The sequence below is a fragment of the Rhizobium sp. ZX09 genome, assembly GCF_017357485.1.
Taxonomy (GTDB): Bacteria; Pseudomonadota; Alphaproteobacteria; order Rhizobiales; family Rhizobiaceae; genus Agrobacterium; species Agrobacterium pusense.
This window is the reverse complement of record NZ_CP031363.1, coordinates 2,477,844-2,593,186: the sequence shown is the minus strand read 5'-3', so window position 1 is coordinate 2,593,186 and position 115,343 is coordinate 2,477,844. Positions and strand designations below refer to the sequence as shown.

Below are 115,343 nucleotides of genomic sequence, written 5' to 3'. Positions count from 1 at the left end.
CTGCGCGGGCGGGAGGAAACGCTGCTGCTGGGCGCGGGCACGATGCGCCCGATCCTCGAAAAGCTGCTGCCGGGAATTACCGTGGTGGAGCGACCGCGTCTGTCGCAGCTTTTTTATGCCGGCCAGAAGAAGATAACCCGCCTGCCGCAGCGTACGGCGATTGTCGCTTTTTCCGCCGATGAGGTCTATGCCATTGCCGAACTGGTGCGCCGCCAGCGGGGCGGCGCGGCCGTTGTGCTGGGCGCGCTTTCGCCCCGCACGCGCAATGCGCAGGTGGGTCTCTATCAGTCCGGCGATGTCGAATATCTGGTCGCGACGGACGCTATCGGCATGGGCCTTAACCTTGATGTCGATCACGTCGCTTTCGCGCAGGACCGAAAATTCGACGGTTATCAATTCCGCAATCTCAATCCGGGCGAAATCGGCCAGATCGCCGGCCGCGCCGGCCGCCATCTTCGTGACGGCACCTTCGGGGTGACAGGCCGTGTCGACCCGTTCGATGACGAACTGGTGGAGCGGATCGAGACGCATCAGTTCGATGCGGTGAAGGTGTTGCAGTGGCGGACGAAAAACTTCGATTTTTCCTCTATCGCCAATCTGCGTGCGAGCCTTGACGCTGCGCCGGCGATCCAGGGGCTTTCGCGCGCCCTGCCGGCCATCGACCAGCAGGCGCTGGAGTATCTGTCCCGTTATCCCGAAATCATCGACGTGACGACGACCGATGCACGGGTGGAAAAGCTCTGGGAGGCCTGCGCGCTTCCGGACTATCGCCGTATCGCGCCGGCGCAGCATGCGGATCTGATCTCCACGCTCTATTTCGACCTCGTCAAGCGCGGTACGGTGAACGAGGATTTCATGGCCGAACAGGTGCGTCGCGCCGACCGCACGGATGGAGAGATCGATACCTTGTCTGCGAGGATTGCGCAGATCAGAACATGGACTTATGTATCGAACCGCCCAGGATGGCTTGCCGATCCGACACACTGGCAAGAAAAGACTCGGGAAATCGAGGATCGATTGTCCGATGCGCTACATGAAAGGTTGACGAAACGCTTTGTTGATCGCAGGACATCTGTGCTCATGAGGCGCCTGAGAGAGAATGCGATGCTTGAAGCTGAAATCAGTGTAAATGGTGATGTCTTCGTAGAAGGTCATCACGTCGGCCAATTGGCCGGGTTCCGGTTCACGCCGGTGCCGGGAATGGAAGGGCCGGATCAGAAGGCCGTGCAGGCTGCGGCGCAGAAGGCGCTCGCGCTCGAATACGAGGCGCGTGCCGCGCGTCTGCACGCCAGTGGAAATGGCGATCTCGCTTTGAGCTCCGATGGTCTGGTTCGCTGGCTGGGCGAGCCGGTTGCCCGTCTTTCGGCCGGCGACAATATCATGAAGCCGCGGGTGATCCTGCTGGCCGACGAGCAGTTGAGCGGTAATGCCCGTGATCACGCGCTCGCGCGGATCGAGCGTTTCGTCAACCACCAGATCGCAACCGTGCTGAAGCCGCTGGATGATATCTCCCGCGCGGAAGACCTTCAGGGTCTCGCAAAGGGTCTTGCTTTCCAGCTGGTTGAAAATCTCGGCGTGCTGTTCCGTCGTGACGTCGCGGAAGACGTGAAGTCGCTGGATCAGGACGCGCGTGCTTCCATGCGGCGTTACGGCGTGCGTTTCGGCGCCTATCATGTCTTTTTGCCTGCGCTCCTGAAGCCTGCTCCGGCAGAACTTGTGACGCTGCTCTGGGCCTTGAAGAATGATGGTCTTGGCAAACCGGGTTATGGCGACCTTATTCCCGTCCTGGCTGCAGGCCGCACCTCGGTCGTTACGGATGCCAGCTACGAGCGCATGTTCTACAAGCTTGCCGGTTTCCGTTTCCTCGGAAAGCGCGCGGTGCGTATCGACATTCTCGAGCGTCTGGCTGATCTCATCCGTCCGCTGCTGCAGTGGAAGCCCGGCCAGCAGCCGCGTCCCGAAGGTGCTTATGATGGCCGTCGTTTCACGACGACGACCGCGATGCTTTCCATTCTCGGCGCAACGCTCGATGACATGGAAGAAATCCTCAAGGGCCTCGGTTACCGTGCCGATCAGGTGACGGCGGAAGAGGCGCAGGCCTTCCTCGCCAGCCAGGCAGGCGCCACTGTGCCGGCTGCCCCAGAAACGACGGCGGGCGAAGAGGATAGCGCTGAGACCGAGCAGGACGAGCCGGCTTCCGAAGAGCAGGCCTCCGAAACGATTGCTGTTGTGGAAGGCGACGTTACCGAGGCGCCGGTCGCGGAAGCCGCCGGTGAAGAGGCTGCTGCAAATGAAGCGGCTCCGGCGGAAAGCGGTGAGGCCGCCGAGCCGAAGCCCGTGCTTCTGTGGCGTCCGGGTGGCCGCAATGAAAACCAGCGTGGTGAAAACCGTCGTCCCGGCAATCGTGGCCAGGGTCGTGAGCAGACAGCGCGCGAGCAAGGCGAGCGACGCGGCGAAGGCCGTCGTGACAATCGCGACGGGGCAAATCGCGATGCAGCCAATCGTGGCGGCGAGGGCGAGCGCAAGCGTGACGGCGGCCGTCCCGATCGCGGCAACAACCGCAATAATGATCGTCATGATCGTGGCGAGCGCAAGGACAGGCCGGAGCGCAGCGACCGTGGCGGAAAGCCGCAGGGCCAGCAGCGTTTCGAGGCCAAGCCACCGCGCAAGGAAAAGCCGCTGGACCCGGATTCGCCTTTTGCAAAGCTCGCTGCCCTCAAGGAGCAGCTGAAGAAGTAAGCCTATGGGAAACAGCGAACAGCCACTGGAAAGCACGCGCCAGCGTCTGGACAAGTGGCTGTTCTTTGCCCGCATGGCTAAATCCCGTTCGCTCGCCCAGAGCTACGTTCAGTCGGGACAGGTGAAGATCAATGGCGTCGTCGTCCGCCAGCCCAGTCATGCGGTGAAGCCCGGCGACAGGCTGGAAATAAGCTTCGAGCGGATGGACAGGGTCGTGGTGGTGAAGTCGGGCGGGACGCGGCGCGGCCCCTATGAAGAAGCCAGACTTCTCTATGACGATCAGACGCCGCCGAAGGAGCCTTCCGACAGGCTGACACTCCTTGAGCAGGCAATGCGCCAGCCGGGCAGCGGACGCCCGACGAAAAAGGAGCGCAGAGCGCTCGACAGGTTTCTGTCCGACAGCGACGGCAGTACAGATTAGAATAAACCTCCAAGTCAGCCCCGTTTTTCAGAATTGTTTATCCTTGCTATCTGCAAGCAAAGGCATTACGTCACTTGCGAAATTGCCCTGTCTGAATTCCGGGCGACGGCTTGTGTTCCGAAGCCCAAAGACCCGGCCTGCATATTCTGGAGTTCATCATGACATATGTCGTGACCGACAATTGCATCCGCTGCAAATATACCGATTGCGTTGAGGTCTGCCCTGTCGACTGCTTTTACGAGGGCGAAAATTTCCTCGCCATCAATCCCGACGAATGCATCGACTGTGGTGTGTGCGAACCGGAATGTCCTGCCGAGGCCATCAAACCCGATACGGAGCCGGGTCTCGACAAGTGGCTGAAGCTCAATGCGGAATATGCCGCGATCTGGCCGAACATCACCATCAAGCGCGACCCGATGCCGGAAGCCAAGGAAATGGATGGTGTCGAAGGCAAGCTGGAGCTTTATTTCTCTGCTGAGCCCGGCAAGGGCGACTGACCGCAGATTTGCGACGGTCTCGCACTAACATTTGAAAAGCCCTCGTCTGCACGAGGGCTTTTGTTTATCCGCCGCGGCCGGATTGCAGCGTGGTGGATAATAGTGTCAGTAGGGCCACGCTTTCCTCCAGACTTTGACGCTGGCGGCTTTGCAGGATGGCCGCCTGCAGTCGGTTCATCTCGCGCGCGATCGCCGCTGGCTGCCATGTGCGTAGCGCTCTTTCGATGACCGGTTTCCGGCGAAAATGGATATGGCGTCCAAGCGTCTGCATGACCTGACCGGCCTGCTGCTTTTTCTCGTCCATCTCGGCGCGCATCTGATCGAGCAGCTGGAATTGCTTGAGGCACCCCTGAAGCACGAGGAAGATCGGCGTCTTGGAAGAAATGATCTTCTGAGTGGCATGAAAAAACGCGTTTCTGTCACCCTTCAGGATGGCGTCAACGGCGTCATCGGTTGAAACCGTACTGGCATCACCGATGATGGCCAGGACATCGTCTTCCTCGATTACCTCTGCGCCGCGGCAATAAAGTGCCAGCTTGCGAATTTCGTTTCGTGAAGCGATACGGTCGCCCCCCAACGATTCGATAAGCCGTTGCCGCGCGGCAGGCGCGATACGCAAATTGTCGCCCGAAAGTTCCTGGTCTATCAACGCGTTCAGTGCGCGCGCATCGTCCGCGTAACAGGGAATGGCTGCGATGGATCGAGCCGGTTCCGCGATCTTGCGCAGCCCCGTGCCCTTCTTGATGTCGCCTGCTTCGATGATGAGAAAGCTCGCTTCCGGCGGCGTTTCCGCCAGAATCTGGAGGGCATCCACCAGCGCCTTTTCAGCTGACGCGCCCTTGATCCAGACAAGTTTCTCGCCGCCGAAAAGACCAATGGCGTTCACCTCATCCAGCAAACGCCCCGGGTCGCCCTGGAGATCGGACGCAGTCAATTTCAGCGACGCAAAAGCGTCGTCGGGATCTATCCCCGTCTTTTTGGCGATGAGGGTTGCGCGTTCTGATACGAGACCGCGATCCGGCCCGTAGAGTACGAAAACGCGAAAGCGCTCCGCCGGATTCTCGGCGAAGCGCTCGAATTCATGGGACTTTATCTCCGCCACGGCCGCCGCTCTCAGCGGCCGAGGGTGGCGGCGATGTCGGTGCGGATGATTTCGGCAAGTTCGCGCGCCGCACGGTTTTCGGCGTCGCGGGTCGCCCGGATCTTGGCGAATTCCTGCTGTGGCAGATCCACCTGCGCCGTCACGCTGCGGCGTGCGGAGCGCAGGATCTGACCGTCGGAAATGCGCGTCAGCACGTATTGGCCGCTCATGATGACACGGCCTGGATACGGCCCGTCGTAGTTGTTGTTCGTCCGTGTGGTTAGGTCGTAATTCTGCACCTCTGTCGAGGAAGCGCTCGAGCTGACCGAAACCTTGACGTTATATTGCGCCGTCGTCGGCTGCCCAGCGCCGCCAGCCAGAAGGAAGATTAGCTGGTTGCGAACTTCCTGTCCAACTCTGCCGCCGATATCGGAGACGCTGACGGCCGCCAGCCTTTCCTTGGTGCCGGAAGCCTCGCCATAGAGCGGGCGCACCTGGCAGCCCGCCAGAAGACCAGCCATCATCACGACGGAAATTGCTGCCGCGACGCGGCTCCATCTCGAAAAAACGTCAGACAACAATGTTCACAATCCTCTGCGGAACCACGATGACTTTCTTGGGCTCGCCGCCGGCAAGAAGAGATTTGACGGCATCCAGAGCAAGGGCAGCCGCGCGGACCGCATCTTGATCCGCATCGCGCGCGATTGTCAATTCACCGCGCTTCTTGCCATTGACCTGCACGGGCATGACCACATCGTTTTCTTCCACCAGCGAAGGCACGAAGGTCGGCCATGACGCTTCAGCCACCAAGCCTTCATTGCCCAGCGCCGCCCAGCATTCTTCCGCCAGGTGTGGCGTCATGGGGGCGATGATGCGGATCAGGATTTCGACGGCGTCACGCGCTGCTGCCTTGACGTCGTCGGATTTGCCGCCCGCAGCGACATCCGCAAGCGGACCGGCGAGCGCGTTGACCAGTTCATAGATGCGGGCAATGGCCTTGTTGAAGGCGAGCTTGTCCAGATCTTCCTGAACAGCCTTCAGCGTCTTGTGGGCCGCCTTGGAGGCCGCCAGCCCTTCACCCTCGGTTGCAGGCTTCGGCCTGACGGATTTCAGCTCCTCGGCAGCTTCACCGATGATGCGCCAGACGCGTTGTACGAAGCGGTTCGCGCCCTCGACGCCCGATTCGGACCAAATCACATCACGATCCGGCGGCGAGTCCGAAAGCACGAAGAAGCGTGCGGTATCGGCGCCGTACGATGCGATGATATCATCGGGATCGACCACGTTCTTTTTCGACTTCGACATCTTCTCGATCGAGCCGATCTTCACCTCTTCGCCTGATGACAGCAGGAAGGCGCGGCGTGTGCCGTCGGTTTCCTCAATCCGCAGATCTGCAGGTGGCACCCATTCGCGTGCAGTGCCTTCACCACGGCTGTAGGTCTCATGAACCACCATGCCCTGGGTGAACAGGCCCTTGAAGGGTTCCTTGACATCGACATGACCTGTTTCGCGCATCGCACGGGTGAAGAAGCGCGAATAGAGCAGGTGCAGGATCGCGTGCTCGATGCCGCCGATATACTGATCCACAGGCAGCCAGTGATTGGCGACCTTCGGATCGGTCGGTGCATCTTCCCACGGCGCGGTGAAGCGCGTGTAATACCAGCTGGAATCGACAAAGGTGTCCATCGTGTCGGTTTCACGACGCGCGTCATGGCCGCATTGCGGGCAGGAGACATGACGCCACGTGGGGTGGCGATCCAGCGGGTTGCCGGGCACGTCGAAGGTCACATCGTCGGGCAGCTTGACGGGCAGGTCCTTTTTCGGAACCGGCACGACGCCGCAGACTTCGCAATGGATGACCGGGATCGGGCATCCCCAGTAACGCTGGCGGGAAATGCCCCAGTCGCGCAGACGGAAATTGACCTTGCGCTCGGCCTGAGGCGCGTTGCCCAGCGTCTGCGCCGACAGCTTCTGCACGACTGCCTCGAAGGCATCCGTCGTTTTCATGCCATTCAGGAAGCCGGAATTGATCATCACGCCGTCGTCGGTGTAGGCGGTGTCATCGACCGTGAAGCTTTCCGCATCCGGGCCTTCGGGGGCGACGACCGCCACGACCGGCAGGCCGTATTTGCGGGCGAAGTCCAGGTCGCGCTGGTCGCCGGAGGGGCAACCGAAGATCGCGCCCGTACCGTAATCCATCAACACGAAGTTGGCGACATAGACTGGCAGTTCCCAGGTCGGATCCAGCGGATGGACGACCTTGACGCCGGTATCGATGCCTTTCTTTTCAGCCGTTTCCAGCGCGGCCAGAGAGGTTCCATGGCGGCGGCATTCATCGCAGAATTCGGCGATCGCAGGATTTTTTTCCGACAGTTCTTTCGCCAGCGGATGGTCGGCGGCAATGGCCAGGAAGGAGGCGCCGAACAGCGTATCGGGGCGTGTGGTATAGACGGTGATGTCAGAGAAGCCTTCCGGCGCAGTGCCAGCAACGGTCTGCCAGCGCAGTGACAGGCCTTCGGAACGGCCGATCCAGTTCTTCTGCATCAGGCGCACTTTTTCCGGCCACTGATCCAGTGTGTCCAGCTCGTCCAGCAGGTCCTGGCTGAAATCGGTGATGCGGAAGAACCATTGCGTCAGCTCGCGCTGTTCGACCAGCGCCCCGGAGCGCCAGCCACGGCCGTCGATCACCTGCTCGTTGGCCAGAACCGTATGGTCGACCGGGTCCCAGTTGACCTTGGACTGCTTGCGATAGACCAGACCCTTTTCCATGAAATCGACGAACAGCGCCTGCTGGCGGTGGTAATATTCCACGTCGCAGGTCGCGAATTCGCGTGTCCAGTCCAGCGACAGACCCATGGATTTCAGCTGGCCGCGCATGGTGGCGATGTTCTGGTAGGTCCAGTCCTTGGGGTGAACCTTGTTCTGCATGGCGGCGTTTTCGGCAGGCATACCGAAGGCGTCCCAGCCCATCGGGTGCAGGACATTGAAACCGCGGGCGCGCTTGTAGCGGGCGACGACGTCACCCATGGCATAGTTGCGGACATGGCCCATGTGGATGCGACCCGACGGATAGGGAAACATCTCTAGAACGTAATATTTCTCACGCGGATCGCTGTTGTCTGTCACGAAGACCTTGTCTTCGTTCCATTTTTGCTGCCAGCGCGGCTCGGCGTCGCGAGGATTGTAACGTTCGATGGCCATTGTCTAAAATTCCGGGTATCGAGGGGAAAAATGTGCGCTGACCTTCACCATGAAACGACCGGGGCGTCAAGTTTGGCGGGGGGGTTCGGACGTTCAATCTTGGCCAGCGTGCCTCAAATGGTGCTAAAGCCGCTTGGCATCAAGGCAATCGGCGTCTAGTTAGCGGTTCGAACGGTTAAAAAAGGTCTTGTGATGGAAATCGAAGCACGACTTCAGGATGTCAGGCAGCGCATTGCGGATGTGGCGGAAAAATCCGGCCGCAAGGCGGCAGATGTTGCCCTCGTCGCGGTATCGAAGACCTTCGAAGCGGAGGCGATCCAGCCCGTCATCGATGCCGGCCAGCGCGTGTTCGGGGAGAACCGCGTGCAGGAAGCGCAGGGCAAGTGGCCGGCGCTGAAAGAGAAGACTGATGGCATAGAACTGCATCTGATCGGCCCGTTGCAGTCCAACAAGGCTGCGGACGCCGTGGCATTGTTTGATGTCGTCGAGAGCGTCGACCGCGAAAAGATCGCCCGCGCGCTTGCCGAGGAATGCAGCAAACAAGGCCGCAGCCTTCGTTTTTATGTGCAGGTCAATACCGGGCTCGAGCCGCAAAAGGCGGGCATCGATCCGCGTGAGACCATCGCTTTCGTGGCCCTTTGCCGGGATGAGTTGAAATTGGCTGTCGAGGGGCTGATGTGCATTCCGCCGGCAGATGAAAATCCCGGTCCGCATTTTGCGCTGCTGGCGAAGCTTGCCAAGCAATGTGGCCTAGAAAAACTCTCCATGGGCATGTCCGGTGATTTCGAAACGGCCGTCGAATTCGGCGCGACCAGTGTTCGTGTGGGCTCGGCGATCTTCGGCACACGATAAGGCCATAAACAAAAAACCCGGCACTCAGGCCGGGTTTCGAGCATTCGAAAACGTCGATCAGTACTGATCGTCCTCGTCTTCATCCTTCTGCGTGGATTTCAGCGAGGAGAGCTTCTTGAAGACTGCATCGGCGTCAATCTGTTCGTCTTCTTCGCGCTGGAAGTTGTAATCCAGACCTTCCGTTGCCGTCGCCGGCTGCAGTGTATTGTCCAGCTCTTCGGCGGACGGCAGCGGACGGCCACGCGAGGCGCGTTCAACTTCGAGGTCAAGATCGATCTGGCTGCAGAGGCCGAGTGTGACCGGGTCCATCGGCGTCAGGTTTGCCGAGTTCCAGTGGGTACGGTCGCGGATTTGCTCAATGGTCGACTTCGTGGTGCCGACGAGACGCGAAATCTGCGCATCCTTCAGTTCCGGGTGGTTGCGAACGAGCCAGAGAATGGCGTTTGGACGGTCCTGACGCTTGGAAACCGGCGTGTAGCGCGGACCGCGACGCTTGGATTCGGGCACGCGCACCTTTGGCTCGGAAAGCTTCAGCTTATGGTTCGGATTGGCTTCAGCGCGGGCAATCTCGTCGCGGGAAAGCTGTCCGGTGGCGATCGGGTCGAGGCCCTTGATGCCCTGCGCGGCTTCACCGTCGGCAATTGCCTTGACTTCAAGCGGGTGCAGTTTGCAGAACGTGGCGATCTGATCGAACGACAGCGCGGTGTTGTCAACCAGCCATACAGCCGTTGCCTTTGGCATGAGCAATTGTTGAGCCATAGATACAGTCCTTCTGTCCGTCCGCGCCGGTGTCGCGGGCGTGGTATCAACCACTGATTTCCGGGATATTGCCGCTCTATAACCGGATTGCATCATAATTGCAATTCTTTGCGAAACAAATGACCTTTGTCTAATTGCCGTGCGCAATTGACCTGCTATGAATTCAACACATGCCTGAGGTGGGAGTCTCGGGCCGCGTCAGAAGCCATACCCGGTTCCAGGAGGAGTTCATGTCTGCCAAAATCTACCCGGTGCTCAAGTCGGCGAAAGCCCGCACGCTCATCGACAATGAGCGTTACCAGAAATGGTACCAGGAGAGCGTCGAGGATCCAGAAAAATTCTGGGACAAGCATGGCCGTCGGATCGACTGGTTCAAGCCTTACACCAAGGTCAAGAATACGTCCTTCAAGGGCAGGGTGCCAATCAAGTGGTTCGAGGACGGCCTCACCAACGTCTCCTACAACTGTATCGACCGGCATCTGAAGACGCATGGCGAGCGCACCGCGATCATCTGGGAAGGCGATAACCCCTATATCGACAAGAAGATCACCTATAACCAGCTTTATGATTACGTCTGCCGTCTGGCGAATGTGCTGAAGAAGCACGGCGTCAAGAAGGGCGACCGCGTCACCATCTATATGCCGATGATACCGGAGGCAGCCTATGCGATGCTTGCCTGCGCGCGCATCGGGGCGATCCATTCGGTCGTCTTCGGCGGCTTCTCGCCGGAAGCGCTGGCGGGCCGCATCGTTGACTGCCAGTCGACCTTCGTCATTACCTGCGATGAAGGTGTGCGCGGCGGCAAGCCGATACCGCTGAAAGAAAATACCGACAAGGCGATCGATATCGCCGCCAAGCAATATGTCATTGTCAACAAGGTTCTGGTCGTTCGCCGAACCGGCGGCAAGACCGGCTGGGCGCCGGGCCGCGACATCTGGTACCACCAGGAAATCGCCACGGTGAAACCGGATTGCCCGCCCGTGAAGATGCGCGCGGAAGATCCGCTGTTCATCCTCTATACGTCGGGCTCTACCGGCAAGCCAAAGGGCGTGCTGCACACCACGGGCGGCTACCTCGTCTATACGTCGATGACGCATGAATATGTCTTCGATTACAAGGATGGCGAGGTCTACTGGTGTACGGCCGATGTCGGCTGGGTCACGGGACACTCTTATATAGTCTATGGACCGCTGGCCAATTGCGCGACGACGCTGATGTTCGAAGGTGTTCCCAATTTTCCGGATCAGGGCCGTTTCTGGGAAGTCATCGACAAGCACAAGGTCAATATTTTCTATACGGCGCCGACAGCGCTCAGATCGCTGATGGGTGCGGGTGACCAGTTCGTCCAGCGCTCGTCGCGCTCCAGCATCCGTCTTCTCGGCACCGTGGGCGAGCCGATCAACCCGGAAGCATGGGAGTGGTATTACCATGTGGTCGGTGAGGACAAGAGTCCGATCGTCGATACATGGTGGCAGACGGAAACCGGCGGCATTCTCATCTCGCCGCTGCCGGGTGCGACCGATCTGAAACCCGGCTCGGCGACAAGGCCGTTCTTCGGTGTGCAGCCGCAGCTTGTCGATGCCGAAGGCAATGTGCTGGAAGGGCCGGCGGACGGCAATCTCTGCATCATCGACAGCTGGCCGGGCCAGTCGCGCTCCGTCTATGGCGATCATCAGCGCTTCATCGACACCTACTTCTCCACCTACAAGGGCAAGTATTTCACCGGTGATGGCTGCCGGCGCGATGAGGATGGTTATTACTGGATCACCGGCCGCGTCGATGACGTGCTGAACGTTTCCGGTCATCGTCTCGGCACGGCCGAGGTGGAATCGGCGCTGGTGTCGCATCATCAGGTTTCGGAAGCGGCCGTGGTGGGTTATCCGCATCCGATCAAGGGGCAGGGCATCTATTGTTATGTCACGCTGATGGCGGGGCAGAACGGCGACTATGCGCTGCGCGAAGAGCTGGTAAAACACGTGCGCAACGAGATCGGACCGGTTGCGACACCCGATAAGATCCAGTTCGCGCCCGGCCTGCCGAAGACCCGTTCCGGCAAGATCATGCGGCGCATCCTGCGCAAGATCGCCGAGGATGATTTTGGTGCGCTGGGAGATACGTCGACGCTCGCTGATCCTGCTGTCGTCGAGGACCTCATCGCCAACCGGCAAAACCGCACGGCGTGAACTGAGAGGCTGCTTCGGCAGCCTTTTTCTATTGACTGTCCTCACAAACAAAAACACCCGGAGGCGAACCTCCGGGTGTTTTTCATCGTAGGCTGTAAGGCTTACTGGCCGCGGATCTTCTTGAGGTCCGCCAGAACGGCGTCAACGACGTCGGCGCCGATTTCAGCCTTGTGCTTTTCGTAAACGACCATCGACTTTTCGCGGATACGCGCCTGCTCTTCGGCAGACAGCGAGTTCACCTCGAGGCCGGCAGCCTTGATCTTTTCCAGCGACTTCTGGTTCAGTTCGCGGATGACCTTGCGCTCTTCGTCACGACCCACGACTGCGCATTCGCGCAGGGCTGCCTGTTCTTCCGGCGTGTAGCTGTCGAAGATCGGCTTGGAGAAGAGGAAGAGGAACGGCGTGTAGGCGTGGTTCGTCTCCGTGATGTACTTCTGCACTTCGTAGAACTTGGAGGTGTCGATCGTCACATAGGGGTTTTCCTGCGCGTCGATCGCGTTGGTCTCGAGCGCCGAGAACACTTCGCCGAAAGCCATCGGCGTAGCGTTTGCACCGAGGTTCTGGAAGGTGTCGAGGAAGATGTTGTTCTGCATTACGCGAACCTTGAGGCCCGAGAAATCTTCCCACTTGTTGACGGCATGCTTGGAGTTCGACAGGTTGCGGAAGCCGTTTTCCCAGTAGGCCAGATTTACGAGGCCCTGTTCTTCCAGCTTCTTGTTCATCATGTCGCCGAAGGCGCCGTCCATAACGGCATCGGCTTCCTTGGCATTGGCGAAGAGGAACGGCAGGTCGAAGACGCCCAGCGACGGGATGAGACCGACGAGCGGCGAGGACGACGTGACGACGGCTTCCTGAACGCCGGAGCGCAGGGCCTGTGTCGCCTGAAGGTCACCGCCGAGAGCGCCACCCCAGAATGCCGTCAGTTTCAGCTTGCCGCCCGACTTGTCGTCAAGGCAGGCCTGCATGGCCTTGATGCCGTTGCCAACAGGGTGATCCTGGTTGATGCCGTTCGAAACGCGGATGTTGCGGCTGTTGAATTCTGCCATTGCCGGCGCGGCGGCGCCAACGGCGAAAGCGATTGCCGTGGTGGTCAGAAGAAGCTTTCTCATAATATCCTCCCTTGGATTGTGGTCGAGAAAAAGTTTCGATTAACGAAGGTACTGCAAAGGCACGAGGACGATGTCCGGGAAAATCACCAGCAGCGCCAGCACGATGGTTTCGGCGACGAGGAACGGCCATACACCGATCGTGACCTTGCCGAGCGGGATGCGGCCGACGCCGCTGACGACGTTCAGCACCACGCCAACCGGCGGGGTAATCAGGCCGATGGCGTTGTTGATGATGAAGAGAACACCGAAATAGACCGGGTCGATGCCTGCCTGCTTGATGATAGGCATCAGAACTGGCGTCAGGATCAGGATGGTTGGCGTCAGGTCAAGCGCGGTGCCGACGACGAAGACCAGCACCATGATGACGGCCATCAGCAGCATCGGCCGGTCGATCAGGGGCTCGATGTAACCGGCAACTTCGTTCGGAATGTTCGCAGCTGTGATAAGCCATGCGGAGACGAGCGCCGCGCAGACAAGGAACATGATGATCGAGGTGCTTTTTGCGGCGCGCAGGAGCACGTGGAACAGGTCCGCCGGCTTCAGTTCGCGGTAGATCACCATGCCGACGAAAAGGGCATAGGCGGCAGCCACGACGGCGGCTTCCGTCGGCGTCATGATGCCGGCCTTGATGCCGCCGAGGATGATGACGGGCATGCCGAGCGCCCAGCCGGCGCGAGCCGTGGCTGTAACGCGTTCCTTGGCAGTGGTTTTTGGCAGCGGCTTGACGTCGTCCTTACGCACGACAATCAGCCATGCGATGATGAGCGATGCGCCCATCAGGATGCCAGGTACGATACCGGCAAGGAAGAGCTGGGTGATCGAGACGTTGGCGGCGACACCGAAGACAATGAATGCCATGGACGGCGGGATGACCGGGGCGATGATGCCGCCGGCTGCGATGAGGCCGCCGGAACGCGGAATGTTGTAACCGGCCTTCGCCATCATCGGGATGAGGATTGCAGCGAGCGCTGCGGTGTCGGCTGCGGCCGAACCGGAGATGCTGGCCATGATGATGGCCGCGACGATGGCCACGATGCCGAGGCCGCCTCTGATGTGGCCGACCAGCGCGATCGCAAAGTCGATGATGCGGCGGGACAGGCCGCCGGAATTCATCAGTTCGCCGGCGAGGATGAAGAAGGGGATGGCAAGCAGGGTGAAGGTGTCTGCGCCCGAGATCATGTTCTGCGCAATGATCGCGGTGTTGAACATGCCCATATACCACATGAGCACGACGCCACAGAACATCAGCGAGAAAGCGACGGGAACGCCAATGGCCATGGCTCCCAGAAGAGAGCCGACAAAAACGAAAAGTGTCATGGTATCAGCGCTCCGAAAGCTGTTCGATCGTCAGGTTCTCGCCCGCAAACTGGGCGATTTCGTCTTCCGTCACGCGGCCCGTCAGAAGGCGGTACAGGCGTTCCAGCGCGATGACGAACATCAGGCCGCCGGTGAACATGCCGATGCCATAGACCCAGATCATGGAGAGCTTGGTGACCGGCGCGTGCATGCTGGCGTTGATGCCGGACTGTTTCCAGGTGCCCCAGAAGAAGATGGCGGAACAGGCCAGGATGATGATGTTCGAGATGATCATGCAGACGATGCGGGCGCGGCGCGACAGAAACATCACGAGCGTTTCAATGCCCATATGGCTGTTCTCGCGGAAGGTCAGCACCGCGCCGAGGAAGGTCAGCCACACGAAGAAATAGCGTGACAGCTCTTCCGACACATTGATGCCGGAATTCATCGTGTAACGCATGACGACGTTGACGAAGACCATGATCGACATGCCGGCAAGCAGCGCGACGAGAATGATTTCGAGAATCCGGTAAAAGAGATTGATGGTCTTTTGCATTTTCCCCTCCCGAAGAAATATCTAGAGCAGCCCTCGTTTCGCCAGGTTGCGCATCAGTGCCGCGGTGCCGAACGTCCATTCCGGGCATTCGTCAGTCGTCGTGACCCAGTTGATCAGCTTACCGAGCTTGGGCGTGGAGATTTCGACACGGTCACCCTTTGAATGGGTGAAGCCGAGACCTGGGCCATGGCGGTCCTTTACCGGCGCGAACATCGTGCCAAGGAAAAAGACTGCGCCGTCAGGATATTGGTGGTTACGGTTCAAGAGCTGCGAGGCAAGGTTTTCCGGCGTGCGGCTGATCGCCTCCATGGGGCTGACGCCCGTCATGGTGAAGCCGTCTTCGCCCTCGACAAGCAGCGAAATCTGCGCCTTCTTCACATCTTCGATGCTGAAGTTGCCATCGAACAGGCGGATGAACGGGCCGATTGCGCAGGAGGCATTGTTGTCCTTCGCCTTGCTGAGCAGCAGGGCGGAGCGACCTTCGAAATCGCGCAGGTTGACGTCGTTGCCGAGCGTCGCGCCGACAATGCGACCGTCAGAGGTGATGGCCAACACCACTTCCGGCTCAGGGTTGTTCCACTGCGATTTGGGATGGACGCCGATCAGGGCGCCGCAGCCGACGGAGGCCATGGCCTGCGCCTTGGAGAAGATTTCCGCATCCGGGCCGATGCCCACTTCCAGATATTGCGACCAGAGGCCCATTTCCTGGAGCAGTTTTTTCACCTCGGCGGCTTTTTCTGAGCCGGCCTCAAGTCCCTTGAGATTGTCGCCGAGAACCGGCGCAAGCCGTCCGCGAATTTCCTGCGCACGTAGCGGATCGCCTTTGGCCTGCTCTTCGATTACGCGTTCCAGCATGCTGTCGGCGAAGGTGACACCTGCGGCCTTGACGGCCTGAATATCATTGGGAGCGAGGAGTTCGCCGGCTGAGCCGTCCAGAAACGCGTCCAGCGCGCCTAAGGCGACGAAAGTACCGGTGTCCTTGAGCTGCTCCACCAGGTCGGTCTTCTCCAGAAGCTCTGACATGGTCGGAGAAACAGATGTGAGGTCATAAAGCACGCCATCCTTGAGGAGGACGGGGCAGGGGCCGCCTTCGCTTTTCGACCAGACGCGGCCGACGAGCAAAGCGTTTTCATAATCCTCAGGCAAAATTGCGGTAGCGTCAATCGACCTTACGCTGGCCATGTATATCCTCCCCTTTCAGACTTCCGACAGGCCGCCTCCTGCGGTCTTATTGTCTGGATGTCTGACAACCTAATCTTATTCTTCTTAGTATGACTTTTCGAGCGAGTCTAGCGGTCTCGCGGACAAATTTATCATGTATCGCTCATGAACCGCGGAAACCTGTCCTATAGCTTGACTGCCAATGCCTTTTTTCCAGTCAAAATATATCCAGCTCCAGATTGACGCGGCTTGCCGCACCAATCAGATGCTTGCGCATCGCGTTCTTGGCCGCGGGCGCATCAGCTTTTTCCACGGCCTCGTAAATTGCCACATGTTCGGCAATCGTTACCTCTAGAATTTCCCCAAAGACCGCCCGGGAGAAAGCGATGTTGATGGCGGAACTGATCCGCTCCGCAATGAAGCCGAGGAACATCAGGAAATATTCGTTTTGTGTGGCCTCAGCCAGAATACGGTGGAAGTCCAGATCGGCGGCAACGCCTTCCGTCGACCAATCATCGGCGGTTTTCATCTTTTCCAGGGCCGCGGCCAGCCGCGCCAACTGCTGCGGGCTACGATGCAATGCCGCCAGCCCTGCTGCTTCTATTTCCAGCGGCATGCGAAGCTGGAAAAGATCGCGGAAGTTCTCCGGATCGTTCAGCCGGGAGCGCTCGATACGGATGGATAGTCTCTGCCGGGGATCGGTGACGAATGCGCCCACGCCCTGCCGGGTTTCGACGAAACCTTCATTGCGCAATTGTGCTATCGCCTCGCGGATGACCGAGCGGCTCACCCCGAAGGTTTTTGCCAGCACATGTTCAGTCGGCAGCCTGTCGCCCGGGCCGAGTTTCGAATCGTTGATCTCGCGTGCGATCTCTGCGGCGATGCGGCCGGGGAGATGATCGTTGCGATGTATCTGATTGAACTCCAGCGTCATGGTTGCTCCCGTTCCACAGAAACGATTGGTTCGTTTTTCCCGCTGCAGACGACTTCCTCCTTCGCCGTCAGCGGGGTTTTTTAAGGCGGCGTTTTTCAGCCGCCTCTGCCGTACCTTGATTAGCTATCCGGTTGCAGGGTTATCTGGCAACCGGGATTCATCCGCAAATCAGGGTCGAAGGTGTTTTTCAGGCCAGTGATCATCCGCCGCTGCACATCAGATAGCCGGCTTTCGAAATCCGAGCGTTTCAACCGGCCGATGCCGTGCTCGGCGCTGATGCTGCCGACGTAACGGTCGAGGACGTCATTGACGAGCGTTTTGGACTTGTAGATGAATGCTTCGCGCTCTTCCGGCGTCGAGCCGTTAGGCGGCAGTACGTTGAGGTGGACGTTTCCGTCTCCCACATGGCCGTAGGAAACAGCGAGGCACTCCGGCAGTTTTTCCGCCAGTTCCGCTTCAGCTTCGGCCACGAAAGCCGCGAGTTTTGACAGCGGTACGGAAATATCGGTGCGCATATGGCTGCCGCGCAGCGCCTGGCCTTCGTTCATGCCTTCGCGGAATAGCCAAAGCGATTGCGCCTGCGCCCGTGACGATGCGATGACGCCATCCAGCACCAGCCCGTCTTCCATGACGCCTTCGAGGAAGCGGCCCATCAGGTCTGCGGTGTCGACCAGGCCGGAGCCTGAAATTTCCATCAGCACATAGGCCGGGTAGTCACCGGCGATCGGCATTTTAAGGTCGGGGATTGCCTCGATCGCCAGCGTGAAGGCGACCGGCGGCATAAATTCGAAGGCAGACATCAGGTCGCAGCATTCGCGACGGGCGCGACGGTAAAGCTTGATGGCATCGTCAAGCGAATTGAGGCCGAGCAGCGCCGTTTCGACGTGTTCCGGATTGGGGTAAAGCTTGACGGCAACGGCGGTGATAATGCCGAGCGTTCCTTCCGCACCGATGAAAAGCTGCTTCAGGTCGATGCCGCGATTATCCTTGCGCAGCGTCGACAGCCCATTCCAGATAGTGCCATCCGGTAGCACCACTTCGAGACCCAGGACCAGTTCGCGCGTCATCCCGTACCGCAGCACATTGATGCCGCCGGCATTTGTGGAGACATTACCGCCTATACGGCAGCTACCCTGGGCCCCAAGTGATAGCGGGAAGAACATACCCTTGTCCTGCACCGCGTCCTTGAATTCCGAGAGAATGCAGCCCGCTTCCACGACGGCGGAAAAATCGTCGCTGTCTATGGTGCGGATGGCGTTCATGCGCTCGAGGCTCAGAACGACCTGGCGTTTGGGCGCGTCAGGAATGCCGCCGAGTACAAGACCGGTATTGCCGCCCTGGGGGATGATGGCGAGTCCGAGTTCGGCGCAGGCGCGCACCGTATCAGATACTTCCTCCGTCGACCGGGGACGGATCACGGCTACAGCCGAACTGGTGACGTCGCCATGCCAGTCCCGGCAATAACGCAGCATGTCCTCCGGCGACGTGAGCACCAAAGCCTCGCCCAACCTGTTCTTCAGCGAGAATCGCAATTCCCCGATATCGTATTCGCTGACGATCGTCATTCCACCCTCTCCGCTCAATCCGCCCTGAAATGTCCGGGCAAGGCTTCTTCGCCCTTGCTTTTGCCGGTTTGTGAAAAAATACTATTTTCAACTCGATCATATAAGGTTATCAGACAACCTTACAAGCTAATTTATCGGTCGGTTGGCTGATGATGTTTTTTCGGTCTCGGGAGAACGACCGGGACAAAGAGGAGGAAGACATGCATATCGCAATTATTGGCGCCGCTGGCATGGTGGGCCGCAAGCTGACGCAGCGTCTCGTCAAGGACGGGTCACTGGGTGGCAAGGCGGTGGAGAAATTCACGCTTATCGACGTGTTCCAGCCCGAAGCGCCCGCCGGTTTTTCCGGTGCCGTCGATGCGCGCGCGGCCGATCTTTCCGCACCTGGCGAAGCCGAAAAGCTGGTCGAAGCCCGTCCGGATGTCATCTTCCACCTTGCCGCTATCGTCTCCGGCGAAGCCGAACTCGATTTCGACAAGGGCTACCGCATCAATCTCGACGGCACGCGTTATCTCTTCGATGCCATCCGCCTTGCCAACGGCAAGGATGGCTACAAGCCGCGCGTGGTCTTCACCTCCTCGATTGCCGTCTTCGGTGCGCCGCTTCCCTATCCGATCCCGGACGAATTCCACACCACGCCGCTGACCAGCTACGGTACGCAGAAGGCTATCTGCGAATTGCTCCTGTCCGACTACAGCCGCCGCGGTTTCTTTGACGGCATCGGCATTCGCCTTCCCACTATCTGCATTCGTCCCGGCAAGCCGAATGCGGCTGCCTCCGGCTTCTTCTCCAATATCCTGCGCGAGCCGCTGGTTGGCCAGGAGGCGGTTCTGCCGGTGCCGGAAAGCATTCGCCATTGGCACGCCTCGCCGCGTTCCGCGGTCGGTTTCCTTATTCATGGTGCCACGATCGACGTCGAAAAGGTCGGCCCGCGCCGCAACCTGTCGATGCCGGGCCTCAGCGCCACCGTCGGCGAACAGATTGAGGCACTGCGCAAGGTGGCGGGGGAAAAGGCCGTCGCCCTCATCCGTCGCGAGCCGAACGAGATGATCATGCGCATGTGCGAAGGCTGGGCGCCCGGTTTCGAAGCCAAGCGTGCCCGCGAACTCGGCTTTACGGCCGAAAGCTCCTTCGAAGAGATTATTCAGGTTCATATTGAGGACGAACTGGGAGGTTCACTGAAATGAGTGGCGGCGGGGAGGAGAAGAAGCGCTCGGTCGCCTTTATCGGCACCGGCCTGATGGGAGGGCCGATGGCCCGGCGCCTGCTGGGTGCGGGCTTTTCGGTCACGGTCTGGAACCGCAGTGTCGATAAGGCCGAGGCTCTTGTTGCCGATGGCGCGGTCGTCGCGGCATCGCCGGCAGATGCAGCCAAGGGCGCCGATATTGTCATCACCATGCTGAGTGACGGCAAGGCCGTGGGCGAGGTGCTGTTCGAGGCCGGTGTGGCCGAAGCGCTGAAAAAGGGGGCTGTCGTCATCGACAGCAGCTCGATTGCGCCGCCGATCGCGCGTGAACACTCCTCCCGGCTTCAGGCGCTTGGCATCCATCACGTCGATGCACCGGTTTCGGGCGGTGTGCCGGGCGCGACGGCCGGTACGCTCGCCATCATGGCCGGTGGAGACGAGGCGCTGATCGCGGATCTTGCTGATGTCTTTGCACCGATGGGCCGGCTCACCTATGTGGGTCCCTCGGGTGCCGGCCAGCTCTGCAAGCTCGCCAACCAGCAGATCGTCGCCATTACGATCGGCGCGGTTGCCGAAGCGATGATGCTGGTGGAAGCGGGAGGAGCCTCTCGCGAAGGTTTCCGCAATGCCATACGTGGCGGCTTTGCCGAAAGCCGGATACTGGAATTGCATGGCGAACGCATGGTGAAGCGCAATTTCGTGCCGGGTGGTCCATCCAAATTCCAGCTCAAGGATCTGAATGGCGTGTTGGCAACGGCGAAGGACCTGTCGCTTACCCTGCCGCTTACGCAGCAGGTGACGCGGGAATTCGACGACTTCGTTGGTGACGGCGGTGCCGATATCGATCACAGCGGCATCCTGCTTTACCTCGAAAAACTCAACAACCGCGAACAGGGCTGAGGCAGGCTTATGAGCGACGAGAAGACACCCATGCGCCGGCTGCGATCGCAGGACTGGTTCGATAACCCTGATCATCTCGACATGACGGCGCTCTATCTGGAGCGCTTCATGAATTATGGCGTAACGCCGGAAGAACTGCGTTCCGGCAAGCCGGTGATCGGCATCGCCCAGAGCGGCAGCGATCTTACGCCCTGCAACCGCGTCCATGTGGAATTGGTGAAGCGTGTGCGCGACGGCATCCGTGACGCGGGCGGTATTCCTATCGAATTCCCGACCCATCCGATGTTCGAAAACTGCAAGCGCCCGACGGCAGCGCTCGACCGCAATCTTGCCTATCTCAGCCTCGTGGAAGTGCTTTACGGTTATCCGCTCGACGGTGTCGTGTTAACGACGGGTTGCGATAAGACCACGCCCTCGGCACTGATGGCGGCGAGCACGGTCGATATTCCGGCCATCGTGCTCTCCGGCGGGCCGATGCTCGACGGTTATCATGAGGGCGATCTGGTCGGTTCCGGCACTGTGATCTGGCGCATGCGCCGCAAATATGGCGCTGGCGAAATCACCCGGGAGGAGTTTCTGCAGGCGGCGCTGGAATCCGCGCCATCGGTCGGGCATTGCAACACCATGGGCACGGCGTCGACCATGAACGCCATCGCGGAAGCGCTCGGCATGTCGCTCACCGGCTGCGGTGCAATCCCCGCCGCTTACCGTGAACGCGGCCAGATGGCCTATCGCACCGGCCGCCGCGCCGTCGAACTGGTTGTTGAGAATATCAAGCCCTCGGACATCATGACGCGCGAAGCCTTCCTGAACGCGATCCGCGTCAACTCGGCGATCGGTGGCTCTACCAATGCCCAGCCGCATCTCGCGGCCATGGCAAAACATGCGGGCGTTGAACTCCGTGAAGAGGACTGGCAGGTCCACGGCTACGATATTCCGCTGTTGGCCAACATACAGCCGGCCGGCAAATGGCTCGGCGAGAAATATCACCGCGCCGGCGGCACGCCCGCCATCATGTGGGAGCTTCTGCAGGCGGGCAAGCTCGATGGAAGCTGTCGGACCGTGACCGGTAGAACTGTGGCGGAAAATCTGGAAGGTCGGGAATCGACCGACCGAGATGTAATCCTTCCTTATGACAAGCCGCTGAAGGAACGGGCAGGTTTCCTGGTTCTCAAGGGCAATCTGTTCGATTTCGCCATCATGAAGACGAGCGTGATCTCGGCGGAGTTCCGGCAGCGTTATCTCAACGAGCCGGGGCACGAGGGAATTTTCGAGGGCAGATGCGTGGTTTTTGACGGTTCGGAAGACTATCACGCCCGCATCAATGATCCGTCCCTCAATATTGATGAGCGTACCATTCTCGTCATTCGTGGTGCCGGGCCGCTTGGCTGGCCGGGTTCGGCCGAGGTGGTCAACATGCAGCCGCCGGATGCGCTTTTGAAAAAAGGAATCACCAGCCTGCCGACGATCGGCGACGGCCGGCAATCGGGAACGGCGGACAGTCCGTCCATTCTCAACGCCTCGCCCGAAAGTGCTGCCGGCGGTGGCCTGGCGTGGATTCGCACGGGCGATGTGATCCGCATCGACTTCAACAAGGGCGAGTGTAACGTGCTGGTGCCGGATGAGGAGCTTGCAGCCCGCAAGGCAGACGGCATTCCCGCTGTTCCCGCGGATGCGACGCCCTGGCAGCGCATTTATCGTCAGTCGGTAACGCAGCTTTCGGACGGCGCGGTTCTGGAAGGCGCTGCGGATTTCCGCCGCATTGCCGAGAAGATGCCCCGGCACAATCATTGATCACACGACCAGAATCCCCGGCCACGTCCGGGGATTTTTCTTTTCGGGCAGTTTCGTAAATGCGTGTGACCTCATAAGGTGCCTGCACATCCGCATTATAGGGGCAGGACATGACTGATATTTCGATGATAGAAGCCGCGAGGGAGCGCATCGGCACTCAAGCGGTTCGGACGCCGCTTCTCTCATCACCTTTTCTGGACGAGATTGCCGGGCGAAAGCTCTTCGTAAAAGCTGAATGCCTGCAAAGAACGGGTTCCTTCAAGTTTCGTGGCGGCTGGTCGGCCGTCTCAGGCCTGCCTGCGGAGGTCCGCGCCAAAGGTGTCATCGCCTTTTCCTCCGGTAACCATGCGCAGGGCGTGGCGCTTGCCGCCAGCCTCCACGGCGTTCCCGCCGTCATCATCATGCCGACGGATGCGCCGAAGATCAAAATCGACAATACCCGTGCTTATGGCGCGGAGGTGGTGCTTTATGACCGCGCGAATGAGGATCGCGATGCCATTGGGGACCGCATTTCGCGCGAGCGCGGGTTGACGCTGATCAGGCCCTATGACGAACCGCTGGTCATTGCCGGGCAGGGGACTGTGGGGCTGGAGATTGCTGAACAGGGCGCGGAACTGGGTATCGATTCAGCCGAGATCCTGGTGCCGTGCGGCGGCGGTGGCCTTACATCCGGCATATCCCTTGCGCTTGCAGCGAACGCACCGAACTATAAGGTCAGGACTTCGGAACCGGAGCGGTTCGATGATGTGGCACGCTCTCTTGCCTCGGGCAAGATCGAGCGGAACGCCACGACCTCGGGTTCGATCTGCGATGCGATCGTTACGCCGCAGCCCGGTAACATTACCTTCCCGATCATGGTTAGGCTTTGCGGGAAAGGCATCGCCGTGACTGAAGAGGAAGCGCTGCGGGCAATGGTTCTCGCCTTCAACCGGCTGAAGATCGTCGTTGAGCCCGGTGGGGCGGTGGCCCTGGCGGCGGCCCTCTTCCATGGCGATGAACTGGAGAGTGAAACGGTGATCGCAGTCGCTTCCGGCGGCAATGTCGATCCGGAGGTCATGACGGGTGCGCTGTCCCGTTTCGGCTGAGCGGGTTGGGATCAAGCCCCAAGCCGCGCCGCGACCTCGTTGGCGATGGCCAGCGAGGCAGTAAGGCCGGGGCTTTCGATGCCGAAGAGATTGACGAGACCGTTGACGCCATGCGTTTCCGGCCCGTCAATGCGGAAATCCATAGCGGGTTCGTCCGGACCTGAAATCTTCGGCCGGATTCCAGAATAGGCCGGGATCAGCGCATGGTCGGGAAGGCGCGGCCAATAACGCCGTATCGCATCATCAAAACCTTCCATGCGTTGGGGATCGACGGCGTAATCGATGACGTCCACCCACTCCACATCCGGGCCGAAACGAGCCTGGCCAGCAAGATCGAGGGTGAGATGTACGCCAAGGCCATGAGTATGAGGTGCCGGATAGATGAGCCTTGAAAAGGGTGACTTGCCGGCCAGCGAAAAATAGCTGCCCTTGGCGAAACGCGCCTGCGGGATACCATCCTCCGGCAATCCCTCTATCTTTCTTGCCACCATCGGCGCAACAAGTCCGGCGGAATTGATGAGCAGCCGGCACGTCAGGCTGGTGGGCTCCGCGCCGCCGACGTGGATCCGAAAACCATCGCCCGCCACTTCCGCCCTTTCGAAGGGGGCGTTGACGGCCATGGCTGCGCCGTGATCCTGTGCGTCTCCGAACAGCGCCAGCATGTATCCGTGACTGTCGATGATACCGGTCGAAGGTGACGTAAGGGCTGCAACACAGGTGAGCGCGGGTTCGAGTAAAACCGCCTGTCGTTCATCAATCAGCTCAAGATTGTTACATCCGTTGGCCTTGCCCTTCTCCTGGAGAGTGGCGAGCATGGCCGTCTCTTCATGGCTCGTGGCGACGATGAGTTTGCCGCAGCGGCGATGAGCAACGCCGTGGCTCTGGCAGAAAGCATAAAGACGCTCCTTGCCCTCCACGCAAAGTCGGGCCTTGAGGCTTCCAGGCGGGTAATAAAGGCCTGCGTGGATAACTTCGCTGTTGCGGGAGGAAGTGACCGAGCCAAATTCCTTTTCGCTTTCCAGGATGACGACGAAGAGGCCGCGCATAGCGAGTTCTCGCGCTGTCGCAAGGCCGATCACACCGGCTCCAATGATGATGGCGTCGATATCTGTCATGGTATTTTCCGTGTCCGCATTGCCTTCAGACGGAAAGCGCCCCGTCGCGCTGATGCCGCGCAATGGGTAGATTGATGCTTGCCGCCCGGCAAGTTGCAATCCGTATTTTTCCCGATGCACGTATCTTATGGAATATTATCTCTACTGAAACAGTGGGGAATAAAGCTATTCTACCAGTGAAATAAGCAATGTCCGCTTTGAAGGGCCGAGCAGGAAGGGAGTGTACAATGTCTTATTCCAAGGCAGGAAAAGTAAAAGACTTTGTTTCGCAGCCCCAGTCGCCGCGCAACTGGAAAGATTCGGTTCATGCGGCTCTCGTCGGCGTCTGCATGGCCTTTGTCGCTGCCGTCATATTCGGTCTCGTTCCCTGATCCTCCCGATCTTCTCATCAGGTAATTTGAGAACAAAAGGCCGGTCGCTCCTCCGACCGGCCTTTTTCATTCCCATTCACGACTTCAGGTAATCTTCCGCAAGATCGACCCAGAAAGCGGTTCCGATTGGCAGGATTTCGTCGTTGAAATCAAATTTTGGATGGTGCAACGGCGGGTCGTTGTCGGTTCGTGCGGTGCCGAGGAAGAAATAACAGCCCGGCCGTTTCTCAAGCATGTAGGCAAAGTCTTCCGCGCCCATCGACGGGCGCTGCATTTCTGCGACCTTTTCAGGCCCGGCAAAACGGCGGGCGAGATCGGCGACATAATCCGTTTCCGCCCTGTGGTTGACGGTTGCATTATAACCGCGCTCGTAATCGATGGTGACGCTCATGCCGTAGCTGGCCGCCTGGCCTTCGGCTATCGCCCGAATGCGCTTTTCCAGCTCATCGCGCACGCCCGGATCGAAGGAACGGATGGTCAGTAGCATTTCCGCCGTTTCGGGAATGACGTTGCTGGCAGCACCGGCATGGAAGGCGCCAACGGTGACGACCGCCGACAGCTGCGGATGGATGTTGCGTGAAACCACCGTCTGCAGCGCCATGATGATGCTTGCCCCGGCAACGATAGGATCAGCGGCATCCTGCGGTTCGGCACCGTGGCCGCCATAACCGTTGACGGTGATCTTGCACTCGTCGACCGCGGCAAGGATCGGCCCGTCGCGCAGCACGAAGTGCCCGAAGGGCAGGCCAGGGTCGTTGTGGAGTGCAAAAACCGCATCGCAGGGAAAGCGGTCGAACAGGCCGTCCTCGATCATGATGCGGGCGCCGCCGAAATTTTCCTCCGCCGGCTGGAAGATCAGATGCAGCGTTCCGTTAAAATTCCTGCGTTCGGCTATGATCTTCGCTGCGCCGAGAAGCATGGCAGTATGGCCATCATGGCCGCAAGCATGCATCACGCCCTGATTGGCGCTCGCATATTCCGCCCCCGTTTCTTCGTGGATCGGCAGGGCGTCGATATCGGCTCGAATGCCAAGCGTGCGCGTGCTGTCACCATTGCGCAGCGTGGCGACAACGCCAGTGCCGGCGAGCCCGCGCGTTACCTCGTACCCCATCGCCAGCAATTGTTCGGCAATGAAATCCGAGGTCTTGAACTCGGAGAGGCCTATTTCAGGGTGACGGTGCAGGTGGCGGCGGATTGCCACCACATCCGGCATATGATTGGCAAAAGACGTCATGGTGGCGGTCTGACTGGTCATTTTCGAAGTCCCGGGTTTTGCCGTTTTTTACGGTGCTTTTTCAAAATGACATAGCAGCATATGCATGGGCATGTAAGGGGCGCCGCAGGCACTCAGACGGCCTGAAATTCAGCGCTTGCATCGGGTCGCGACAGGTGGCATGGAACTATTGATGTCCTGGGGCATTAGCGTCTTTCGGATGTAGCGCGAACCGTTCCGGTTTCGTGTTGCCCTTCAGGTTATCAACGGGGGACCATCGGGCGTTGCGCGCACAAATTTCGCCGTCGGGGAGGGTGCGAAATCCGGTCGGAACGGCGTTGCCGGGCCGCAGGATGAGATCTTTCTGTCACCGGAAGCTTCGTGCACGCGCTGATCTCAAGCCTCGCAAACAGATTGCAAACATTGTGCAGCAGTATGCGGCGCCTTCCTGCCGGACGGTCCTCTCATCCGGGTGTCCGGTCCGGTTCACCGAAGGTTCAGGATAAGTCATAAATATAGCGTGGCCGATTTTCGTGTGTGTTCCCGCCACGGACGAAATGCCGGTCAAGTCGAACAAGTCTCCATAAAGTTCAGAATACGAGCCCGATGTCATTTCATATCACCCCGACCGCCGCCGCCCGTGATTCCGAGACGAAGCAGATCGATCATAATGATTCGATCCGCGCGTCCTATATGACGGTCGAGGAACTGCATGATGCGGGCGCCGCGCTTTCCCGCGATGGCGCCGACAGCCTTCCCGGCTTCATGGAGTTCGATTTCTTCGAGCGTCATCGCGAGAATGAAAAGGAAATCCTCAGGGTCTATCGCACAACGGCGGTCGACGCGGAAAATGGCGCGACGATAACGCCGGCGGCGGAATGGCTTCTCGACAACCACTACGTCATCGAAGAGGCGATCCAGGAAGTCCGCCGTGATTTTCCGCGCAAGTTCTATCGCCAGCTGCCGACAATGACGGTGGGCGGCGTGACGATCCCGCGGGTCATGGCGCTCGGCTGGCTTTATGTCGCCCACACCCACAGCACGGTATCGCGCGAAAACATGACGGCGCTGGTGGATGGCTACCAGACCTCGAAGACGCTGCAGATCGGCGAATTGTGGGCGCTGCCATCGATCATCCGTTTTGTCCTCATCGAAAATCTTCGGCGCATCTCCATCCGTGTGGAGCGTTCGCGCCGCATGCGCCAGAAGGCGAATGAGGTGGTCGACGAGATTATCCGCTTGAACGATGCGGAAGCGTCGGCAGCACTTCTCAAGCAGGTCGATTCGCTGGTAGATGACCCGACTTTCGCGACGCAGTTCCTTTATCGCCTCCGAAACGGCTCGCAGACATCGGGTTTTGCCGTCGCATGGCTCGAAGAGCGTCTTCACGCTGCCGGCACCGACGCTGAAAACGTGATGATGTCGGAGCATAATCGCCTTGCCTCCGGCAACGTGACGATGGGCAACATCGTCAAGAGCCTGCGCGAGATCGATGATACCGAATGGTCGGTGTGGTTCGAGGAAGTCAGCCATATCGACAAGGTTCTGCGCGAAGAAACCGATTACGAAACGCTCGATTTCGGCTCGCGGAACACCTACCGCAATACCATCGAACTTCTGGCGCGTCGTTCTCCCAAGACCGAAGTTGAGGTCGCCCGTGCCGCTGTCGAAATGGCGCGTACCGATATGCCCGCAGAGGCGGACGAGACGCATCCCGTCAATGTCGGCTCCGTGCTGGTGGGTCAGCGTCGTTTCGAGCTCGAAAAGGCGCTGGGATACCGGCCCCTGGTATCGCAGCGTATCGTCCGGGCGATGCGGAAGTTCAACTGGCTGGCAATTGCAGCGCCGGTGCTTCTCATCACCGCGGTCGCCATGCTGGCGGTCGGGTGGTTCCTCGCCGAAGCGGGCATGCCCTGGTATGTTGTCACCGCTTTCCTGCTGATGTTCGCTTTGCCCGCCTCGGAGGGCGCGACCGGCCTCTTCAATACCCTTGTCACCTTCTTCGTGAAACCGTTCCGGCTGGTCGGATACGAGTTCAAGAATGGAATTCCCGAGGACGCGCGCACATTGGTCGCCGTGCCCTGCATGCTGACCAGTCGCGACAGTGTTGACGAGATGATGCGCAATATCGAGGTGCATTATCTGGCCAATCCGCATGGTGAGATCTATTTCTCGCTGGTGAGCGACTGGCGCGACGCGCAATACGAGCAGTCCGAGGATGATCTTGAGATACTCGAATATGCCAAGCGCGAGCTGGCAACACTGAACAGCCGCTACGCCTTTGACGGCAAGACACGATTTTACCTTCTGCATCGTCGTCGCATCTACAATCCGGCCGAAGGCTGCTGGATGGGCTGGGAGCGCAAGCGCGGCAAGCTGCATGAGCTGAACATGCTGCTGCGCGGCGACAAGGACACGACGTTCCTCGGCGGCGCGAATATCATTCCGGAAGGTGTGAAATATGTCATGACGCTGGACGCCGACACGCGGCTGATGCGCGATGCGGTGACGAAGCTGGTCGGCAAGATGCACCATCCGATCAACCGCCCTAGGATCGATCCTGAATCCGGTCGGGTGGTCGAAGGTTACGGTCTGCTGCAGCCGCGCGTCACACCTTCCCTGACCACGGGCAAGGATGCTTCGGTTTTCCAGCGCGTCTTTTCCATCAACCGCGGTATCGATCCCTACGTCTTCACGGTTTCCGACGTTTACCAGGACCTGACCTCCGAAGGCACCTTCACCGGTAAGGGTCTTTACGACGTGGATGCTTTCGAGGCGGCGCTGAAGGGCCGTATCGAAGAAAACTCCGTCCTCAGCCATGATCTGCTTGAAGGTTCGTTTGCGCGTTGCGCGCTGGTGACCGATGTGGAACTCGTCGAGGACTTCCCGACGCGCTATGAGGTGGAAGTTTCGCGTCAGCATCGCTGGGCGCGTGGCGACTGGCAGCTGCTTCCCTATATTCTCGACCGCGCCCGCGGCGTCACCGCTATCGGACGGTGGAAGATGGTCGACAATCTGCGTCGCTCACTGACGCCGATCGCCTGGTTCTTCGCCTCGATCCTCGGTTGGTATTTCATGGATCCGCTCGGGGCGCTGATCTGGCAGATCCTGCTGATCTTCTCGCTCTTCGTTGCACCGACGCTTTCGCTGCTTTCCGGCCTTGTGCCGCGTTCGACAGACATCGTGCCGCAGGCGCATTTCCACACCATCTGGTCTGAAATCCGCGCCACCAATGCGCAAGTCGCACTGAGAATCGTCTTCATCGCCGATGCCGCCTGCATGATGACAGATGCGATTGCGCGTTCGCTCTACCGCCTGCTCGTCAGCCACAAGCTGATGCTGGAATGGCGCACCGCCGCCAGCATCCAGTCCAGTGCGCAGGGCAGCATCATCGATTATTATCGTCAGATGTGGCACGCCCCCGTTGTGGCGATGCTCGGCCTTCTGTTTGCGGCGCTGCCGGGCGACAATGCCTTCCTGATCGGCATTCCCTTTACGCTGCTGTGGGTGCTATCGCCCGCCGTTGCCTGGTATGTCAGCCAGTCAGCCGAGACCGAAGACCGGCTGTTCGTTTCTGAGCACGTCTCGTTCGAACTACGCAAGATCGCACGCCGTACCTGGCGTTATTACGAGACCTTCGTGACACCGCAGGAAAACCACCTGCCGCCGGACAATTTCCAGGAGACGCCGGAGCCGATCGTTGCCTCGCGCACGTCTCCCACCAATATCGGCGTCTATCTGCTCTCCGTCATCTCCGCGCGTCAGTTTGGCTGGATCAGCTTTGCCGACACGCTGGAGCGCATCGAGAACACGATCCAGACCGTCGAGAAGATGGAAAAATATCGTGGTCATCTCTACAACTGGTATCACACCGATACCTTGCAGACGCTTGGACCGCGTTATGTTTCGGCCGTTGACAGCGGCAACCTCGCCGGCCATCTGATTGCGGTTTCTTCCGCTTGCCGTGACTGGGCGGAAGCGCCGTCGGCCCATCTTCAGGGCAACCTCGATGGTATCGGCGATGTCGCCGGCATTCTGCGGGAAACGCTGAAGGCCTTGCCCGACGACCGCAAGAACCTGCGGCCGCTGCATCGCCGTCTCGAGGAGCGTATCATCGGCTTCTCGAACGCGCTGGCATCCGTCAAGCGCGAGCACGAATTCGCCTCCATTCGCGTCATCAACCTGGCGGTGCTTGCGCGTGACATTCAGAAGCTCGCCACCAATGTCGACCACGAGGTGAAGTCCACTCAGAGCACCGAAGTGACGCGTTGGGCGCAGCTGTTGGTCGAGTGCTGCGAAGCCCATATTTCCGACAGCGCCATCGACCTGACCAATGTCGAGCCCTTGCGCCAGCGTCTCGCTTCGCTGCGCGACCGCAGCCGCAATCTCGCTTTCTCGATGGATTTCACGTTCCTTTACCGCAAGGATCGCCGCCTTTTGTCCATTGGCTATCGCGTCGAAAGCAAGGAGCTGGATGAGGCCTGCTATGACCTTCTGGCGTCGGAATGCCGTCTGACCAGCCTCTTCGCCATCGCGAAGGGCGATCTGCCGACTGAGCACTGGTACCGCCTTGGCCGTCAGGTCGTGCCGATCGGTGCGCAGGGCGCGCTGGTGTCCTGGTCGGGCTCCATGTTCGAATATCTGATGCCGCCGCTTGTGATGCAGGAGCGTCAGGGGGGTATCCTCAACCAGACCAACAACCTGATCGTCAAGGAACAGATGAATCACGGCCGCCGTCTCGGCACGCCATGGGGCATTTCCGAAGCGGCGTTTAATGCCCGCGATCACAACATGAACTATCAGTACACCAACTTCGGTGTGCCGACGCTGGGCCTCAAGCGTGGCCTTGGCCAGAATGCGGTGATTGCGCCCTATGCATCGATCCTCGCCAGCCAATACGATCCGGATGGTGCACTTGAAAACCTCGACACGCTGCGCAAGCTTGGCGCACTTGGCCAATACGGTTTCCACGATGCGGTGGATTTCACGCCAACGCGTGTGCCCGATGGCAAGGTCTGCGCGGTGGTCTACAACTATTATGCCCACCACCATGGCATGTCGATTGCGGCCGTCGCCAACGTTGCCTTTGACGGCGTGCTGCGCGAGCTCTTCCATTCCGATCCGGTGATCGAGGCAGCTGAATTGCTGCTGCAGGAAAAGGCGCCGCGCGAAGTGCCTGTCATGAGCGCCAAATACGAGCCGGAGACCCCCGGCAAGGAACAGGCCGACCTGCTGCGGGCGGAAGTGCGCTCCATTGCCGATCCGGCGGCGCGCGACCGTGAGGTGGTGTTCCTGTCGAATGGTCACTACTCGACCATGCTTACCTCGACGGGTGCAGGTTATTCGAAATGGAACGGGCAGGCGATTTCCCGCTGGAAGGCCGATCCGACCGAAGACCGCTGGGGCACCTTCATCTTCCTGCGCGACACCACCAACGGGCAATGGTGGAGTGCGACTGCGGAGCCGCGTGTCTTCGAGGGTGAAAAGACCAAGACGGTCTTCACCGACGACAAGGCCGAGTTCCACAAGACCACCGGCGACCTGCAGAGCGTTGTCGAATGCATCGTCGCCACCGAGCACGATGCAGAAGGCCGACGCGTCACCCTGCTCAATGTCGGTTCCGAGGATCGCTATATCGAAGTGACTTCCTATATGGAGCCGGTCATTGCGTCTGAGGATGACGACAACGCCCATCCGCTCTTCTCGCGCATGTTCGTGAAGACGGAGATCGGCCGGCGTGGCGACGTCATCCGCGCCTGGCGCAACCGTCGCAGCCCGAACGAGCCGGGCACCGTCATTGCGCATCTGGCCGCCGATAATGCCGGCCCGTCGCGCCCGACGGAATTCGAGACGGATCGCGCCAAATTCATCGGTCGTGGCCGTTCGCTGCGCGAAGCGGCGGCATTCGATGCCGGTGCGACGCTTTCCAGCACTGACGGCTTCACGCTCGACCCCATCCTGTCGCTGCGACGCACCGTGCGCGTGCCGGCAGGCAAGAAGGTGAGCGTGATCTTCTGGACGATTGCCGCGCCGAGCCGCGAGGAAGTTGACAAGGCGATCGACCGTTATCGTCATCCGGACGCCTTCGCGCATGAACTCGTTCATGCCTGGACGCGCACACAGGTGCAGATGCGCCATGTGGGCGTCACCTCACAGCAGGCGGCCGCCTTCCAGCATCTCGGCCGATATCTGACCTATCCCGACATGCATCTGCGTGCGGATTCGGAAACGCTGAAAACAGGACTCGCTTCGCAGCGCGCCTTGTGGCCGCTTGCGATTTCCGGCGATTTCCCGATTTTCAGCCTGCGCATCAACGACGATATGGACATGGACATCGCCCGTGAGGCGCTGAGTGCCCATGAATATCTGCGTTCGCGCGGCGTGATCTTCGATCTCGTTATCGTTAACGAACGGGCCGCATCCTACGCGCAGGACATGCAGCATGCGCTGGATCATATTTCCGAAGCACAACGCCGCATCAATCCCGCCGATGGCGGTCGCCCGCACGTCTTCTCCGTGCGCCGTGACCTGATGGATGAAGAGACGTGGAGCGCGCTTCTGGCCGCTTCCCGCGTTGTACTCCATGTGCGCAACGGCAAGATCGTGGACCAGATCAACCGCGCGGTATCGCTGTTTGCGGCCCATCGTGGTCCCGATGGCACAAGCGACGCCGCACAGGCCCGTCTGCCGGTCCCGGCTTTCCCGGTTGCGGAGCCGGTCGAAGACGCGGGCGATCTCGATTTCTGGAACGGTTTCGGCGGCTTCGCCAGGAACGGACAGGAATATGTGGTGCGTCTCCATGGTGGGCAGTCCACCCCGCATCCGTGGATCAATGTCATCTCGAACGAGAATTTCGGCTTCCATATTTCGGCCGAAGGCGCAGGTTTCAGCTGGAGCCGCAATTCGCGCGATTATCAATTGACACCGTGGAGCAATGACCCTGTCATCAACCGGCCGGGCGAGGCTTTCTATGTCGCCGATGTGGAGACAGGAAAGCTCTATACGCCGTGTGTCGCGTTGTCGCGTGATCCAGAAGCCATGTTCGAAACCCGTCACGGCCTGGGTTACTCCATCCTGACCGGCGTTGCCGACACGCTCGAAGTCGAGGTGACACAGACCGTCGATCGTGAAAAGCCGGTCAAGTTCTCGCAGGTCATCGTTCGCAACAAAGGCTCTAAAAGCCGCCGGCTGAAGGTTTATGCCTATGTCGAATGGGTGCTGGGCAATAACGGACAGAAATCAGCGCCGTTCATTCTGAGCAGACATGATGCGGGCAACAACGCAATCTTCGCGTCGAACCCCTACAGCATCGACTACAGCGCACGCACGGCGTTCCTGACGCTTGATACGGAGGCGAGCGGTTTCACTACCAGTCGTCGGGAATTCATTGGCCGCTTTGGTTCGGCACAGGCCCCGCAGGCGATCGTGTCGGGTAACGCACTCAGCGGCAGCACCGAGGTTGACGGCGATCCCTGTGCGGCGCTGATGCAGGAAATCCACCTTAAGCCCGGCGAAGAACGACACATGACCTTCATTCTGGGCGATGCCGATAATGCGGAAGAGGCCGAGGCGCTGGTGAAGGATGTCCGCCGTGTGGATTTCCAGTCCGTGCTGGAGGAAAGCAAGGCGTTCTGGACCAATTTTACCGGCCAGCTACAGGTGTCCACGCCGGATGCCGGCTTCAACCACATGGTCAACAATTGGCTGCCCTACCAGGCGCTGGCGTGCCGCATTCTGGCGCGCACGGCCTTCTATCAGTCGAGCGGCGCCTTCGGCTTCCGTGACCAGCTTCAGGATACTCTGGCGTTCCTGCTCTACCAGCCGGATCTCGCTCGCAAGCAGATCCTGCGCGCAGCCGGCCGGCAATTCCCGGAAGGCGACGTTCAGCACTGGTGGTTGCCGCTGACAGGCGCCGGTGTCCGCACCACTATCTCGGACGACGTGGTATGGCTTGCTTATGCGATCAACCAGTATGTTTCGGCGACCGGCGATATCGCCATTCTGGATGAGAGCATTCCCTTCCTGAAGGGGCCGGCGCTGATGCCCGGCCAGCACGACGCTTTCTTCCAGCCGGAAACCAGCGACAAATCCGCGACGCTCTACGAACACGCGGCGCTGGCGCTCGATCTTGCCATTCATCGCACCGGGGAGAACGGCCTGCCGCTGATCCTCGGCGGTGACTGGAACGACGGCATGAACCGCGTCGGCGTTGGCGGCAAGGGTACCAGTGTCTGGCTCGGCTGGTTCCTTTCCGGCGCCTTGCGCGATTTCATTGAAATTGCGGAAAAGCGCGGTGACACGGATCGGGTCGGCAGATGGGCCTCGCACCGCGAAAAACTGCGCAATGTGCTCGAAACCGCGGGGTGGGATGGCAGCTATTATCGTCGCGGCTATTTCGACGACGGCACGCCTCTGGGTTCCGCCGGAAGCGAGGAATGCCGGATCGATTCGCTCGGCCAAAGCTGGAGCGTTCTCTCCGGCGAAGGCGAAGAGGCCCGGTCGCGGCAGGCAATGGATGCGGTCATGGAGCATCTGGTGGATGAAAAGACCGGCATCATCCGGCTATTCACGCCGCCATTCTCGCGCGCGCCGCACGATCCGGGCTACATCAAGGGATATCCGCCAGGTGTGCGCGAAAATGGCGGACAATATACCCACGCGGCGACCTGGGTGGTTCTCGCTCTTGCCAAGCAGGGCAGGGCGCAGGAGGCCTGGAACTGCTTCAAGCTGCTCAACCCGGTCAATCACGCGCTCGACGCGGCAGCGTCGGAAACCTATCGGGTCGAACCCTATGTGGTGACCGCGGATGTATACGGTGAAGGCGCTTATGCGGGCCGTGGCGGCTGGAGCTGGTACACCGGCTCGGCCGGCTGGCTCTACCGTGCCGCTGTCGAGGGTATTCTCGGCATCACCCGCACTGACGGCAGGCTGCATATTTCACCGTCGCTGCCGGAGGACTGGAGCGGTTTCTCGGTGAAGATCACGCTCGACGGCAAGGCTAGAGACATTGCCGTCAGCCGCAAGCCTGGCACGGCGGAGATTTCGGTATCTGTCGATGGCAGGGACTTGGCGGCCGGCGAGAGGGTGATCCCCTTCGACTGAGACGGGCCGGCCTTCGGTTCGCTTTTTAAGTCGGGCTCCTGCGGTGACGCAGGGGCCCGAATTTTGTTGTGGGGTTCCCCCGCCCTCGATGTTTGTTTGGCGTCTGGGGTATGGCGCCTGTACGGCGATACAGAGCCGGCAAGAACGCTCAACGGGCGGTCAATGCGAAGCTAGGGCACGATGGCAGCAAATCGAGACCGATAGACCACTTCGCATATTTTCCGACGCATGAAGGGCAGATGCTGTACAGAGATTTCTTGGTCCCCCGTGGCTACAGCATCACCCGTGAGGCGATGGATGCATCGCAGACAGCGCGGCGGGGTATAGAGTTTTCCAAGCCGCAAGCTCCGAATGAGATCGACCGAGAAATTGAGCTTCTCAGCACAACGGCTGCAAAAATTCGGTGGTGAATATGACGGTTGGGGGACTGAGGTAGAAGCTTCGTGATGTCCCGATATTTTCGAAGCAGACAACGAAAAAGGGCGGACACGACAGTGCCCGCCCTTTTGGCATTCCATTCCTGAGCCTCAGGAGGCTATCGCTTTTGGCCGGGGCTGCTGGCCTTCGTCTTCCGTCAGCAGGCCGCTGGTGCGCAGCAGCGAGGTAAAGCGACCGCCGCGTTGGCTTAGCTCATCGAAAGTGCCCTTTTCGATGATCCGGCCCTGATCGAGGAACAGAACGAGATCGGCATCGCGGACAGTGGAAAGGCGATGGGCGATGATGAAGGTCGTGCGGTTCTTTCTCAGCGCATCCACTGCGGCCTTCACACGGGCTTCGGTTTCCACGTCGAGTGCACTGGTTGCCTCGTCGAGAACCAGAATGGGGGCGTTCTTCAGGATCGCACGGGCGATGGCGATACGCTGGCGCTCGCCGCCGGACAGGCGGTTGCCGCGTTCACCAACCTGGGTCAGATAGCCGTTGATGCGGCTGTCGATGAAATCCGTCGCCGCAGCGGCCGCCGCCGCCTCCACCACTTCCGCATCGGTGGCCGATTCACGGCCAAGGCGGATATTTTCGCGGATCGAGCGGTTCAGCAGGCCGGCATCCTGAAACACCGTGGCGATGGAGTTGCGGAGCGAATTTTTCGTCACCGTCGAAATATCGGTTCCATCGATCAGGATCTGGCCGGAATCGGGATCATAGACCCGCTGCAGCAGGTTGATGAGCGTCGTCTTGCCGGCACCTGTCGGTCCGACGATCGCGATCGTCTCGCCGGCCCTGGCCGTAAACGAGACATCGTGAACGCCCTGTTTGGTGTTGGCAAAACCGAAATTGACATTGCGGAATTCCACGGTGCCGGAGACATTCGACAATTCGCGGGCATCGCCCGGTTCTTCCCGTTCCTTGACGGAATCCTCAAGGACGAAGAAGTCCTCAAGCTTGGCGCGGGCTTCGAAAATCTGCGTCACGAACTGGCGCATCTGGTCCAGACGGCCTATCAGGAGATTGGCGAAACCGATGAAGGCGATGACATCGCCGACGCGCAGCTCGCCGTTCTTCACCAACACGGTGCCGATCACGAGAATGATCATCATCGAAACGGTGGAGGCCGTGCGGTTCAGAGCGCTCGCAAAGGCCCACCAGTCGAGCACGGGATATTGCGCACTTAGAAGCTTTTCGGTGAAGGATTTCAGCGCTTTGGTTTCAGCCTCGATGCGGTTGTAGCTGTGCAGCACGGAAACGTTGCTGATGGAATCGCTGACATGGGCAAAAACGCTGTGATAATGCTCTTCGACCGAAGCCTGGCCATCCTTGGTGCGGCCCATCACCCATTTGCCGATGAACCAGTAGACGATGCCGAGGCCAATCAGCACGAAGCTGAGGCGCAGGTCCATGGACATGGCGGTGGGTACGAGCAGCACCAGCGCGACGAAGGTCGCGAGATGGGTGCGCATGAATTCCAGCCATAGGCCGAAGAGCGTTTCGCTGGCGCGCAGGAGGGTGTGCAGGGCATTGGACGTACCGCGCTGATGGTGCCAGGAAAGCGGCATCGAGATGATGCGCCCGAAGGCCTCCGTCAGGAGCGAAGCGCGCCTGCCATGCGCCAGCCGGTCGGCTTCGCGGGCGACGGCTACGTAAGCCACGGTGTTGAAGACGCCGAACCCCGCCCACAATATGAGAATGGACGTGACATTGGAGCCAGAAGAAATGGCGTCGATGATCCGGCCGAACAGCACGGGTTCGGCAATGGTGATCGCTGCAAGAATGACGTTGGCGATGACGACGACAGCCACACGCCATTTATGAACGGTCAGATAGCGCAGAGCGCGTGTGTAAACCTGAAACAAGGTCAAATTTTCAATCCAGTCCGGGCGTCTTTTCGAGCGGTTGATTGTTCGGCCTCAATACGATGCTACTTTAGCAAGGTTGCATGAGACGGCGAATTTTGTGTAATTATCGCTCTTTCTGTCTGAATGGCGGCTTAACAGATTGGCCGTCCATGCGAACCGAAAAAACCTCCCGGTGTTTCTCGGGGCCTGCCGTCACAAGATTTCGCATCTTCGTTTCAGGGATTGCTAACGACGATATGTTCAATCTCACCCGACCGGCGCCCGAGTAACATGACGTCATCGCGGGACCATGTCCTTCGTGTCATCCCCTTCAAGCCAAGTCCGGACCATGTGTCTTTATGCATGATATTCTTCACTTCATCTCTGCGTGTTACCAGGCGGGAAACGCCGAACGTGTGCGTTCAGAATTTGCAACGCTCATTCGGGAATATGGTTTCGAATATTTCCTTGTCAGCAGACGCATGACCGGCGAGCTGGCCTCCACCGGCCAAATCCTTGCGCAACATTTGCCGGAAGGCTGGATAGAGGTCTACAGGGCCAAGAAATACAACCTCGTCGATCCCGTCCGCAAAGTGATCGGCATGGTGCACAAACCCTTTCATTGGAAAGAGGCGCTGGAGGGGCTTCCCCGCGCCATGCATCGGAAAAGGGCGAGCGTGTTTTTCCACGATGCCGGCCGTTACGGCTTGCAGGGGGGGTATGCTTTTCCCGTGCATGGACGGGCGGGATTCATAGGTGCCGTGTTCATAGGTGGACAGGACCGGCAATTGCCCTCCTTGCAGGTGGAACTCCTCGATGCGGCGACCCGGGCGGTCTTCTGGCGCCTGCTCGATCTTTCAGGTCAGGCCCATGATCTCAGCAATATTCCAGACGGTTCCGCTCTTGAGCTGACACGGCGTGAGACGGAAGTGCTGGCGCTGATGGCGGATGGCATGACATCGGCGGAGATTGGCCGCAAGCTATCCATCTCCAACCATACGGTCGACTGGTATATAAACGGGATTCAGCGTCGTTTCAGCGCCAAGAACCGGCAGCACACCGTCGCACTCGCGTTCCGCCATGGCTTGCTGAGCTAGCGCAAACAGAACAGTTCTCGCCGGAATTGCCCTTTCCAAGACGGGGTTTTGCTGCTTAATTCCGCAGTGCAGCAGAATTTTGTTTTGGCGTGTGGGGAGACCGTCTTGAAAATATCGAAAATACTTGTTGCCAACCGATCCGAAATTGCGATCCGCGTTTTCCGGGCAGCCAACGAGCTCGGGATTAAAACCGTTGCAATTTGGGCGGAAGAGGACAAGCTGTCTTTGCACCGCTTCAAGGCGGACGAGTCCTATCAGGTCGGCAGGGGGCCGCATCTCGCCAAGGATATGGGACCTATCGAGAGCTATCTTTCGATCGAGGAGGTTATCCGCGTTGCGAAGCTCTCCGGAGCGGACGCGATTCATCCCGGTTACGGTCTTCTGTCTGAAAGCCCCGAATTCGTGGAGGCCTGCAACAAGGCGGGCATCACCTTCATCGGACCGACGGCGGATACGATGCGCCAGCTCGGCAACAAGGTCGCCGCCCGCAATCTGGCGATTTCGGTTGGCGTTCCCGTCGTTCCCGCCACCGACCCGCTGCCGGACGACATGGCGGAAGTGGAGCGTATGGCCGAGGAGATCGGTTATCCCGTCATGCTCAAGGCCTCCTGGGGCGGTGGTGGCCGTGGCATGCGCGCCATCCGTAAAAAGGAAGACCTCGCTCGCGAGGTGACGGAAGCCAAGCGCGAGGCCAAGGCCGCCTTCGGCAAGGACGAAGTCTATCTCGAAAAGCTGGTCGAGCGTGCGCGTCACGTCGAAAGCCAGATTCTCGGCGACACGCACGGCAATGTCGTGCATCTGTTCGAGCGTGATTGTTCGATCCAGCGGCGTAATCAAAAGGTCGTCGAGCGTGCGCCCGCGCCCTATCTGAGCGAAGCACAGCGTCAGGAGCTCGCTTCCTACTCCCTGAAGATTGCGGGTGCCACGAATTATATCGGTGCAGGCACGGTCGAATATCTGATGGATGCCGACACCGGAAAATTCTACTTCATCGAGGTCAATCCGCGCATTCAGGTGGAACATACCGTTACGGAAGTCGTCACCGGTATCGATATCGTCAAGGCGCAGATTCACATTCTGGAAGGCGCCGCCATCGGCACGCCGGAATCCGGGGTGCCGAGGCAGGAGGATATCCGCCTGAATGGCCACGCCCTCCAGTGCCGCATTACGACGGAAGACCCGGAACACAATTTCATTCCGGATTATGGCCGTATCACCGCTTATCGCTCCGCTTCAGGCTTCGGTATCCGTCTGGACGGCGGCACGTCCTATACAGGGGCTGTCATCACCCGCTACTACGATCCGTTGCTTGTGAAGGTGACGGCCTGGGCGCCGCGGCCTGACGAGGCGATCAACCGTATGGATCGCGCTTTGCGCGAATTCCGTATCCGCGGCGTGGCGACCAACCTCACATTCCTAGAGGCCATCATCGGCCATGACAGTTTCCGCAACAATACCTATACAACGCGCTTCATCGATTCGACCCCCGAGCTTTTTGCCCAGGTCAAACGGCAGGACCGCGCTACCAAGCTTTTGACCTATCTCGCTGATGTGACCGTGAACGGCCACCCGGAAACCAAGGGACGCGCAAGGCCCTCGGACAAGGCGGCAAAGCCCATCGTGCCCTATATCGATGCGCCGACGCCCGACGGCACCAAGCAGTTGCTGGACAAGCTCGGCCCGAAGGGTTTCGCAGACTGGATGCGCAACGAAAAGCGGGTACTCGTCACGGATACGACGATGCGCGACGGACATCAGTCGCTGCTTGCGACCCGTGTCCGTACCCATGATATCGCCCGCGTCGCCAGCGCCTATGCCAAAGCGTTGCCACAGCTTCTGTCGCTGGAGTGCTGGGGCGGTGCGACATTCGATGTTTCCATGCGCTTCCTGACCGAAGACCCGTGGGAGCGTCTGGCGCTGATCCGCGAAGGTGCTCCCAACCTGCTGCTGCAGATGCTTCTGCGAGGGGCAAACGGCGTCGGGTACAAGAACTACCCGGACAACGTCGTGAAGTATTTTGTCCGTCAGGCCGCAAAGGGCGGCATTGATCTTTTCCGTGTCTTCGATTGCCTGAACTGGGTGGAGAATATGCGGGTCTCGATGGATGCCATCTCGGAGGAAAACAAGCTCTGTGAAGCGGCCATCTGCTACACCGGAGACATCCTCAATTCAGCGCGTCCGAAATACGACCTGAAATATTACACCAATCTCGCCCAGGAACTGGAACGCGCAGGCGCGCATATTATTGCCGTCAAGGATATGGCCGGCCTGCTGAAACCGGCTGCCGCCAAGGTTCTGTTCAAGGCGCTGCGGGAAGAAACGGGTCTGCCGATCCATTTCCACACCCATGATACGTCCGGAATTGCGGCAGCGACGGTTCTTGCCGCCGTGGATGCGGGTGTCGACGCGGTCGATGCCGCGATGGACGCCTTCTCTGGCAATACGTCGCAGCCGTGCCTTGGTTCGATCGTGGAAGCGCTTGCCGGGTCGGAACGCGATACGGGCCTCGATACCGAATGGATTCGCCGCATTTCCTTCTATTGGGAGGCCGTGCGCAACCAATATGCGGCTTTCGAAAGCGATCTCAAGGGGCCGGCGTCGGAAGTCTATCTGCACGAAATGCCGGGTGGTCAGTTCACTAACCTCAAGGAGCAGGCGCGTTCGCTGGGTCTCGAAAGCCGTTGGCACGAAGTGGCGCAGGCTTACGCCGATGCCAACAGGATGTTCGGCGATATCGTCAAGGTGACGCCGTCTTCGAAAGTCGTCGGTGACATGGCGCTGATGATGGTCAGTCAGGATCTGACAGTGGCCGACGTACAGAATCCCGAGCGCGAGGTCTCTTTCCCGGAGTCCGTGGTTTCCATGCTGAAGGGCGATCTCGGACAATCGCCCGGCGGTTGGCCGGAAGCCCTGCAGAAAAAAGCGTTGAAGGGCGAAGCGCCCTATACCGTTCGTCCGGGTTCACTATTGGCGGATGCCGATCTCGATGCCGAACGGAAGACCATCGAGACCAAGCTGGAGCGCAAGGTCGATGATTTCGAATTCGCGTCCTATCTGATGTATCCGAAGGTATTCACGGATTTCGCGCTCACCGCCGAAACTTATGGTCCGGTCTCGGTGCTTCCCACCCATGCCTATTTCTACGGAATGGAGGATGGCGAGGAACTGTTTGCCGATATCGAGCGCGGCAAGACGCTGGTCATCGTCAATCAGGCTTCGTCCGGCGTTGACGACAAGGGCATGGTGACGGTGTTTTTCGAAATCAATGGTCAGCCGCGCCGTATCAAGGTGCCGGATCGGACGCATGGTGCTTCCGGCTCTGCCGTGCGCCGCAAGGCCGAACCTGGCAACGTGTCGCATGTCGGGGCACCGATGCCGGGTGTCATCAGCCGCGTCTTCGTCAATCAAGGCCAGGAGGTCAAGGCTGGCGATGTTTTGCTCTCCATCGAGGCGATGAAGATGGAAACGGCGCTTCACGCCGAGCGAGATGGCAAGATCGCGGAAGTTCTGGTGCGCCCAGGCGACCAGATCGATGCGAAGGATCTACTGATCGCTTACGCGGAATAAATACAGTCGTCGATTGAACAGTCAGACGCCCGCCTTCCCGGCGGGCGTTTTTTATTGCGCTTCCCCGGAAACTCGAATATGCATGTTCATGCACGTTTATTCCTGTTTATGCATGAGTCTGCATGAGTGATCATTTCGTCAGCGAGCGGCAGGCGCTCATCCTCGAACAGTTGCGGCAGAGCGGCCGTGTGCTGGCGCAGGACCTCGCCCAAAACTTTGGCGTTTCTGAAGACACGGTTCGCCGCGACCTGCGTGAGATGGCGGCCCGTGGGGAATGCATGCGCGTTTATGGCGGCGCCCTGCTCTCCGATAGCAAGACGGTGCCGCTGAAGACGCGGATCGCCGAGGATGCGGACCGCAAGGCTCTGCTGGCCCGCGCCGTTGTCCCGCTTCTCAAGCCGGGCATGGTCGTTTTCATCGATGCCGGTTCGACGAACCTCGCCATTGCCAGGGCGATCCCGGCTGGTCTCAATGTAACGGTGGTGACGAACACGCCCGCCATTGCCGCCGAACTGACCGGGCGGGCGGATATCGATCTTGTGCTGATCGGTGGCAAGGTTGATCCCGCCGTTGGTGCGGCAATCGATGCAATGGCGCTGCGGCAGCTCGAATTGATGCGACCCGATCTCTGTGTTCTCGGGGTCTGTGGTGTCGCGGTCGAGACCGGCCTGTCGGCCGATGTCTTCGAGGATGCCGTTTTCAAGCGGCTCGCCTGCAGCGCCAGCCAGCGGATTGTCGCTGCAATCACCACCGAGAAGCTGGGGCATAAGGCAGCGTTCCACGTGCATGATTTTTCCCCGCCGCTTTCCCTTGTGCTGGAACGGGATGCCGACCGCGTATTGGTCGAGGGCGTGTCCAGCCGAGGCGTAGACGTTTATTGCGGCGACGATGCCGTCGCCTGATTTTCACATGGTCAAGTCTGAAGGATATAGCCGATGAATGGCCCCACCACATTTTCGCAGACGGGTGCACGCTCGTCCTATCTGACGCGTCATCGTATCGGCGTTTCCCTGCTGTTCTTGATGAACGGGTTCATGATGGGATCATGGGCGCCCAAGATTCCCGAATTTGCGGCGCGTCTTTCGCTTAGTGAAAGCGCGCTTGGTCTCATCATCCTGGTCTTCGGTATCGGCTCGCTGGTTTTCATGCCGATCGCCGGCTCGCAGATCGCCCGTTTTGGCTCCCGGACGGTCAGTCTCGTGACCGCGGCGATCTTTCTGCCCACACTGCTTTTCATCTCCTGGGCGGGAACCGTCTGGGCCGGGGTAATCGCGGTTTTCCTGTTTGGCGGCCTGACGGGAGCGATGGATGTCGCCATGAATGCCAATGCGGTAGCGGTTGAGCGCGATATGCGCCGCGCCATCATGTCATCCTGCCACGCTTTCTGGAGCCTCGGCGGCCTCATCGGGGCCGGTCTCGGCGGTTATCTCATCACGGCCATCGGCGTACAGGGGCATGCCATTGCGCTGACGGTCATCGCATTCGTGCTGCTGATCGTGGCATGGCCGCGTGTGCTTGCAGATCGTCCGCACCCGGAGGAAGAGCGCCCGAAAGGCGGCCTGCCGCTGACGCCGCTGCCGTGGATCATCGGCCTGATGGCCCTTTTCTCGATGATCCCGGAAGGCGCAATCCTCGACTGGGGCGCTCTTTATCTGCGCAACGAGCTCGGAGCTTCGGTGTCACAATCCGGCTTCGCCTTTGCGGCTTTCTCGATGACCATGGCTGCCATGCGTTTTGCCGGCGATCTGGTGCGCGACCGCTTCGGGGCTGTGACGACCCTGCGCTTTTGTTCGGCCATGTCGATTATCGGTCTTCTTATCGCCGGTATTGCGGGAAATTCCACCATCGCGATCGTTGGCTTCGCGATTGCGGGCATCGGCATCTCCAACATGGTGCCCATTGCCTTCTCGGCGGCGGGCAATATGCCGGGCCTGGCACAGGGAATCGGCCTTTCGGTCGTCACCACCATGGGTTATTCCGGCATTCTGGTGGCGCCATCGGCGATTGGCTTCATTGCGGAACATACCGGTCTCGCCAGCGTCTTCCTGTTTCTCCCGTTACTGCATGTGGTGGTTCTGCTACTTTCGCGGCTCGCCCGTCATGCCGACGGTGCGGGCAAGGAATAGGCGTATCGAATTTTGCCATGATTGCGGTAAAGTAGAAGCTCCAGCGCGTTGGGTGTTGACAAGAAGTCCCCCTTGTTTCACCTCAATTGCAAGACCTTGCCGCAAGCTCCAGAGACCGCCATGACGTCACGTGCCGATTACGACCCGAAGCCCCGCCGCGCCTCCGTCGCCGTAGACGTCGGCGGCGTCATCGTCGGTGGCGGCGCACCCGTCGTCGTGCAGTCGATGACCAATACCGATACGGCTGATATCGACGCCACCGTCAGCCAAGTGGCGGCGCTGTTCCGGGCAGGTTCGGAAATCGTCCGTATCACCGTTGACCGTGATGAGAGTGCGGCCGCCGTGCCGAAAATTCGTGAACGGCTGCTGCGTCTTGGGATGGATGTGCCGCTGGTCGGTGATTTTCATTATATCGGCCACAAGCTTCTGGCCGACCATCCGGCCTGCGCCGAAGCGCTGGCGAAGTACCGCATCAATCCGGGCAATGTCGGTTTCAAGGACAAGAAGGACAAGCAGTTCGGCGAGATCGTCGAAACGGCGATCCGTTACGACAAGCCCGTTCGCATCGGTGTCAACTGGGGATCTCTGGATCAGGAATTGCTGACTACGCTGATGGACAGGAACAAGGAAGAGGGCTTTCCGCTTTCCGCCCGTCAGGTCACGCGGGAGGCCATTGTTCAGTCGGCGCTGATTTCCGCCGAGCTTGCCGAAGAGATCGGCCTGCCGCGCAACCGTATCATCCTCTCGGCCAAGGTCAGCCAGGTGCAGGACCTGATTGCCGTCTATTCGATGTTGTCTGAACGCTCCGACCACGCCCTCCATCTCGGTCTCACGGAAGCCGGCATGGGTTCAAAAGGTATCGTCGCCTCGTCCGCCGCCATGGGTTATGTGTTGCAGCATGGTATTGGCGATACGATCCGCGTTTCGCTGACGCCTGAGCCGAATGGCGACCGCACCCGCGAGGTGCAGGTGGCGCAGGAATTGCTGCAGGTCATGGGTTTCCGTCAGTTCATTCCGGTGGTTGCGGCATGTCCCGGCTGCGGGCGTACCACGTCGACGGTATTTCAGGAACTGGCCCAGAACATCCAGAACGATATCCGCAAGAATATGCCGGTCTGGCGTGAAAAATATCCCGGCGTCGAGGCATTAAATGTCGCCGTCATGGGTTGCATCGTAAATGGTCCCGGTGAAAGCAAGCACGCGGATATCGGCATTTCGCTGCCCGGAACGGGCGAAAGCCCGGCGGCGCCGGTCTTCATCGACGGAGAGAAAGCCCTCACCCTGCGTGGCCCCAACATAGCCGCTGATTTCGAAGCGCTTGTGACCGATTACATCGAAAAGCGTTTTGGCCGGAAAGACGCGGCGGAGTAACGAGTAGCGTGAAAAGGCCGCAATTCCACTGTCATACCTCCTGACCCTTTCGGAGCATCAAAACACATGATCAAAAAAATCGCGATCGTCGCCCTTTGCGGCACCTATCTTTCCGCCTGCACCACCACCGATCCCTATACGGGCGAGCAGAAGATGTCGAACACGGCCGGCGGCGCGGGTATCGGCGCTGTTGTCGGTGCGCTCGGCGGTCTGGCTGTGGGCGGTTCGCCGGTCGGACGCCGTAACGCCGCCCTGATCGGTGCCGGCATCGGCGCGCTCGCTGGCGGCGCCATCGGCAATTACATGGATGGCCAGGAAGCGGAACTCCGCGCGCAGCTTCAGGGGACCGGCGTTTCGGTGACCCGCCGTGGCGACAGCATTGTTCTCAACATGCCGTCGAATATCACCTTTGCCACGGATCAGGATCAGGTCATTCCGCCCTTCTATCAGACGCTCGATTCCGTTGCGATCGTGCTGAACAAGTTCAACCGCACGCTGATCGACATCAACGGCCATACCGACTCGACCGGTAGCCTCGCCCACAATCAGGGGCTTTCGGAACGCCGCGCCGCGTCGGTCGCCAACTATCTCGGCGCACGCGGTGTCGATCAACGACGCATTTCAACACTTGGCTTTGGGCCTTCGCAGCCCATCGCCTCGAACGCAACGTCTGATGGTCGCGCCCAAAACCGCCGTGTGGAAGTGTTGATCTCGCCGCTCAAGGGCTGATCGACTGGAGAGGCTGAGGGGGAAAACCCACTCAGCTTTTTCGTTCTGCGATAAATCTGGCGGCCGCGATGAGAATCGCGGCCTTTTCGCCATAGGGAGCCACGAGTTCGCTGGCCTCTGCCACCTGTTCCTGAAGTTTGCGACGCGCCCAGTCTTGGCCGCGCAGCGCCACCAGCGTTCCCTTGCCGCGTGCGGCATCCTTACCGGTCGCCTTGCCCATGGTGGCGGCGTCGGCCGTCAAATCCAGGAGATCGTCTGCAAGCTGGAAGGCGAGGCCGATTTTTTCTCCAAAGAGGCGTAGCCTCTGCCTTTCGCAATCATCGCTACCGGCTATGATTGCGCCCGCCTCGCAGGCGAAGCGCAGCAGTGCGCCGGTTTTCATAGCCTGCAATGTAATAATGCCGGTTTCGTCCGGTGCGTTCTTTTCCGCGGCGAGATCAAGCGCCTGCCCGCCGGCCATGCCGCCGATGCCCGCTGCGCGGGCAAGCGAAAGCACGAGCGCGGCCTTGCGCCCGGCCGCGAGCGGATTTTCTTCCGATGCAATGATATCAAAGGCCAGCGTCAGCAGGCTGTCGCCAGCGAGGATGGCGGTCGCCTCGTCGAATTTGCGATGCACCGTTGGCTGGCCACGACGCAGGTCGTCGTCATCCATAGCCGGCAGATCGTCGTGAACCAGCGAATAGCAATGGAGGCATTCCAGCGCGGCACCGGCAAAAAGCGCAGCTTCTCCATCTCCGCCGAGGAGCGCGGCGCTTTCGATGACGAGGAAGGGGCGCAGGCGTTTACCGCCGTTCAGCACGCCGTGGCGCATGGCCTCAAGCAGGTTCTGCGGGCGCGCGATCTCGTCCGCGCGTGTCTCGCCGGAAAGCAGGCGGCCAAGCAGGGCTTCGGTCCTGGCGGCGTTCTCACGCAGCCGTGTTTCGAAATTCGTCATCTGAGCGTCCATGCCGCGCTCTTTGGCACGCCGAGCGAATGCAGGCAAACCTTTTCGTGATTCCCCAACTCAACTGTCGCGCCGGACTCGCCTTGAAGACGGCAATGGACTATGAAAGGCTTCAATTGGCGTGGGGTGCGGGGACGGATAGTGAGCAGTACGCCTGAAAGCGACGCAGATTACGCCATGCTGGCGGAAGACCGGAGCAGTCCGAAGGTGGATTTTCGCACGTTGGCCAAGCGCATCATCATGACCTTGCTGGCATTGCTCATCCTGCCTTATCTGCTGATTCCGGTCTATGCGTTGCCCTTCATCCGGCCCGTGTCGACGCTGATGCTTGCCGATCTGGTGACGCTGCAAGGCTATGACAGGCGCTGGGTGCCACTAGAGGATATTTCGCCGCGCCTCGTGCAATCGGTGATGATGTCCGAGGATGGGCAATTCTGTTTTCACGGCGGGGTTGACTGGAACCAGATGCAGTCCGTGGTCAGCAATGCGCTCGACGGGGCCGCGACGCGCGGCGCCAGCACCATCCCGATGCAGACGGCCAAAAACCTGTTTTTATGGAACGGTCGTTCGTTTCTGCGCAAGGGATTGGAATTGCCGCTGGCGATTGCCGCCGATTTCGTATGGTCAAAAAAGCGGATGATGGAGATTTATCTCAACGTCGCCGAATGGGGACCGGGTATTTACGGCATCGAGGCTGCCGCCCAGCACCACTTCAAGGTGCCGGCCGCCAAGCTCAGTTCCCGACAGGCCGCACTTCTGGCCGTTTCGCTTCCCAATCCCATTGATCGTGTGGCCAGCAAGCCGGGGCGCGGGTTGCAGAGGCTCGCCGGCCTTATCGAGCGCCGCGCCCGCGCCTCGGGTAGCTATGTCGGCTGCGTGCTGGATTGATACCAGCGCGCCGCTTCAGCCCTTCTTGAAAATATAGTCGGTTTCCTGGCGCAGCGTCTCGCCCGGCCGTAGTATGGCATGCGGAAAATCCGGGTGATTGATGGCATCCGGCCAGATCTGTGTTTCCAGGCAGAAACCGGCAAAGGGACCGTAGTGACGGCCATCGAGGCCCGGAACGGGAACGTCCAGTTTGAAAGCCGAATAAAACTGCACACCGGGTTCGGTGGTGTGAACCTCTAGAGCTATATCAGAGGCTGGAGAATAAGCGCGGGCGACCTTGCGCTTGGCGCGGCGCTCGGGCGAAAGGCAGAAATTATGGTCGTAGAGAACCTGCTCACCATTTTCGCTGCGCCGCATCGGCGTCGGGTGGCGAAGGTCGAAGACGGTGCCTTCGACGGAGCGGATTTCGCCGGTCGGTATCTGCTTGTCGTTGGTGGGCAGGTAAAAGTCAGCCGCGATGCTGATCTCATGCCCAAGTGCGGTGTCGGCGCCATCGAGATTGAAATAGGAATGCTGGCACACATTGGCGATGGTCGGCTTGTCGGTCACCGTTTCATAGACCACCGACAGCACGCCGCCGTCACGGATCGTGTAGGTGGCTGTGACCGTGCAGTTGCCGGGATAACCTGCACGGCCATCGGGGTCGATGATCTGCAGAACCGCGTGGCTTTCGCCGTGTTCCATCAGCATCCAGTTGCGTTTGCCCATGCCGTCGCTGCCGCCGTGCAGGTGGGTTACGCCCTTTTCATTCAGCTCCAGCTGGTATTCGTGACCGTCGATCGAAAATCTGCCATTGCCGATGCGGTTGGCGTTACGGCCGGGTGTGGCGCCGAAATAGGAGGAATATTTATAATCCTCGAATTTGTCGAAGCCGAGAACGAGCGGCGGCTGGTGACCCTCAAGGCGCAAATCCTGGATGACGGCACCCCAGGTAATGACCTTCGCTGTAAGCCCACCTTTCGAAATGGTGACACGCTCGACCTTTTCGCCCGTTGCCGTGAAACCAAAATTCTCCCGTGCTGCCCCGTCGCTCATAACATCATTCTCCCGGTTGCCATGAATTGCCGGGCGGACGTTGCGTCATTTCCCGGCAATTCGCAATCCCGCAAATTCAGGCCGCCAGCTGGCCGATGGCCTCGAGTTCATATGGTGTCGTCTGGTATATCTCGTTGATCCAGTTTCCGAAAAACAGATGGGCATGACTGCGCCAGCGGTTAAGGGGCGCGAGTTCGGGGTCGTTATGCGGAAAATAATCATGCGGCAGCTTGATCGGCACGCCGGCGTGAACATCGCGGAAATACTCTTCCGAAAGCGATGTAGAATCATATTCGACATGATTGAACATATAGAGACGGTTGCCTGCCTTCTCATGTACCAGACATACACCCATTTCCTCCGACTCCATGAGGATTTCGAGTTCCGGATGTTTTTCGATGTCGGCGCGGCGCACTTCCGTCCAGCGTGACACGGGAACCTGGAAATCGTCCGAAAAACCATTGAGGTAGATCGACGAGGGGCAAAGATTGCGGTGGCGGTAAACACCGAAAGCCTTTTCCTTCAGCTCGTATTTAGGCACGCCGTGGAAGTGATAGATGGCGGCCATCGCGCCCCAGCAGACGTTGAGGGTCGAATGGACATTGGTCCGCGTCCACTCGAAAATCTTTTGCATTTCATTCCAGTAGGTGACGTCCTCATAGTCCAGCAGCTCAATGGGAGCACCGGTAATGATGAAACCGTCGAACTTGCGGTGACGCACCTCTTCCCACGTCTCGTAGAAGGAGAGGAGATGTTCTTCCGGTGTGTTCTTGGCGCGATGACCGCCGATGCGCACGAGCGACAACTCAACCTGAAGCGGCGAGGCGCCAACGAGGCGCGCCATCTGGATTTCCGTCTTGATCTTGTTCGGCATGAGGTTGAGAAGCCCGATCTGGAGCGGGCGGATATCCTGCCGGATGGCCGCCGTTTCGGTCATGACCCGCACGCCCTCGTGAACGAGGGTCTCAAAGGCGGGAAGCGTATCGGGAATCTTGATCGGCATGTCGAACTCTCTTTTCCGGATCACGTAAAGAACGTTGCGAAAACAAAAAAACCGGCAGCGGAAATCGCGACCGGTCCCAGGAAATTGCCTTTTTCCTCGACCCTTTAGCGACTTCTTTAAAGTGGCTGCAAGCCGGTCGGCAAATCACCACTAAGGCGTTTCATAATCCCGAAGCCGACGAAAATCAATATGGACGGTTTTCGGAGGCTTTCGGCTTTCCATTTTCGGCCGAGGTGCGATAAGGCAGGGCATGGATAAAGCGCACTTCACCATTCTGCTCGGCGGCGACGTTACGGTTACTGATCGTCTCAGGGACGCGGTCGCGGGTAGCTGCGTGATCGCGGCTGATGGCGGCATGCGCCACGCCCGGGCGCTTGGCCTCACACCGGAGTTGTGGGTCGGGGATTTCGATTCCGCCACCAAAGAGTTGCTGGATGCCTGGCCCGGTGTGACACGGCAGCCTTACCCGGCAGCAAAGGCGGTGACCGATGGTGAGATCGCGGTCTCGGAGGCGCTCGCCCGCGGCGCCGGTACGCTGGTGCTTGTCGGCGCGCTCGGGGGTGCACGAAGCGACCATGCCCTCCAGCACCTCCTTTACGCCGTCGCGCTTGCCGAACGTGGTCTCGATGTTTCGCTCACCTCCGGCGAGGAAGAGGCCCGGCCGCTGCTCCCGGGCTCGCTTGATGTCTCTCTACCCGCAGGCTCGCTTTTCTCGGTGGCCGGCTTCACAGCCCTGGAGGGGCTGAATATCGGCAATGTGCGTTATCCGCTGGAGGATTTCGCGCTTGCTTTCGGTTCCTCCCGCACTATTTCCAATGTCGCGAATGGCGGCCCTGTGCATTTTTCGCTTAAAAGCGGAAAAGCCATCGTGCTCGCCCGCCCTTATGATCTGACCGGAGCCTGACGCCTTGGCACCCCCTATTTTGAAACTCGATGACATCAAGCTGACCTTCGGCGTTACCCCGCTGCTGGACGGCGCCAATCTCCAGGTGGAGCCGGGCGACCGCATCTGCCTTGTTGGACGCAACGGTTCCGGCAAGTCCACGCTGATGAAGATCGCAGCGGGCCTTGTCGAGGCCCAGTCGGGCGAGGTTTTCCGTCATCCCGCTGCAACCATCCGTTATCTGGAACAGGCTCCGGATTTTGCCGGTTACGATACCGTTCAGGCCTATGCCGAGGCGGGGCTCGGGCCTGGCGACGATGCCTATCGGGTTACTTATCTTCTCGAGCATCTCGGGCTTACGGGTCAGGAAAATCCGGCAAACCTTTCCGGTGGTGAAGCGCGCCGCGCCGCGCTTGCCCGTGTCATGGCGCCGGAGCCTGATATTCTGATGCTGGACGAACCCACCAACCATCTGGATCTGCCGACAATCGAATGGCTTGAAAGCGAACTCCAGCAGACGCGCAGCGCGCTGGTGCTGATTTCGCACGACCGTCGTTTTCTCGAACGGGTTTCGACCTCGACCGTCTGGCTCGATCGCGGCCAGTCCCGCCGTCTCAATCGTGGTTTTGCCCATTTCGAGGAATGGCGTGACAAGGTGCTTGAAGAGGAAGAGCTTGAACAACACAAGCTCGGCAAGGCCATCGAGCGCGAAGAACACTGGATGCGGTATGGCGTGACTGCAAGGCGCAAGCGCAACATGCGCCGTGTCGGTGAGCTTCAGGCCATGCGGGCGGAATATCGTGGGCACAAGGGGCCGCAGGGGACGGTGCAGGCGACCGTCACGGAAGGCCGGGAGTCCGGCAAGCTGGTCATCGAGGCGGAGGCTATCACCAAGGCTTACGGTGAGCGCATGATTGTTGCGCCGTTCTCATTGCGGGTGCATCGCGGCGATTGCATCGGTCTCGTCGGACCGAATGGCGCGGGCAAGACAACGTTGCTGAAGATGCTCACCGGCCAGCTTGAACCAGACAGCGGCTGGGTGAAGCTCGGCACCAATCTCGAGATCGCAACGCTTGACCAGAAGCGCGAGGAGCTCAATCCCAACGATACGCTCGCACATTATTTGACCGACGGCCGGGGCGACAATCTTCTGGTCAATGGCGAGGTGAAGCATGTCACGGGCTATATGAAGGACTTTCTGTTCCAGCCGGAACAGGCCCGCACACCCATCCGCAACCTTTCCGGCGGCGAGCGTGCAAGGCTCATTCTGGCGCGCATTCTCGCCCGGCCGACCAATCTTCTGATTCTCGACGAACCGACCAACGATCTTGATATCGAAACGCTGGATCTGTTGCAGGAGATCGTTGCCGGGTTTTCCGGCACGGTCATCCTTGTCAGCCACGACCGTGATTTTCTTGACCGTACGGTCACCTCCACCATCGCGCCTGCCAATCCCGATCAACCGGACGGACGCTGGATCGAATATGCCGGTGGCTATTCGGATATGATGGCGCAGCGCAAGGGAGCTGCGGAAGAGAAGCGAAAAGCTGAGAGACAGGAAAAGGCGAAAGCCGCACCTTCAGCCCCGTCTTCGCAGGAGGCGGGAAAGGCCAAGGCCAAGCTTTCGTTCAAGCAGAAATTCGCCCTCGAAAATCTACCCAAGGAGATGGAGAAGGCGCAGGAAGAGATTGCAAAACGCGAGCAGCGCATGGCCGACCCGGAACTCTTCGCCAAGGATCAGGCGGCCTTCAACAAGCTGGCGCAGGAAATGGAAAAGCTGCGCGAAAAGCTTGAGGCCATGGAAGAGGAGTGGCTGGAGCTGGAGATGCTGCGCGAGGAACTGGAAGGCTGAGCCGATCTTTCCGGCCACACCGCCATCCGCCTTTGACAGGACGGCGGAAATGCCGTTTGCTGTCCCGGTTCGGAGGAGTTCAACACCATGCGCATGATCTTCGTCAACCTGCCCGTCAAGAATATCGAGACATCGAGAGCCTTCTTCACGACACTGGGTTTCACCTTCAATCCGGAATATTCCGATGACCGCACGCTCTGCATGATTGTCGAGGAGAACATCTTCGTCATGCTGCTTCAGGAAGAGCGTTTTCGTGATTTCATCAACGGCGACATCGCCGACGCCAAGCGGAGTACCGAGGTACTGACCTGTCTTTCCGCCGGAAGCCGGGAGGAAATCGACCGTATGATCGAGGCCGCGCTCGCGTCAGGCGGCAGCCGCTGGAAACCCGTTCAGGATCACGGATTCATGTATGCAGGTAGTTTTCAGGATCCGGACGGCCACGTCTGGGAACTGGTGCACATGGCGGCGCAGGGTTGATGGCAGCCATCTTGCCAAGATGGGTCGGCGGGACTACACCATTATCTTGATCTAACGGGGTGTCTTTCGCGCTTGGGCGCAAAAGGCTGAGAGGCTTGCCAACCCGAAGAACCTGATCCGGTTCATACCGGCGGAGGGATTAGACGGCTTTCATGCAGGCGGCTATTTCCCTCCTCGTTTTGAGGAGATATTCGTGCGCCGTCGTATTTTTGTAAATTCCATCATCGCCGTTTCCATGCTTCTGCCCGGCCTCGCCGTTGCGCAGGAAAAACCGGAACTGACGGTCTATACCTATGAGAGCTTCGTTTCTGAATGGGGGCCCGGTCCCAAAATAAAGGAAGCTTTCGAGAAGGTGTGCGCTTGCACCGTCAATTTTGTCGGCGTGGCGGACGGCGTGGCGCTTCTCAACCGGCTGAAATTGGAAGGTGCGGGCTCCAAGGCGGATGTCGTCGTGGGACTTGATACAAATCTGGTCGCGGAGGCGAAACAGACCGGCCTTTTCGATGTCAGCGGCGTCGATGCATCAGCGGCCAAGGTACCCGGCGGCTATGAGGACGATGTGTTCGTTCCTTATGATTACGGCCATTTCGCTATCGTCTATGACACCCAGACGCTGAAAAGCCCACCAACGAGCCTCAAAGAACTCGTGGACGGCGACCCCGCCCAGAAGATAGCCATTCAGGACCCGCGCACCTCGACGCCGGGACTGGGGCTGCTTCTGTGGGTGAAATCGGTTTATGGCGACCAGGCGCCGGAAGCCTGGGCAAAGCTCAGGAAGCGGATCCTTACCGTTACGCCGGGCTGGTCGGAGTCCTACGGGCTCTTCACCAAGGGGGAGGTGCCGATGGTGCTGTCCTACACGACTTCGCCCGCCTATCATATGGTCGCCGAAAAGTCCGATCGTTATCAGGCCGCAGCTTTCTCCGAAGGACATTACATCCAGATCGAAGTTTCAGGCCTTCTCAAAAACGCGCCGCACAAGGATCTTGCAAAGCAGTTTCTCGCATTCACCCTCACCTCCGGTTTTCAGGATACCATTCCCGAAAACAACTGGATGATGCCGGTTGCGGCAACCTCCGCCCCCCTGCCGGAGGCCTTTTCCAGGCTCGTCGTGCCGCAGAAGACTTTCCTGATGCAGCCGGAAGAGGTCGTGAAAAACCGCAAGGCATGGATAGACGAATGGCTGACGGCCATGAGCATGAATTGAAGAAGAGGCGCGTCCACGCATGATGCTGCGTCGCGATTACCGGCGGTCAATCATTTTCGGGACGGCGGCTTTTGCCGCCGTTTTCCTGTTCATGGCGCTCGCCGTGTTTGCGCTTCTGTCCTTTGATGCGGGTGCATCCGCTTCCGGCATTTTGGACCCTTATACATTGCGTATTCTGCGCTTCACGGTTTATCAGGCGACGCTCTCCACCCTTCTTTCCATCATTCTTGGTCTTCCCGTGGCCTTGGCACTCTCCCGGCAGCGGGAGTTTCAGGGAAGGATCTGGATCATCCGGTTGATGGCAGTGCCGATGGGGCTGCCGGTTATCGTCGGCGCCTTCGGTATCATTACCATCTGGGGGAGGCAGGGTGTCTTAAATACGCTCCTTGTTTTCGCCGGCGCGGAAGAACCTTTCAGCATTTACGGTCTTTCCGGCATCCTCATTGCTCATGTGTTTTTCAATCTGCCGCTTTCCGTCCGGTTGTTGCTGGCCGGGCTGGAGCGTATTCCGGGCGAATATTGGCGCATGGCGGCGAGCCTCGGCATGGGGCCGATCTCGGTTTTCCGTTTTGTCGAATGGCCGGCCGTGTCCCGGCTTGTTCCGGGTATCGCCGGCCTCATCTTCATGCTTTGCGCCACCAGTTTCACGCTCGTGCTCCTTTTGGGCGGTGGGCCGGCGGCGACCACCCTGGAGGTCGCTATATACCAGGCGCTGCGGTTCGATTTCGATCCGCAGCGGGCGATCGCGCTCTCGGTTCTGCAGATCGTCCTCACCGCGGCCCTGCTCGGCCTTCTGGCCTGCCTGCCGTCGCCGGAAGCGGAAATCGCCTCACTTGGCCGGCCCGTGCGCCGTTTCGATGCGGGCCGGGCGGCGGCCCGCCTGTGGGACGGTCTAATCATCGTTTCCGCGGTGCTTTTGATCGGACTGCCGCTGGTCGCCATTGTGTTCTCGGGCGTCCAAGCAGACCTGCCGCGCCTCATCACAGCACCGGTCTTCCTGCGCGCGGCGGCGACAAGTCTTGGGATTGCCGCGTTCTCGGCAATTTTCGTGATCATCGTCAGCATGGCGATCATCCGCGCACGTCAGGCGGTCAGCGCGAAACGGCGGGCCGCGCGGCCTCTTCACCTCTTGTCCAGCGTTCTCGGCGCGGGATCGTCTCTGGTTCTGCTGGTTCCGCCCGTGGTGCTCGGAAGCGGATGGTTCCTTCTCTTGCGGCCTTTCGGTGACGTCGCTGTTTATGCCACGGTTCTCGTGGCGCTCATCAACATGCTGATGGCCCTGCCGCTTGCCATGCGGGTGCTGGAGCCGGCCGTCACCAGTCATTTTCTCCGCACCGGCCGACTTTCCGCCAGCCTCGGGCTTCAGGGTCTGCCGCGGCTGCGGTTCGCCGATCTGCCCGTCCTGTGGCGGCCGCTGGCCATGGCATTTTCCTTCGCGATGGCCCTGTCGCTTGGCGATCTCGGCGCGGTTGCCCTGTTCGGTTCAGAGAATTTTGTCACCTTGCCGTGGCTCGTCTATAGCAATATGGGCAGCTACCGGACCAACGATGCCGCCGGTTACGCCTTTCTTCTCGGTGTGGTCTGCCTGTTGCTTGCTGCAACCGGCATATCGCGACATTCACAACCGGAGCAGGCAAAAGCGGCAGAGGCGATGACATGAAGGGCGACGATTTCGCAGTGCAGCTTGACAGGGTCAGGCTGCGGCTTGGAACGCAGGATTTCGACCTCGACTGTGCGTTTCCGCAGGGGCAGGTCACCGCTGTCGTCGGTGCATCCGGTTCGGGAAAATCGACACTGCTTAACCTCGTTGCCGGTTTCGAGTTGCCGGATTCCGGCCGCGTGATGATCGGCGGACGGGACGTGACGACGCTCGACCCTTCCGAAAGGCCTGTCTCTTCGATCTTTCAGGACAATAATCTTTTTGCCCATCTCGACGTTTTTACCAATGTCGCGCTTGGTATAAGCCCCACGCTCAGATTACACGCGGAAGACCGGCAAAGGATAAATGTTGCGCTTGCGCGCGTTGGTCTTTCGGGTTTCGACAAGCGTTTGCCGGGCACGCTCTCCGGAGGAGAAAGGCAGAGGGCGGCGCTTGCGCGCGCATTGGTCAGGAAGAAGCCCGTCATGCTGCTCGATGAACCTTTCGCCGCACTTGATCCAGGGCTACGGGCGGGCATGAGTTCTCTGTTGCTTGACTTGCATCAAGAAACAAATAATGCGGTGATTATTGTGAGCCATCACCCGGAAGACATAAAAAGATTAGCGCGGCGGGTGGTTTTTCTTGATCGTGGCCGTGTCGTTTTTGCCGGAGCGACAGCGGATTTCTTTGCCACACAAAATGTGAAGGCCGTGGACAGTTTCCTGAACGGGTGACCGCCTTATTTTCGACGCGCGCCGCTGGCAATCGCTTTAGATGACTTCAATGGCGCTAATTTGCACTTGCCAGTTTCAAGTTGTTGCCCGAGAAAAGATGAGAATTATTGCGTTCTTCAGGAATATTCCGGATTTGATGGATCGATTTTACCGTCTCGGCATTCATCGCCCGTTGGGGCGAATCTGTTATTCTGGTCTGCAATTAACGGATGATCAGGAACGTTAAGGGGCAGGCATAGAGAATGAAAAATAGCATGACTGCACAGCGGAGGCTCTTCTCCGGTTCAGGCCTTCGCCGTTCCGGCCGGCTCGCTGCGGCGTGGTCCGCGCTGACCGCTTCTGCCGTGTTGCTGTCATCGTGCCAATCTCTTTTCAGCCCGGCCTACCAGTCCACATTGCGTCCCTCGGACAATCCGCAGACGGTGGAAGAGGTTCAGAAGAACGATCCGCGCGCGCAGATGGGCGCACGCGAACATCCACGCATCGTGGCAAGCTATGGCGGCGAATATCGTGATGCCAAGACGGAGCGGCTTGTCGCCCGGATTGCCGGAGCGCTGACGGCCGTCTCCGAAAATCCGCAGCAATCCTACCGCATCACCATTCTCAATTCGCCCGCCATCAACGCTTTCGCTTTGCCCGGCGGGTATCTTTACGTGACGCGCGGGCTTCTGGCGCTCGCCAATGACGCCTCGGAAGTGGCGGCCGTGCTGTCGCACGAAATGGGTCACGTCACCGCCAACCACGGGATCGAACGTCAGCGCCGCGAAGAAGCGGAAGTGATTGCGAGCCGCGTGGTTGCAGAGGTCCTGTCCAGCGATCTCGCCGGCAAGCAGGCGCTGGCCCGTGGCAAGCTGCGGCTTGCAGCTTTTTCGCGCCAGCAGGAGTTGCAGGCGGATGTGATCGGGGTACGCATGCTTGGCGAGGCGGGTTACGATCCTTACGCATCGCCGCGCTTTCTTGATTCCATGGCGGCCTATGCGCGGTTCTCTTCGGCCGATCCGGAAAACGACCAGAGCCTCGACTTCCTTTCGAGTCACCCCAATACACCACAGCGCATCGAGCTTGCGCGCCGGCATGCCCGTGCCTTCGGCCAGGAAGGCCAGGTCGGAGATCGTGGCCGAGACTGGTTTCTGGACGGTATAGACGGGCTGCTTTACGGCGATAGCCCGCAGGAAGGTTATGTCCGCGGCCAGACATTCCTGCATGGAACGCTCGGCATTCGTTTCGACGTGCCGGAAGGTTTCGTGATCGACAACAAGGTTGAGGCTGTGCTGGCGACAGGGCCGGGCGAGGTCGCAATCCGTTTCGACGGCGTCGCCGATCCGAAACAGACGAGTCTTGCCAATTACCTGACGAGCGGCTGGGTCGCCGGCCTGCTGCCTGAAACGGTAAAGGAAACGCAGATCAACGGACTGGAGGCCGCGACAGCCCGGGCAAGCGCGGATAAATGGGATTTCGACGTCACGGTCATCCGCGTCGGCCAGCAGATATTCCGGTTCCTGACCGCGGTGCCGAAGGGCAATACGCAACTCGATTCCATCGCCAATACCTTGCGCACCAGTTTCCGCAAGATGACGCCGCAGGAGATCGCCTCCCTGAAGCCGCTTAGAGTGCGGGTGGTGACGGTGAAGCCGGGTGAAACCGTGGCCACGATGGCGGCGCGGATGATGGGAACGGAGCGGAAGCTTGACATGTTCCGCATGATAAACGCGATGGGCGCCACGGCCACGATTCAGCCCGGGCAAAGGGTAAAGATCATCTCTGAATAAACAAAAACCCCGGATCACCCCGGGGTTTTATGTTCAGGCCTTCACCCGGCAATCACTGCCACTCACGAACGTCAACAAAATGACCCGCAATCGCCGCCGCCGCCGCCATGGCGGGGGAGACGAGGTGGGTGCGGCTCTTATAGCCTTGGCGGCCCTCGAAATTGCGGTTCGAGGTGGAGGCGCAGCGCTCGCCGGGCTTCAGGCGATCGTCGTTCATGGCGAGGCACATGGAACATCCGGGCTCGCGCCATTCGAAACCGGCGTCGAGGAAAATCCTGTCCAGTCCTTCCTTTTCCGCCTGTTCCTTCACAAGGCCGGATCCGGGCACGATCATGGCCGAAACGCTGGGAGCCACCTTGCGGCCATCGACGATCTTGGCCGCGGCGCGCAAATCCTCGATGCGGCCATTGGTGCAGGAGCCGATGAAGACGCGGTCAATGGCGATATCGGTAATGCGCGTGCCGGGCTTGAGGCCCATGTAGTCAAGCGCGCGCCACTTGGAGGCCCGCTTGTTTTCTTCCTCGATGTCGTCGGGATTGGGAACAATGCCTTGAACAGAGGTTACATCTTCCGGAGAAGAGCCCCAGGAGACGATAGGCGGAAGATTGGCCGCATCGAGGATGACGACCTTGTCGTAATGGGCGCCCTCGTCGGATTTCAGAGTCTTCCAGTAGGCGATCGCCTGTTCCAGCGTTTCGCCCTTCGGCGCACGCGGCTTGTCCTTGATGTATTCGAAGGTCGTTTCGTCAGGCGCAATCAGGCCGGCGCGGGCGCCGCCCTCGATGGTCATGTTGCAGACCGTCATGCGACCTTCCATGGAGAGCGAACGGATCGCCTCACCAGCAAATTCGATGACATGGCCGGTGCCGCCGGCGGTGCCGATCTCGCCGATAATGGCAAGGATGATGTCCTTGGCGGTAACGCCCTCGGGGATTTTGCCATCGACACGCACCAGCATGTTCTTGGCTTTCTTCTGGATCAGCGTCTGTGTGGCCAGAACATGCTCTACTTCGGAGGTGCCGATGCCATGCGCCAGTGCGCCGAATGCGCCGTGGGTGGAGGTGTGGCTGTCGCCGCAGACGATCGTCATACCCGGCAGGGTGAAACCCTGTTCGGGACCGACGATGTGAACGATGCCCTGGCGCTTGTCGCGTTCGGAATAATATTCAACGCCGAAGTCCCTGGCGTTCTGCGCCAGCGCTTCCACCTGAATGCGGCTTTCTTCGTTCTTGATGCCTTCCAGCCGGTCGGCGGTGGTCGGCACGTTATGATCGACCACAGCGAGCGTGCGGGCCGGCGAATGCACCGGACGGCCGGCGATGCGCAGACCTTCGAAGGCCTGCGGGCTCGTCACCTCATGAACGAGGTGACGGTCAATATAGAGAAGACAGGTTCCATCCGGGTCGCGATTGACGACGTGGTCGTCCCAGATCTTGTCATACAAAGTGCGGGGTGCGCTCATGGCTCTGTGCCTTGTCATGGAAAAGGATAATAGGGTTCAGTAAGGCGGTGGACAGCGGTGCTGTCAGGCGAGCCTAAGTCGGCTGGTGAGCGCCCCGGAAACGCGCGCAAAGAAGCGTGCCGGCAGACGCTTGTGGTCCTGCAGCACATACACATTCTGAGCGAGACATCCGAATTTAGATCCCATGGCAACTTTCATAGCAGATCGATGGTTTTACGGCAACATGAATGCGCAGGAGACAGGCTGAAGGACAGGATCGTGCCAACACTATGCACTGCATCACGGCGAGACGGCCTGCCCAGCAACGCTTTGCAGTTGTTATGATGCAACGCAACTTGCCTATTTTGCAGCGCACATATAGATGGGTTCCCTTATCATTTGCATTCGACGAGAAATCGAAGGGAGGAAAGCATATGGTATCCGAAAAGGCCCTTATCTCGAAGATCACCTGGCGGCTCATGCCGTTTCTTGGCCTTCTCTATCTCATCGCCTATATTGACCGACAGAATGTCAGCTATGCCAAGCTGCAGATGGTCGATGCGTTGAGCCTCAGCGAATACGCCTATGGTCTTGGCGCGTCGCTGTTCTTCATCGGCTACTTCATCTTCGAAGTGCCGAGCAACCTGTTCCTCAACCGCTTCGGCGCCAGCAAATGGTTTGCCCGCATTCTGGTTTCCTGGGGGGCCGTCACCATCGCGCTTGCCTATACGCAGAACGCCACGATGTTTTACATCCTGCGCTTCCTGCTCGGGCTTTGCGAGGCGGGCTTCTTCCCGGGTGTGCTGTTCCTGATGACGCTCTGGTTCCCGCGCGATTATCGCGGCCGCATGATCGGCCTGTTCATGATCTTCAGCGCGCTCGCCAATGCCATCGGCGCGCCGCTCGGCGGCATGTTGCTCGATCTAGACGGTTTCCTCGGTTATGCCGGGTGGGAATGGGTATTCCTTGCCACTGGTATTCCGGCTGTGATCGCTGGCATAGCCACCTTCTTCTATCTGGATGATACGCCCGAAAAGGCCAAGTTTCTGTCGCAGGACGAGAAGGACTGGCTGAAGAACCGGCTTGCCGAAGAGAACAAGGGCATGGAAGAGCATGCGGAAGATGGCTTCAAAGCCCTGATCAATCCGCGGGTTCTGTTCATGTCGCTCTGCTATGTTGGATTTCCGCTGGCCGCCTATGGTCTCAGCTACTGGCTTCCAACCATCGTGAAGAGCTTTGGCGTTTCCAACACCGCGAACGGTTTCATCAACATCATCCCCTGGGTGATCGTTGCCGTTGCCTTGTTCGTCGTGCCTCTGGCGGCCGATAAGGCAAAGAACAAGACGCCCTATATCGTTGGTCCTGCCTTTATCGGCGCGTTTTGCCTGCTGATGTCGGCATTGCTGAGCGACCCGGTGTTGCAGTTCGCTTTCCTCTGCATCGCCGCTGCAGGTATCTTTGCAGGCCAGCCGGTGTTCTGGAGCCTGCCCGGCCGCTTCCTCAAGGGAGCGGGCGCTGCTGCGGGTATCGCCGCCATCAATTCGGTCGGCAATCTCGGTGGCTTCGTGGCGCAAAACGTCGTGCCCTGGATCAAGGATCAGACCGGCAGCACCATTGCGCCGATGTTCTTCCTTGCCTTCTGCCTCGCGCTTGCCGGTGTGCTAGTCATCATCGCCACCCGCAAGATGGGCAATCAGGCTCAAACCGCCTGAACCAAAAGAGAGGGATAGCCGGATTGCTTCCGGCTGTCCCCTTTCCCTCATCCTTGTTTCGAGCGCATCGCCTTTTCAATCCGCCGCAATATCAGTGACAGGCCTATGGTCAGGATCAGGTAGATATAGGCGACGATCGAATAGGTCTCGAAAAACCGGAAAGAACCGGCGGCATAGACTTTTCCCATTTGGGTGATGTCGGTGACGCCGAGCACCGAAACAAGTGAGCTGTCCTTCACCATCGACACGAAATCGTTCGACAGCGGCGGAAAGATCGTCCGGGTCGCCTGCGGCAGAGTGATCAGCCTGAAGCGCTGATAGCGGCTGAAACCGAGGGCCTTTGCTGCCTCGATCTGCCCGTCCGGAACGGCCTGTATGCCGGCGCGGAAAATCTCTGCAATGAAAGCCGCATAACCGATGGTCAGTGCGATGATCGCCCGCCAGATCAATGATACGTCCCGCACAAGCAAAGGCTCCACCCATCCCTGTGAGACAAGCGGAGCAGTCAGCCCGTTATAGAGTGCCACCAGGCCTGGCGTTCCCACAAAAGCGATGTAGAAAAGCAGAACGATGATCGGTATGCCGCGAACCACTTCGATGTAAAACCGCGCCACTTGCCGTGCCACGATATTATCGGCCATTCCGACGAGGGCGATGCAAAGGCCGAGCAATGTTGCCAGCATAAAGGCCGTGAGCGTGACGGAAACCGTGATGCCGACACCTTTTGCCACGGTGCTGAACACCTGCGTGTAAATGCCATTGACAGCGATCATCGCGGCAAGGGCAATGCCGATCACGAGGATCGCGAGCAGCCACCAGGGAAAATCCTCGCTCGTGCTGTTCTGCGTGTTCCGCTTTGTTGTGGCGTCGTGCAGCGTCATTCGCCAAGCTTGTAGTCGAGGAACCACTTCTTATCGAGTGCGGCGAAGGTGCCGTCCGCCTTCAGCGCCGCGATCGCGGCATTGACAGGGGCAACGAGATCGGAATCTTTTTTGAAGATGAAACCGAAGTCATCGCCGCCAAGCGGACCACCGATCAGTTTGAGCGTGCCGTTTGACGCATCGACATAACCCTTGCCGGCAACACCATCGGTAAGCACGAGGTCGACATCGCCTGTTTTCAACGCCTGAACGCCGGCGCCGAAGGTTTCCATCAGGCGAAGGCGCGGATTTTGCTCGTTGCCATCCAGAACATCGTAAACGGCCGTGTAGAAGGGCGTGGTGCCGGCCTGTGCGCCAACAAGACCTTTATCGAAGGCGGCGAAACTTTTCGCGTCGGTAAAGCGGTTTTCATCTGCCCGCACCAGCATGAACATTTCCGAACGCATATAAGGGACGGAGAAATCCACTTTTTCCCTGCGGTCGTCCTTGATGCTGATTCCGGTCATGCCGATGTCGTATTGCCCCGCAGAAACTGACTGGATCATCGCGTCCCAGGAAATGTTCTGATATTCGACCTTGAAATTCAGCCGTCTGGCGATCTCTTCCATCGCATCATATTCCCATCCGATGGCTTTTCCGCTTTTCGGGTCGATGAATTGCAGCGGCGGATAGGCATTTTCCGTGACCACGACGACGGTGCGTCCCTCAAGATCCGGCAGATCGACGGCGCCGGCGAGTGCAGGCGTCATGGCCAATACGGCGAGGGCGGCGAGGAACGGGCGTCTGGCGATCATGAAAGGCTCCGGAGCGATTTTTCTCAAATTGCACGCTTGCCGGAGCGAGAGCAAGACATGTGAGCGCAACAAAAAAGGCGGTCCCAAGACCGCCTTTTCCGTAAATCCAGTAAACTGGAAATCTTATTCCGCTGCGGTTTCTGCAGCCTTTGCTGCTTCTTCTGCTGCCTTGGCTTCAGCAGCTTCGGCTGCTGCCTTTTCGGCGGCGAGAGCCTGTGCTGCTGCTACCTTTTCAGCTTCCAGACGTGCCTTTTCTTCGGCAGCTGCCTGGCGCTCGGACTCGTTCAGCTTACGGGCGCGCGTACCGGTGTTTTCAACGATACGGGCAGCCTTGCCGCGACGGTCGCGCAGATAGTAGAGCTTCGCACGACGAACCTTACCGCGGCGAACGATTTCAACGCCTTCGACCAGCGGCGAGTAGATCGGGAATACGCGCTCGACGCCTTCGCCGTAGGAGATCTTGCGAACGGTGAAGCTTTCGGAAAGGCCGCCGCCGGAACGGGCGATGCAAACGCCTTCATAAGCCTGAACGCGGGTACGGTTACCTTCGGTAACGCGCACGTTGACGCGCAGCGTGTCGCCCGGAGAAAACTCAGGCAGGGTGCGCTTTGCTTCGATCTTGGCAGCCTGTTCGGCTTCCAGCTGCTGAATGATATTGGTCATGTTAACCTCTGATTTCTTCTGAAACAGCCAGAGCGCTCAACGGTTGCCTGTCGGTCGATGCCTTCAGGCCATGCCTTGCGGCAGGAGCGGGTTCGCCATTCTTTGCTTGCGGTTAAAGGGGGAAACCCCAATTCCACGCGGGCACATACACGAGGATGCACCGTTTGTCATCCCTTCATGACAATTTTTATCAATTCTTCACCGCGCTCCGACAGTTGCGAAGCGGCTTTCGGCCGGATATGGCATGAAAACCTTGGGAGGGGCCATGTCCATATTCATCGTTCTCATGCTGTTTGCAACCGGCTTTCTGTCAGGTGTCGTCAATGCGATTGCCGGCGGCGGCACATTCCTGACCTTCGGTGCGATGACGCTGGCCGGCCTGCCGCCGATTGTCGCAAACGCCACGTCGGCGATCGTGCAGTTTCCGGGCTACGTCACGTCCGTCATCGCCTATGGGCCGGAGATACGCGCCCATTGGCGCGAGGCGATCCTTCTGTCGGCTGTTTCCGTCGTCGGTGGGCTGGGTGGATCGCTCCTGCTTCTGTCGCTCGACAACCCCTCCTTTCGTCAGCTGGTTCCATGGCTGCTTCTCGCCGCCACCGCCGTTTTTGCCGCCGGCCCGTGGCTCAGGCCGAAGACAAGCACCGAGCGCTCTCCCGGCAATCTGCCGAGCCTCGTCTTCCAGGGGCTTGCCTCCATCTATGGCGGCTTTTTCGGCGCTGGAATGGGCATCATGATGCTTGCCATCCTCGGAATAACTTCGGGCGGAAGCTATCATCATCTGAACGCTTTGAAGAACCTGCTGTCGGTGGTGATCGCGGTCATCGCGATTACGATCTTCGTCAGCGGCGGTGTTGTCTCCTGGTGGGCGGCGCTCATCATGTTTCCCGCGGCAGCGCTTGGCGGCTATGCGGGCGTGCACACGGCGCGGCGGGTGCCGCAGTGGGTCATTCGCTGGCTGGTGATTGCGGTCGGGCTGGTGCTGACGGCTTATTATTTCGTCTCGACCTGAGGCTTCTCAAGAAGGTCGGGCCGCCTTTCCTTCGTCAGCTTCAGCGCCTGTTCATGACGCCATTTGTCGATGACGGCGTGATTGCCGGAGGTGAGAACGGCGGGGATATCGCGGCCTTCCCAGACCTGCGGGCGGGTATAATGAGGATGTTCCAGCAGCCCGCCCTCGAAGCTTTCATGCACGCCGGAAAGGTCATTGCCCATGACGCCCGGCAGGATGCGCACGACGGCGTCCAGCAGCGTCAGCGCCGCCGGCTCACCGCCGGAGAGGATGTAATCGCCGATCGACACCTCCTCCAGTGCGCGCGCCTCGATCACCCGCTGGTCGACGCCTTCAAAACGGCCGCAGACGATGATTGCGCCGTCACCCGCCGCAAGTTCGCGCACACGGTTCTGGGACAAAGGCTTGCCGCGCGGGCTCATCAGCAGGCGCGGGCGCGTGTCACCATCGGAAACGTGGTCGATGGCCGCGGCCAGGACATCGGGTTTCAGCACCATGCCGGCGCCGCCGCCTGCGGGCGTGTCATCGACGCTTCTGTGCCTGTCGGTGGCGAATTCGCGGATCTGCACGGCGTCCAGAGACCATTGTCCCCGCTCCAGCGCCTTGCCGGCCAGCGAATATCCGAGATGTCCCGGAAACATTTCCGGGTAAAGCGTCAGCACGGTAGCCTTGAAGGTCATCGGTTACTTCTTGCCGAACGGCGGTACGCCGGTTTCGTCCTTGTCGTCGGGATTATCGATCAGGCCGGCGGCCATCGGATCGATAAGAATGCGTCCGGCTTCGAGGTCGATCTCCAGCACCGCCGCCTCTGAAAAGGGAATGAGGGCCGGGCGACGGCCCGCACCCTTCAGCTCCAGCAGATCACCCGCGCCGAAATCATAGACCGCACTGACGGCGCCATAACTCTTGCCTTCGGCATCAACTGCCTCCAGCCCTTCGAGATCGGCATAATAGAATTCGTCGTCATCAAGCTCGTCGTCGGGCAGATTGTCGCGTTCGATGAAGAGTTCGAGCCCATTCAGGTTTTCGGCTGCATTGCGGTCGTTGACGCCCCTGAAGCGCACAATGACAACGTTCTTACCCTCGCGAATTTCCAGAATTTCAAAAATGCGGCCATCGGCGCTGACCAGATTGCCGTAATCGCCGAGCGCCAGCGGGTCATCGGTATATGTGCTGACACGGACTTCGCCACGCAGACCCTGCGCGCCACCGATTTTTGCCATGAGTATCGGGTTTTCCAGCTTTGCCATCGGGCCGTCCGTCTTCTGGTATTGGGTTGCGTCAGCTTTAAGGTCTGTTGACGCCAAAATAAACAAAAAACGGGCGGCGTGGAAATCCACGCCACCCGTTCTTCAAAAGTTTCCGTGCAGATTATTCTGCAGCAGAGGCTTCCGCAGCCGCAGCGGCTGCATCTTCAGCCTTCTGCTTCTTTTCAGCAACGCGCTCCAGGGCGCGCTTGCCCGGCTTTGCCTTTTCCGGATTGCTGCGAGCGGCGCGCTCGGCAAGGCCGGCTTCGGCGAGGAAGCGCAGAACGCGGTCGGTCGGCTGTGCGCCCTTGGCGATCCATTCCTTGATGAGGTCAGCCTTCAGCTCAACGCGCTGCGGGTTGTCCTTGGCAAGCATCGGGTTCCAGGAACCGACCTTCTCGAGGAAGCGGCCGTCGCGGGGCGAGCGGGCGTCAGCAACAACGATCTGGTAATACGGGCGCTTCTTGGAACCACCGCGTGCGAGACGAATTTTCAGTGCCATGTCATTTACTCCTTAGGATGGCTTGTCCGCCTTTCAGGCGGTCTTTTCTGTGCCGCCATGTTCGGCGGCGATTGCTTCATGATGCCGGATGACTTCCTTGATGATGAAGTTCAGGAACTTCTCGGCGAAATCCGGGTCCAGATTGGCGTCCTTTGCCAGGCGGCGAAGGCGTTCGATCTGGTATTCCTCGCGCGCCGGGTCTGCCGGCGGCAAATTGTACTTTGCCTTCAGCACGCCCACCGCCTTGGTACAGCGGAAACGTTCGGCAAGAATGTGAACCAGTGCGGCATCGATGTTGTCGATCGACTGGCGGTATTCGGAAAGCTGGGCTTTCACCTCTGTATTGTTCATTGGCGTCCCCCTCACTTCTTTTTCGGAAAGCCGGGAAGGCCCGGCATGCCGCCAAGACCCGGCAGCTTTGTGCCTCCGAGGCCCGGCAATCCGCCCGGCAGACCGCCAAGTCCGGGCATTCCACCCGGCTTGCCAAGGCCGGCGGCTTCCGCCTGCTTCTGCAGCGCTTCAAGCTGCTTCGGATCGATGTTGGACAAATCAGGCATGCCGCCGCCCATCATGCCACCGAGACCCATCTTGCCGGCAAGGCCGCCCATCATCTGTTTCATGATGCCGCCTTTGCCCTTGCCGCCCATGGCTTTCATCATGTCGGCCATGCCGCGATGCATCTTCAGAAGCTTGTTGATTTCAGCGGCATCGGTGCCGGAACCGGCGGCGATGCGCTTCTTGCGGCTGTGTTTCAGAATATCCGGATTGGCGCGCTCCGCCTTGGTCATGGAGGAGATGATGGCAATCTGGCGATCGAACATCTTGTCGTTCATGCCGGCTGAAGCCATCTTGTCCTTCATGCCGGCCATGCCGGGCATCAGCCCCATGATGCCGCCCATGCCGCCCATCTTTTTCATCTGGGCAAGCTGGTCGGCCAGATCGTTGAGGTCGAACTTGCCCTTGGCCATCTTCTCGGCCATGGCGCGGGCTTTTTCCGCATCGATGTTTTCGGCGGCCTTTTCGACCAGCGACACGATGTCGCCCATGCCGAGAATACGATCGGCGATACGGCGCGGGTGGAACTCGTCGAGTTCGTTCATGCGCTCGCCGATACCGATCAGCTTGATCGGCTTGCCGGTGACGGCGCGCATGGAGAGGGCCGCACCGCCGCGGCCGTCACCGTCCATGCGGGTGAGAACAAGGCCGGTGATGCCGACACGTTCATCGAAATTGCGCGCCAGATTGACGGCGTCCTGACCGGTCAGCGAATCCGCCACCAGCAGGATTTCATGCGGATTGGACTTCTTCTTGATGTCGGCCATTTCCAGCATCAAGGGTTCGTCGATGTGTGTGCGGCCGGCGGTATCGAGAATGACGACGTCATGCCCGCCGAGCTTTGCGGCCTGCACGGCACGTGCGGCAATATCCGTCGGCGACTGGCCGGCAATGATCGGCAGCGTGTCGACGCCGGTCTGGACGCCGAGCTGGCGAAGCTGCTCCTGTGCGGCCGGACGACGCGTGTCGAGAGATGCCATCAGCACCTTCTTCTTGTCGCGGTCGGTCAGGCGCTTGGCGATCTTGCCGGTGGTTGTGGTTTTACCCGAGCCCTGCAGACCTACCATCATGATGACGACGGGGGCGGCCGCATGAAGGTCGATCGAGACGCCTTCGGTGCCGAGCATTTCGACAAGCTCGTCATGGACGATCTTGACGACCATCTGGCCGGGCTTGATGGATTTCAGAACGGCCGCGCCGACGGCCTTTTCACGCACTCTGTCGGTGAAGGAACGTACGACTTCCAAGGCCACATCCGCTTCCAGCAGCGCACGGCGAACCTCGCGCAGGGCGGCGGCAACATCGGCTTCCGTCAGCGCGCCACGGCCGGTCAGTCCATTCAGAATGGAACCAAGGCGGTCCTGGAGGTTTTCAAACATCGTTTTTTCCTTCTTCGTTCCGGGTTTCCGAAACGTCGGTGCTTTCGCTGGCAAAAACAAGACGCAAAGCCAAAAAGCACCCGAGGGCGCATCGCGCTGTCGGGTGTTGACCTCCGGGATCTCTTTATACCTTTTCGGGTCCCGGTCGGCGGCTTGGAGTCGTGAAACTGCCAGCTGATGGGCGGGATAAACAGGAAAGTGCCGGAAAAGTCAAGGCAGCGTTGGTTTCCGCCCGACAATGCCTGCATTTCATCTTTGCGTGATCAGTCGTCGGCCGTCAGAGGCGGCGCTTGAACGGCGCCATTCTGCTCCCTATACATTTGTCATGAACCGTCGAAAATTTTTCCGTTTTTCCGCTGTTGGCCTGCTCGCTCTGGCGGGCGGCGGCCTTTATGCCCGTCGTTCAAGCGCCAGCGCCTATTATAGCGGCCCCATTTCCGATCATTTCGACGGGATACGCTTTTTCAATCCCGGTGGTACGCCACCCAGCAACTTCATGGGTCTGCTGAAATGGCGCTTCAATGGTGAACGCGCCAAGTGGCCGGAAAGCTATGCGAGCCCGTTTCCGTTTGCGAAACCGGACAGCCGGGTCGAGGGTAAAGACATGCGTGTCACCTTCATCGGCCATGCTTCCTTTCTTATCCAGACAGCAGGCCTGAATATTCTGGTCGATCCCGTATGGTCTGAGCGCACGAGCCCGTTCAGCTTCGCCGGGCCAAAGCGCGTCAATCCGCCCGGTATCCGTTTCGAGGATCTGCCGCCCATCGATCTGGTGCTGGTAACGCATAATCACTACGACCACCTGGATATGGAAACGCTCAAGCGCCTGCATGTAGCGCATAAGCCGCTTTTCATCACGCCGCTCGGCAATGATGCCATCATTCGCACGGGTGTCGAGGCGGCGCGTATCGAGGTCGGCGACTGGGGGGATCTGATTGATGCCGGTGCGGTGAAAATTCACTTCGAGCCGTGCCATCATTGGTCGGCGCGTGGTCTGAACGACCGGCGCATGGCACTCTGGGCGGCGTTCGTCATCGAAACGCCGGGTGGGAAAATCTACCATATTGGCGATACCGGCTTTCACGAGGGCCTCAACTATCACGCCGCGCGCAAGAAGCATGGTGAGTTCCGCCTCGCCAACCTGCCCTTCGGCGCCTATGAGCCGCGCTGGTTCATGAAGGGCCAACACCAGAACCCGGCGGAAGCCGTGGAAGGCATGAAGCTTTGCGGTGCGGCGCATGTCTGCGGCCACCATTGGGGTACGGTACAGCTCACCGATGAGGCGGTGGATGCGCCGCTTGTGGCCCTCAAGGCAGCGCTGACCGAACACGGGGTGGAGGAGAGCCGTTTCCGGCCGATGCGCCCCGGAGAGGTTTTCGACGTGCCTTCCGCCTGACAGCCACCCCGTTTGCGACGCAACAGTCTGGTAATTTGCCGGTGTTTCCGCCATATAGGGCGAAAGCACGGGAAAATCCCGTATGAAAAGCGGTTTTCAGGTTTAAAGCGATGGCGAACACGGTCGAATTTGCGAAGATGAACGGGCTTGGCAACAAGATCCTGGTTGTCGATATGCGCGGCCGAAAGGATATGGTCACGCCAGAGGCAGCAATTGCCCTCAATGCCGATCCTGCCACCCAGTTCGACCAGATCATGGCCATCCACGATCCGCGTATCGCGGGAACGGATGCCTATATTGACATCCTCAACTGCGATGGCACCAAGGCGCAGGCCTGCGGCAACGGCACGCGTTGCGTGGTGCAGGCCCTGTCGTCCGAAACCGGCAAGACCAGCTTCACCTTCCAGACAGTAGCGGGTATCCTGAATGCCGTCGAGCATGAAGACGGCATGATATCGGTCGATATGGGGCTCCCGCGTTTCCGCTGGAGCGACATTCCGCTTTCGGAAGAATTCCACCATACCAGCCGCATCGAGTTGCAGATCGGGCCGATCGACGCGCCGATCCTGCATTCGCCCGCTGTGATGTCGATGGGCAACCCGCACGCCGTATTCTGGGTTGATCGTGATCCGATGGAGTTCGATCTCGAACGCTTCGGCCCGTTGCTCGAAAACCATCCGGTGTTTCCGGAAAAGGCCAATATCACGCTGGCGCAGGTGATTTCAGACAGCGCGCTTCGCACCCGCACCTGGGAGCGCGGCGCCGGGCTAACGCTTGCCTGCGGTTCGGCCGCCTGTGCTTCAGCTGTTTCCGCTGCCCGCACCGGCCGCACCGGCCGCAAGGTCAGCATCGATGTCGCCTCAAGCCCGATCCGCGTGCCGCTGACCATCGACTGGCGTGAAGATAACCACGTCATCATGACCGGCCCGGCCGAATGGGAATGGTCGGGCTCCGTCGATCCCATTACCGGCTTGTGGGCGCGGGATGCTGTCGAGCGGGGGGCTGTATGAGCGGGGTCGAGGTCATAACCTTCGGCTGTCGTCTCAACACCTATGAATCGGAAGTGATGCGGGCGGAGGCCGAAAAGGCCGGGCTTAACAATGCCGTGCTGGTCAATACCTGCGCGGTGACCGGGGAAGCGGTGCGACAGGCTCGTCAGGCGATCCGCCGCGCCCGGCGCGACAACCCACATGCGCGCATCATCGTGACGGGCTGTGCCGCCCAGACCGAGAAGCAGACCTTTGCCGACATGCCAGAGGTGGATGCGGTGCTGGGCAATGAGGAAAAGCTGAAAAGCGCCTCCTATCGCGCGCTGCCGGATTTTGGCGTTTCGGCGGAAGAAAAACTGCGTGTCAACGATATCATGAGCATCAAGGCGACTGCGCCGCAGATGGTCAAGCACATAGACGGGCATGTGCGCGCCTTCATTCAGGTGCAGAACGGCTGCGATCATCGCTGCACCTTCTGCATCATTCCCTATGGGCGCGGCAATTCGCGCTCCGTGCCGATGGGTGCGGTGGTGGATCAGGCGCGCAGGCTGACGGAGAGCGGTTATTGCGAGATCGTGCTGACCGGCGTGGATGCGACCAGTTACGGCGCCGATCTGCCGGGTGAGCCTTCTCTTGGTTATCTTGCCAAGACATTGCTGAAGCAGGTGCCCGACATCCTGCGCCTGCGCCTTTCTTCCATCGACAGTATCGAGGCCGACCACCATCTGATGGATCTTATTGCCGATGAGCCGCGTTTTATGCCGCATCTGCACCTGTCCCTCCAGCATGGCGACGACATGATCCTGAAACGCATGAAACGCCGTCATTCACGTGCCGATGCCATCCGCTTCTGTCATGAGGTGCGGGCGCTCAGGCCCGATGTGGCCTTCGGCGCGGATATGATCGCCGGTTTTCCGACCGAGACGGAGGAGATGTTCGAGAATGCCGCAACGCTGGCGGAAGAATGCGGCATTTCCAGCCTGCATGTCTTTCCCTACAGCCCACGTGCCGGCACGCCGGCCGCACGCATGCCGCAACTGGACCGCGTGCTTGTGAAGGAGCGGGCAGCGAGGCTTCGCGTGCGGGGTGAAGTGCTCAGGATGGCGCATCTGCAAGGATTGGTCGGTTCGGTGCAGACCATTCTTGTTGAAAACAATGGTTTTGCCCATACGGACAATTTCACGCTGGTGGCGGCACCTGATCTTGCCCCGCGCACCCTTGCGCGGGTTGCGATTACCGGCCACAACGGCAAACATCTGAATATGAGGCTTCTGGCGGCAGATGCGGCCTGAGGCAGCGCAAGAAAAGAGACACGGGAACAACCATGGCCCTCGGCTTCATCAAAAAAGTCTTTTCGTTCGGCAAGGACAAGGCCGAAACGGAAGAGCGGCCACAAGAGAATGCTGCGCTTGAGCGCGGCAATGAAAACGCCTCTTTCGAAGCGGCGCTGAACGACGCCGAAGCGCATGATGCTGTCGACAAGGACCCTGTTTCCGAACTGGAGATGGAGACGGCCGGCGGCCCGGCCCCCGACGAGGCGGAAGATCTAGCTTCCTCCGGCGAGAATGAAGACGAGGACGCGCCGCTTCTTCCCGGTGCCGAGCTTTCTGGCGATATGGGCGTGGTGCCATTGTCGTTGCTGCAGGCGGAAGCCGCTGCCGAGGAGAAGGTCGAGCCGATTCCGGAGGCTGCCGACATCGTGCTTGATGCCGATGCGATGGATGCGCTGCTTGACGAGGCGGAAGCCGCGACAGCGCCTGAACCCATTGCGGTTCCACCAGCTCTGCCAAAGGGTTTTTCGTCCGCCAGTGAACGGCAGGAGCCTGCGCCTGCCGTAGCTGAGGTGAAACTGACGTGGTTCCAGCGCCTGCGAAACGGGCTTGCCCGCACGTCTTCGCAGCTAACCACACAGATTTCGGCGCTTTTCACCAAACGCAAGCTGGATGAAGATACGCTCGACGAGCTGGAAGACCTTCTCATCCAGTCCGATCTTGGTGTCGAGACCGCCATGCGCATCACCGGCGCCCTGTCTTCGGAGCGTTACGGCAAGGATGTGAGCGGTAAAGATGTGGCGCGCATTATGGCTGGTGAAATCACCAAGGTGCTGAAGCCTGTTGCCAGACCTTTGGAACTCGATCTCTCGCACAAGCCGCATGTCATTCTCGTGGTCGGCGTCAACGGTACGGGCAAGACGACGACCATCGGCAAGCTCGCCGCCAAGCTTTCTGGCTCGGGCCTCAAGGTGATGCTGGCGGCCGGCGATACTTTCCGCGCGGCAGCGATTGAGCAGTTGAAGATATGGGCCGACCGCACCGGCTCGGACTTCATCGGCACCAAGCTTGGGGCAGATGCCTCGGGTCTGGCTTACGATGCCTATGAGCAGGCGCGGGCGCAGAAAAGCGATGTGCTCATCATCGATACGGCGGGCCGTTTGCAGAACAAGACGGAACTGATGGCGGAACTGGAAAAGATCGTGCGCGTGCTCGGCAAGCTCGATCCGGATGCGCCGCACACCGTGTTGCAGACTCTGGACGCAACGACGGGCCAGAACGCCATGAACCAGGTGGAAATATTCCGCAATGTTGCGGGCGTTTCGGGCCTGATTATGACAAAATTGGATGGCACGGCGCGGGGCGGTATCCTCGTCGCCATCGCTGCAAAGCACAAGCTGCCGGTCTATTTCATCGGCGTGGGTGAAGGTGTTGACGATCTGGAGCCCTTCGAGGCGGAAGATTTCGCCAAGGCCATTGCGGGAGTTTGAGTATGGATATTGAAAGCAATTCCAAGGAAAGCGAAAAGATGGTGGCGGAAATCAGCCCGCTCCTGAAATTCGTGCTTGAGCTTGGCCCGCTCGTCGTTTTCTTTTTCGCCAATTCCCGCGGCGAATGGCTTGCCACCACTTTTCCGGTTCTAACAGAGTTCGGTGGCCCGATCTTCATCGCCACCGGCCTGTTCATGATCGCGACGGCGATTGCGCTCTCCGTTTCCTGGGTGCTGACGCGCAAGCTGCCGATCATGCCACTGATTTCAGGCATCGTGGTCTTCGTGTTCGGCGCTCTGACGTTGTGGTTGCAGAACGACACTTTCATCAAGATGAAGCCGACCATCGTCAACACGCTGTTTGGCGTCATCCTGCTGGGCGGCCTGTTCTTCGGGCAGTCGCTGCTCGGTTACGTCTTCAATTCCGCCTTCAAGCTTACGGATGAGGGCTGGCGCAAGCTGACGCTGCGCTGGGGTATCTTTTTCCTCTTTCTGGCGGTGCTGAACGAGGTTGTCTGGCGCATGTTCTCCACAGACGCCTGGGTGGCCTTCAAGGTCTGGGGCACCATGCCGATCACCATCATCTTCACCATGGCGCAGATGCCGCTTGTGATGCGCCATTCTGTCGAGCCGCTTGGCAAGGACGAAAAATGACAGTTGCGGAGATGCCGGCTTCCCGTTCGCGTTCGCTTAAATGGTTCGGCGTGGCCGCCGGGCTGCTTCTCCTGCAGATCATCATTCTCTACGCCATGGGCCGCATTCCGATTTGTGAATGCGGTTATGTTAAGCTGTTCGAGCCTGGTGTGAATACACCGGGCAACTCCCAGCACATCGCCGACTGGTACACCCCGTCACATATCATCCACGGCTTCCTGTTCTACTGGTTTGCGTGGCTGCTGTTCCGCAACAAGCCGCTTTCCATGCGGCTTTCCCTTGCGGTGCTGGTAGAGGCCGCGTGGGAAATTCTTGAAAATTCGCCCATCATCATCGATCGCTACCGAACCGCGACGATGGCGCTGGGGTATACGGGGGACAGCATTTTGAACTCTGCTATGGACACAGTGTTCATGGCGCTGGGTTTCCTGTTCGCTGCTCGAGTGCCGGTGTGGCTAACGGTGGTGGTCGCCATCTTCTTCGAGATATTCACTGGCTGGCTGATCCGCGATAATCTGACGCTCAACGTCGTCATGCTTGTCTGGCCTGTTGAAGCCATAAAGGAATGGCAGAACGCGCTCCCGCAAATGTGAACGGTGTTCGTCGACATTGCAGTCCGAACGGCCTTGGAATCGCGCGATATATGCAGGCTTTCTTAAGGGCATTGCGGTAACATCCGGATTCAAAGGCTCGTCTCTCCCTTCGGCAGAACCCATTGCAAGACAATTTCGCCTATCTTCTTCCCTTTATCATGCTGACATTCGGCGTGGTGTTTCTGTTCCTGCAGAGGACCGGGCAGGCTTCCGCCCGCTACTGGGGTATCGGATATCTTTCGGCGGCCTTTGCTTTTGCAACACCGCTGGTGCTTGGCGGGCTGCCTTTTGAAGTTCAGGCGATCCTTTCGAATCTGTTGTTCTTTTCCGCCTTCTTCCTCTATGGCCACGCGTTGCTCACCCATTTCGGGCGGCCGCTCTATACCAAGGCGCGCCTGTCGATCGTCGTGGTTGCGGTGTTGCTGGTCTCTTTCCATGTTTTCATCACCCCCGATCTGAAACGCGAACTCGTCATCGGCGATCTCGTTTGCGCCCTTTTGCTCGCGATCCCGGTCTGGCTCGTGCGAAAGCGCCCGGCTGCGCTTGCCGACAGGCTGATGGTGGGAATTGCCTGTCTCGTGGTGGTGGAGACGCTGGTGCGCATCGGCTTGCTGCTGGTGATGACGCCGGGAGGCTCGATGATCGAGCTCAGCGAGTTCTTCGAGTCGGATTATGCTTTCTACATGCAGCTTGCTGCGAGTATTTTTGGCTTCTTGCTCGCGCTTTCGGTGCTCGCGAGCCAGATTTCCGTCACCGTGGACCGGCATCAGCACGCGGCGGAGCATGACCCCCTGACGGACGTGCTGAACCGCCGTGGCTTCGACCGGCGTGTGCCCGACTTTCGCAATGATACGCCTGATGGCGCGGTGATTGCCTGCGACATAGACCATTTCAAGCGTATCAATGATGTCTACGGCCATGCGGCGGGAGATATCGTCCTCATCGGCCTTTCCGATCTTCTCACAAAAAATGCACCCGAGGATGCGCTGGTAGCGCGTTTCGGCGGCGAGGAATTCGTGGTGTTCCTGCCCGGTCAGACGGCTGCTGCGGCCAGCCAGCTTGCCAATGGCATGCGGACAGGCCTGTCGTCACTGGATTGGCGCAACCGGGGTGTGACCAGTCAGATCACGGCGAGCTTCGGTGTTTCGGCGGTCGCGAGGGGCGATCATTCCATTCACGACGCCATCAAGCGTGCTGATGACAGTCTTTATGCCGCAAAACGCGGCGGTCGCGATCAGGTGGTGCTGGAAGGCATGCGTCTGCCGGCGGAAGGCCCGCCTCTGAGGGTCGTTAACAAGGCGTGATGCCTTACGAGCGGTTATTTCCCGGCTGCGGCCGCAATGGCCGGTCGCAGGTCGCGCTCGACGCTGCGAGCATCGAAGGGGCCGACCTTTTTGTAAAGGATCGTGCCATCAGCGCCGACCAGGTAACTTTCGGGAATGCCATACACACCCCAGTCAATCGCCGCCTTGCCGCTGGGATCGATACCTATGGCAGCAAAGGGGTTGCCGAGCTCGCCGAGGAAGCGCAGGGCATTGTCCGGCTTGTCCTTGTAATTGATGCCGACGACAGTGATGCGGTCGTCTTTCGCCAGTTCCTGCAACAGCGGATGTTCCTGCCGGCAGGGAATGCACCAGGAAGCGAAGACATTGACCAGCGTCAGCTTGCCCCTGATGGCGGCATCCGTCAGTGCCGGCAGGTTCGAACCTTCCAGCGGCGGCAGCGACAGGGTCGGCGCCCTGGTACCGATCAGCGCTGACGGTATGGCGCTGACATCCAGTCCGTTGACATCCTGATCATATAGCATCTTGCCGGCAACGAGGGCAAAGCCGCCGAACAGCAGCAAGGGAAGAAGCGCCAGCGCGTAACGTGCGCGGCCAGACGACCTGGATTTTGATGTGTCATTCTGGTTAGTCTGCGTCATTTGCCGTCACCAGCGGAACCGGCTCTTGCCCTGCGGCGCACGCCGGATGCTTCGAGTTCCTTCAGTTCCCGCTTGCGTGCCTGGCCGTCAACGACGACCCAGGCGATGAGACAGAGAACGACAAGGCCGGTCGCCGCATAGGACATGCCGATATAAAAGGCGTGTGTCATCCCTCAACTCTCCCGGTTCGCCATGCGAGCGGCAAGCCGACGTTGCGCGGCCACGCGTCGGCGCCAGATTTCATTGCGCATGGCGGCGATATGCAGGGTGAAGAACAGCAACGTGAAACCGATGGCCATGGTCAGAAGCGGCCAGAGAAACTCCGCGTCGATGGCGGAACCGCCCATCCGGATGACGCTTGCCGGCTGATGCAACGTATTCCACCACTCGACCGAAAACTTGATGATCGGAATATTCACGAACCCGACGAGGATCAGCACCGCGCTGACGCGGGCGGCTCTGGATGGATCGTCCATGGCGCGATTGAGTGCGATGAGCCCGAGATACATCAGGAAAAGCACGAAAACGGAGGTCAGCCGCGCATCCCACACCCACCAGGTTCCCCACATAGGCTTGCCCCAGAGTGAGCCGGTGATAAGTGCGATGAGCGTGAAGGCTGCACCGATGGGGGCTGCCGCCTTGTGACTGACATCGGCCAGCGGGTGACGCCAGACGAGGGTGCCGATGGCGGAGACCGCCATGACGGAATAACACATCATCGCCAGCCATGCAGAAGGCACGTGCACATACATGATCCGCACAGTGTAGCCCTGCTGGTAATCTCCCTCTGAGCTGAAGGACATGTAGAGCCCGGCCGCCAGCACCAGCGCTGTCAAACCGGCGAGCCATGGCAGGATGCGTGCGGCCAGCGCCAGAAAGCGCGTGGGATTGGCGAGATCGCTGAACTTGGTGATGGTGAAGGTCTGCTCGTTCATGCCGTTTGTGTAACCCGAGAATGGCCGCCCCGCAATTGATCCCTGTCAACAGGGGGTCATCCATCGCGGTTTCATCAATCCATAACATTGCGCAGCGCCAAAGCGGCAAAGAAAGGGCCGGTCACGGCTGAAAATAACGTGATCGCGCACAAAATGAGAAGGGGCGGCAGGAAGGGGGCCGGGTCCTGCACTGCCGCGTAGGAAGCGCTGACACCGAAGATCAGCACCGGAATGGCGAGCGGCAGGACGAGGATGGAGACCAGAAGGCCGCCGCGTGGCAGGGCAACGGCGACCGCCGCCCCCACCGCGCCGATGAAGGTGATGGCGGGTGAGCCGACGAGAAGGGTGAGCATCACCGCGCCGATTGCCACCTCGTCCATGTTCATGAACAGGCCGAGAAGGGGTGATGCCAGCACCAAGGGCAGGCCCGTTGATACCCAGTGCGCCAGGCATTTGACGAAGACGGTCAGCACCAGTGGCGTTTCCTGCATCAGGATGAGATCGAGGGAGCCGTCGTCGCGTTCGGCCTGGAACAACCGGTCGAGGCCGAGAAGGGCGGACAGAAGTGCGCCGATCCAGACAATGGCCGGGCCGATACGAGCAAGCAGGTTGAGATCGGGTCCAACGCCGAAAGGGATGACGGCAACCACTGTCATGAAGAACAGGACGCCGATCAGCGCGCCGCCGCCGGCGCGGATGGAGAGTTTGAGATCGCGGAGGAAGAGGGCGGTCATTGGCGTGGCCTCGGTGGGTGTAGTTTACCCCCCTCTGTCCTGCCGGACATCTCCCCCTCAAGGGGGGAGATCAGCAGGAGGCACTTTCGCCGCTCTATCCGAAAACTTTGACGTAGGCGAAATCTCGCCGCAGATCGATCTCCCCCCTTGAGGGGGAGATGCCCGGCAGGGCAGAGGGGGGTAAGCCACGCGCACATCGCCATCACGCCCAAGCCTCCACGCCCGCGAACCCGTTCATCTGCAACTCCTGCGCCTTCTCCAGGCCCAAGGGCTGGTGGGTCGCGGCAAGAATGATGCCGCCTTTTCCCAAGTGACTTTTCACAAGATCGGTAAACATGTCGTCTGCCGCCCTGTCGAGCGCCGCAGTCGGTTCATCGAGAATCCATACCGGCCGCCATGCCACAAGGAGCTTTGCCATCGCGAAGCGGCGCTGTTGACCGGCGGACAGATAACCGAAAGGCAGGTGGGTAATGCCAGCAAGGCCGACACTCTCTGCCGCCTCGTCAATCGCTACGCCCGCCGCGCCATGAAAGTCTCCAAGGAAATCCTTCCAGAAGCGCAGGTTCTCGGAAACCGTCAGTTCCGTCTTCATCGCATTGCGATGGCCGAGATAGTGGCAAGCCTCTGACGGCCGCATTTCATCATCAACCCCTTCGCCGGCTATCTTTACACTGCCCTGTTCGGGTCGCAACAGACCGGCCACCGTGCGCAGCAGCGTCGATTTTCCTGAGCCGTTACGGCCGGTCAGCACCAGTGCCTCGCCGCCGCTTAACTTGAAGGAAATATTCATGAATATGAAATCTTCGCCGCGTCGCACGCCAAGATTTTCCGCCGTCAGATGCATGCTGCGGTTCCGATTAAAATTTGCCGTTCGATCATAAAAAAATCGATTAGCGTCGTGGAATGGTCTGGCACGTTTGTCTGAAATTATCTATATGGGTGTCAACACGCCAGCGGCCGGCGTGAACATCATCTTGCGCCGGACTTGACGATTGCGAGGAGCAATTTTCACGTGCGGACAGCGGAAATGGTCGTACCCGCATCCTGATGTGCATGAGTGCATAGGTGTCCGCACGAACGTGTTGGCTATCAGTGTAAGCGGGGTTTTTATCCATGCCCAAATCACTCGACAGTTTCAAATGTCGTTCCGTTCTTACCGTCGATGGTAAGGACTATGTCTATTTCAGCCTGCCCAAGGCTGAAGCCAATGGCCTGAAGGGCGTTTCCAAGCTGCCCTATTCCATGAAGGTCCTGCTCGAAAACCTCCTGCGTTTCGAGGACGGCCAGTCCGTTACCAAGGAACACATTCTGGCGGTTTCCGAATGGCTCAACAACAAGGGCCTCACCGAAAACGAAATCGCCTACCGCCCCGCCCGCGTTCTCATGCAGGACTTTACCGGCGTTCCTGCCGTGGTCGATCTTGCCGCGATGCGTGATGGTATCAAAGCGCGGGGTGGAGATCCCGAAAAGATCAATCCGCTGGTTCCTGTCGATCTCGTCATCGACCACTCCGTTATCGTTGACGAATTCGGTACGCCGAACGCTTTTGCCCGCAACGTCGAACTTGAATATGAGCGCAATGGCGAGCGTTACCGCTTCCTCAAGTGGGGCCAGCAGGCATTCAAGAACTTCCGCGTTGTTCCCCCCGGCACGGGCATCTGTCACCAGGTCAACCTGGAATATCTCGGCCAGACCGTCTGGACCAAGGAAGAGGACGGCGAGACCATCGCTTATCCGGATACCTGCGTCGGCACGGATAGCCACACGACCATGATCAACGGCCTCGGCGTTCTCGGCTGGGGCGTCGGCGGTATCGAGGCTGAAGCGGCCATGCTCGGCCAGCCCGTCTCCATGCTTCTGCCTGAGGTCATCGGCTTCAAGCTGACTGGCAAGGTCAAGGAGGGCGTCACCGCGACTGACCTCGTTCTGACCGTCGTGCAGATGCTGCGCAAGAAGGGCGTCGTCTCCAAGTTCGTCGAATTCTTCGGCCCCGGCCTTGATTCGATGTCTTTGGCCGACCGGGCGACCATCGGCAATATGGGCCCGGAATATGGCGCGACCTGCGGCTTCTTCCCGGTTGACAGCGAAACCATCAATTACCTGACGATGTCCGGCCGTGCAAAGGATCGTATTGCGCTCGTGGAAGCCTACTCCAAGGCCCAGGACATGTGGCGCACCGGCGACGGTTCCGATCTTGTCTTTACTGACACTCTCGAACTCGACCTCGGCGACGTCGTACCGTCCATGGCCGGCCCGAAGCGTCCGGAAGGCCGTCTGCCGCTCGAAACCATCGCGCCCAATTTCGCGACGGCTCTCGAAAACGACTACAAGAAGCCCGGCCAGCTTTCGAGCCGCTACGCGGTTGAAGGCGAGGACTTCGATCTTGGTCACGGCGATGTGGCAATTGCCGCCATCACCTCCTGCACCAACACGTCCAACCCCTCCGTCCTCATCGCTGCCGGCCTTCTCGCCCGTAACGCTGTCGCCAAGGGGCTGACCTCCAAGCCATGGGTGAAGACGTCGCTTGCACCTGGATCACAGGTGGTTGCCGAATATCTCGACAAGTCGGGCCTTCAAAAGGATCTCGATGCGATCGGTTTCAACCTCGTTGGCTTCGGCTGCACGACCTGCATCGGCAACTCCGGCCCGCTGCCGGCGCCGATCTCCAAGACGATCAACGACAAGGGCCTGATTGCGGCCGGCGTTCTCTCCGGTAACCGCAACTTCGAAGGCCGTATCTCGCCTGACGTGCAGGCGAACTATCTGGCCTCTCCGCCCCTCGTCGTCGCTTACGCTCTTGCCGGTACGGTCCAGAAGGATCTGACCAAGGAGCCGATCGGCAATGATAAGGATGGCAACCCGGTCTATCTCAAGGATATCTGGCCGACCTCGAAGGAAATTCAGGAGTTCATCCTGAAATACGTCACGCGCGAGCTTTACGAGACGAAGTACGCCGACGTCTTCAAGGGTGATGCCAACTGGCAGGCCGTTCAGGTGCCGCCGGGTCAGACCTATGCCTGGGACGACAACTCGACCTATGTCCAGAACCCACCCTACTTCGTGGGCATGGGCAAGACGGGCTCGGGTCTCAAGAACATCAAGGGCGCGCGCGTTCTCGGTCTCTTCGGCGACAAGATCACCACCGACCATATTTCTCCGGCCGGTTCGATCAAGGCGGCATCGCCTGCCGGTGCTTATCTCACCGAGCATGGTGTCGGCGTTGCCGACTTCAACCAGTACGGCACACGTCGTGGCAACCACGAAGTGATGATGCGCGGCACCTTCGCCAACATCCGCATCCGCAACCACATGCTCGGCCCGAACGGCAAGGAAGGTGGTTACACCATCCACTATCCGTCCAAGGAAGAGATGTCGATCTATGACGCGGCCATGAAGTACAAGGCTGAGGGCGTTCCGCTCGTCATCTTTGCAGGTGTCGAATATGGCAACGGCTCATCCCGTGACTGGGCGGCCAAGGGTACCAACCTGCTCGGCGTCAAGGCGGTTATCGCGCAGTCCTTTGAGCGTATTCACCGTTCGAACCTGGTCGGCATGGGCGTCGTGCCCTTCGTCTTTGAAGAGGGAACGTCCTGGGCGAGCCTCGACCTCAAAGGCGATGAAATCGTTGAGATCGACGGTCTCGAAGGCGAGATCAAGCCGCGTGAAAAGAAGATCGCCAAGATCACTTACAGCGACGGCACGGTGAAGGAAGTTCCGCTTCTTTGCCGTATCGATACGCTTGATGAAGTGATCTACATGAACAATGGCGGTATTCTGCAGACCGTTCTGCGCGATCTGGCTGCGTAAAGCTTCGACAATCGAAGGCGCCGGGAGCAATCCCGGCGTCTTTCCGTTTCAAGTCGCTTGTTTTGTGATTGTCGCTCACCCCTTCGTGACTTTCTATTGAAGGGCGTTAGACGTTATTTTCCGGTTTGCATCCCGGCGGGATTGATCGCATCAATTCGTCTGGATCTCTTCCGGACAAAGGTTTTTGTAATGCCGCTGAAATTCCCCCTGTCGATATGTCTTCTCGGCACGTTGCTCGTCACCTCCGCGCAGGCGCAGGAGGCGGTGAAGGGCGTCGTCGAATTGTTCACATCGCAGGGATGTGCATCCTGCCCCCCGGCGGATGAGGCCCTGCGCAAGATGATCCAGAAGGGCGACGTCGTCGGTCTCTCCTACCATGTCGATTATTGGAACTATCTCGGCTGGACGGATTCGCTCGCATCCAAGGAAAATACCGAACGGCAATACGGTTACATGCGTGCACTCGGCCGCAACGGGGTCTACACGCCGCAGGCCATTCTGAACGGCCGTGACCACGTCAAGGGCGCGGATGTGCGCGGGATTTATGACAGGCTCGACTCGTTCAAGCGTGAGGGCAAGGGATTGAACGTGCCCGTCTCGTCGAAATTTGCGGGTGACGAGGTGGAGATCGATATCGGTGCCGGCAGCGGCAAGGCCGATGTCGTCGTCGCATATTTTACCCGGGAGCAGACCGTGGATGTGCAGAAGGGTGAAAATCAGGGAAAAAAAATGTCCTACTGGCACAGCGTTTATGACGTGCAGACGGTCGGCATGTGGGACGGTTCGCCGATGACGGTAAAGCTGCCGGCGAGCGTGGTGGCCAAGGTAAAAAAGGGCGGCTGCGCCGTGCTGTTGCAAACGGCGAATGCAAGCGGTGATCCCGCGGCAATTGTCGGTGCAAGTATTTTATTGGGGAACGAAACGCCATAATCGCCGATCTGGCGATTGAAGATCCGGTCCGGGCACTGGGGGCTGGGGGTAAAGGGTCAATGCACCGGACCGGGTCATCTTGGTGCCTAGGCATCAATTGACAATGCGACTATTCCACCCAATTCAGGCCATGGTTTGACCGAAATACGGCAGGCGCCCGTAAAATGGGTGCCTAAATGGTTACCGTTTTTACCCTGCTTTTGCGCGGGACGGTTTGTCGGTGATGTTGGGGCAGATGCTCGTTGTCGCATTGTTTTTCTGCCTGCAGATCTGGTTCCTGTGAGCGCCGTAAGTCGACAACACTTGCAATTTCGAGCCGCCAAGCTCACATTGATCTGATGATTTGGGTGGAATCGGAGGTACTGGATGACCGATCAACCGGATGTGCAGCAGGCTCAAACCGCTTCACGCGACAGTTCCACCGTTATCGATCTCCGTGAGTACAAGAAGAACAAGGATCCATTGCCGGTGACCTTTCACCGCCGCGAGCTGGATGCGATTTTGCGAATTTATGGCCGCATGGTGGGAGAAGGGGAGTGGCGGGATTACGCCATCGATCATCTGAAGGAAAAAGCGGTGTTTTCCGTCTTTAAACGGTCGGGAGAAATGCCGCTCTACAGGATCGAAAAGAACCCCAGGCTTGCGGCGAAGCAGGGAGCTTACAGCGTCGTGAATGTGGATGGCCGCATTCTGAAGCGCGGCCACGAGCTGCCGCAAGTCCTCAAGGTTTTCGACAAGGTTTTGAAACTTATCGAATGAGCTCCAGTACGTCAGTCTCCTGCGACAGACGATCAGGCGCATTGAGCGAAATGAGGTAATAAAAAAGGCGACCCTGAGGTCGCCTTTCTTTTTTCCGTAAGACCCAATCCCTTAGTCGTCGCGGTTCCCGAGGAACTGCAGGAGGAAGGTGAAGAGGTTGATGAAGTCGAGATAGAGCGTCAGCGCACCCATGATGGCCTTGCGGCCGGCGACGGCAACATCGTCAGCATCGAAATACATTTCCTTGATCTTCTGGGTGTCGTAGGCGGTCAGGCCAGCGAAGATCAGCACGCCAATCGCGGAAATCGCGAACTGCAGCGCGGAGGATGCAAGGAAGATGTTGACGATCGAAGCGATGATCAGACCGAACAGGCCCATGATCAAGAACGAACCCATGCCAGACAGGTCTTTCTTGGTCGTGTAACCGTAAAGCGAGAGCGCACCGAACGAGGCCGCGGTCACGAAGAAGGTCTGCACGATGCTCTGGCCGGTGTAGACCAGGAAGATCGAGGAGAGCGAAACACCCATCAGCGCGGCGTAAACCCAGAAGGTCGTCTGCGCAGCGGAAACGCTCATGTTCTGGATGCGGAAGCTAAGGAAGAAGACCAGTGCCAGCGGCGCGAGCATCACGACCCAACGAAGCGGCGACGCAAAAAGCAGCTGCTGGACAGCCGGATTGGAAGCGGCGAGCGTATAAGTGCCGAACGCGGCAACGCCGGTGATGACCAGAGCCAGCGCCATAAGGTTGTAAACCTTGAGCATATAGGCGCGAAGACCTTCGTCGATCAGCGCACCAGACTGTGCACGCGTCTGCGCCATGCGGTTCTGGTAGTTATTAAAGTCAGCCATTGTTTCCTCTTTTGAGCTCCGTAATTGCTACGGTGTCGGGATACCTCCCGGGCGCCGCTGCGGAGCTTCAGCAAGCCTGCTCAAGAATATGATGGCAGAACGCGTTCGATACAAGGCCTTTTACCGTCGAAAAGACACCGTATGCGCGAAAAGCGCTCACGTTTTGGCGATCATTACAAAGAATTAATCGTTAAAGTTAAGCGGCGCACAACCGATGATCATTCGCCGGCCTGTCTGAGAACAGGCGCTGCCTTCTGCCCGAGAATCCGCCAGGTGCCGATGAGGCCGATGCCCACAGTCATCACAAGGGCGACGACAAGGGTTCCGATTGCCACATCCGGCAGGAAGCTGGAGGGTAGCTTCATGATGCGGGCGATCACGAACCATGCGGAGACACCGCCGGCGAAAAGCGCGAAGACGGCGGTGGCGAGACCGAGGATCATGTATTCATAGGAGAAGGCGCGTATGAGCAGGCTTCGCGTGCCGCCCAGCGTTTTCAGGATGACGGCGTCATGCGTACGGGCGCGATTGCCGGCCGCAAGCGCGCCGGCGAGAACCAGGACGGACGCAATGAGCGCAACGGCTGCGGCGGCGCGGATCGCGGTCGCGAGCTGGCCGACAAGCCGGTTGACGACGTCGAGCGCATCCTTCACGCGGACGCTGGTGATCGTGGGATAAGTATTGGTGACGGCACGCAATATGCGGCCTTCGTCGGCCGCAGTTGCGGAAGGATCGGCAAGTGTTGCCAGCCAGGCATGGGGCGCGCCGCGGAAAGTATTGGGCGAAAACACCATGACGAAGTTGATCGACAGGGATTCCCATTCGACATTGCGCAGATTGGCGATCTTCGCCGTAATGCTGCGGCCAAGCACGTTGACGGTGACGCTGTCGCCAATCTTCAGGCCCAGATCACCCGCCTCTTTCGCTGCGAAGGAGACCAGTGGTTCGCCGCTATAATCCGGTGCCCACCAGGCGCCCTCCGTCAGCTTGGCATTTTCAGGAATGTTTTCGGAATAGGTGATGCCGCGGTCACCACGCAGCACCCATCGCCCGGACGAGGGTACGTCCATTTTCGTTACGTCTTCTCCGTTGAGAGCGAGGATGCGGCCGCGCAGCATCGGCACTTCCGTCAGGGTGCCATGCGGCGCCTCCTGTTTGAGAAGATCGCGGAAGCCTTGCACTTCGCTGCCCTGAATATCGACGAAAAAGAAATTCGGCGCCTTCTCCGGCAGGCTGTCCGTTAGTTCGCGGCGCAGGTTGCCGTCGATCAGCGTCAGCGTCACGAGGAGGGTCAGGCCGAGGCCGAGAGAAAGAACCACCGAGGGGGTGAGTGCGCCCGGTCGGTGAATATTGCCGATCGCCAGTCTCAGCGCAGCCGAATGAACGCGCGGACTGCGCTTGGCGATGGCCTTTACCCCGGAGGCGACCAGCCGCAGCACTACAAAGGCAAAGGCAATGGCCGCGAGGAAGACCGAGGCTATGAAACGGTCTTCCGCCGAGAAGACAGCAAGGGCCGCAAGCGCCGCCAGAAGCACACCGGTCGCGGTCAGATAAGGCCAGGATGGCCAGCTTCCCTCCTCGAAACCCTGTTCGCGGAAGAGCGCCGTAGCCGGCACCTCGCGTGCCTGACCGAGTGGTACGATGGCGAAGGCGAGTGTCGTCAGGAGGCCGAACAGGGCGGCGAGACCGAGCGCGCCTGGATAAAAGGCAAGTTCTTCCGGCACTGGCAGCACGCCCTCCAGAAACCGCATGGCGATGAGTGGCGCAACGGCACCGACCATAAGCCCGATGACAATGCCGACGGCCGCTATGAAGGCGATCTGGAAGAGATAGGTCATGGTGACCACGGAGGCCGGCGCACCCAGGCATTTCAGCGAGGCGATGGTGGTGCGCTTGGAATCCAGAAATGCGCGAACGGCATTGGCGACGCCGACACCGCCGACGATCAGGGCAGTGAGGCCAACCAGCGTCAGAAACTGCGAGAACCTGTTGACGTTTTCGGTGAGCGACGGGGCAGCCCGGTCGCTGGTGCGGATCGACCAGCCGGCATCGGGAAACGCCTTGTTGGCTGCATCGGTCATTGCCGCCCGTGCTGCAGGGTCGTTCAGCTTGATCTTGTAGGCGTGTTCGACGAGACTGCCCGTCTGGACGAGACCAGAGGCGAAAAGGGCGTCGCGGCTGACCATCAGTCGAGGAGCAAAACCGAAACCGTCAGATAGGGCATCCGGCTCATCGATCACGGTGCCGTTCAGTTTCAACGTCACATTACCGAGCAGGATCTCATCGCCGACCTTGATTCCGAGCCGTTCCAGCAGAAGCGGCGCGGCAATCGCGCCATAGGTGTCGTCATTTCCGGCCAGAAGCTCGCTCAGCGGCCGGTTCGGCTCGGCCACGAACGTTCCATAGAGCGGGTAGGAGCCGTCAATGGCCTTTACTTCCGTCAGGGTCTGTTCTGAGCCATTGGCGAGGCGCGCCATGGAGCGTAGACCGGTGGAAACCGCGACGGTGCCGAGACTATCAAGGTAAGCGCGCTCTTCTGCCGTCACTTCCCTGTTGCGCAGCTCAAAACGCACGTCGCCTGCCAGTATGGACTGCCCCTCCGTGGCGATGGCGCTGGTGACCGCGCGCGAGACGGAATTGACGGCGGCGATGGCGCCGGTTCCAAGCGCGATGCAGGCGAGGAAGATGTAAAAGCCCCGCAGGCCGCCGCGAATTTCGCGCCGCGCGAGCCTTGCGGCGTTTCTGACATTTGCAAAAGACGGAAGAAAGATTCCGGTCATGCGGATACCGCCCGAGCCATCTGTGAGCGGGCGCTGTCGCCCTCGATTTCGCCGGAGCGGACCTTGATCTGCCGTGAGCATCGGGCCGCCAGCGAGGGATCATGGGTAACGAGGATCATCGTCATGCCGCGCTCGGCCTGTTTGGCAAACAGAAGATCGGCGATCTGTTTGCCCGTGTCGGTATCGAGGTTGCCGGTCGGTTCATCGGCTATCAATACGGCTGGCGACGGGGCGAGTGCGCGGGCGATGGCCACACGCTGCTGCTCGCCGCCGGAGAGCTGGCCGGGATAATGATTGAGGCGCTCGCCGAGACCGACAGCGACCAGTTCACGCTCGGCGATTTTGAACGGGTTCGGAACGTTTGCCAATTCCAGCGGCACTGCGACATTTTCCAGTGCGGTCATGTTGGCGATGAGGTGGAAGGACTGAAAAACGATGCCGATGTTGCGGCCGCGGAAATCCGCGAGCGCGTCCTCACCGAGCTCGTGCAGCGGCGTATCCGCAATGATGATTTCGCCGCTGTCGAGCCTCTCGAGCCCGGCAAGCACCATCAGAAGTGTCGACTTTCCCGATCCGGAGGGGCCGACGATGCCAACCGCCTCGCTCTCTCTGATTGAGAGATCGATGTTCTTGAGAACGTGGACGGAGGCGGCGGCACTGCCGAGCGTGAGGTCGGCTTTCTTCAGCTCTATGATGCTTTTCGTCACAATTCTCGTTCCTATATAGGGTGATGAAAACGGTCTGGCGGTCGATGCGGTCAGTATTTCAGGCAATGGGAACCAAGTTAGGAAAGCCGTGATGAGATTTAAAGCTGCCCTGTTTCACTTCATCGTCATTTTCGCCACCGCCCTTTCCGCCACTGCTGGCTTCGCCCAGGAGCGGACATTGCAGCTGGTTGGCCTCGGCGACAGCCTGATGGCCGGTTATCAGCTTCCCCCGACTGACAGCTATACCGCACAGCTTGAAGCTGCATTAAAGGCCAGGGGTATCAATGTCGCCATCGCCAACGCAGGTGTGTCCGGTGACACTTCCTCAGGCGGTCTGGCGCGGGCGGAATGGTCTGTTCCCGATGGCACTGACGGCGTCATTCTGGAACTGGGCGCCAACGACGCCCTGCGGGGAATTCCGCCGGAACAGACCGAAAAGAACCTCGACGCCATCATTTCCGGTTTTCAGAAGCGCAACATAGCCGTGTTGCTGGTCGGTATTATGGCGCCGCCAAATATGGGTGATGATTATGCAAAGCGCTTCAATCCGATATTCCCGAAGCTTGCGGAAAAATACAACCTGCCGTTTTATCCCTTCTTTCTGGATGGCGTGGTGACGGATGATGCGCTGAAGCTGGACGACAAGATGCACCCCAATACCAAGGGGGTGGCAGTGATGGTCGAAAAATCTTTGCCGGCTGTTGAAAGCTTCATCAAGACAATCGGTGCGCAAAAAAAATAAGCACTTGCGCCCGTCTGCATTGCGTGATTCGCTGTGCTTGTTCTGCCAAGAGATTCGGGGAGCTCGCCATGCCGAGACTGTTTACCGCCCTCGAAATTCCGCGCAATGCGGCGATGAGCCTCTCATTGTTGCGCGGTGGTCTGCCGGGAGCCCGGTGGATCGATGTGGAGAATTATCACATAACCCTGCGTTTTATCGGTGACATCGACGGTCGTACCGCCGATGAGGTCGTTGACAGGCTGGACCGGATAGACCGGCCGGAATTCCAGCTCAACCTCACCGGAATGGGCTCCTTCGGCTCCAAGAAGCCGCATTCCATCTGGGCTGGCGTTTCTCCCTCGCCCGAAATGCAGGCGCTGCAGGCGGAAATCGAGAGAATCTGCCAAAGGATCGGTCTCCCGCCCGATCCGCGCAAGTTCATGCCCCACGTCACGCTGGCGCGGTTGCGCTCCTCCCGCGTGGACGATGTGGTGCAGTATCTTTCCGGACGCGGCAACTTCCGCACCTCACCCTTTACGGTCGGGCGCTTTGTGCTGATGTCGTCGAAGGAATCGGTGGGTGGCGGGCCCTATATCGTCGAAGAGGTGTTTCCGCTTCACGAGGCGCGGTCCAGCTCGATCTTTTCGAGCAGCGATCTGCATCCCGCTAAAAGCATGTTGTAAACTGTGAGGAATCCGTCCTCGGCCCCGTAGTAGGGATCGGGGACGTTCTCGCGATGCCCGGCGGCATATTCCATGAAAAGATGGATTTTGTGGCGGTGCCTTTCGGAGCTCAATCGCAGCAGGTTCGCCAGATTGTTTTCGTCCATGGCGAATACCAGATCGAAGGTCTCGAAATCCGCCGCAGCGACCTGTCTCGCCCGTTGAAGTGAAATATCGATACCGTGCCGGCGCGCCATGGCGATGGATCGCGGATCGGGCGCGTCACCCCTGTGCCATCCGCCGGTGCCGGCGGAATCGACGGTAAGCTGATGAAGCGCTGCGCTGTCGGCAAGGTTCCTCAAAATCCCTTCGGCCAACGGTGAGCGGCAGATATTGCCCATGCAAACGAAGAGAATAGCTGTATGTTTCATGGAATATGCGTCGATCCGGTCGTTGAAGCGTTAATGGGTTTAAAGCGGAGGCAAATTCATGAAATATCCCAGACTCGAGCCCGATGCCATCCGGCAGGCCCTGCAGAAACTGGAGGGTTGGTCCCTGCGCGAAGACGGGGCGGCGATCGTCCGTTCCTTCAAGTTTTCCAGCTTTGCGGAAGCCTTCGGTTTCATGGCTGAATCCGCACTCGTCGCAGAGCGGCTCAATCATCATCCCGAATGGTCCAACGTCTATTCGCGGGTCAAGGTATGCCTCACGACCCATGATTCACAGGGTGTGACGGAGCGCGATTTTCTTCTGGCCGAGGCCATGCAGAAGGCCGCTGCCGGCCGAGGCAATTGAACGCTCCACCTTAAATCCCATATAATAGCCGTGACCGGAGGACCGTCGATCATGGATGATGTGAAAATCGGTGAAATTCTTCTACCGGGTGAAACCGACAGGCAGCGTGAGCGCGAAGAGGTTGTTCGGACCAGGTTCTGGCCGAAGCTGAAACGTGTCATGTCGAAAGTGCCGTTTGCCCGCGATGCGGCCGCGGCCTATTATTGCGCGATCGATCGCGACACGCCGCTGCGAGCCAAGGGTATCATCCTCGCTGCGCTGGCTTATTTCATTATGCCTTTTGATGCCGTGCCGGACATGCTGGCCGTCGTCGGTTTTACTGATGACATAGCCGTCATTACCGCAGCGCTCGCGATGATCCGCGCCAATATCAAGATGGAACATTACGACGCGGCGGACGCCATGTTGAAGCGGCAGCAGGAAGCCGGGTAACGCCTCTGTGATCTGCCCGTTCGGGCGCGCCCGACGGGCGACAAATTCTTGCCTGAATTTATGTGTCATACACACGGAGGAAGGGTGTTGCATGCCCTTCTCTTCAGGGCGTCGGGAGTCGCCAATCTGTAACACTGCAAGACGTTTCCGGCATTTTATGCATGTTGTTGACGGTTTGGTAACCGCTTCCCGACCACAATGAGAAAAGACGATCCGCACCTGAACGTGGCCGATCCAGACTCTGGGCTCGCCGATGCTTCGGGCCAATGGAAGACAATAACCCGGCAGGAAATTCTATGTTTGTAAGAAGTGTAGCAACCGCAGCGGCCATTTTGCTGACCAGCGTCGGCGTAGCATCTGCACAGTCGCCCACGCGCATCCAGCAGTTCAATGCTTGGGGTGCCTATTCGTACAAATCGGGCAACAGCACCGTCTGCTACGTTCTTTCCATTCCCACCGCCAAGGAACCGGCGAGCGTCGACCACGGCGATATATTCTTCATCGTCTCCCAGCGCCCGGGCCAGAACATCTCCTACGAGCCGCAGGCCATGGTAGGTTATCCGCTGAAGCAGGGTTCGAAGGTCAATGTGACGATCGACAACAAGAATTTCGTCATGTTCACCAAGGACAAGGCCGCCTGGGTTGAAAACGCTGCGGAAGAACCGGCTCTCGTGGCTGCCATGAAGGGCGGCAAGTCCATGACCGTCAAGGCAGTTTCCGGCCGTGGCACCGCGACCTCCTATTCCTATTCGCTGTCGGGTATTTCGGCTGCTCTCAAGCAGATCGAGAGCTGCAAGTAACGCTGACCCTTCATCGCGTTTGACAATGGCCGGTCCTCGACCGGCCATTTGCGTTTTTGCCAGTTTGATGCTAAAGGCGCGGCAATATTGACAGGCGGATGCGCGAAAAGTGCTCCGCCTTTGATTTTCTCGACATGCAGACGATTTTCCGCCTTCCCGACAGGCCGGTCGTGCGACGCATGGAACGATGGGATAACGTGATGTCCGTAATGCAAGCTCCTGCCGGTCTGGCAGTCAAAACCCCGCTGATCGCCAATAGCGATCTCATGTCCGGCAAGCCGTCGCTGATCGGCATGACCCGTGAGGAGATGGGTGAGGCGCTCGCGGAAATCGGTGTGCCGCAAAAGCAGGTGAAGATGCGCGTCAGCCAGTTGTGGAACTGGCTTTATGTGCGCGGCGTCTCCGATTTCGACAATATGACCAATGTCGCCAAGGAGCTTCGCGAGAAGCTGAAGGCGGCCTTCACCATCGCCCGACCTGAAATCGTCGAGGAGCAGATCTCCAATGACGGCACCCGCAAATGGCTGATGCGTTTTCCGCCGCGGGGCGCTGGTCGTCCCGTCGAGATCGAAACGGTTTATATTCCGGAAGAAGGGCGCGGCACGCTGTGCATTTCGAGCCAGGTGGGCTGTTCGCTGACCTGTTCTTTCTGTCACACCGGCACGCAGCGTCTGGTGCGCAACCTGACGGCCGAGGAAATCCTCTCGCAGCTGTTGCTGGCGCGTGATCGGCTCGGTGATTTCCCCGATGGTTCGACGCCGGTTGGCGCTTATGTGCCGAGCGAAGGCCGCAAGGTCTCCAACATCGTGATGATGGGCATGGGCGAGCCGCTCTACAATTTCGAGCATGTTAAGACCGCGCTTCTGATCGCCACCGATGGCGATGGCCTGTCGCTTTCCAAGCGCCGCGTTACACTCTCCACCTCGGGTGTGGTGCCGGAAATCTTCCGCACCGGCGATGAGATCGGCGTCATGCTGGCGATTTCGCTGCATGCGGTGCGTGATGAGTTGCGCGACATGCTGGTGCCCATCAACAAGAAATATCCTCTGAAGGAACTGATCGAAGCCTGCCGCAGATATCCGGGCCTCTCCAACGCCCGGCGCATCACCTTCGAATATGTGATGCTCAAGGACGTCAATGACAGCCTGGAAGACGCCAAGATGCTGGTGCAGCTTCTGAAGGGGGTTCCAGCCAAGATCAACCTCATTCCGTTCAACCCGTGGCCGGGCACGAATTACCAGTGCTCGGACTGGGCGCAGATCGAGAAGTTCGCCGATTTCATCAATCAGGCAGGTTATGCCTCGCCGATCCGCACGCCGCGCGGCCGCGATATCCTAGCGGCCTGTGGCCAGCTGAAGTCGGAATCCGAGCGCATGCGCAAGACCGAAAGGCTGGCTTTCGAGGCGATGATGATCGCCAACCACGGCGCAGACGACTGAATAAGCCGGTTTTGCCTCATAAAGCTGGGTTTCCGGCGGTTCTCCGATTGATTTCGGCCTGTCTTGTTCCTAAGAAGACGAAAACAGGGAACCAACAGGAGGATATCCATGCGCGCATTCATTCTGGCTCTCGCCGCTGCGAGCGCCATCGTTCTGCCGGCGAAGGCTGAAACCGTCACCGTTGCCGTGACCGCCATCGTCGAACATCCGGCACTCGATGCCGCCCGCGATGGCGTGAAGGCTGCCCTTGCCGAAGCGGGCTACAAGGAAGGTGAGAACCTCAAGTTCCTTTACGAATCCGCGCAGGGCAATCCCGGCACCGCAGCACAGATCGCGCGCCAGTTCGTTGGCGAGGCACCTGCTGTCATCGTGCCGATTTCCACGCCGTCTGCCCAGGCCGTCGTTGCCGCCACGCGCGACATTCCGGTTGTCTTCACGGCGGTTTCCGATCCGGTCGGCGCACAGCTCGTCAAGGATATGCAGAAGCCGGGCCGTAACGTCACCGGCCTTTCCGACATGTTGCCGGTCGGCGAACATCTGGCGCTCATCAAGGAAATCTCGCCGAACGCCAAGTCCATCGGCTTCATCTACAATTCGGCCGAGGCAAACTCCGTTTCGACACTCGCTCTCTTGAAGACCGAGGCCGAGAAGGCGGGTCTCAAGGTCGTTGAATCCGTCGCCACCAAGTCGGCTGAGGTGCAGGGTGCGACCCGTGCGCTGGTCGGCAAGGCCGACGTGATCTACGTTCCGACTGACAACACCATCGTTTCGGCTTTCGAGGCTGCTGCCGGTGTTGCGTCTGAAGCCAAGATCCCGCTTTATGCCGCCGATACGGATTCCGTTGCTCGCGGTGCGGTTGCTGCCCTCGGCTTCAACTATTTCGATGTTGGCAAGCAGACCGGTGCCGTCGTTGTCCGCATCCTCAAGGGTGAAAAGCCGGGCGATATTCCGGCAACCGTTGCGGTTGGCACCGATCTCGTGATCAACAAGAAGGCCGCTGAAAAAGCAGGCGTCACCTTCCCCGAAAGCGTTACGAAGCGCGCTACCAAGGTCATCGACTGAACCGAAACCTGACTGAATAACGGGCGGCGGCAAACTCGCCGCCCGTTTTACGTGGCACGAGACGGTGCCCGTATCCGCCCGATGGCGGCAATAACAAGGACATTACCGTGAGCCAAATCGCCTTCTGGGGTGCCGTGGAGCTGGGACTGGTCTTCGCTTTCGTGGCGATCGGCGTTTACCTCGCTTTCCGGGTGCTTGATTTTCCTGACCTGACCGTGGACGGTTCGTTTCCGCTTGGCGCTGCCGTGGCAGCCGTGCTGATCATCGCCGGTCTGAATGCCTGGGTCGCGACGGCGATTGCGATGGTGGCCGGTGCGGCTGCCGGCATCGTGACCGCCACACTCAATGTGCGTTTCAAGATTCTGAACCTGCTTGCCTCGATCCTGACGATGATCGCACTGTTTTCGGTCAACCTGCGCGTGATGGGAAAGCCGAATGTCGCGCTGCTCAATCAGGACACGATGATATCGCCGTTTTACGGCCTCGGCCTTTCTGAATATCTGGTGCGGCCGCTCTTCGTCGGCGCTTTGGTGCTGATTGCTGTCATTCTCGTCTGGCGTTTCCTTGAAAGCGATGCGGGTCTTGCCATGCGCGCGACGGGTGCCAATGCGCGGATGGCGCGGGCGCAGGGCGTGAAGACCGGTAGCCAGATCTATCTTGGCATGGCGCTTTCAAATGCGCTTGTGGCTCTTGGTGGTGCGCTGTTTGCCCAGACCAATGGTTTTGCGGATGTGACTTCCGGTGTCGGCACCATTGTTGTCGGGCTTGCGGCCGTCATCATCGGTGAAACCCTGTTTGGCGCGCGCGGCATCCTGATCGCGCTGATCGGCTGTGTCTTCGGCTCCATCGCCTATCGTCTCGCCATCCAGCTTGCTCTGTCAAGTGATGTGTTGGGTCTCAAGGCGTCCGATCTCAATTTCGTAACGGCGGTACTGGTGGCCATCGCATTGATCCTGCCCCGACTGCGCCGTGGGGGAGCAACATCGTGATTTCGCTTTCCGACATCCAGGTCGTCTTCGGGCGCGGCACGCCGCTGCAGAAGCAGGCGCTGTCCAAGATAGACCTCACCATTGAGGATGGCTCCTTCGTCACGGTCATCGGTTCCAATGGTGCGGGCAAATCCACACTTCTCGGTGTTCTGGCCGGCGATGTGCTGCCCACGGCAGGCAGGGTGATGATCGGTGGCGCCGATGTTACCCGCAAGCCGACCGCCAGCCGGGCGGGGCGGGTGGCACGCGTGTTTCAGGACCCGCTGGCGGGCAGCTGCGGCGCGCTTACCATCGAGGAAAACCTCGCGCTGGCGGCATCACGTGGTGAACGTCGCGGTCTTTTGCCCGCGCTCGGACGTGGCCGGCGGGATTTTTTCAAGGAGCGTATCGCTTCGCTCAATCTCGGTCTGGAAAATCGTCTGAAGGACCGCATGGACCTTCTGTCGGGCGGCCAGAGGCAGGCGGTCTCGCTCGTCATGGCGACACTAGCAGGCTCGGACGTGCTTCTATTGGACGAACATACGGCAGCGCTCGATCCCGGCATGGCGGAATTCGTGATGGAATTGACCCGCAAGGTGGTATCGGAGCGCAAGCTGACGACGCTGATGGTCACCCATTCCATGCGTCAGGCGCTGGACTATGGCACGCGCACGATCATGCTGCATGCTGGTGAGATCGTGCTCGACGTTTCCGGCGACAGCCGCAAGGATCTTGAGGTGGAGGATCTGATCGACATGTTCCGCAAGATACGCGGCCAGAAGCTCGATGACGATGAGTTGCTGATTGGTTGATTCTAAAAAAGGCGCCGTAAGGCGCCTTTTGTTTGCCGTCAGCGCGCCTGCGTGAAGAAAATCTTCACGGCGAAAAGCGAAAAGACGCCGGCGATCGTATAATCCAGTCCGCGCAGAATCTTCCGGTTGCGTTGCAGCCAGGCGGAGAGAACATCTGCGGCGATCACGATGCCGATGCCGATCGGCAGTGCGACGATGATTGACCAGATGCCGAGGAAAATCAGCTTGCCGGTCACATGCGGATCGGATGCGCTGACGAATTGCGGCAGGAAGGTCATGAAAAAGATGATGATCTTCGGGTTCAGCAGGTTGACCCAGATGCCGTTCAGCAGGGCGGATTTGAGGGAGGCCTGCGCTTTTTCGCCGGTGCCTTTGACCATCACGAAATCCGAGCCCTTGCGGATCGCCTGAATGGCGAGCCAGACAAGATAAGCGGCTCCGCCGGTCTTCAGGATCATGAAAGCCGTCGGCGAGGCCACGATGAGGGCGGCGACACCGAAGGCGACCAGCATCGTGTGCACGGTGATGCCGATATTGGTTCCTACCAGGGTCATGAAGCCCGCCGCCCGGCCTTCGCGCAGGGAGCGGCTGATCCAGAGCGTCATGTCCGGACCCGGTGTTACCGCCAGGAGAAGGATGGCGATGGTGAAGGCGATCAGTGTTGGCAGGCTTGGAACGAAATCCATCGCGGCACCCGTAAAGCTGGAGAGGGCCGTTGTTTAACGTGATTGCGGATTTCTGCCAATGTTTTTGAGTGGCGGCCCTAGCGCAGTGGTGGATTAAGCAGGGCGGGGCACCGCAATTTTCAGATCGCGGCGGCCCCTTGGCGTCAGTTCTTGAGAAAGCTGGTGAAGGCGGCGGAATATTCCGTGTGCCAGCGTGAGAGCGGCGGGCGGTTCTGGACGATATCATAGGCCGCCCAGAGAATGCGTTTCTCGTCCGTCGGGCGGTCAACCTCGCCATCCGGGCAGAGAATGTAGAAATCGCCCCGGCCGATGCTTTCGAGCATGAACTCGATGGTCTGTTCGCCGGTCCAGGCGCCTTCCGGTTTTTCCGTTCTGCCGTGGGCTGTAAGGCCCGTGAAGACGAAGCCGGGGATGAGGAGATGGGCGGAAACTCTACCATTTGGAACATTGCGCAACTCGTGTTGAAGCGCTTCCGTGAAGGTTTTGACGCCTGATTTCGAGACATTGTAGGCGGGATCGCCGGGAGGCGTGGTGATGCCCTGTTTCGAGCCGGTGTTGATGATGAGTGCCGGCTCACCATGGGCGATCATGCCCTGACCGAAGACACGGCTGCCATTCACAACGCCCATCAGATTGACGCTGATAATCTTTTCCCAGTTGGCCTGGGGACCGAAAATGGCGCTGCCAGGCTGGATGCCGGCATTGTTCATGAGGACGTGAACGCGCCCGAAACGCTGAATTACGGCGCGTTCCAGCGCCTCCAGCTCATCGAGTTTCGAGACGTCGGTCGGGATCGCAACGATTTGCGCCTCGCCGTCCCGGGCAAGTGCCAGAACGTCCGCATGCGCGGCGGCAAGTTTCTCGCCATCGAGATCGACGAGCACGACACTCATGCCGAAACCGGCGAATTTGCGGGCGGCGGCGAGTCCGATGCCAGAGGCCGCACCTGTTATGACGGCGACATTATCTTCCTTGAATGCGGGGTGGATGGTCGTCATAGGTTTCTCCTTCGCGTCGTTTCTGCTGTTTCCAGCGGTTTGCAACGTTGCTTGAACCTGAGTGGCTTCATTCACGGTTTTCAAGTCGATCGCGCCGCTTCATCATAAAGCGCGAATTTTCTAAATGCATGTGACAAAGGCTTCGTTCCCCTCGGTGTAGCTGTCGTCACGTGCGTCACGCGTGTCCATCAATTGTTTTGTCGCTTATCTCACGGAAAAGCGCTTCACACATTTCGGGTTGCACTGTAAAAGTGCCGAAATCCCAAGGAAATGGCGGTGTCCCGATGCCGTCATCATGCAGATGGACATCACTATGGCACTCCCGAAAGACGTAAAGAAAGTCGTTCTCGCCTATTCCGGCGGCCTCGACACCTCGATCATTCTGAAATGGCTTCAGACGGAACTCGGCGCTGAGGTCGTTACCTTCACCGCCGATCTCGGCCAGGGCGAAGAGCTTGAGCCGGCACGCAAGAAGGCCGAGATGCTGGGCATCAAGGAAATTTTCATCGAGGACGTCCGTGAAGAGTTCGTGCGCGATTTCGTGTTTCCGATGTTCCGCGCCAACGCCGTCTACGAAGGCGTCTATCTGCTCGGCACCTCCATTGCCCGGCCGCTGATTTCCAAGCACCTGATCGAAATCGCCAGGAAGACCGGCGCCGACGCCATCGCCCATGGTGCGACCGGCAAAGGCAACGACCAGGTCCGTTTCGAGCTTTCGGCCTATGCACTGAACCCTGACATCAAGATCATCGCCCCGTGGCGCGACTGGACGTTCAAGAGCCGTACCGACCTCCTGAACTTTGCCGAACAGCACCAGATTCCGGTTGCCAAGGACAAGAAGGGCGAAGCGCCGTTCTCCGTCGACGCCAACCTGCTGCACTCCTCTTCCGAGGGCAAGGTTCTGGAAGACCCGGCGGTGGAAGCTCCTGAATATGTGCATATGCGCACGATCTCCCCGGAAGCCGCTCCCGACAAGGCAACCGTCATCAAGGTTGGTTTCCGAAAGGGTGATGCCTGCTCGATCAATGGTGTCGAGATGTCGCCTGCGACGCTTCTTGCCACGCTCAACAATTATGGCCGCGAAAACGGCATCGGCCGTCTCGATCTGGTCGAGAATCGCTTCGTCGGCATGAAGTCGCGCGGCGTTTACGAAACGCCCGGCGGTACCATCCTTCTTGCCGCGCATCGCGCCATCGAGTCCATCACGCTCGACCGGGGTGCTGCGCATCTGAAGGACGAGCTGATGCCGCGCTACGCCGAGTTGATCTATTACGGCTTCTGGTTCTCGCCCGAGCGCGAAATGCTGCAGGCCCTGATCGACAAGAGCCAGGAGCATGTGGAAGGCGAAGTGACGCTGAAGCTCTATAAGGGCAACGTCATGGTAACCGGCCGCGAGAGTGCCAAGTCGCTCTACTCCGACGCGCTGGTGACCTTTGAGGACGACCACGGCGCTTATGACCAGAAGGATGCGGCAGGCTTCATCAAGCTCAATGCGCTGCGTCTTCGCACGTTGGCAAAGCGCAATCTCAGCAAGTAATTCTGTTCTTGAAAAAATAACGAAACCCGCTGGTGGTGACACCGGCGGGTTTTTCATGTCGCTCTTCTGGAGACAATGCGGAAGCCGATGTAGCTGGCAACGGCCGTGAATTCCATCATGGGAATGATGACGCCGAAGCCGGTCAAAGGTGAACCGATGAGGGAGGCTGCAGCACCGCCGGCGAAGCCCGATCCCATCTGGATAAATCCCATCATGGCCGATGCCGAACCGGCGATATGCGGGAAGGGAGCAAGCGCTGCTGTCACCATCGAAGGGGTCAGCAGGGCGATGCCGACAGTTGCGACTGCAACGGGCCCCATGATCGAAAGGAACGATGGCGGCATCAGGAAAACTGACAATAAAATAAGGAGGCCGCCGGTTCCGGAAAAACAGAGGCCGATCACGACCGAGCGCCGGTCACCCAGTCGGGGCGCGATGTAACGCAGCGCAATCGAGCCGAAGAAGTAGGCGCCTGTCTGCATCAGCATGCCGATGCCGAAGGCGGTGGGTGTCATGCCGACCTCGTTGATAAGGATGAAAGTCAGCATGGTGGCCTGCGCATAAAGCGCGCCGATGGAACCACCAAGCACCAGTGCAGCCAGAAGGAAACGTGGCGCGCTGAGCAGCGTGCCATAGGCCGACAGGAGCCGCCTGGGCCGGATCAGGCTCCTGTCCGGAACCGTTGTTTCCCGCAAAAAAATCACGACGGATAAAATGGCGATGGCTCCGAGGCCGACCATCAGAAAAAACACGGATTTCCAGCCGAAAGCCGCGAGTGAAAGTCCACCGATCGTCGGTCCGAGGGCAGGACCGACCGCCAGCATGATACCAATGAGATTCATGATGCTGGAGGCTTCGGCGCCGGTAAACTGGTCGCGCACCACGGCACGCGCCACCGTCATACCGACCGAAGCACCGATGCCCTGAACCAGCCGGGCGAAAAGCAGCACTTCGATCGTCGGCGCGGAAATGGCCACCAGGCCGCCGCCCAGAAAGATCAGGAGGAAGACGATGCTTGCCTTTCGCCGACCGAAGGCATCCGATGCCGGCCCGGCGAGCAGTTGCGCCAGCGCGAACCCGGCAAAATAGAGGGACAGGCTGAGCTTGACGGCGGACTGGTCAGTGGCAAAAACCCGCGTCAGTTCCGGCATGGCGGGTGTGTAAATCGCCATGGATATGGGCGCAAGCGCCGTCAAAAACGCACCAAGCATCGCCGTGCGTTTCGTGGACATGATCGGTTTTGGCGACATGGTGATCAGCCGTTCTGCCCCGGTTGTTCCGGCTGCAGATTGTCACGAAGGGTTTGCAGAAAGTGGCGGAACAGCGCCACCTCCTCGTCATTCAGGCCCTGGGTGGCGTGGCGGACGAGTTCATCTATTTCCTGCCGCACGGCTTCCAGCATGTCGGCTGAGGATTTGGTCAGCACAATACGCTTGGAGCGTCTGTCCTGCGGGTCCTGCTGCCGCTCGATGAGATCGAGGGACTGCAACTTATCAAGATAGGCGCAGATCGTCATGGGTTCTATTCCGAGGCGAGCGGCGATGTCCGACTGTTTGCTGCCGTCAACGACAGCGACCGTCAGCAGTGCGCGCGCCTCGCCGGGGGTCAGGCCCAGTCCGGCCTCGGATATACGGCGCTCAAAAGCACTGTTCAGCAGGCGTGCACCGCTGTTCAGCAGAAATGCCAATGAATCTTTTTCGCGTTTCGTGCCCATGCTTCGCCTTTTCGTAAGTCAGCCTTACTAAAATCCGGGCGATAATCAATGGTACACAAATCATATTACCGAAAATCGAGTAAACTATATGTCACTTCCATTGCGGTGTGCCCCGCAACGCGGTTCAGGGGCCGTCACGCCAAAGCAAAAAAAGACAGAACGTCCTGCATTTTTTCAACCTCGTCTGCGGTGCCGATGGAACGGGCAATTTCAGCTCGGTCGGAAAAATAGGTCAGGAAGTCGAATTCCGTGTCCTCGGTCACATCAGCTATGTCGATGACCTCACCGCTGGCACTAAGGGTTTGTGCCGGAAGTTCGGACGAAAGTTCAAAAAGGGTGTCCTGGCTGATTTTTCCCGCATGGTAATAATCTCGGGCGATTTCGCGCAGGTCGCGCGGGCTGATGCGGGTAAAATCTATCCCTCTTACCGTCTCTTCAAAGCCTGAGGCTGCATCGGATTTTCCGGCCTTGCCGAAATCGGCAATGCCCACGGATCTTGCGTTTCGGGAATTGTCCCTGAAAAGGAAATTATTAGACCCTTAAAGAATAAATCTCCATAATACATATCTCCGTCATGGGATATTATTTAAAGAAGCAGACCATGATGTCGTCATATCGGTCAATACTTGGCAATGAGGGCGAGTGCGTATTCCACACCAAATTCCGATATTGAATTGGCGGCGGCGGCGTGCCCATATGGCTAAACCGGAATTGTACGAGGAACATGAAATGCCATCTGAGACCGCGCTTTATCCCGCACTCGTTCACTGGAACGGTCACAATGGTCTGCCAAAATTCGATGCAGTCAGGGATGAGGATTTCGCTCCGGCCTTTGACGCCGCACTTGGTTCCCATGAGCAGGAGATCGATGCGATCGCAGCCAATGTCGAGGCGCCGACATTTGCAAACACTGTAACTGCGCTTGAGGTCGCGGGTGACGATCTTTCACGCATTTCGGCGCTGTTCTGGAACAGGGCAGGAGCGAACACCAATGGCGTGATCCAGGCGCTGGAGCGGGAGATTGCTCCGAAAATGTCGCGGCACTATTCTAAGATCGGCATGAACGAGGCTCTGTTCAAGCGCATCGATACCTTGTGGGAAAAACGCGAGACACTTGGGCTGACGGGTGAGGAAAACCGTGTTCTCGAACGGCACTGGAAGGGTTTCGTGCGCTCCGGCGCGAAATTGCCGAAAGACCGGCAGGAGCGGCTGGCGGCGATCAATGAGGAGCTGGCCGGTCTCGGTGCAAAGTTCGGGCAGAATGTACTGGCGGATGAAAAGAACTGGAAGCTCTTGCTTTCCACGGAAGAGGAACTTGCCGGCATTCCCGGTTTTCTGCGCGACGCAATGGCGGGTGCGGCCCGGGAGCATGGCGAGGATGGCAAGTTCGCCGTCACCCTTTCCCGTTCCATCATCGAGCCCTTCCTGACCTTTTCCGAACGTCGAGACCTGCGCGAACAGGCCTTCAAGGCATGGGTGGCGCGCGGTGAAAACGGCGGCGAGACCGACAACCGCGAGATCGTCCGCCGCACGCTTGAACTGCGCGAAGAGAAGGCGAAGCTTCTCGGTTATGTGAATTTCGCCGCCTACAAGCTTGACGACACGATGGCAAAGACGCCCGATGCTGTGAACGGCCTTCTGGGGCAGGTCTGGGAAAAGGCCGTTCGCCGCGCGGGTGAGGAGGAGGCTGAGCTTGCCGCCATCATCGCCGCGGAGGGCAAAAACCACGACGTTCTGCCATGGGACTGGCGACATTACGCCGAAAAGCTCCGCGCTCAGAAATTCAATTTCTCCGAGGCGGAACTGAAACCTTATCTGCAGCTGGAAAAGATCATTGAAGCCTGCTTCGATGTGGCCGGGCGGCTGTTTGGAATTCGTGCCGTCGAGGTCAGGGGTGTAGCCGCCTATCACCCGGACGTCCGGGTTTTCGAGATCCGCGACGACCAGGGCGATCTGAAGGCCATGTTCCTCGGCGATTATTTCGCGCGGCCCTCCAAGCGATCAGGCGCTTGGATGAGTTCGTTCCAATCGCAGCACAAGTTGCCGCTGAAAAATGGTACGGTTGGAGAAATCCCGATTATTTATAATGTCTGCAACTTCGCCAAACCGGCCGAAGGTAAGCCCGCGCTTCTTTCGCTTGACGATGCGCGTACACTCTTCCACGAATTCGGCCACGCGCTGCATGGCATGTTGTCCGATGTCACCTACCCCTCGGTGTCGGGAACGGGCGTATCGCGCGATTTCGTCGAATTGCCCTCGCAGCTTTACGAGCACTGGCTGACTGTGCCGGAAATCCTGGAAAAATACGCCCTGCATTATGAAACCGGTGCGGCAATGCCGAAGGCGCTGCTGGACAAGGTTCTGGCCGCACAGACCTTCAATGCCGGCTTCAGCACGGTGGAGTTTACCTCTTCGGCGATTGTCGACATGGCGTTCCACACGCGCGACAGCGTCGACGACCCGATGGCCGTGCAGGGTGAGGTTCTTTCAACGCTCAACATGCCTGAATCCATCGTCATGCGCCATGCGACACCGCATTTTCAGCACGTTTTCTCCGGCGACGGTTATTCCGCTGGATATTATTCTTACATGTGGTCGGAAGTGCTGGATGCCGATGCCTTTTCCGCCTTCGAGGAAACCGGCAATGCCTTCGATAGCGATATGGCGCGGCGGCTGAAGGACAACATCTACTCCGTCGGTGGTTCCGTGGATCCCGAGGAAGCCTATCTCGCCTTCCGCGGCAAGATGCCGAGCCCGGACGCGATGCTTTCGAAGCGCGGTCTCCTATAAGAGACTGTCATATTTCTGAGCTAGAAGCTGAGCGCAGGGGGCTTATGACATGAGCCCCCTTTCGCATTTGCAAAAAAAAGGTTATGAGCGCGCCAAACTAAATTGGCGTTTCTCATCAATATAGCGCCCAACCTCAGAGATTTTGAACAATGGCACTTCGCAACATCGCGATCATCGCGCACGTTGACCATGGAAAAACGACGCTTGTTGACGAGCTTCTGAAGCAATCCGGTTCGTTCCGTGAAAACCAGCGCGTGATGGAACGCGTGATGGATTCCAACGACATCGAAAAAGAGCGCGGCATCACCATTCTCGCCAAGGCGACCTCGATCGAGTGGAAAGATACCCGCATCAACATTGTCGACACCCCCGGCCACGCCGACTTCGGCGGTGAAGTCGAGCGTATCCTGTCGATGGTGGACGGCGCCATCGTTCTCGTTGACGCTGCCGAAGGCCCGATGCCGCAGACGAAGTTCGTGGTTGGCAAGGCGCTGAAGGTCGGCCTTCGCCCGATCGTCGCCATCAACAAGATCGACCGTCCGGATGCCCGCCATGAGGAAGTCGTCAACGAAGTCTTCGACCTTTTCGCGGCTCTGGATGCAACCGACGAGCAGCTCGACTTCCCGATCCTCTACGGCTCGGGCCGTTCCGGCTGGATGAACGTCAATCCGGAAGGCCCGACTGATGAAGGTCTTGCGCCGCTTCTCGATCTCGTCGTCAAGCACGTGCCGGAGCCCAAGGTCGAAGAAGGTCCGTTCCGCATGATCGGCACGATCCTCGAAGCCAACAACTTCCTCGGCCGCATCATCACCGGCCGTATCGCTTCCGGTTCGATCAAGCCGAACCAGGCGGTCAAGGTTCTCGGCCAGGATGGCAAGCTGATTGAAAACGGCCGCATCTCCAAGATTCTTGCTTTCCGTGGCATCGAGCGCACCTCGATCGAAGAAGCCCATGCAGGCGACATCGTCGCCATCGCAGGTCTCTCCAAGGGCACCGTCGCCGACACCTTCTGTGACCCTGCCGTCATGGAGCCGATGCAGGCGCAGCCGATCGATCCGCCAACCGTTACCATGTCCTTCATCGTCAACGATTCGCCGCTCGCCGGCACCGAAGGCGACAAGGTGACGAGCCGCGTCATCCGCGACCGTCTGTTCAAGGAAGCTGAAGGTAACGTTGCGCTGAAGATCGAAGAATCCGCCGACAAGGATTCCTTCTTCGTATCTGGCCGTGGCGAATTGCAGCTGGCGGTTCTGATCGAAAACATGCGCCGCGAAGGTTTTGAGCTTGCCGTTTCGCGTCCGCGCGTCGTCATGCACAAGGATGAGAACGGCCAGCTGATGGAGCCGGTCGAAGAAGTTGTCATCGACGTGGATGAGGAGCATTCCGGCGTCGTCGTGCAGAAGATGTCCGAGCGCAAGGCCGAAATGGTCGAGCTTCGCCCCTCCGGCGGCAACCGCGTCCGTCTGGTGTTCTTCGCGCCGACCCGTGGTCTGATCGGTTACCAGTCGGAACTCCTGACCGACACGCGCGGTACGGCCGTCATGAACCGCCTGTTCCACGACTACCAGCCTTACAAGGGCGAGATCGGCGGTCGCGTCAACGGCGTTCTGCTGTCGAACGAGTCGGGCGAAGCTGTTGCCTATGCTCTGTTCAACCTCGAAGATCGCGGCCCGATGATCATCGATGCCGGTGAGAAGGTTTATGCAGGCATGATCATCGGCATTCACAGCCGTGACAACGACCTCGACGTGAACGTGCTGAAGGGCAAGAAGCTCACCAACATCCGCGCCGCCGGCAAGGATGAAGCCGTGAAGCTCACCCCCCGATCAAGTTCACGCTGGAGCGCGCACTTTCCTGGATTCAGGATGACGAACTCGTTGAAGTCACGCCGAAGTCTATCCGTCTTCGCAAGCTCTATCTCGATCCGAATGACCGCAAGCGTTTCGAAAAGGCAAAGCTTGCTGCCAGCTGATCGGTTCGATCCCTGTTTCGAAAACCCGGCCTTGCGCCGGGTTTTTTATGCATTCTTTTTTATGTGTGCATGAGTCGAAAGGCGCTTTGCCAAAGGTTAAGGATGCGTTAATTTTTTCTGGTCGTCCACATGAATAGGCTGTGGGTAAGCTTGCCGGCGTTAACCTTTATGACTGGTAAGTTTCCGTGGCCGGGGCCAGAATCGCGTTATGAAAACGTTATCCATCGATGTTCGCCGTGCTGAACCGCATGATGCGCGCGCCATATCCGAGGCGCACCGTCTGTCGTGGCAACAGGCCTATGCCGGGCTTATCCCGCATCGGCCGTTGACGCAGATGCTCGAGCGCCGTGGCGAAATCTGGTGGAAAAAGGCAACCAAGGGTTCAGCAACCATGCTGGTGGTTGAAGTGGCGGGCGTTGTTGCCGGCTACGCGACGCTGGGCCTCAGCCGGGCGCGCGGACTGCCGCATGACGGCGAAATTTACGAACTCTATCTCCGTCCGGAATATCAGGGCATCGGCCTCGGATCACTGCTTTTCACGGAAGCGCGACGGTTGCTGACCTCGCTTGGCTGCAACGGTATTGTCGTCTGGTGCCTTGAGGACAGCGATGTAGCCAATCGCTTTTTCCGCTCGCATGGTGGGCGCGACATTGCCGAAGGAATGGAAGATTTCGGTGGCAAATCACTTCGCAAGGTCGGTTTCGTCTGGAACTGACGGCGCAAATTCCGGGATTGTCGTTTAGCGTCCGGTCGTGACCGCATCGCTGGCACCCAATTTATCCATTATGCCTTATATGCCCACAGCCGTGTTGCAATGCGCAGACTTTCCCAGTATCGAAAACCAAATCCAACCCGTCGAATGAGGGAAGCGAATGCGTATCGATGCAATTTCCGTAGGCAAAAATCCGCCGGAAGACGTTAATGTTATCGTTGAAGTGCCGGTCGGTGGACACCCGATCAAGTACGAGATGGACAAGGATGCCGGTGCGCTGATCGTTGATCGCTTCCTCTACACGCCGATGACCTATCCGGGTAACTATGGTTTCGTACCGCACACCCTGTCCGACGATGGCGATCCGATCGACGTTCTCATCTGCAACACCCGCCCGCTGGTACCGGGCTGCGTCATCAATGTTCGTCCCATCGGCGTAATGATCATGGAAGATGATGGCGGCAAGGACGAGAAGATTCTGGCGGTTCCGGTTCCGAAACTGACCCGTCGTTACGACAAGGTCAATAATTACACCGATCTTCCGGAAATCACGCTGAAGCAGATCGAGCACTTCTTCGAGCACTACAAGGATCTGGAGCCCGGCAAGTGGGTGAAGATGGGCGGCTGGCAGGATGTTGACGTTGCCAAGAAGCTGATCGTCGAAGCCATCGAGCGCTACAAGGCGCAGGGCTGATCTGGTCTAAAGCTTTTTCAATCGGTCTTCAAAATCCTCCGGGTCGGTGTCGATCCGGAGGATTTTTTTGCGCGCTGTTTCGCCCGAAACGAAGCTGATGGCGGTTTTGGGTACGCCAAGTTTCTTTGCCAGCAAAACAGCCAGGGCCTTGTTCGCCTTACCGCCTTCCGGCACGGCGCTGACCCGGGCCTTTAGCTGCGCGTTTCCGTCCGCATCAAGCTCCACGCCATCAATCGCGTCCCGCCCGCCATTCGGCGTGAGGCGAACGGAGAGCCGGATATGATCACCGTGTTTTTGCCAGCAGCCGTTCACGCGAACATCGGGTACAGCGTGTTCCACATGAAGGAGCGGATGAAGAAGATGATCAGGAGCACGATGATCGGCGAAATGTCGATGCCACCGAGATTGGGCAGAACGCGACGGATGGGGCGCAGAACCGGTTCCGTGACATTGAACAGAAAGCTGCCGATGGCGTTCACGAACTGGTTGCGGGAATTGATGACGTTGAAGGCGTAAAGCCATGAAAAAATGGCGCTGCCAATCAGCACCCAGGTATAGAGGTTCAAGGCCAGATCGATGGTCTGAAACAGGGCAAGCATCAATATCTCCGTATCTTGGTTGCAAGACATTTAGACATTCGTCGCTGAACCGGCAAGTGTTGCGCCGAATCGTAATCATCACCGGTTAGATCCACCTGCTGTGATCGTGGTCTAACTCATAACCGGGCGGCAGGATTTCACGCAAAAACCGCTCACACTTTGCGCGATCGCGATGGTGAGGGCTGGTGATTCCTGTCATATCGCTTTATTGCCATCACACATTTTCTTCGCGAGCACCCAGCCGATGTCTCTTCCTTCTGCCGAAAACCGTTTCGGTGCATTCCGGCATTCATCCTATCGACGTTTCTTCAGCGCCCGGTTTTTTTCGGCCTTTGCCATACAGATCGTCAGTGTTTCGGTTGGGTGGCAAATGTATGAAGTGACCGGCAATGCCTTTTATCTCGGCCTGATCGGTCTTTTCCAGTTTCTGCCGTCACTTCTTTTGATCCTTGTTACGGGAACGGTTGCCGACCGGCACAATCGCCGGCGTATTATGGCCATATGCCTGATGGTTGCGGCGCTCTGTGCCGTCGCTCTTCTGGCGCTGACACTCACGCACAGCTTTTCCCCTTGGCCGGTCTTTGCCATTCTTGTCGTCTTCGGCATAGAGCGCGCTTTCATGGGACCGGCGGTCCAGTCGCTGGCGCCCAATCTCGTGCCGGTGGAGGATTTGCCGAACGCCATCGCCTGGAATTCTTCTTCCTGGCAGATGGCCTCCATTCTCGGTCCCGTTGCCGGCGGCCTGCTTTATGGTCTCGGCGCCTCCGTTGCCTACAGTGTGGCGCTCGTGCTTTTTATCGTCTCCGCAGGACTTGCGGTGGCTATCCGCAAGCCGGAACAACGCGGCCCGGCAAAGGCGATCAGCCTCGAAACCATGCTCGCCGGGTTTAAATTCATCTCGCAGGAAAAGATCGTCCTCGGTGCAATATCGCTCGATCTCTTCGCGGTGTTGCTGGGTGGCGCGGTTGCATTGATGCCGATCTTTGCCAAGGAAGTGCTGACGCTCGGCCCGTGGGGCCTCGGGCTTCTGCGCGCGGCGCCCGGTATCGGCGCCATCACCGTCGCCGTTATTCTGGCATTCAAGCCCATTCGTCACCATGCCGGCCTGCTGATGTTCGCTGGCGTTGGCCTTTTCGGCGTTTCAACCGTGGTCTTCGGACTTTCGCAAACCGCGTGGCTGTCCATCGCCGCGTTGGTAGTCATGGGCGCATCGGACATGGTATCGGTTTATGTGCGAGAAACGTTGATCGCGCTTTGGACACCGGATGAGGTACGCGGGCGTGTGAACGCGGTGAACATGGTCTTCGTCGGCGCATCGAACGAACTGGGTGAGTTTCGTGCCGGCACCATGGCTCACGTTGTGGGTGCCGTTCCAGCCGTTGTCATCGGCGGGGCTGGCACGCTCGCCGTGGCGGTCATCTGGGCGCTCGGCTTTTCCAAGCTGCGCAAGATCGACAATCTCGACGCGCCGCACTGACAGCGATGGGTCTCAGATCGTCTTGGCTTTTCTTCGAAGCGCAAAAACGATCTAACTTTTTGTTTTCACGGATTATCCGGACGTAAAGCCGCAGCGCATCTTTACCGGAAATGCTCTAGCGCTGCGCCTTGCCCTCAAAAACCAGATCCAGAAAATTGCTGAGCCATGCCCTGAGCGGCGTATCGAACAGCATGCGGCCTTCCAGATGCTGGCTGCCCACCTGGGCATTGGGCATGCCGAAACGCTGCGCGCCGCGCACCACCCAGCTATGCATCATGGCACGGGTCAGCTCGGCGTGAAACTGCAGGCCCCAGGCATTTTTTCCATATCGATAGGCCTGATTGGGGTAGGTTTCGCCCGATGCCAGAAGTTCGGCTCCACGCGGCAGCTCAAAGCCTTCGCGATGGAAGTGATAGACCATCTTCGGCCAGTGCGGCATCAGAAGCCGCCCATGTTCGGTGGCATGGAGCGGATACCAGCCAATCTCCACCTTGCCGTCCCTGTCGGCTTCCACCCTGCCGCCCAAATGTTTGGACAACATCTGCGCACCGAGACAGATGCCGAGAAAAGGCTTGTTTTCCTTCAGCGGCACTTTCAGCCAGTCGATTTCGGCTTTGACATAATCATGCGGATCATTGGCGCTCATCGGGCCGCCGAAAATGATGGCTCCGGCGTGTTTTTCCAGCGTCTGCGGCAGGTCATCGCCGAGCGCGGGACGCCTTACATCCAGACGATACCCTTTTTCCACCAGCATCTGGCCGACGCGACCGGGCGTGGAGCGTTCCTGATGCAGGACGATGAGCAGCGAAGGTTGTTGTTTCTGTTGCCTGGAGGGGTCAAACAGCATCGTCTTCGTTTTCGCTTTCTTCAGCGGGTCCGGACCTCGTGGCGGCCTGCTGACGTTGCAGGACCCTGTCGCGCACGGAAACACCCAGCAGATCCGCGACACGCCAGATCACATGGTCTTCCATCTCGCTTCGTTCGCCGTCAGCGTAAACAATATCCCATAATATGCCAATAAGCTCCACGCGCTGATCTTCATCCAGGTGGCGACGGATATCGGTGGTAAAGCGGTAATAATCGACTGCTTCCTTGCCGGCCTCCTGACCGGCGGCGAGAAGGGCATCAAGCTTGCCGCCGTCGAGATGATAATATTCATGCAGAATTTCGCGAAGACGATCACGCTCGCTTTTCGAGATGGTGCCATCGGCTTCCATGACCTGGAAACAGAGGGCGGCTACCGCCACCCTCAGATCATCGGGACTGAAATCACCTGCCTGCGGGCCGACGAGGTTCTGAATAAACGACTGTATTTGCTGGAACATCGATAGCCTGCTCGTCAGAAGAGTTTGAGCCGTGTCTTGGGTTCGGCTTCCGCGCCGGATTTCTTCACACCCGGATCATCTGGCGCACCGCCGAAAAAGGGCACTGCTTCGGCCTTTTCATTCGCCGCTTCGGTTTCCACCGGCGCTTCGATCGTGACGGGCTTTTTCTCCGTCGGAGCCGAAACACTCGGTTTTACCTCTATGGGCTCAGCCGAAGCCCGCTTTGGCTCCGCACGGGTCTCGGGCGCGGTTTCCACGACGACCGTCTTTACCGTCGGTTCGGTCCTTGCGGGTGCTGCGGCAATCGCGTTTTCGATTGTCAGATCTTCAACAGGGCCTTCCAGCTGCCCGAAAGGCGCTTTCCATTCGAAGGCATCGAGACGACCCGTGACAGGCGAGACCGGCAGCCATTTTTCAGAGACGATACCGTCGGCGACCCATGCCGGATCACGCGGCGCGCGCAGTGCCTGCGCCATCCAGTAGCGCACACGGCCCTGATCCCCGGTTTCGGCCTCCTCGATATCGGCCATCAAGAGGAAGATGCTTTCGCGCGGCTCGATCCGGGCGGCGGCCTCGGCCTTCGCCCGGGCCTTGGCGAATTCCTTGGCGTCGAGCGCCGCCTGCGCCACTGCAAACAGGGATTCGATGTTGTTGGGCTTCAGACTTTCAAGCCGCTCTGCCCGCTTCAGACGGTCGATGGCGGTATCGCCGCTGCGGGCGCGTACGTAAAGTTCGGCGATCTGCGGATGCGGATCGTTTTTCCAGACGGGTTCAAGAATCGCGGCGGCCTTGCGCAGATTGTCTTCGCGCAGGTAGGACTTTGCCGCGATAAGCGCTGCCGGGACGAGGCCTTTTGCAAGCTTGAGAGCGTGCTTCGCGTCCTCGCGCGCACCTACCGGGTCACTTTCCAGTTTCTCGCCGGCCTTGGCAGTGAGAAGCACGGCTTTCAGCCGCTCCGCCTCGCCGCGTTCGATGACGCTGGCCGCCTTCTGCTGATCAAGCAGACGGATGGCATCGTCCCACTGTCCGTTGCGGCATCGGTTTTCCAGCGTCGCCTGTGCCGCCCATGGCAGATAGGGTGCTTTTTCCGCGGCGTCCTCGGCATATTGCTGGGCGGCTTCGTAAGCGCCCTGACGACGTGCCTCGATATAGAGGCCGCGAAGGCCGAGTTCACGCGTTTCGGGATCACGCGCCATGGCCTCGAACTTACGGCGCGCCTCATCATATTTGCCTTCGATGAGATCGGCCTGTGCATCGAGCAGGTGAATCAGCGGCTCCTGATCGGCACTCAGTAGTCCCTGCGTGCGGGCCGTCATCTTCCGTGCAAGAATGGCATTGCCAGCGCCAGCGGCGATGAGGCCAGTGGAGAGCGCCTGATAACCGCGGTCGCGCTTGCGCGCGCGGAAATAACGACGGGCGGCATTAGGCGAAGTCCATACGGCGTTGACGATCCACCAGAGCAACATGGCAGCAGCGATGAGCGCCGCGATGATGGAGGCTGCGACCATCAGGCTCATTTCGATCAGCTGACCTTGCCAGACGATGGAAAGGACGCCCGGCCTGTCAGCCAGCCAGGAGAAACCGAAACCGAGGGCCAGAACGATAACGGCGAAAGTCAGAATTCTGGTCATGCCCTTACCCCTGCCTGCCGGTGCTGGTGATGGCGCGGTTCAACGTGCCGCCCACCAGATTTTCGACCTCGACGCGCGCATCCAGAGATTTCTTGTAATCGGCGGATGCCGTCTTGGCGGCATCCGGAAGACCGTTCCACTCAAGTGCCGCGCCCTGAAGATCGCCATTGCGCAGCTTGTTTTCCATGCGTGCGATCCTGGCTTCGGGGGTTTCGCCTTCGATGTTTCCGACGGGTCGCACCTTCACCAGCGAAAAGGCGCTTTCGGTCAGGCGTTCCATGATGCCCTGATTGGGGTCAGGCTGGTTTATGGCTGAGAGCATCGCATTGGCGACATCGGGGAACTTCTGCATCAGCTCCGAGCGTGATGGTACGCCGGTTGCGGCGAAGGATTGCAGCGATGCGATGGCCGGATCGTCGGGCGTTACCTTGGACAGGGTATCGAGTTCCGTCAGGAACGGTCCACCGCGATCGATCGCGGCCTTCAGCGCGGCCGATGCTATAGCGCGGGCAACTTCGATATCGTCGCGCGGCTCGTTGATCTTGGCTTCAGCATCAGCGAGACGGCGTGTCAGTTCCGCTGTCGCCGAAGTCTGCGCAGACCGTTCCGACTGGAGAGCCGCTTCGAGGGCGGTGATTTTCTCTGACAGCCCATCGACCTGCGAGGCCTCCCCCTTCACGCCTTCAAGGGTTGCGATGCGCTGTTCCAGCGCCGAGGTGTCGGAGGCTGGCGCATTGGCAAGCTGCTGGCGCAAGCTGTCCAGATCGGTTTTAAGGGCAGCGATTTCCTCGCTTCCCGCCTTGCCTGCATTAAAGGAGGGCATGCCTGCATATTGCATGCTGCCGGCGGCGGCGAGCGCCACAAGGCCGCCGACGATACCTGCCGCGATCAGGCCCGAGGTCGCCGCCTGTTTGCTTTCGACCCGCTGCGGTATGGAGGGCTTTGCCGGTCCTGAGGACGAGGTCGCGGTCGAAGGCTTTGCCGTGGTGGCGCCGCCGGATGCGCTGGTGAAGGCTGTGGATCCGGAGGCGGGCTTTGCTGTTGCAGCCGAGGCAGCGCTCGTGTGGGCGGTGCCTGTCGAAGATTTAGTATCGGCTTGAGGCGGAGCGGAGGAGGGCGAGACAGGCGTTTTCTGTCCGTTATCCAGGTTCTCCGCCTTCGGTGTCGCCGCCACGGCGTCCGCTTTCCCGACATTGGGCTCGGGCTCGAGAGGGGGTCTCTTTGGCTGATCCCATATCGGTGCGGCATTGCTTGTTGCGGTTGCTTCCGATCTGATATCCGAAACTGCGGAATCCGCTGCGGTCTCCGGGGTTTTGTCACCGGGCTTTTTGTCGGTCTCGGCGGCATCCACGTCGGCGGAAACTGCTTTCACGTCTTTGGCGTCCAGGTCGATCGTGACCGGTTCGGCTTTGGACTTGGAGTGGCGTGGCGGCTTTCCCGATACCATGACAACCTCATTTCTGCCTGCAGTACTCTTAAACCTAGTCAGTGACGGCGGCAAAGGAAAGAGGCGAGCTCGAATTAGGTTCCAGAGTTGCGGTGCAGAAGTTCAAACATTGCAGCCTCGCTCGGCTCTTTGGCGGCAACCGCGTTTACGCGGAAGATTTCCGGAACGAGAGAAAACACGTTGCGGCTGATGCAGATGAATTGTGTTCTCGCCAACGCCTTTTCGTATTTTTCTGTCGATACATGATGGAAAAATGCCCGCGCCGCTTCCGATGAATAAAGCAGGACCACATCCGCCGCGTTTTTCACCAGGGCCGTTTCGAGCACAGTTTCAGGAACGTTGCAGGGCAGCATCTCGTAACAGTCGACCGTTTTGAAGGCAATGCCGGCGGCGGCAAGGCCTTCCTCGAAGACGGCGCCACGGGGTCGGCCGGCGAGATAAAGCAGGGGTTCTTTCTCGGAAAACAGGGCCGCGCGTTCAGTCACCAGCGCGTTCAGACTTACGGCGTCGCCGGAAGCGGTGAGAATGTGTTTGAAACCGGTTTTTTCCGCCGCTTCAGCCGTTGCCCTTCCGACGGCGAACAGCGGTTTTGATAGATTGGGAACCAGCCGGTGTCGTGATGTCTCCAGTGCCCGCAAAGCCTCTGCGCTGGTCACGGCGATGGCCGCCATTGGGTGCGACAGCGCCGAGATGGCGCGCTCGTGATGATGGACGGGATAGAACAGCGGCAGTAGCACCGGCGTGTGGCCGAGCGCTTCGAGTTTTGCGGCCGTACTTTCGCCCGAACGCTGCGGCCGGGTGACGACGATCCGCATTGGCTCAGCCCCAGCCTTCGAAGAAACTGCTGCCTGCCTTGGCGCGTACCTCTTCGCCGGCCTGTTGGCCCAGTCTCGCCGCATCCCTGCGGTTGCCGGAGATTTCGATGCCATGGCTCGTCTGGCCATCGGGGGTGAGGATGAGGCCGTAAAAATGCAGTTCCTCGCCGTCACAGGTGGCATAACCGGCAATCGGCGTGCGACAGGAGCCGTCAAGCGCCGCCAGAAAGGCGCGCTCACAGCTCACTGAATCATGAGTGGGCCTGTCGTTTATAGGCGCGAGCAGTTCGTCCATGCGCGTATCGTCGATGCGGCTTTCCACGCCGATTGCGCCTTGGGCTGGAGCGGGAGGGAACTCCTTCGGGTCAAGAATTTCCGTGGGAACATTGTCCTTTCCGAGCCGCTTCAGGCCGGCAAGGGCAAGAAGTGTCGCGTCCGCCTGGCCTTCCTCCAGCTTACGCAGCCTTGTATCGACCTGACCGCGAAAAATGATCACGCTCAGATCCGGCCGCAGGCGACGGATCAGCGCCTGGCGACGC

The 115,343-nt window shown here is 59.2% G+C and carries 98 protein-coding genes, 1 pseudogene and 2 riboswitches (2 of these 101 cut by a window edge); of the genes and pseudogenes, 52 read left to right on the top strand and 47 right to left on the bottom strand.

What is annotated here, in order from left to right; genetic code table 11:
* The 3 genes from BTN45_RS12695 to fdxA all read left to right on the top strand — a co-directional run.
* Positions 1-2,739, top strand: the 3' portion of a protein-coding gene (locus tag BTN45_RS12695) for a helicase-related protein (protein ID WP_207589731.1). 345 nt of this gene lie to the left of the window's left edge; 2,739 of the gene's 3,084 nt are visible here — the last part of the coding sequence; its start codon lies off the left edge, out of view; it ends in the stop codon at positions 2,737-2,739.
* Between the two features lie 4 nt (positions 2,740-2,743).
* Entirely contained in the window at positions 2,744-3,160 is a 417-nt protein-coding gene (locus tag BTN45_RS12690; protein WP_004444041.1) for an RNA-binding S4 domain-containing protein, read from the top strand.
* A 158-nt stretch (positions 3,161-3,318) separates the two neighbouring features.
* Entirely contained in the window at positions 3,319-3,657 is a 339-nt protein-coding gene (gene fdxA / locus BTN45_RS12685) for a ferredoxin FdxA (protein ID WP_004444038.1), read from the top strand.
* 64 nt (positions 3,658-3,721) lie between these two features.
* On the opposite strand, the gene holA is transcribed toward fdxA, so the two are convergent.
* Genes holA through leuS form a run of 3 tightly spaced genes read right to left on the bottom strand, consistent with a single transcriptional unit; the run spans position 3,722 to position 7,939 of the window.
* Entirely contained in the window at positions 3,722-4,759 is a 1,038-nt protein-coding gene (holA, locus tag BTN45_RS12680; RefSeq protein ID WP_207588155.1) for a DNA polymerase III subunit delta, read from the bottom strand.
* Between the two features lie 11 nt (positions 4,760-4,770).
* A complete protein-coding gene (lptE, locus tag BTN45_RS12675; RefSeq protein ID WP_006698300.1) occupies positions 4,771-5,316 on the bottom strand; it encodes an LPS assembly lipoprotein LptE in 546 nt (181 codons plus the stop codon).
* A complete protein-coding gene (leuS, locus tag BTN45_RS12670) occupies positions 5,309-7,939 on the bottom strand; it encodes a leucine--tRNA ligase (protein WP_207588154.1) in 2,631 nt (876 codons plus the stop codon). The genes lptE and leuS overlap by 8 nt, the downstream gene beginning before the upstream one ends.
* Positions 7,940-8,131: 192 nt before the next feature.
* On the opposite strand from leuS, the gene BTN45_RS12665 reads away from it, so the two are divergent.
* Positions 8,132-8,791 (top strand): YggS family pyridoxal phosphate-dependent enzyme, encoded by a 660-nt coding sequence (locus tag BTN45_RS12665; protein WP_072495178.1) that lies wholly within the window; start codon positions 8,132-8,134, stop codon positions 8,789-8,791.
* 57 nt (positions 8,792-8,848) lie between these two features.
* On the opposite strand, the gene BTN45_RS12660 is transcribed toward BTN45_RS12665, so the two are convergent.
* A complete protein-coding gene (locus BTN45_RS12660) occupies positions 8,849-9,550 on the bottom strand; it encodes a DUF1013 domain-containing protein (RefSeq protein WP_045533429.1) in 702 nt (233 codons plus the stop codon).
* A gap of 230 nt (positions 9,551-9,780) precedes the next feature.
* Here BTN45_RS12660 and acs point away from each other — a divergent pair, with 230 nt between their 5' ends.
* Positions 9,781-11,733 carry an acetate--CoA ligase gene (gene acs / locus BTN45_RS12655; protein WP_004444026.1) on the top strand — a complete coding sequence of 651 codons (1,953 nt, stop codon included), beginning with the start codon at positions 9,781-9,783 and terminating at the stop codon, positions 11,731-11,733.
* 101 nt (positions 11,734-11,834) lie between these two features.
* Here the strand turns inward: acs and BTN45_RS12650 are convergent, their stop codons facing one another.
* The 6 genes from BTN45_RS12650 to BTN45_RS12625 form a co-directional block, all read right to left on the bottom strand.
* Complete coding sequence (locus BTN45_RS12650; protein ID WP_004444024.1) at positions 11,835-12,842, bottom strand: TRAP transporter substrate-binding protein; 1,008 nt, start codon at positions 12,840-12,842, stop codon at positions 11,835-11,837.
* A gap of 39 nt (positions 12,843-12,881) precedes the next feature.
* Positions 12,882-14,159 (bottom strand): TRAP transporter large permease subunit, encoded by a 1,278-nt coding sequence (locus tag BTN45_RS12645; RefSeq protein ID WP_207588152.1) that lies wholly within the window; start codon positions 14,157-14,159, stop codon positions 12,882-12,884.
* 4 nt (positions 14,160-14,163) lie between these two features.
* On the bottom strand, positions 14,164-14,694 hold the full coding sequence (locus BTN45_RS12640; RefSeq protein WP_004444021.1) for a TRAP transporter small permease: 531 nt from the start codon (positions 14,692-14,694) through the stop codon (positions 14,164-14,166).
* A gap of 21 nt (positions 14,695-14,715) precedes the next feature.
* The gene (locus tag BTN45_RS12635) at positions 14,716-15,876 is read right to left on the bottom strand and encodes a fumarylacetoacetate hydrolase family protein (protein ID WP_207588150.1); all 1,161 of its coding nucleotides are present in this window, start codon (positions 15,874-15,876) and stop codon (positions 14,716-14,718) included.
* A gap of 196 nt (positions 15,877-16,072) precedes the next feature.
* Positions 16,073-16,789 (bottom strand): FadR/GntR family transcriptional regulator, encoded by a 717-nt coding sequence (locus tag BTN45_RS12630; protein ID WP_035207984.1) that lies wholly within the window; start codon positions 16,787-16,789, stop codon positions 16,073-16,075.
* A gap of 119 nt (positions 16,790-16,908) precedes the next feature.
* Positions 16,909-18,354, bottom strand: coding sequence for an FAD-binding oxidoreductase (locus BTN45_RS12625; RefSeq protein ID WP_207588148.1), 1,446 nt, complete (start codon positions 18,352-18,354; stop codon positions 16,909-16,911).
* Positions 18,355-18,554: 200 nt separating this feature from the next.
* Here BTN45_RS12625 and denD point away from each other — a divergent pair, with 200 nt between their 5' ends.
* The 4 genes from denD (at position 18,555) to BTN45_RS12605 (ending at position 23,319) form a co-directional block, all read left to right on the top strand.
* Entirely contained in the window at positions 18,555-19,541 is a 987-nt protein-coding gene (gene denD / locus BTN45_RS12620) for a D-erythronate dehydrogenase (RefSeq protein WP_006698295.1), read from the top strand.
* Positions 19,538-20,440, top strand: a complete 903-nt coding sequence (locus BTN45_RS12615; protein WP_004444009.1) for an NAD(P)-dependent oxidoreductase — start codon at positions 19,538-19,540, stop codon at positions 20,438-20,440. Before denD ends, BTN45_RS12615 begins: the two co-directional genes overlap by 4 nt.
* 9 nt (positions 20,441-20,449) lie before the next feature.
* Positions 20,450-22,234 carry an IlvD/Edd family dehydratase gene (locus BTN45_RS12610; protein ID WP_207588147.1) on the top strand — a complete coding sequence of 595 codons (1,785 nt, stop codon included), beginning with the start codon at positions 20,450-20,452 and terminating at the stop codon, positions 22,232-22,234.
* 110 nt (positions 22,235-22,344) lie between these two features.
* A complete protein-coding gene (locus BTN45_RS12605; RefSeq protein ID WP_207588145.1) occupies positions 22,345-23,319 on the top strand; it encodes a threonine/serine dehydratase in 975 nt (324 codons plus the stop codon).
* A gap of 11 nt (positions 23,320-23,330) precedes the next feature.
* Here BTN45_RS12605 and BTN45_RS12600 read toward each other — a convergent pair whose 3' ends face one another.
* On the bottom strand, positions 23,331-24,434 hold the full coding sequence (locus tag BTN45_RS12600; protein ID WP_207588143.1) for an NAD(P)/FAD-dependent oxidoreductase: 1,104 nt from the start codon (positions 24,432-24,434) through the stop codon (positions 23,331-23,333).
* A 227-nt stretch (positions 24,435-24,661) separates the two neighbouring features.
* Between BTN45_RS12600 and BTN45_RS12595 the strand changes: the two genes are divergently transcribed.
* On the top strand, positions 24,662-24,805 hold the full coding sequence (locus BTN45_RS12595) for a hypothetical protein (protein ID WP_004443999.1): 144 nt from the start codon (positions 24,662-24,664) through the stop codon (positions 24,803-24,805).
* Positions 24,806-24,881: 76 nt separating this feature from the next.
* Here the strand turns inward: BTN45_RS12595 and BTN45_RS12590 are convergent, their stop codons facing one another.
* Positions 24,882-26,060: a M20 aminoacylase family protein gene (locus BTN45_RS12590; RefSeq protein ID WP_207588141.1), complete on the bottom strand. Its 1,179-nt coding sequence runs from the start codon at positions 26,058-26,060 to the stop codon at positions 24,882-24,884.
* A gap of 564 nt (positions 26,061-26,624) precedes the next feature.
* Here BTN45_RS12590 and BTN45_RS12585 point away from each other — a divergent pair.
* Positions 26,625-35,120: a glucoamylase family protein gene (locus BTN45_RS12585; RefSeq protein WP_207588139.1), complete on the top strand. Its 8,496-nt coding sequence runs from the start codon at positions 26,625-26,627 to the stop codon at positions 35,118-35,120.
* A 527-nt stretch (positions 35,121-35,647) separates the two neighbouring features.
* Here BTN45_RS12585 and BTN45_RS12580 read toward each other — a convergent pair.
* A complete protein-coding gene (locus BTN45_RS12580; RefSeq protein ID WP_004443992.1) occupies positions 35,648-37,414 on the bottom strand; it encodes a glucan ABC transporter ATP-binding protein/ permease in 1,767 nt (588 codons plus the stop codon).
* Between the two features lie 335 nt (positions 37,415-37,749).
* On the opposite strand from BTN45_RS12580, the gene BTN45_RS12575 reads away from it, so the two are divergent.
* The 6 genes from BTN45_RS12575 (at position 37,750) to BTN45_RS12550 (ending at position 46,280) form a co-directional block, all read left to right on the top strand.
* A complete protein-coding gene (locus BTN45_RS12575; RefSeq protein WP_004443990.1) occupies positions 37,750-38,487 on the top strand; it encodes a LuxR family transcriptional regulator in 738 nt (245 codons plus the stop codon).
* Between the two features lie 105 nt (positions 38,488-38,592).
* Positions 38,593-42,054 carry a pyruvate carboxylase gene (pyc, locus tag BTN45_RS12570; protein WP_207588137.1) on the top strand — a complete coding sequence of 1,154 codons (3,462 nt, stop codon included), beginning with the start codon at positions 38,593-38,595 and terminating at the stop codon, positions 42,052-42,054.
* Positions 42,055-42,176: 122 nt separating this feature from the next.
* Positions 42,177-42,956: a DeoR/GlpR family DNA-binding transcription regulator gene (locus BTN45_RS12565; protein WP_035207974.1), complete on the top strand. Its 780-nt coding sequence runs from the start codon at positions 42,177-42,179 to the stop codon at positions 42,954-42,956.
* 33 nt (positions 42,957-42,989) lie between these two features.
* The gene (locus BTN45_RS12560) at positions 42,990-44,180 is read left to right on the top strand and encodes an MFS transporter (protein WP_207588136.1); all 1,191 of its coding nucleotides are present in this window, start codon (positions 42,990-42,992) and stop codon (positions 44,178-44,180) included.
* A 120-nt stretch (positions 44,181-44,300) separates the two neighbouring features.
* Positions 44,301-45,551, top strand: coding sequence for a flavodoxin-dependent (E)-4-hydroxy-3-methylbut-2-enyl-diphosphate synthase (ispG, locus tag BTN45_RS12555; RefSeq protein WP_207588135.1), 1,251 nt, complete (start codon positions 44,301-44,303; stop codon positions 45,549-45,551).
* Between the two features lie 66 nt (positions 45,552-45,617).
* Complete coding sequence (locus BTN45_RS12550; RefSeq protein ID WP_004443979.1) at positions 45,618-46,280, top strand: OmpA family protein; 663 nt, start codon at positions 45,618-45,620, stop codon at positions 46,278-46,280.
* Positions 46,281-46,311: 31 nt separating this feature from the next.
* On the opposite strand, the gene BTN45_RS12545 is transcribed toward BTN45_RS12550, so the two are convergent.
* Positions 46,312-47,226: a polyprenyl synthetase family protein gene (locus BTN45_RS12545; RefSeq protein WP_207588133.1), complete on the bottom strand. Its 915-nt coding sequence runs from the start codon at positions 47,224-47,226 to the stop codon at positions 46,312-46,314.
* 174 nt (positions 47,227-47,400) lie between these two features.
* Here BTN45_RS12545 and mtgA point away from each other — a divergent pair, with 174 nt between their 5' ends.
* Complete coding sequence (mtgA, locus tag BTN45_RS12540) at positions 47,401-48,111, top strand: monofunctional biosynthetic peptidoglycan transglycosylase (RefSeq protein WP_034500053.1); 711 nt, start codon at positions 47,401-47,403, stop codon at positions 48,109-48,111.
* Between the two features lie 15 nt (positions 48,112-48,126).
* On the opposite strand, the gene BTN45_RS12535 is transcribed toward mtgA, so the two are convergent.
* Entirely contained in the window at positions 48,127-49,146 is a 1,020-nt protein-coding gene (locus BTN45_RS12535) for an aldose epimerase family protein (protein WP_006698282.1), read from the bottom strand.
* A 76-nt stretch (positions 49,147-49,222) separates the two neighbouring features.
* The gene (gene metA, locus BTN45_RS12530) at positions 49,223-50,149 is read right to left on the bottom strand and encodes a homoserine O-succinyltransferase (RefSeq protein ID WP_022556978.1); all 927 of its coding nucleotides are present in this window, start codon (positions 50,147-50,149) and stop codon (positions 49,223-49,225) included.
* 84 nt (positions 50,150-50,233) lie between these two features.
* A riboswitch (SAM riboswitch) is annotated at positions 50,234-50,310 on the bottom strand.
* A gap of 89 nt (positions 50,311-50,399) precedes the next feature.
* On the opposite strand from metA, the gene BTN45_RS12525 reads away from it, so the two are divergent.
* The 7 genes from BTN45_RS12525 to BTN45_RS12495 all read left to right on the top strand — a co-directional run bounded on the left by BTN45_RS12525 (position 50,400) and on the right by BTN45_RS12495 (position 58,713).
* Complete coding sequence (locus BTN45_RS12525) at positions 50,400-51,053, top strand: thiamine diphosphokinase (protein WP_207588132.1); 654 nt, start codon at positions 50,400-50,402, stop codon at positions 51,051-51,053.
* Between the two features lie 4 nt (positions 51,054-51,057).
* Positions 51,058-52,884, top strand: coding sequence for an ABC-F family ATP-binding cassette domain-containing protein (locus BTN45_RS12520; protein ID WP_207588131.1), 1,827 nt, complete (start codon positions 51,058-51,060; stop codon positions 52,882-52,884).
* A gap of 87 nt (positions 52,885-52,971) precedes the next feature.
* On the top strand, positions 52,972-53,364 hold the full coding sequence (locus BTN45_RS12515; RefSeq protein WP_207588130.1) for a VOC family protein: 393 nt from the start codon (positions 52,972-52,974) through the stop codon (positions 53,362-53,364).
* Between the two features lie 45 nt (positions 53,365-53,409).
* Positions 53,410-53,520, top strand: a riboswitch (TPP riboswitch).
* A gap of 37 nt (positions 53,521-53,557) precedes the next feature.
* Complete coding sequence (gene thiB / locus BTN45_RS12510; RefSeq protein WP_207588129.1) at positions 53,558-54,571, top strand: thiamine ABC transporter substrate binding subunit; 1,014 nt, start codon at positions 53,558-53,560, stop codon at positions 54,569-54,571.
* A 19-nt stretch (positions 54,572-54,590) separates the two neighbouring features.
* Entirely contained in the window at positions 54,591-56,231 is a 1,641-nt protein-coding gene (gene thiP / locus BTN45_RS12505; protein ID WP_207588128.1) for a thiamine/thiamine pyrophosphate ABC transporter permease ThiP, read from the top strand.
* A complete protein-coding gene (locus BTN45_RS12500; protein ID WP_072495165.1) occupies positions 56,228-56,944 on the top strand; it encodes an ATP-binding cassette domain-containing protein in 717 nt (238 codons plus the stop codon). The genes thiP and BTN45_RS12500 overlap by 4 nt, the downstream gene beginning before the upstream one ends.
* 254 nt (positions 56,945-57,198) lie before the next feature.
* A complete protein-coding gene (locus BTN45_RS12495; protein WP_034500057.1) occupies positions 57,199-58,713 on the top strand; it encodes a M48 family metalloprotease in 1,515 nt (504 codons plus the stop codon).
* A 52-nt stretch (positions 58,714-58,765) separates the two neighbouring features.
* On the opposite strand, the gene leuC is transcribed toward BTN45_RS12495, so the two are convergent.
* Positions 58,766-60,175: a 3-isopropylmalate dehydratase large subunit gene (gene leuC, locus BTN45_RS12490; protein ID WP_107340289.1), complete on the bottom strand. Its 1,410-nt coding sequence runs from the start codon at positions 60,173-60,175 to the stop codon at positions 58,766-58,768.
* Positions 60,176-60,588: 413 nt separating this feature from the next.
* Here leuC and BTN45_RS12485 point away from each other — a divergent pair, with 413 nt between their 5' ends.
* A complete protein-coding gene (locus BTN45_RS12485) occupies positions 60,589-61,866 on the top strand; it encodes an MFS transporter (RefSeq protein ID WP_022556971.1) in 1,278 nt (425 codons plus the stop codon).
* 47 nt (positions 61,867-61,913) lie between these two features.
* Here BTN45_RS12485 and BTN45_RS12480 read toward each other — a convergent pair whose 3' ends face one another.
* From BTN45_RS12480 to rplS, 3 genes are all read right to left on the bottom strand, one after another.
* The gene (locus BTN45_RS12480) at positions 61,914-62,747 is read right to left on the bottom strand and encodes an amino acid ABC transporter permease (RefSeq protein ID WP_137069027.1); all 834 of its coding nucleotides are present in this window, start codon (positions 62,745-62,747) and stop codon (positions 61,914-61,916) included.
* Positions 62,744-63,541, bottom strand: coding sequence for a transporter substrate-binding domain-containing protein (locus BTN45_RS12475; RefSeq protein WP_207588127.1), 798 nt, complete (start codon positions 63,539-63,541; stop codon positions 62,744-62,746). The genes BTN45_RS12480 and BTN45_RS12475 overlap by 4 nt, the downstream gene beginning before the upstream one ends.
* 123 nt (positions 63,542-63,664) lie before the next feature.
* Complete coding sequence (rplS, locus tag BTN45_RS12470) at positions 63,665-64,204, bottom strand: 50S ribosomal protein L19 (protein ID WP_003505101.1); 540 nt, start codon at positions 64,202-64,204, stop codon at positions 63,665-63,667.
* Positions 64,205-64,469: 265 nt separating this feature from the next.
* Between rplS and BTN45_RS12465 the strand changes: the two genes are divergently transcribed.
* Positions 64,470-65,216 (top strand): sulfite exporter TauE/SafE family protein, encoded by a 747-nt coding sequence (locus tag BTN45_RS12465; RefSeq protein WP_004443948.1) that lies wholly within the window; start codon positions 64,470-64,472, stop codon positions 65,214-65,216.
* On the opposite strand, the gene trmD is transcribed toward BTN45_RS12465, so the two are convergent.
* The 5 genes from trmD to ffh all read right to left on the bottom strand — a co-directional run bounded on the left by trmD (position 65,198) and on the right by ffh (position 68,899).
* Complete coding sequence (gene trmD, locus BTN45_RS12460; RefSeq protein ID WP_004443947.1) at positions 65,198-65,896, bottom strand: tRNA (guanosine(37)-N1)-methyltransferase TrmD; 699 nt, start codon at positions 65,894-65,896, stop codon at positions 65,198-65,200. The two genes, BTN45_RS12465 and trmD, sit on opposite strands and share 19 nt — an antisense overlap.
* Positions 65,897-65,899: 3 nt before the next feature.
* Entirely contained in the window at positions 65,900-66,466 is a 567-nt protein-coding gene (gene rimM, locus BTN45_RS12455; protein ID WP_207588125.1) for a ribosome maturation factor RimM, read from the bottom strand.
* A gap of 121 nt (positions 66,467-66,587) precedes the next feature.
* A complete protein-coding gene (gene rpsP / locus BTN45_RS12450; RefSeq protein ID WP_004443943.1) occupies positions 66,588-66,965 on the bottom strand; it encodes a 30S ribosomal protein S16 in 378 nt (125 codons plus the stop codon).
* Positions 66,966-66,998: 33 nt separating this feature from the next.
* Positions 66,999-67,316, bottom strand: coding sequence for a chorismate mutase (locus BTN45_RS12445; RefSeq protein WP_045533390.1), 318 nt, complete (start codon positions 67,314-67,316; stop codon positions 66,999-67,001).
* A gap of 11 nt (positions 67,317-67,327) precedes the next feature.
* Entirely contained in the window at positions 67,328-68,899 is a 1,572-nt protein-coding gene (gene ffh, locus BTN45_RS12440; protein ID WP_004443941.1) for a signal recognition particle protein, read from the bottom strand.
* A 325-nt stretch (positions 68,900-69,224) separates the two neighbouring features.
* On the opposite strand from ffh, the gene BTN45_RS12435 reads away from it, so the two are divergent.
* The 7 genes from BTN45_RS12435 to BTN45_RS12405 all read left to right on the top strand — a co-directional run bounded on the left by BTN45_RS12435 (position 69,225) and on the right by BTN45_RS12405 (position 76,595).
* The gene (locus BTN45_RS12435; protein ID WP_207588123.1) at positions 69,225-70,295 is read left to right on the top strand and encodes an MBL fold metallo-hydrolase; all 1,071 of its coding nucleotides are present in this window, start codon (positions 69,225-69,227) and stop codon (positions 70,293-70,295) included.
* Positions 70,296-70,405: 110 nt separating this feature from the next.
* Entirely contained in the window at positions 70,406-71,305 is a 900-nt protein-coding gene (gene dapF / locus BTN45_RS12430) for a diaminopimelate epimerase (protein WP_207588121.1), read from the top strand.
* Positions 71,302-72,576 (top strand): tRNA (N(6)-L-threonylcarbamoyladenosine(37)-C(2))-methylthiotransferase MtaB, encoded by a 1,275-nt coding sequence (mtaB, locus tag BTN45_RS12425; protein ID WP_207588119.1) that lies wholly within the window; start codon positions 71,302-71,304, stop codon positions 72,574-72,576. The genes dapF and mtaB overlap by 4 nt, the downstream gene beginning before the upstream one ends.
* A 32-nt stretch (positions 72,577-72,608) precedes the next feature.
* The gene (gene ftsY, locus BTN45_RS12420) at positions 72,609-74,045 is read left to right on the top strand and encodes a signal recognition particle-docking protein FtsY (protein ID WP_207588114.1); all 1,437 of its coding nucleotides are present in this window, start codon (positions 72,609-72,611) and stop codon (positions 74,043-74,045) included.
* Positions 74,046-74,047: 2 nt separating this feature from the next.
* A complete protein-coding gene (locus BTN45_RS12415) occupies positions 74,048-74,698 on the top strand; it encodes a septation protein A (RefSeq protein ID WP_045533382.1) in 651 nt (216 codons plus the stop codon).
* Positions 74,695-75,291, top strand: coding sequence for a DUF2585 domain-containing protein (locus BTN45_RS12410; protein ID WP_207588098.1), 597 nt, complete (start codon positions 74,695-74,697; stop codon positions 75,289-75,291). The genes BTN45_RS12415 and BTN45_RS12410 overlap by 4 nt, the downstream gene beginning before the upstream one ends.
* Positions 75,292-75,413: 122 nt before the next feature.
* A complete protein-coding gene (locus tag BTN45_RS12405; RefSeq protein ID WP_034500065.1) occupies positions 75,414-76,595 on the top strand; it encodes a GGDEF domain-containing protein in 1,182 nt (393 codons plus the stop codon).
* Between the two features lie 14 nt (positions 76,596-76,609).
* On the opposite strand, the gene BTN45_RS12400 is transcribed toward BTN45_RS12405, so the two are convergent.
* The 5 genes from BTN45_RS12400 to ccmA form a co-directional block, all read right to left on the bottom strand.
* Positions 76,610-77,215: a DsbE family thiol:disulfide interchange protein gene (locus tag BTN45_RS12400; protein ID WP_207588096.1), complete on the bottom strand. Its 606-nt coding sequence runs from the start codon at positions 77,213-77,215 to the stop codon at positions 76,610-76,612.
* On the bottom strand, positions 77,212-77,385 hold the full coding sequence (gene ccmD, locus BTN45_RS12395; protein ID WP_004443917.1) for a heme exporter protein CcmD: 174 nt from the start codon (positions 77,383-77,385) through the stop codon (positions 77,212-77,214). Before ccmD ends, BTN45_RS12400 begins: the two co-directional genes overlap by 4 nt.
* Before the next feature lie 3 nt (positions 77,386-77,388).
* Positions 77,389-78,150 (bottom strand): heme ABC transporter permease, encoded by a 762-nt coding sequence (locus BTN45_RS12390; RefSeq protein ID WP_207588094.1) that lies wholly within the window; start codon positions 78,148-78,150, stop codon positions 77,389-77,391.
* Positions 78,151-78,224: 74 nt separating this feature from the next.
* Positions 78,225-78,884: a heme exporter protein CcmB gene (ccmB, locus tag BTN45_RS12385; protein ID WP_113382023.1), complete on the bottom strand. Its 660-nt coding sequence runs from the start codon at positions 78,882-78,884 to the stop codon at positions 78,225-78,227.
* A gap of 202 nt (positions 78,885-79,086) precedes the next feature.
* Positions 79,087-79,728, bottom strand: a complete 642-nt coding sequence (gene ccmA, locus BTN45_RS12380; protein ID WP_207588092.1) for a heme ABC exporter ATP-binding protein CcmA — start codon at positions 79,726-79,728, stop codon at positions 79,087-79,089.
* A 269-nt stretch (positions 79,729-79,997) separates the two neighbouring features.
* Between ccmA and acnA the strand changes: the two genes are divergently transcribed.
* The 3 genes from acnA (at position 79,998) to BTN45_RS12365 (ending at position 84,380) form a co-directional block, all read left to right on the top strand.
* Positions 79,998-82,691 (top strand): aconitate hydratase AcnA, encoded by a 2,694-nt coding sequence (gene acnA / locus BTN45_RS12375; protein ID WP_207588090.1) that lies wholly within the window; start codon positions 79,998-80,000, stop codon positions 82,689-82,691.
* 189 nt (positions 82,692-82,880) lie between these two features.
* Positions 82,881-83,621 (top strand): thioredoxin family protein, encoded by a 741-nt coding sequence (locus tag BTN45_RS12370; protein ID WP_072495153.1) that lies wholly within the window; start codon positions 82,881-82,883, stop codon positions 83,619-83,621.
* 366 nt (positions 83,622-83,987) lie between these two features.
* Positions 83,988-84,380, top strand: a complete 393-nt coding sequence (locus BTN45_RS12365; RefSeq protein ID WP_004443903.1) for a DUF2794 domain-containing protein — start codon at positions 83,988-83,990, stop codon at positions 84,378-84,380.
* A 111-nt stretch (positions 84,381-84,491) separates the two neighbouring features.
* Here BTN45_RS12365 and BTN45_RS12360 read toward each other — a convergent pair whose 3' ends face one another.
* The 3 genes from BTN45_RS12360 to BTN45_RS12350 form a co-directional block, all read right to left on the bottom strand.
* Positions 84,492-85,229, bottom strand: coding sequence for a Bax inhibitor-1/YccA family protein (locus BTN45_RS12360; RefSeq protein ID WP_006698258.1), 738 nt, complete (start codon positions 85,227-85,229; stop codon positions 84,492-84,494).
* Between the two features lie 218 nt (positions 85,230-85,447).
* Positions 85,448-88,009: an ABC transporter permease gene (locus BTN45_RS12355; protein ID WP_207588088.1), complete on the bottom strand. Its 2,562-nt coding sequence runs from the start codon at positions 88,007-88,009 to the stop codon at positions 85,448-85,450.
* On the bottom strand, positions 88,006-88,716 hold the full coding sequence (locus tag BTN45_RS12350) for an ABC transporter ATP-binding protein (RefSeq protein WP_207588086.1): 711 nt from the start codon (positions 88,714-88,716) through the stop codon (positions 88,006-88,008). The genes BTN45_RS12355 and BTN45_RS12350 overlap by 4 nt, the downstream gene beginning before the upstream one ends.
* 91 nt (positions 88,717-88,807) lie before the next feature.
* Between BTN45_RS12350 and BTN45_RS12345 the strand changes: the two genes are divergently transcribed.
* Together BTN45_RS12345 and thpR are read left to right on the top strand one after the other, a co-directional pair.
* The gene (locus BTN45_RS12345) at positions 88,808-89,458 is read left to right on the top strand and encodes an arylesterase (protein WP_207588084.1); all 651 of its coding nucleotides are present in this window, start codon (positions 88,808-88,810) and stop codon (positions 89,456-89,458) included.
* Between the two features lie 68 nt (positions 89,459-89,526).
* Positions 89,527-90,120: an RNA 2',3'-cyclic phosphodiesterase gene (thpR, locus tag BTN45_RS12340; RefSeq protein WP_207588082.1), complete on the top strand. Its 594-nt coding sequence runs from the start codon at positions 89,527-89,529 to the stop codon at positions 90,118-90,120.
* On the opposite strand, the gene BTN45_RS12335 is transcribed toward thpR, so the two are convergent.
* On the bottom strand, positions 90,054-90,530 hold the full coding sequence (locus tag BTN45_RS12335; protein WP_207588072.1) for a low molecular weight protein-tyrosine-phosphatase: 477 nt from the start codon (positions 90,528-90,530) through the stop codon (positions 90,054-90,056). The two genes, thpR and BTN45_RS12335, sit on opposite strands and share 67 nt — an antisense overlap.
* Positions 90,531-90,588: 58 nt before the next feature.
* Between BTN45_RS12335 and BTN45_RS12330 the strand changes: the two genes are divergently transcribed.
* The 7 genes from BTN45_RS12330 (at position 90,589) to BTN45_RS12300 (ending at position 96,407) form a co-directional block, all read left to right on the top strand.
* Positions 90,589-90,894: a 4a-hydroxytetrahydrobiopterin dehydratase gene (locus BTN45_RS12330; protein ID WP_004443891.1), complete on the top strand. Its 306-nt coding sequence runs from the start codon at positions 90,589-90,591 to the stop codon at positions 90,892-90,894.
* Between the two features lie 51 nt (positions 90,895-90,945).
* Positions 90,946-91,326, top strand: coding sequence for a YkvA family protein (locus tag BTN45_RS12325; RefSeq protein WP_004443888.1), 381 nt, complete (start codon positions 90,946-90,948; stop codon positions 91,324-91,326).
* Positions 91,327-91,622: 296 nt separating this feature from the next.
* Positions 91,623-92,126 (top strand): invasion associated locus B family protein, encoded by a 504-nt coding sequence (locus BTN45_RS12320; RefSeq protein WP_003523183.1) that lies wholly within the window; start codon positions 91,623-91,625, stop codon positions 92,124-92,126.
* 266 nt (positions 92,127-92,392) lie between these two features.
* Complete coding sequence (rlmN, locus tag BTN45_RS12315) at positions 92,393-93,565, top strand: 23S rRNA (adenine(2503)-C(2))-methyltransferase RlmN (protein WP_077987047.1); 1,173 nt, start codon at positions 92,393-92,395, stop codon at positions 93,563-93,565.
* Positions 93,566-93,673: 108 nt separating this feature from the next.
* On the top strand, positions 93,674-94,627 hold the full coding sequence (locus tag BTN45_RS12310) for an ABC transporter substrate-binding protein (protein WP_004443882.1): 954 nt from the start codon (positions 93,674-93,676) through the stop codon (positions 94,625-94,627).
* A gap of 107 nt (positions 94,628-94,734) precedes the next feature.
* Positions 94,735-95,616, top strand: coding sequence for an ABC transporter permease (locus tag BTN45_RS12305; RefSeq protein ID WP_004443879.1), 882 nt, complete (start codon positions 94,735-94,737; stop codon positions 95,614-95,616).
* A complete protein-coding gene (locus tag BTN45_RS12300; RefSeq protein WP_006698251.1) occupies positions 95,613-96,407 on the top strand; it encodes an ABC transporter ATP-binding protein in 795 nt (264 codons plus the stop codon). The genes BTN45_RS12305 and BTN45_RS12300 overlap by 4 nt, the downstream gene beginning before the upstream one ends.
* A 38-nt stretch (positions 96,408-96,445) precedes the next feature.
* Here BTN45_RS12300 and BTN45_RS12295 read toward each other — a convergent pair whose 3' ends face one another.
* Together BTN45_RS12295 and BTN45_RS12290 are read right to left on the bottom strand one after the other, a co-directional pair.
* Positions 96,446-97,093, bottom strand: a complete 648-nt coding sequence (locus tag BTN45_RS12295) for a LysE family translocator (protein WP_004443874.1) — start codon at positions 97,091-97,093, stop codon at positions 96,446-96,448.
* A 143-nt stretch (positions 97,094-97,236) separates the two neighbouring features.
* The gene (locus tag BTN45_RS12290) at positions 97,237-98,091 is read right to left on the bottom strand and encodes an SDR family NAD(P)-dependent oxidoreductase (RefSeq protein WP_004443871.1); all 855 of its coding nucleotides are present in this window, start codon (positions 98,089-98,091) and stop codon (positions 97,237-97,239) included.
* 313 nt (positions 98,092-98,404) lie between these two features.
* On the opposite strand from BTN45_RS12290, the gene BTN45_RS12285 reads away from it, so the two are divergent.
* Positions 98,405-99,628: an argininosuccinate synthase gene (locus BTN45_RS12285; protein ID WP_004443869.1), complete on the top strand. Its 1,224-nt coding sequence runs from the start codon at positions 98,405-98,407 to the stop codon at positions 99,626-99,628.
* A 53-nt stretch (positions 99,629-99,681) separates the two neighbouring features.
* Here the strand turns inward: BTN45_RS12285 and BTN45_RS12280 are convergent, their stop codons facing one another.
* From BTN45_RS12280 to BTN45_RS12270, 3 genes are all read right to left on the bottom strand, one after another.
* Positions 99,682-100,878: a multidrug effflux MFS transporter gene (locus BTN45_RS12280; protein WP_004443867.1), complete on the bottom strand. Its 1,197-nt coding sequence runs from the start codon at positions 100,876-100,878 to the stop codon at positions 99,682-99,684.
* A 5-nt stretch (positions 100,879-100,883) separates the two neighbouring features.
* Positions 100,884-101,342, bottom strand: a complete 459-nt coding sequence (locus BTN45_RS12275) for a MarR family winged helix-turn-helix transcriptional regulator (RefSeq protein ID WP_006698248.1) — start codon at positions 101,340-101,342, stop codon at positions 100,884-100,886.
* Positions 101,343-101,476: 134 nt separating this feature from the next.
* On the bottom strand, positions 101,477-101,833 hold the full coding sequence (locus tag BTN45_RS12270) for a hypothetical protein (RefSeq protein WP_234704069.1): 357 nt from the start codon (positions 101,831-101,833) through the stop codon (positions 101,477-101,479).
* Between the two features lie 238 nt (positions 101,834-102,071).
* On the opposite strand from BTN45_RS12270, the gene BTN45_RS12265 reads away from it, so the two are divergent.
* The 4 genes and pseudogenes from BTN45_RS12265 to ppa all read left to right on the top strand — a co-directional run bounded on the left by BTN45_RS12265 (position 102,072) and on the right by ppa (position 107,510).
* Positions 102,072-104,132, top strand: coding sequence for a M3 family metallopeptidase (locus tag BTN45_RS12265; RefSeq protein ID WP_207588070.1), 2,061 nt, complete (start codon positions 102,072-102,074; stop codon positions 104,130-104,132).
* Positions 104,133-104,281: 149 nt separating this feature from the next.
* Positions 104,282-106,104, top strand: a pseudogene (gene typA / locus BTN45_RS12260) (translational GTPase TypA).
* Between the two features lie 208 nt (positions 106,105-106,312).
* Positions 106,313-106,819: a GNAT family N-acetyltransferase gene (locus tag BTN45_RS12255; RefSeq protein WP_006698245.1), complete on the top strand. Its 507-nt coding sequence runs from the start codon at positions 106,313-106,315 to the stop codon at positions 106,817-106,819.
* Between the two features lie 157 nt (positions 106,820-106,976).
* The gene (gene ppa / locus BTN45_RS12250; RefSeq protein ID WP_004443856.1) at positions 106,977-107,510 is read left to right on the top strand and encodes an inorganic diphosphatase; all 534 of its coding nucleotides are present in this window, start codon (positions 106,977-106,979) and stop codon (positions 107,508-107,510) included.
* A 6-nt stretch (positions 107,511-107,516) separates the two neighbouring features.
* Here the strand turns inward: ppa and BTN45_RS12245 are convergent, their stop codons facing one another.
* Complete coding sequence (locus BTN45_RS12245) at positions 107,517-107,822, bottom strand: DUF167 domain-containing protein (protein ID WP_167497186.1); 306 nt, start codon at positions 107,820-107,822, stop codon at positions 107,517-107,519.
* A complete protein-coding gene (locus BTN45_RS12240; RefSeq protein ID WP_004443850.1) occupies positions 107,819-108,109 on the bottom strand; it encodes a YggT family protein in 291 nt (96 codons plus the stop codon). Before BTN45_RS12240 ends, BTN45_RS12245 begins: the two co-directional genes overlap by 4 nt.
* Positions 108,110-108,353: 244 nt before the next feature.
* Here BTN45_RS12240 and BTN45_RS12235 point away from each other — a divergent pair, with 244 nt between their 5' ends.
* Positions 108,354-109,586, top strand: a complete 1,233-nt coding sequence (locus BTN45_RS12235) for an MFS transporter (protein ID WP_004443847.1) — start codon at positions 108,354-108,356, stop codon at positions 109,584-109,586.
* Between the two features lie 115 nt (positions 109,587-109,701).
* On the opposite strand, the gene BTN45_RS12230 is transcribed toward BTN45_RS12235, so the two are convergent.
* The 6 genes from BTN45_RS12230 to hemC all read right to left on the bottom strand — a co-directional run.
* On the bottom strand, positions 109,702-110,433 hold the full coding sequence (locus BTN45_RS12230) for a glutamine amidotransferase (protein WP_035207930.1): 732 nt from the start codon (positions 110,431-110,433) through the stop codon (positions 109,702-109,704).
* A complete protein-coding gene (locus BTN45_RS12225; protein ID WP_004443844.1) occupies positions 110,423-110,911 on the bottom strand; it encodes a TerB family tellurite resistance protein in 489 nt (162 codons plus the stop codon). The genes BTN45_RS12230 and BTN45_RS12225 overlap by 11 nt, the downstream gene beginning before the upstream one ends.
* Positions 110,912-110,925: 14 nt before the next feature.
* Positions 110,926-112,542: a heme biosynthesis protein HemY gene (locus tag BTN45_RS12220; protein WP_004443842.1), complete on the bottom strand. Its 1,617-nt coding sequence runs from the start codon at positions 112,540-112,542 to the stop codon at positions 110,926-110,928.
* 4 nt (positions 112,543-112,546) lie between these two features.
* Entirely contained in the window at positions 112,547-113,989 is a 1,443-nt protein-coding gene (locus BTN45_RS12215) for a COG4223 family protein (RefSeq protein WP_207588068.1), read from the bottom strand.
* Positions 113,990-114,063: 74 nt separating this feature from the next.
* Positions 114,064-114,804 carry a uroporphyrinogen-III synthase gene (locus tag BTN45_RS12210; protein WP_173614894.1) on the bottom strand — a complete coding sequence of 247 codons (741 nt, stop codon included), beginning with the start codon at positions 114,802-114,804 and terminating at the stop codon, positions 114,064-114,066.
* A 4-nt stretch (positions 114,805-114,808) separates the two neighbouring features.
* On the bottom strand, positions 114,809-115,343 hold the 3' portion of the coding sequence (hemC, locus tag BTN45_RS12205) for a hydroxymethylbilane synthase (protein ID WP_112765633.1). Its footprint extends 395 nt past the window's final position; the window shows 535 of its 930 coding nt (coding positions 396-930); its start codon lies beyond the right edge, outside the window; its stop codon occupies positions 114,809-114,811.

Excerpts from the sequence above, each read along its gene's own strand:
- ppa (WP_004443856.1), top strand. The coding sequence starts at position 106,977 with ATGCGTATCGATGCAATTTCCGTAGGCAAAAATCCGCCGGAAGACGTT.
- BTN45_RS12640 (WP_004444021.1), bottom strand. The coding sequence starts at position 14,694 with ATGCAAAAGACCATCAATCTCTTTTACCGGATTCTCGAAATCATTCTC.
- BTN45_RS12635 (WP_207588150.1), bottom strand. The coding sequence starts at position 15,876 with ATGGCCAGCGTAAGGTCGATTGACGCTACCGCAATTTTGCCTGAGGAT.
- thiP (WP_207588128.1), top strand. The coding sequence starts at position 54,591 with ATGATGCTGCGTCGCGATTACCGGCGGTCAATCATTTTCGGGACGGCG.
- BTN45_RS12550 (WP_004443979.1), top strand. The coding sequence starts at position 45,618 with ATGATCAAAAAAATCGCGATCGTCGCCCTTTGCGGCACCTATCTTTCC.
- fdxA (WP_004444038.1), top strand. The coding sequence starts at position 3,319 with ATGACATATGTCGTGACCGACAATTGCATCCGCTGCAAATATACCGAT.
- ccmD (WP_004443917.1), bottom strand. The coding sequence starts at position 77,385 with ATGACACACGCCTTTTATATCGGCATGTCCTATGCGGCGACCGGCCTT.
- BTN45_RS12290 (WP_004443871.1), bottom strand. The coding sequence starts at position 98,091 with ATGACGACCATCCACCCCGCATTCAAGGAAGATAATGTCGCCGTCATA.
- BTN45_RS12275 (WP_006698248.1), bottom strand. The coding sequence starts at position 101,342 with ATGGGCACGAAACGCGAAAAAGATTCATTGGCATTTCTGCTGAACAGC.
- BTN45_RS12590 (WP_207588141.1), bottom strand. The coding sequence starts at position 26,060 with ATGACCAGTCAGACCGCCACCATGACGTCTTTTGCCAATCATATGCCG.
- BTN45_RS12320 (WP_003523183.1), top strand. The coding sequence starts at position 91,623 with ATGTTTGTAAGAAGTGTAGCAACCGCAGCGGCCATTTTGCTGACCAGC.
- acs (WP_004444026.1), top strand. The coding sequence starts at position 9,781 with ATGTCTGCCAAAATCTACCCGGTGCTCAAGTCGGCGAAAGCCCGCACG.
- BTN45_RS12650 (WP_004444024.1), bottom strand. The coding sequence starts at position 12,842 with ATGAGAAAGCTTCTTCTGACCACCACGGCAATCGCTTTCGCCGTTGGC.
- BTN45_RS12515 (WP_207588130.1), top strand. The coding sequence starts at position 52,972 with ATGCGCATGATCTTCGTCAACCTGCCCGTCAAGAATATCGAGACATCG.
- rplS (WP_003505101.1), bottom strand. The coding sequence starts at position 64,204 with ATGACCAATATCATTCAGCAGCTGGAAGCCGAACAGGCTGCCAAGATC.
- leuS (WP_207588154.1), bottom strand. The coding sequence starts at position 7,939 with ATGGCCATCGAACGTTACAATCCTCGCGACGCCGAGCCGCGCTGGCAG.
- BTN45_RS12545 (WP_207588133.1), bottom strand. The coding sequence starts at position 47,226 with ATGGACGCTCAGATGACGAATTTCGAAACACGGCTGCGTGAGAACGCC.
- dapF (WP_207588121.1), top strand. The coding sequence starts at position 70,406 with ATGGCGAACACGGTCGAATTTGCGAAGATGAACGGGCTTGGCAACAAG.
- BTN45_RS12285 (WP_004443869.1), top strand. The coding sequence starts at position 98,405 with ATGGCACTCCCGAAAGACGTAAAGAAAGTCGTTCTCGCCTATTCCGGC.
- BTN45_RS12465 (WP_004443948.1), top strand. The coding sequence starts at position 64,470 with ATGTCCATATTCATCGTTCTCATGCTGTTTGCAACCGGCTTTCTGTCA.
- BTN45_RS12660 (WP_045533429.1), bottom strand. The coding sequence starts at position 9,550 with ATGGCTCAACAATTGCTCATGCCAAAGGCAACGGCTGTATGGCTGGTT.
- ccmA (WP_207588092.1), bottom strand. The coding sequence starts at position 79,728 with ATGCATCTGACGGCGGAAAATCTTGGCGTGCGACGCGGCGAAGATTTC.
- BTN45_RS12265 (WP_207588070.1), top strand. The coding sequence starts at position 102,072 with ATGCCATCTGAGACCGCGCTTTATCCCGCACTCGTTCACTGGAACGGT.
- trmD (WP_004443947.1), bottom strand. The coding sequence starts at position 65,896 with ATGACCTTCAAGGCTACCGTGCTGACGCTTTACCCGGAAATGTTTCCG.
- BTN45_RS12325 (WP_004443888.1), top strand. The coding sequence starts at position 90,946 with ATGGATGATGTGAAAATCGGTGAAATTCTTCTACCGGGTGAAACCGAC.
- BTN45_RS12475 (WP_207588127.1), bottom strand. The coding sequence starts at position 63,541 with ATGATCGCCAGACGCCCGTTCCTCGCCGCCCTCGCCGTATTGGCCATG.
- BTN45_RS12575 (WP_004443990.1), top strand. The coding sequence starts at position 37,750 with ATGCATGATATTCTTCACTTCATCTCTGCGTGTTACCAGGCGGGAAAC.
- ftsY (WP_207588114.1), top strand. The coding sequence starts at position 72,609 with ATGGCCCTCGGCTTCATCAAAAAAGTCTTTTCGTTCGGCAAGGACAAG.
- BTN45_RS12365 (WP_004443903.1), top strand. The coding sequence starts at position 83,988 with ATGACCGATCAACCGGATGTGCAGCAGGCTCAAACCGCTTCACGCGAC.
- BTN45_RS12240 (WP_004443850.1), bottom strand. The coding sequence starts at position 108,109 with ATGCTTGCCCTGTTTCAGACCATCGATCTGGCCTTGAACCTCTATACC.
- BTN45_RS12225 (WP_004443844.1), bottom strand. The coding sequence starts at position 110,911 with ATGTTCCAGCAAATACAGTCGTTTATTCAGAACCTCGTCGGCCCGCAG.
- BTN45_RS12690 (WP_004444041.1), top strand. The coding sequence starts at position 2,744 with ATGGGAAACAGCGAACAGCCACTGGAAAGCACGCGCCAGCGTCTGGAC.
- acnA (WP_207588090.1), top strand. The coding sequence starts at position 79,998 with ATGCCCAAATCACTCGACAGTTTCAAATGTCGTTCCGTTCTTACCGTC.
- BTN45_RS12535 (WP_006698282.1), bottom strand. The coding sequence starts at position 49,146 with ATGAGCGACGGGGCAGCACGGGAGAATTTTGGTTTCACGGCAACGGGC.
- BTN45_RS12360 (WP_006698258.1), bottom strand. The coding sequence starts at position 85,229 with ATGGCTGACTTTAATAACTACCAGAACCGCATGGCGCAGACGCGTGCA.
- rlmN (WP_077987047.1), top strand. The coding sequence starts at position 92,393 with ATGTCCGGCAAGCCGTCGCTGATCGGCATGACCCGTGAGGAGATGGGT.
- leuC (WP_107340289.1), bottom strand. The coding sequence starts at position 60,175 with ATGAGCGCACCCCGCACTTTGTATGACAAGATCTGGGACGACCACGTC.
- mtgA (WP_034500053.1), top strand. The coding sequence starts at position 47,401 with ATGCTGGCGGAAGACCGGAGCAGTCCGAAGGTGGATTTTCGCACGTTG.
- rimM (WP_207588125.1), bottom strand. The coding sequence starts at position 66,466 with ATGGCAAAGCTGGAAAACCCGATACTCATGGCAAAAATCGGTGGCGCG.
- ispG (WP_207588135.1), top strand. The coding sequence starts at position 44,301 with ATGACGTCACGTGCCGATTACGACCCGAAGCCCCGCCGCGCCTCCGTC.
- BTN45_RS12355 (WP_207588088.1), bottom strand. The coding sequence starts at position 88,009 with ATGACCGGAATCTTTCTTCCGTCTTTTGCAAATGTCAGAAACGCCGCA.
- BTN45_RS12645 (WP_207588152.1), bottom strand. The coding sequence starts at position 14,159 with ATGACACTTTTCGTTTTTGTCGGCTCTCTTCTGGGAGCCATGGCCATT.
- BTN45_RS12605 (WP_207588145.1), top strand. The coding sequence starts at position 22,345 with ATGACTGATATTTCGATGATAGAAGCCGCGAGGGAGCGCATCGGCACT.
- BTN45_RS12390 (WP_207588094.1), bottom strand. The coding sequence starts at position 78,150 with ATGAACGAGCAGACCTTCACCATCACCAAGTTCAGCGATCTCGCCAAT.
- BTN45_RS12330 (WP_004443891.1), top strand. The coding sequence starts at position 90,589 with ATGAAATATCCCAGACTCGAGCCCGATGCCATCCGGCAGGCCCTGCAG.
- BTN45_RS12585 (WP_207588139.1), top strand. The coding sequence starts at position 26,625 with ATGTCATTTCATATCACCCCGACCGCCGCCGCCCGTGATTCCGAGACG.
- BTN45_RS12610 (WP_207588147.1), top strand. The coding sequence starts at position 20,450 with ATGAGCGACGAGAAGACACCCATGCGCCGGCTGCGATCGCAGGACTGG.
- ffh (WP_004443941.1), bottom strand. The coding sequence starts at position 68,899 with ATGTTTGAAAACCTCCAGGACCGCCTTGGTTCCATTCTGAATGGACTG.
- BTN45_RS12235 (WP_004443847.1), top strand. The coding sequence starts at position 108,354 with ATGTCTCTTCCTTCTGCCGAAAACCGTTTCGGTGCATTCCGGCATTCA.
- rpsP (WP_004443943.1), bottom strand. The coding sequence starts at position 66,965 with ATGGCACTGAAAATTCGTCTCGCACGCGGTGGTTCCAAGAAGCGCCCG.
- BTN45_RS12345 (WP_207588084.1), top strand. The coding sequence starts at position 88,808 with ATGAGATTTAAAGCTGCCCTGTTTCACTTCATCGTCATTTTCGCCACC.
- BTN45_RS12565 (WP_035207974.1), top strand. The coding sequence starts at position 42,177 with ATGAGTGATCATTTCGTCAGCGAGCGGCAGGCGCTCATCCTCGAACAG.
- BTN45_RS12525 (WP_207588132.1), top strand. The coding sequence starts at position 50,400 with ATGGATAAAGCGCACTTCACCATTCTGCTCGGCGGCGACGTTACGGTT.
- BTN45_RS12665 (WP_072495178.1), top strand. The coding sequence starts at position 8,132 with ATGGAAATCGAAGCACGACTTCAGGATGTCAGGCAGCGCATTGCGGAT.
- BTN45_RS12435 (WP_207588123.1), top strand. The coding sequence starts at position 69,225 with ATGAACCGTCGAAAATTTTTCCGTTTTTCCGCTGTTGGCCTGCTCGCT.
- BTN45_RS12415 (WP_045533382.1), top strand. The coding sequence starts at position 74,048 with ATGGATATTGAAAGCAATTCCAAGGAAAGCGAAAAGATGGTGGCGGAA.
- BTN45_RS12625 (WP_207588148.1), bottom strand. The coding sequence starts at position 18,354 with ATGACGATCGTCAGCGAATACGATATCGGGGAATTGCGATTCTCGCTG.
- BTN45_RS12615 (WP_004444009.1), top strand. The coding sequence starts at position 19,538 with ATGAGTGGCGGCGGGGAGGAGAAGAAGCGCTCGGTCGCCTTTATCGGC.
- BTN45_RS12500 (WP_072495165.1), top strand. The coding sequence starts at position 56,228 with ATGAAGGGCGACGATTTCGCAGTGCAGCTTGACAGGGTCAGGCTGCGG.
- BTN45_RS12445 (WP_045533390.1), bottom strand. The coding sequence starts at position 67,316 with ATGAACAATACAGAGGTGAAAGCCCAGCTTTCCGAATACCGCCAGTCG.
- BTN45_RS12210 (WP_173614894.1), bottom strand. The coding sequence starts at position 114,804 with ATGCGGATCGTCGTCACCCGGCCGCAGCGTTCGGGCGAAAGTACGGCC.
- BTN45_RS12480 (WP_137069027.1), bottom strand. The coding sequence starts at position 62,747 with ATGACGCTGCACGACGCCACAACAAAGCGGAACACGCAGAACAGCACG.
- BTN45_RS12215 (WP_207588068.1), bottom strand. The coding sequence starts at position 113,989 with ATGGTATCGGGAAAGCCGCCACGCCACTCCAAGTCCAAAGCCGAACCG.
- metA (WP_022556978.1), bottom strand. The coding sequence starts at position 50,149 with ATGCCGATCAAGATTCCCGATACGCTTCCCGCCTTTGAGACCCTCGTT.
- BTN45_RS12295 (WP_004443874.1), bottom strand. The coding sequence starts at position 97,093 with ATGGATTTCGTTCCAAGCCTGCCAACACTGATCGCCTTCACCATCGCC.
- BTN45_RS12410 (WP_207588098.1), top strand. The coding sequence starts at position 74,695 with ATGACAGTTGCGGAGATGCCGGCTTCCCGTTCGCGTTCGCTTAAATGG.
- denD (WP_006698295.1), top strand. The coding sequence starts at position 18,555 with ATGCATATCGCAATTATTGGCGCCGCTGGCATGGTGGGCCGCAAGCTG.
- BTN45_RS12560 (WP_207588136.1), top strand. The coding sequence starts at position 42,990 with ATGAATGGCCCCACCACATTTTCGCAGACGGGTGCACGCTCGTCCTAT.
- BTN45_RS12600 (WP_207588143.1), bottom strand. The coding sequence starts at position 24,434 with ATGACAGATATCGACGCCATCATCATTGGAGCCGGTGTGATCGGCCTT.
- BTN45_RS12310 (WP_004443882.1), top strand. The coding sequence starts at position 93,674 with ATGCGCGCATTCATTCTGGCTCTCGCCGCTGCGAGCGCCATCGTTCTG.
- BTN45_RS12495 (WP_034500057.1), top strand. The coding sequence starts at position 57,199 with ATGACTGCACAGCGGAGGCTCTTCTCCGGTTCAGGCCTTCGCCGTTCC.
- BTN45_RS12400 (WP_207588096.1), bottom strand. The coding sequence starts at position 77,215 with ATGACGCAGACTAACCAGAATGACACATCAAAATCCAGGTCGTCTGGC.
- BTN45_RS12230 (WP_035207930.1), bottom strand. The coding sequence starts at position 110,433 with ATGCTGTTTGACCCCTCCAGGCAACAGAAACAACAACCTTCGCTGCTC.
- BTN45_RS12280 (WP_004443867.1), bottom strand. The coding sequence starts at position 100,878 with ATGTCGCCAAAACCGATCATGTCCACGAAACGCACGGCGATGCTTGGT.
- BTN45_RS12595 (WP_004443999.1), top strand. The coding sequence starts at position 24,662 with ATGTCTTATTCCAAGGCAGGAAAAGTAAAAGACTTTGTTTCGCAGCCC.
- BTN45_RS12255 (WP_006698245.1), top strand. The coding sequence starts at position 106,313 with ATGAAAACGTTATCCATCGATGTTCGCCGTGCTGAACCGCATGATGCG.
- BTN45_RS12335 (WP_207588072.1), bottom strand. The coding sequence starts at position 90,530 with ATGAAACATACAGCTATTCTCTTCGTTTGCATGGGCAATATCTGCCGC.
- ccmB (WP_113382023.1), bottom strand. The coding sequence starts at position 78,884 with ATGACCGCCCTCTTCCTCCGCGATCTCAAACTCTCCATCCGCGCCGGC.
- BTN45_RS12630 (WP_035207984.1), bottom strand. The coding sequence starts at position 16,789 with ATGACGCTGGAGTTCAATCAGATACATCGCAACGATCATCTCCCCGGC.
- thpR (WP_207588082.1), top strand. The coding sequence starts at position 89,527 with ATGCCGAGACTGTTTACCGCCCTCGAAATTCCGCGCAATGCGGCGATG.
- BTN45_RS12220 (WP_004443842.1), bottom strand. The coding sequence starts at position 112,542 with ATGACCAGAATTCTGACTTTCGCCGTTATCGTTCTGGCCCTCGGTTTC.
- BTN45_RS12485 (WP_022556971.1), top strand. The coding sequence starts at position 60,589 with ATGGTATCCGAAAAGGCCCTTATCTCGAAGATCACCTGGCGGCTCATG.
- mtaB (WP_207588119.1), top strand. The coding sequence starts at position 71,302 with ATGAGCGGGGTCGAGGTCATAACCTTCGGCTGTCGTCTCAACACCTAT.
- BTN45_RS12370 (WP_072495153.1), top strand. The coding sequence starts at position 82,881 with ATGCCGCTGAAATTCCCCCTGTCGATATGTCTTCTCGGCACGTTGCTC.